Here is a 111,334-nt window from a genome sequence, read left to right on the forward strand (position 1 = left end):
CCCCCCCCCCCCCCCCCCCCCCCCCCCCCCCCCCCCCCCCCCCCCCCCCCCCCCCCCCCCCCCCCCCCCCCCCCCCCCCCCCCCCCCCCCCCGCCGCCATGTCAGGGGCAGGAACTCCGGGTGAGCCGCGTCTCACCTGCACGGCTGCGCTTGTCTATGCAACGAGTTGCATAGAAGGATTCGGGCATGGCGCTTGAGCACGCGATCCTCGTCTCGCTGTTGGAGAAGCCGGGCTCCGGTTATGAGCTGGCCCGGCGCTTCGACCGCTCCATCGGCTACTTCTGGGCCGCCACGCACCAGCAGATCTACCGCATCCTCAAGCGCATGGAGAACGACGGCTGGATCGACGCCCGCGAGGTGGCGCAACAGAACCGGCCGGACAAGAAGGAGTACTCCGTCTCCGCACCCGGCCGGGCCGCGCTCTCCCAGTGGCTGCACGAGCCGATCGAACCGGAGAGCGTCCGGCACGAACTCGCCGTGAAGATCCGCGGAGCGGCCTTCGACGACCCGGCCGCGCTGCTCCGCGAGGTGGAGCGGCACCGCCAGGCACACACCGACCGGCTCGCCCACTACCTCGCGGGGGAGCGGCGCGACTTCACGGGCCCCGAAGCCCCGGAGACCGACGCCGGGCGAGAGCTCCAGCACGTCGTGCTGCGCGGCGGCATCGCCTACGAGCGGATGACCCTCGCCTGGCTCGACGACGTGATCGCCACCCTCCACCGGCTCGGTTCCGAGCACTGAACCGCGCCGACGGGCCCGTGCGGCTCCGGCCGCTCGCCGCCCGTACGCATCCGACGACCTCCCGCACCCCTCCCCACCTCCCGAGCCGGAAAGGCGAATGGCCATGGCCGACCCGCTGCTGTTCAACCCGCACACCTACGACCCGACCCACTTCGACCCCGAGACCCGCAGGCTGCTGCGCGCCACCGTCGACTGGTTCGAGCAGCGCGGCAAGCGCCGCCTGATCGAGGACTACCGCTCCCGCGCCTGGCTCGCGGACTTCCTCGCCTTCTCCGCGAAGGAAGGGCTCTTCGCGACCTTCCTCACCCCCGCCTCGGCCGCCGGTCCCGACCAGGCGGACAAGCGCTGGGACACCGCCCGGATCGCCGCGCTGAACGAGATCTTCGGCTTCTACGGGCTCGACTACTGGTACGCCTGGCAGGTGACCATCCTGGGCCTCGGGCCGGTCTGGCAGAGCGACAACGCCGCCGCCCGCAGCCGCGCGGCCGAACTCCTCGACCAGGGCGAGGTGTTCGCCTTCGGCCTGTCCGAGAAGAGCCACGGCGCGGACATCTACTCCACCGACATGCTCCTGGAGCCCGACGGCGACGGCGGGTTCCGGGCCACCGGCAGCAAGTACTACATCGGCAACGGCAACGCCGCCGGTCTCGTCTCCGTCTTCGGCCGCCGCACCGACGTCGAGGGCCCCGACGGCTACGTCTTCTTCGCCGCCGACAGCCGCCACGAGGCGTACCACCTGGTGAAGAACGTCGTCGACTCCTCGAAGTACGTCAGCGAGTTCCGCCTGGAGGACTACCCGGTCGGTGCCGAGGACGTCCTGCACACCGGCCGTGCCGCGTTCGACGCCGCGCTCAACACCGTCAACGTGGGCAAGTTCAACCTGTGCACCGCCTCCATCGGCATCTGCGAGCACGCGATGTACGAGGCGGTCACCCACGCGCACCACCGCGTCCTCTACGGCCGCCCCGTCACCGCCTTCCCGCACGTGCGCCGGGAGTTGACCGACGCGTATGTGCGCCTCGTCGGGATGAAGCTGTTCAGCGACCGCGCCGTGGACTACTTCCGCTCCGCCGGGCCCGACGACCGCCGTTACCTCCTCTTCAACCCCATGACGAAGATGAAGGTGACCACGGAGGGCGAGAAGGTCATCGACCTGATGTGGGACGTCATCGCCGCCAAGGGCTTCGAGAAGGACAACTACTTCGCGCAGGCGGCCGTCGAGATCCGCGGCCTGCCCAAGCTGGAGGGCACGGTCCACGTCAACCTCGCCCTGATCCTCAAGTTCATGGGCAACCACCTGCTGAACCCCGCCGAGTACGCGTCCGTACCGACCCGGCTCGACGCGGCCGACGACGCCTTCCTCTTCCAGCAGGGACCGGCGCGCGGCCTGGGCGCCATCCGCTTCCACGACTGGCGCACCGCGTTCGACGCGTACGCGGAGGTCCCCAACGTGGGCCGCTTCCGCGAACAGGCCGACGCGCTCTGCGAGTTCGTCGCCACCGCCGCCCCCGACGAGGAGCAGAGCCGCGACCTCGACCTGCTGCTCGCCGTGGGCCAGCTGTTCGCCCTGGTGGTGCACGGGCAGCTGATCCTGGAGCAGGCGCGCCTGACCGGCCTGGAGCAGGACGTGCTCGACGAGCTCTTCGCCGTCCTCGTCCGCGACTTCTCGGCACACGCCGTCGAGCTGCACGGCAAGGACTCCGCGACCGAGGCGCAGCAGAGCTGGGCGCTGGGCGCGGTCCGGCGTCCGATCGTGGACGAGGCCCGCTCGGCGCGTGTGTGGGACCGCGTCGAGGCGCTGGCCGGGGCGTACGAGATGGCGCCGTAGCCTTCCCCGGGCCCGGCCTGCCCGGCGCGCCCAGGTCCCCGGCCCTCGTGCCGGGGACCTGTCCACCGCGCCCGTGAGGTGTCGGGACCGGCGGAACCGTCAGGGTCGGGCGGCGTCGGGGAAGGGGGTCAGGGTGATGGCGCCGGCCGCCCGGGCGAGGTCGGCGGGCGCGACCGTGGCGCCGTCGGCCTTGACCTGCGCGAGCCGCTGGTTGCGGCCGACGAAGCCGCGCATCGTCCGCTCGTATCCGGCGAAGGCGGCGCGGTGGTCGTCGCGGTGGTGCGCGAGTTCACCCGCGAGCACGTACGCTCCGACGAGGGCCAGGCTGGTGCCCTGACCCGATCGCGGCGAAGCGCAGTAACCGGCGTCGCCGACGAGCGCGACGCGCCCCGTGGACCAGTGGTCGAGCCGGACCTGGCTCATCGAGTCGAAGTAGAAGTCCGGCGCGTCCCACAGGTGCGACAGGAGCCGGGGGGCCTCCCAGCCGACGTCGGCGAAGCGCTCGGCGAGGATGGTCCTCTGCTGGTCGAGATCCCGGTGGTCGAAGTCGAGTCGCCCGGACCGGAACAGGAGCAGCGCCCGCGCCTCGGTGTTCTGCCGGGCGCTGTAGACGCCGACCAGCGCGTCGCCCTCCCGGTGGTACGTCTGCCAGTGGTCGAGGCCCAGGAAGTTGGGCACGCTGAACACCGCGAGGTGGCTGCCGAGGAAGTGGAGGAACCGCGACTTCGGGCCGAAGGCCAGCTGTCGTACACCGGAGTGCAGGCCGTCCGCGCCGATCACCAGGTCGAAGCGGCGCGGGCGTTCGTGCCGGAAGCCCACGCGCACGCCGTCGTCCTCCTGCGCGAGGGACGTGATGACGTCCCCGAACAGGAACTCGTTCCCGTAGCGGGTCACGTCGAAGAGCAGGTGTGTCAGGTCGTCCCGCATCACCTCGATGTCGCCGTTGCCGATCAGTCCGCCGGTCAAGGTGGCCTCCGTGGACCGGGAGAGCTCCTCGCCCCGGCTGTCCACGAACGACATCCCGCGCATGCGGGTCGAAGTGGCCCGGAGCTTGTCGCGCAGCCCCATCCGCTCCACCACTGGCAGCGCGGCGCCCCGGACGTCGATGGCCTGCCCGCCTCCGCGCAGGCCGGGCGCCTGCTCCACGACGGTCGGCCGAAACCCCGCGCGCTGCAACCAGTGCCCCAGCGCGAGACCCGCCACGCTCGCTCCGGAGATCAGAACACTCGTGTTTCCCATGCGCTCTCCCAGTGCCTCGACCCGCACCTCGGTGCCCGCGGTGCCCGTGGTCCGCGGATACCTGGAGTCTTGACATCGCGGGGCGGGGCGGCAATGCGCGGTTCGGCAAGCAATAGTTGCTTTCCGGGCAATGATCCCGGGAGGGCGGGAGGGCTGCCCCGTCACACGGAGGCGGTGCGTCGGCCGGATCCGGTCAGGCGCGCCAACGCCTGGGAGACGTCGGCCAGTTGAGCCGCTTCCGCGTCCGTCCCGATGCCGTTTTCCGGAGTGATCGGGGCCAGGCCGGTGGCCGGGGCCCGGGCGGGCTGTCCGAGCGCCGTACGGTCCAGTGCCGCCAGGATGGACGCCGCCCGGGTGGTGGCCGCGGTGTCCGGGCCCGCCGGTTCCGGGTCCGTCAGGTGGGGGCGGAGGAGCAGCAGGCCGTCGTGGATCTCGATGACCCGGCGGTAGAGCGCCAACCCCAGCGCACGAGGGGCGAGTTCACCTGGTCCGCGACGGGGCTGGAGCAGGGCGATCTCCGGGAAGGCGTGGTGCAGGGCGGACCACAGCGGGCCGAGGGCGCGGTAGGTGCGGTACGACCACCACCAGTGCCGCAGCGCGACCCATGCGGCGGTGCTGCCGCCCGCGATGAGCAGGCCCGCGCAGAGCATGCCCAGGACCGAGGAGACGGCGTCCTCGCCGTCCGTCTGGCGGCCGGTGAAGAGGGCGAGCCGGATGTCGTCGACGCCCCAGGCGGTCCACACCAGGCCCGCGGCCGCGCCGCAGCAGAGCAGTCGGAGCCCCACGCGCAGGGCCCCCGTGGCCCGCCGGGACCTGTGCAGCGCCGCCCGGCACAGGACCGCCGCGTGCCAGGCCGGGTAGAGCGTGATGGCCGTGTTGTAGGCGGCCAGGAAGGGGCGGTGGCGGGCGTCGACGAAGAGCTCTCCGGCCGTGTGCTGGATGTGGGCGGCCGAGAACAGCAGCACCAGCGCGACGAGCGTCAACCCGGCCGCGATCAGCCGGCGTCGGGCCGATCTGGTGGTCATCAGGCCGATGCAGGTGACCGCCGCCATGCGCAGGAGGTCGCCCGCCAGCGTGGGCAGGCCCGGCAGGCCGACGGTCTCCTCGACCGCCAGGGCCGTGGCAGGGGTGAGAACGATGAGGGCCGCGCCCAGGCAGAACGCGAAACGGTGGACGTGCGGCTGGGTGGTGTTCCGGCGGCCGCCCCATCGGTAGAGGCCGAACACGCACAGCGCGAGACCGGCGAGACACTGGAGGGCGTCAGTCACGGTCGTCCGGCCACAGGGCGGAGTCGGCGAAGGGGTCGGCCGGACGGTTCGGCGGGGCCCAGACCGCGCGCTGGAGGATCAGTGAGGCCAGTAACTCGGCTTCCTGTTCCTGTGGATCGCTGTAGACGGTCCGGCCGAGCACGCTGCGCACAAGACCCGCGGAGAGGTGCGGGGTGAGCTCCGGCGAGAGCGTGCCGTCGTGTCCGCACAGGAGGTGGGACAGCTCGTGGACGAGGATGTGCTGGCGGTGCAGCGGGGCCGTGTCCGCCGCGTACGCGATGTAGTCGGCCTGCTCGGCGCTGACGAGCAGACCGCACGGCACGCCTGGCTGCCACCGCGTCGGCATCAGCTCGATCGGTCTGCCCCGCTGCTGTGCCACCGTGGCGATGAGCTGGGCCGCGTCGAAGGGAACGGGCAGGTCCAGGGTGGCGGCGATGGTCCGGCAGCGCCGCAGCCGGGCCCTGGACGCGCGGCTCACCGGGCCCCAACGGCCCGTTTTCATCGGCCCGTTGATCTGCGTCGGTCGGCCTCGCGGCGGGCGATGGAATCGATCAGGTCGCGTACGGTCCCCAGGCCGTCGGGGGAGAGGTGGACCGCGCGCAGCGCGACATCGCGTACGCCCGCGTCGCGCATGGCGGAGAGCAGCGCGACCTCCTCGCCGACCCGCGCGCCCTCCGCGTCGTCGAAGAAGTACGCGACCGGCACCTCGAAGAACGCGGCCAGCGCTTCCAGATGGCGCTTGGTGGGGTTGTCGCGGCGACCGGTGCGCAGCTGCCACAGATAGGTGGCGGAAAACGTCTCTCCGCTCGACTCGCGGCAGGCCCTGGCCACTTCCTCGTTGCTGTAGGGCGAGCGGTCCGGGCGGCGTACCGCCTGGAAGAGGGCCTCTATGCGCTCCGCCAATGACTGGGCCCCGGCCTCCGGCACCGTCCCACCTCCGTTCAGTAACGGCATAGTAAACGACCCGCCGCAGGGTGGGGCGGGCAACGTGTGATCTCAGCTGAGGTGAATGAATGGCCCAATGTATCCACACCAGTTGACACCCCGCCGCGCCCTCGATCAAGCTTCGGACGGATGGGAGAGCCCGTCCGAACAGTCCTGGCCGAACGAAGGAGCACACCCATGAGACGCACTGCCGCCGCGTTATTGACGGCGCTGCTGGCGATCTGCGCCGCCATCGCGCTGCCCGCCACGGCGCACGCCGAGAGCCCCGGTTCCTGCACCACCCACTACGAGGGGCCCTACGGCAGCGCCTCGTGCTCGGGCGTGGCCCCGGGCACGCAGTGGCGAGCCGTGGTCGGCTGCTTCTACCTCGTGAGCGGCCAGCCGGTCCCGTTCCAGGTGGTCGGCAACATCGTCACCGGCGACGGCACCTCGGTCGGCGGGTGCACGGGCGCCTCCTGGGCGACCAAGCACATCGAGGCCGTCGTCGTCGGCGTCACCGGCAGCCAGGGGCGGCTCGTCGGCTACGGCGGCAAGTGCGTGGACATCCGCAGCGGCAGGACGACCGTCGCCACCCCCGTGCAGGTCTACGACTGCAACGGCACCGGCGCCCAGTGGTGGACCCTGGGTACGGACCACACCGTGCGCGCGCTCGGCATGTGTCTGAACGTGGTGTGGCGACGCAGCGAGAACGGCACCAAGGTCGAGATCTACGACTGTCTGCAAGGCGCCCAGGGCGAGCAGTGGATCCCCCAGCCGGACGGTTCGCTCAAGAACGTCCTCACCGGCAAGTGCCTCGACGACCTCGGCTTCAACACGGCCAACGGAACGCAGCTGGGCATCTGGGACTGCAACGGAGCGGCCAACCAGAAGTGGACCCTGACCCCCTGACGGGGCACCGCACCGGCCGCCCCCGGGATCGCGTCGTGACCACGCGGACGGCCTGAGCGGGCACGGCTTCGGGGGACGCCCCGAGCTTTGGCCACATGGAGGGGAGCGGCGGGGCCCGGCCCGGGGAGGGCGGGTCCCGCCACTACATGTGCGGCGGACCAGCAGGGCGGCCGGCCCACACCGGGGGAGTTCGGCTCGACCACGGCTGGGCGCGTTCGAGTTGGCCCGCCAGACGGAAGAGGCGGCCCTCCAGGCCGTAGCCCGCGGCGAACTGCATGCCGATCGGAACCCCCGTCCCGCCGTCGACCGTCACGGGCACGGACATGGCGGGGGTGCCTGACACATTGAACGCCGCGGTGAACGGCGACATGTCGAACAGGCGTCGGAGCCAGCCGAGTCCGTCCAGCGTCTCGGCGCCCTCCGCATGCGTACCCAGAGGCACCGGGAGCTCCGGCAGCGTCGGGGTGAGCAGCAGGTCGTAGGCGTCGAAGGACCGTGCCAGGCCGCGCGCGACGCGGTTGCGCAGATCGAGAGCGGTGACGAACTGGGGGCCGCTGACCCGCTGCCCGTAGTGGTAGCTGGCGAGGATGGGTGGTTCCAGGGTCGAGGAGTCGATCGGGCGACCGGTGGCGGCCGCCAGCGCGTCGAGCGAGGCCGCGAGATTCGCCGACCACTGACGGGCGTTGGCCAGCACGAACTCCTCCCATCCGGCGCCGAGTTCGACCGTGGCCTCCTCCACCCGGTGACCGAGCGATTCGAGCAGGCGCACCGTGCGCGCGAGCGCCTCGGCCACGGGCCCGGTGGTGCGACGTCCGCCCCACGCCTCGGCGAGAACACCGATCCTCAGCGTGCCCGGATCGCGAGCGACCTCCTGGGCGTACGGCCGGGGCGGCTCCTGGGCGAAGTAGGGATCGCCCGGCTCCGGTCCGCGGATCGCGTCGAGCAGGACCGCGCTGTCGCGTACGGTGCGGCTGACGCTGCCCTGTACGGCGAGGCCGTTGAAGATCTCGTCCAGGTCCGGCCCCAGGGAGACCCGGCCGCGCGTCGGCTTCAGCCCGAACAGCCCGTTGTAGGCGGCGGGGATGCGGATCGATCCGGCGGCGTCGGTGGCGTGGGCGAGCGGGACGATGCCCGCGGCGACCGCCGCTCCCGCGCCCCCGCTGGACCCGCCCGCGCTCCGCCCCAGGTCCCATGGATTGCGGGTGGCGCCGTACAGCACGGGTTCCGTCGTGGTGCTGTACGCCATCTCCGGTGTCGCGGTGCGCCCGAAGGTCACAAGACCGGCGCGGCGGAAGCGCCGCATGAGGAAGGAGTCGGCGAGTGCGACGTTGCCCGCGGCGAGACGGCTGCCCAGCTCCGACCGCCTTCCGGCCATCGAGACGCCGAGGTCCTTGATCAAGAAGGGGACTCCGGCCAGCGGGGCGCTGCCGGGGGCGGGCGCGTCATCCGTCGGCCATGTCTCCACGACGGCGTTGACCAGCGGGTCGACCGCCCGGGTGGCTTCCCGTGCCGCCGCTTCCAGTTCGGCGGCGGTCACCTCGCCCCGCGCCACCAGCCGCGCGAGCCCGACCGCGTCGAAGGTCACGTACTCCTCGACTTTCACTGCTGCTCCCAGAGAAGAAGATACCGTTGAGACCCTGACGATACCGATCGGTATCGCGTGGAACGGACTGGTACCGTAGCAGTGGATGTGAAACCCCACAACGGACCAGACGTCACGGAGCAGGCATGGCATCGACCGTCAGCAGACCGGACCGGGTGGCCAAACTGCCCCCGCGTGAGCGCATCCTGGACGCGGCGGAAGAGCTGTTCCAGAGCGAGGGGATCCAGCGTGTGGGCGTCCAGGCCATCGCCGAGCGGGCCCGCACCACCAAGATGGCGATCTACCGCCACTTCGAGACCAAGGACGCCCTGGTCGCGGAGTGGCTGCGGATCCTCGCGGCCGACTACCAGGCCGCCTTCGACCGGGTCGAGTCCGAACACCCCGGCCGTCCCCGCGAGCAGATCCTCGGCCTGGCCCGCTTCATCGCCGAGGGGCTTCCGGCGATCTCGCACCGGGGCTGCCCGTTCATCAACTCCCTCGCCGAACTGCCCGACCGTTCGCATCCCGCACGACAGGTGATCGAGCAGCACAAGGCGCTCCAGCTGCGCAGGCTGGTCGCCCTGTGCGCCCAGGCAGGGCTGCCCGACCCCGAACAGGCCGCGGCCGAGATCACCTTCGTCCTCGAAGGAGCGCAGGTCAGCACACAGAACGGAAGCGTCGACCGGGTAGGGGAGCGGCTGACGCGGATCGTCGAGGCGATCGTGGACCGCCACCGCCACCGCCCCGCCACCGGCGCGTGACCGGAGTCGGCCTCCTTCCGGGCGCGCGAGCCGACGGCAGGGCCGAGGGCGGATGCGCCCATCGGCGCCATGACCGATGCGCCGCAGGTCCGACCATGGTCCTCAGGAGATCGTTCCCGGGCGGCCCCGGTGCGCCCGGCAGTGGACAGGACCCTTCTGCGGACACGCATGCCGATCTGGTGTTCCTCGGCGGTCAAGTGGTCGCGGTGGATGCGGAGTTCACCGTCGCCTCGGCCCTGGCGGTGACCGGCGGGCTGACCAGCGCCGGACTGGCACCAGGAGTCGCCACCATGATGCTGCGCGAGTCGAAGGCCGCGGCGCGGGCCGCGGCCTGGGGAATCGAACCGTCCCCGTGAGGCCGCACACCACCGCGCCGACCCGCATGCGCGAAGGCGACGGAAGAAAGGGCTTGACCCTGCCCCTGCGTCAGGGTTGGAGCCTGGCCTCATGACGAACGACATCACATCCCCCGAGCGGCTCGCCCCACCGGTCGGAGGCTTCCAGGAGATCGACGGACGGCGGCTCTTCGCGCACCGGTCGGGCAGCGGCGGGCCAGCCGTCGTGTTCCTGCCGGGCGCCGGCGCCGTGGGTCTTGACTACTTCGGGGTCCAGCACGAGGTTGCGCGCTTCACCACCGCTGTGGTGTACGACCGGGGCGGCACGGGCTACAGCGACCCCGTCGCCCTGCCGCGCACCGCCACCGAGGTCGCCACGGAACTGCGCGCATTGCTGCGCGCCCAGCACATCCCCGCCCCGTACGTCCTCGTGCCGCACTCCCTCGGCGGCCTGTACGCGCACCGCTTCGCCCAGCTGTATCCGCGGGACGTCGCCGGGCTGGTCATGCTGGACACCCTGCACCGAGACTGGGACGCGTTCCTTCCGCCCGCGATGCGGCTCGCCGCCTTCGAGCGGCTGGCGCCCGGCCCGGAACAGCTCAGGAAGCTGCGTCCGGTGCTGCGGGACACATGGCACGAACTGCTCGCGGAATACCCCGAGTTCGTGCGGATGCGCTGATCGAGGCTCATGACCGCGAGGCGTGGCTCGAGTCGGGCGCCGCCGAGCGCGGCACCCTGATCCCGCTCGTCACCGAACTGAAGGCCGGGCCTGGTTTCCCCGACGTTCCGGTGATCGCTCTCACGGTGGTGGGCACCGATCCCGTCCCGCGGGCGACGGTGCCGGATCAGACGGCGCGGGAGATCCGGGACGGCAGGATCCGGTTGGACGCGGCCCTGGTGGGCGTGGTCTCGGACGGAGAGCAGCGCGTCCTCTCCGACACCCTGCACCACCGGCTCTGCTTCGACCGCCCCGACGCCGTGGTCCAGGCGGTCCGGGACGTGATCGACCGGGCGGCCCGGGCCTAGACTCACCGCCACACGCCGAAGATCCGAGGAGGACGGTGCTCACGATCGGCCAACTGGCAGCGGCCGCGGGCGTAACCGTGCGCACCGTCCGCCACTACCACCACGTCGGCCTGTTGCCCGAGCCGCAACGCGACGCCTCGGGCTACCGCCGCTACGGCGCGCAGGCCGCGGTGGACCTCATCCGCATCAGGACCCTCGCCGACGCCGGTGTGCCGCTGGCCCGTATCGACGCCCTGCTGCACGCGCGGCCCGCGGAGTTCGCCTCGGCCGTCACCGAGATCGACGCGGCGTTGCAACGCAAGATCGACGAACTCGGCGAGTCCCGCCGCCGGATCGCCGAACTGGCCGGCGGTGAACGGCTTGTTCTGCCGCCCGAGGTGGTCGCGCTCCTGGACCGGATGTGCGCCCTCGGGGTCGGTGAACGGCGGGTCCGACTGGAGCGGGACTCGTGGATCCTGCTGCGGGCACTGGACCCGGACGTCATGCCGCAGCGCGTCCGGGACAAGAACGCCGCCCTCGACGACCCCGAGACGGCACGCCTCTATCTCGCCTGCGACGCATCGGTGGACTGGGCTCCGGACGATCCCCGCCTGGACCAGCTCATCGACGACCTCGACGCCTGGGAGATCAAACACGGGCAGGACAGCGCCCGGAGGCGATCCGCGCAGCTGGTCTCCTCCCAGATCGCCGACGCGTCACCGGCATGGCAACGCATCATCACCACCCTCGCCCACCGAGCCAAGCACCGCCGAACCACCGAGCAGCCCGGCTGAGACACACGACGCGGGCCACCTGGTTCAGACGTCTCCGAGGAAGCCCGGATCAACCCCGTCGAACTGTCGCGCCGAATCGCGGGCGACGCCGAGCAGCTCCGCCATGGGCACGGCACGACGGCTGGTCGCGGCGATGTCCTGCCGTGCCTCGGCGGACCACAGCGGCGGAAATATCGACAGTCCCTGACCGCTGTTCAACGCCTGAACCTCGTCACGCCGCCCCGGCCAGCGGAAGTCCGCGTAGAACTCCTCCGACGCCCCCGACACCAGCCAGGTCAGCCATGCCGAGTGGCCCGCCCCCAGGGCCTCCCAGCGCAGCGAATCCGGGGCGAAGTACACCACCTCACCCGGGTCCCCGGGGCGGCCGGCATCGGCAGGCGAACCACCGTTGAGAGCGAAGACACCACCCAGCACGTCGTGAGCCACCACCAGGCCCGCATCCGGTCGCCACGCCGGGTCGAACGACGCGGGGAGTCGGTTGACCCGGGCCAGGCTCGGCAACCCGTGTGCCGCCCCCTTGGCCGGGCTGCCGAAGACCCGCACCCACCCGCCGTCCACCAGCAGGCCCCCGCAGTGCAGCACCACCGCGCCAAGGTAGGACCGGGCCGTGACCTGCAACTGAAGGAGGGATGCCGCGGCCACGTCGCCGTCGGGCGGGAGCACTTCCACGAGCCCCGTCCCGGCATCGATTGTGTCCCTCAGCTCCGGCCAAGCGGGTTCCTCGACATCGATCAGCTGACTCAACTCACGCATGCCGGAATCGTCGCACCCCCGTCCCGTACCCCGACGGGCAGGGCTCGCGAGGTCCCTCCGAGGCCAGCCCCCGTGGGCCGGTAGCCGCGCGTTCCGGGACGGATGCGCTACCGCGGCTCGCGCAGGCCGAGAAGGTACGTTGCGGTCAGTGCGACGCCGGGGTCGTCGTCGTCCGACAGGGACGCCAGGGCCTGTGACACCGTGTCACCCGGGATGTCCGCGAGGGCCTGGGTCAGGCGTCGACGGGCCGCCGCATCAAGGGAGTTGCGGGTGAGGCGGGCGAGGAGCTGCGTGGCGATCTCGTCCGCCCGGGCGGGGTCACTCGCCAGCGTGCCCAGCGCGTCGGCCGCGTCGACGTCGTTCGTCTCTCCGACGATCATGTCGAGGAGCAGGGGGACCGCCTCGGCTCCGCCGCGCGCCCCGACCGCCAGAGCCGCGTGCCGGCGGACCACCAGATCGGGGTGCGTGAGGGCTTCTCGCAGCAGGGCGGTCGCCGTATCGTCCGGGATCTTCGCGATCGACTGGACGGCGCGCTCGCGGACCGCGGCCGTGGGGGAGGCGAGCCCCTCCGCCAGGAGTGGCAGTCCGCCGCCCGACCGGACCAGGGCCCATCGAAGGGCTCCGGCGACGTGCGGGTCCGCTTCGCTCAACACCGCCTCCACCAGGGCTTCCACCGGCACCGGAACCTCCTGCGCCGAGGCCAGGGCCGCGCGCTGGCGCTGGCCCGCGCTCTCGGATCCCAACGCGTGCAGGAGCGCGACGATCTGGAGGACGTCCTCCCAGTCGGCCGGTTCCGCCGCATTGATCCGCCGGAGCCGCGTGAGCAGCGCCGTCTCGCCCGCGATGCGCTCGCGCGTCTGGCGGATGAGGTCGTCCACGAGCCCGGCGGGCTCGAAGCCGGGGTCGTCGAGCGCGGACCCGACCTCGCGCAGCGACAGCCCCAACGACCGCAGGCTCTCGATGTGGAAGATGCGCCGGATGTCCTCGCCGGAGTACTCCCGGTACCCGCCTTCCGTACGGCCCGTGGGCCGCACCAGGCCGAGCGAGTCGTAATGCCTGAGCATGCGGGCGCTCACACCGGACCGCCGCGCGACATCACCGATCAACACTGCCCATCACCCGTCCTGGCCGGTCGTACCGAGAGCCATGATGCGCTTCGCCTCCTCGACGGCGAAGTCGAACCCGGCCTCCGGGTCGCGCAGCAACTGTTCGGTGGCGATCGCGTGGGCACGCACGCGGGCGTCGGGATGTGCGGCCGCGGCGTGCAGGGCCGCCACGATCGCCTCGCCGAGAGCGATGAGAGCCCGGCTCAGACTCAGCTGGGTCTCACGCCCGCCCCGCCCGAGCTGCGCCCCCAAATCCCGTACCAGCCAAGGGACTTCACCTTCGGGTACGAGAACGACCGCGGCCCGCCAGGCGCTCCGTGCCACCTCGTCGTCGGGGTCGGACAGCAGCGCGGGTGTGATCGCGGGCCACACCTGCCGGTCGCCGATCTTGGACAGTGTGTGCAGCGCCTGGCTTCGGGCCTGTGCTCGCTCCGACCGGAGTTCGTGGACGAGCCCGGGCAGCGTGGTCGACGAGGGGTGTCGGGTGAGCGCCCACGTCAGCATTTCCCGCACGGAGAAATCGGGCTCGACCGCACACCGCTCGATGAGCGTGGGGACGAACCGTGGCTCGGGGGCCGTTCCGACCGCCAGGGCCGCCCGCAGCCGCACCGAGGGATCGCGGTGCTCCAGCCCCTGGAGGGCTCGCACCGCGTCCGCCTCCTGCTTCGTCATGGTCATCGGGACCACCTCCTCGGCGCCAGTGAAGGGCTTGTCACCGTGTCAAGGTCAAGCGGGACCGCGCTGCAGGTCACCGGATCGCGGTGCGCCCGGCTCGGGGTGCCGGTCAGCGCCGCAGGGCGCTGAGGTGTTCATGGATCAGCAGGTGTCCCTCGGGAGTGGGGTGCAGGCCGTCGACGAGCAGCTCGGCACGCTTGTGCAGGGGCTCCCACAGGTCGAGGTGGTCGACATGGTTCTCCGCGCACCAGGACCGCGTCGCCTCGCGCAGGGCCCGCGCGCGGGCCTCCGTGAAGCACAGGCCCTCGTAGTCCTCGGTGCGTGTCTCGTCGAGCCAGAGCGGGCCCACGACCACGAGCCGTGCGTTGTGCGCCAGGGCCGTGGCGGCCAGGAAGGCGAGGCTTTCCGTGAGCCCCGACAGTGGGTCGGCGCCCTCCTGAGGGGTCGTCACCGGCAGGGCGGAGTCGTTGATCCCGGCGGCCACCAGCAGGGTGTCCGGCAGGCGAGGGGGCAGGACGCCGGGGGTCTGCTCACTCACGTCGAGCAGGGTGCTGCCCGGGATGGCCAGGTTGAAGACCCGGTGCTCCGCCTCGTTCTCCGCGATGTGCTCCGCCGCCAGGTGCGCCGCCCATCCGCCGCGCGGGTCGCAGCGGCCGTACGCGATGCTGTCGCCGACGATCACGATGCGCGCCGCCGAGCGCAGCGGGTTCGCGTCCAGGTAGGCCCAGGCGCTCGTTCCGCAGGAGAGCAGCACCCGTCGACGGGCGTAGTCGTCGACCTCGTACGCATCGGCCGCGGCGAGCTCCTCGTCGGTGAGGTGCAGGACACCGCCGTCGACGACGGCGCCGTGCTTGCGCCGCAGGGTCAGGTGCACGTCGAGACCGCTGGTGGCGATGACGTCCGGGTCGGTGATCGGCAGCGGGCTCGTCGCGTACCCGGTCAGCGACGCGGGGGAGCACGGCACGGTCCGGCCGAAGAGTGCGATCTGGACCTGCTCGTCCAGCAACGTGCCGAAGGAGAACAGGGTGTGGGGGCGTGACGCGGTCACTGTGGGGTACGCGGCCTCTCTCGCAGGGTCTGTCGCCTCACCCTAGCGGCTGACCTGGGCCGATGAACCGGCCGTCCCCGTCAGGGCCTTCACGGCGGCAGGGCGCGCCGGCCGACTCCCTCAGGTCCCGCGGGGGCCTGTTCCTGCTACGACCTCGGGGCAGGAGAACCCGGCGGAGACCTCCGCCACGGTGCGTCGTCGCTCCCGCTGGGTCAACCGTCCTCGTGGCACCGGAAGTATTGCCTTCGCAATCATTTATTGCAACGCGTCGTTGCATTCGAGTGCAGCGCCATTGCATCAATTTCGCGCTTCCCACCAGGGAGTTTCCGCATTCGTGGATTGACCTCATTTTGAACGCAACGTAGCTTTCCAAATACATCAAACACGCCATATCGCGAGCCAGGAGTGGCCATGTCTGAAACCCTCCACACCGTCACCGCACTGCCGACGGAACGTCGGACCGGCTGCCCCTTCGACCCTCCCGCGGAACTGGTCGACGCCCAGCGGCACGGCCCCATCAGCCGCTACACCCACCCCGGCGGGAAGCCCGGCTGGCTGATCACGGGGTACGACCTCGTGCGGTCGGTGCTCGCGGACCCGCGGTTCAGCTCCCGCAAAGAGATCCTGAACGTGGGCGACTTCGAGCTTCCCCCCGCACCGCCCGGGGAATTCCTGCTGACGGACGAGCCGCTGCACAGCCGCTATCGCAAGCCGCTGATGGGCAAGTTCACCGTCCGGCGGATGCGGGCGCTCACCGAGCGCATCGAGCAGATCACCACCGAGTGCCTCGACGCCATGGAGAAGGCCGGGCCGCCCGTGGACCTGGTCACCGCGTTCGCCAAGCCCATCCCCACCATCGTGATCTGCGAACTGCTGGGCGTGCCGTACGAGGACCGGGCTTCGTTCCAGCAGCAGATCGACACGTTCGTCGGGGGTGCGACGAGCGACGAGGAGTTGATCGCCGCCTACACAGCGACGCAGGAGTACCTCGCGTCGCTCGTGGCCGCCAAGCGCGCCCACCCCACCGACGACGTGCTCAGCGAGCTCACCGACAGCGATCTGACGGACGAGGAACTGAAGGGAATGAGCCTGATCCTGCTCGCCGCGGGCTTCGACACCACGGCGAACATGCTGTCGCTCGGCACCTTCGCGCTGCTGCGCAACCCGGCCCAACTCGCCGCGCTGCGTGATGATCCAGCCCTCGCCGGGGGTGCCGTGGAGGAGCTGCTGCGGTATCTCAGCGTGGTCAAGACGTTGATGCGGACGGCCCTGGAGGACGTGGAGCTGGGCGGGCAGACCATCAAGGCCGGGACGACGGTCGTCCTGTCCTACAACACCGCCAACCGCGACCCCGGGCGCTTCAGTGACCCGCACGTGCTCGACCTCGGCAGGGAGTACAGCGGGCACCTGGCCTTCGGCCACGGCATCCACCAGTGCCTGGGGCAGCAGCTGGCCCGCGTCGAGATGACGGTCGGGTTCCGCGCGCTGCTCAACCGCTTCCCCACGCTGCGCCTGGCCGTGCCGCCCGAGGAGGTCGATCTGCGCCCGGAGGCCGCCGACATCTACGGGGTGAAGAGCCTCCCGGTCGCCTGGGACGTGTGACGGAGGCGCCTGACGGGGCGACGCCGGGGCGGGGGTCCCCTCGACCCCGGTCCCGGCGTCGCGGTCAGCCGGACGGGCGGATCGACAAGGCGTGGTGGAAGACGTCGCGCGGATCCCACCGGGCCTTGACCTGCTGGAGGCGCGGGCAGTTGCCCTTGTAGTAGAGGGTGTGCCACGGGACGCCGGAGGTGTTCCACTCGGGGTCGGCGAGGTCGGTGTCGGGGTAGTTGATGTACGAGCCGTCACTGACCGCACCCGGTACCGGGACCCCGCCCGTGTCGGCATACACATCGCGGTAGAAGTCACGGACCCAGGCGAGGTTGGTGGCGTCGTCGGCTTCGTAGGTCCAGATCGTCTGGTAGACGGCCTTCATGATCACGTCGCGTTGGGCGACGGCGGTGGCGCCCGGCGGTACCGACCTGACCTGGCCGCCGTAGCCGATGAGCAGCATGCCGCCGCCGGACGTGCCCGTGGCATTGGTCAAGTTGCGGTGCACGGCGGCGAGTTGGGTGTCGGTGAGCGAGCGGCGCAGGTAACCGGCCTTGATCTTGTACCGGCGGGTGCCGACATCACCGGGCTCCCCCGTCCCGGGCCAGGTCGTCGAGTGCAGCCAGGGCAGCGTCAGCCAGGTTTCGGTGCCCTCGACGCTGTCGGCGTACACCGCGTCCAGGAACTCCCGCACCAGACCGCGGGCGTTGGGGATGCCCGCGTCGATCTGAACGGTCATCAGGAAACCGTTCGCCCTGTGGTGCATCGGGATGAGGATGGCGTACAGCCCCGCGTACTTGGAGCCGGGCGCGCTGTTGCGTTCGTGCCAGGTGCCGAAGTTGCGCAGCAGAGTGGTGAACGCCTGGGGCGTCATCCTGTCGTCCCAGGCCCAGGTGACCAGGCACCCCAGCTGATCGCTCGGCGCGGCGGGCAACAGCCCGGACGGATCGCTCCCGCTCGCCCCGGGGGAGCGCAGCCAGTACCGGGTGACCACCCCGAAGTTCCCGCCGCCTCCGCCGGTGTGTGCCCAGAACAGATCCCGGTGCGGGTCGTCCGGCTCCCGCGTGGCCACCACCGCGCGTACGGCGCCGTCCCGGTCGACCACCACCACCTCCACGCCGTACAGGTGGTCCACCACCGATCCGTACCGGCGCGACAGCGGTCCGTACCCGCCACCCGCGAAGTGCCCGCCCGCTCCCACCTCCGGGCAGCCGCCCGCGGGGACGGTCACGCCCCAGCCCTTGAACAGCGTCCGGTACACGTGCCCGAGCGTGGCGCCCGGCCGCACCGAGAAGGCCCCGCGCGCCGCGTCGTAGCCCACCGCGTCCATGGGGGACAGGTCCAGGAGCATTCGCACGCCAGGGTCGGCCGTGAAGTTCTCGAAACAGTGACCGCCGCTGCGGACGGCGACCCTGCGCCCGGACCGTACGGCATCCGAAACCGCCCGGACCACCTGCTCGGTCGAGCCGACCACCCGGATCTCGTCGGGCCGCCCGACGAAGCGGAAGTTGTTGCCCCGCAACAGGCTGTCGTACCGGGCGTCGCCGGGCCGGACCGTCACCGGACCGAACCCCGTCGCGTCCGCAGGCGTCGGGCCGTTCTCCGCCGCCGCTGCCGAAGCCGCGGGGCCGACCACGCCCGCCGCCGCACCGCTCGCGGCCGCCGCGCCCGCCGCCGCCAGCAGCCCACGCCGGTTCATCGGGCTGGGATGCGATCCGTTCACCACGAGCTCCTGTCCGGGACCGGTCACCACGGCCGGGCCCCTGTCCGAGTCGTCGACCGTTCAGGAACGGGGCGCCGCAGGGAGGTCGTCCCCGGCTTCCGCTCCGGGCTCCACGGTTCTCACTGACTCATGACAACCCCCGTGCACCACATGGCTCCTGACGGCTCATCATGCCGCAGCACGTGTCCTGGCCCAACCCGCGTGGAGGCTGTATTTCGCCTTCGCGGAGGGGGCGCGGGGTCGATCGGATCCCCTCTCGTCCAGGTATCCGCTTGCGAATCCCCTCCACACCGGCCAAAGTCACCTGACCCCACGTGAAGGCAGAGAAGATGACCACCCAGACCCACCCCGTCGACCTCGAACTCATCCAGGCCGCGACCGAGATCGCTCGTACGCGCTGTCAGGGCGACAACCACACCATGGCGGCCGCCGCTCGTTCCCGGGACGGACGGATCGTCACCGCGGTGAACGCCTACCACTTCACCGGAGGGCCCTGCGCCGAGCTGGTCGTCATCGGTACGGCAGCCGCTCAGGGCGCCTACGACCTGGAGACGATGGTCGCCGTCGGCGACCGTGACCGGGGGGTCGTCCCGCCGTGCGGCCGCTGCCGCCAGGTCCTTCTCGACTACTTCCCCGCCCTCAAGGTCATCGTCGGCGCGGGTGACCGGCTGCGCACCGTCCCCGTCGCGGAGCTGCTGCCCGAGTCCTACGTGTGGGCCGACCACCAGCTCGACGCCGAGTAGTACACGCCACTCGGCACGCTCCTCACGGCGTCGGGGCGAGCGCGCTCACAGGCTTATCGGCCATACTGCGCCCGTGGAGCAGCGAACAGAACACCAGTACATGCCCCTGGCCGGTGCTGCGACGGACCCCGCGTACGTCCCCGGCCTGGTACCGGCGCGTGTGGTTCCGGCAGGGGCGGAGCCGTCGACCGCCGAGGCCCCGGAGCCGGACGCCGTCCCCGACGAGGGCGAGGAGGTGGCAGATGCGGCCGAAACCGAGGCCGTCGACGACGCGGAAGCCCCCGAGGCCGATTCCGATGACGCGGAATCCGGGGCGGACGACGGGCCCGTGTGCGAGATGTCCGACCACCAGGGGTCGATCCGCCTCGACCGCCGGGGAGTCAGGCTGCGGCTGGCCGACGAAGAGGCCGACTTCCGGTGGGACGAGGTGAGTGCGGTCGAGTACCGCACGCCGCGGTGGTCGCGCCGGTTCGAGATCGTGGTGTACACACCGAACCACCGGCGCTTCTCCCACGACGTGCGGGCCGCCGACCGGGCGGATCTCAAGGTGTGGAGCGAGCGGCTGGACGCGGTGCTCGACGCCTACTTCGAGGACTGACATGACGGCTCGGCCGGGGAGTTCGCTTCCCGGGCCGAGCCGTTCGGTGTGCCGGGCGCCCGCCTCAGGTCAGCGGGCGGTCCCTCACGGCCGGCGCCTTGTCCGCCGCCCGGTGGTATCGCACCTCGCGGATGCCGAGCGCCTGGCGCAGCTTTCCGGCGGGGAGCGTGACGGGAGCGGGGGCCGGTCCGTCGCCGGGGTGGGGCAGCGGGTAGGCCGTGGTCGTGGCGCTGTGGAAGGTCACGTTGCCCTCGACCTTGCTGAACAGCTGGTGCACATGGCCGTTCAGACAGGTCACGGACGAGAAGCGACGCAGGTACGACAGCGCCTGCACGGCGTCGTCGGTGCCCCAGCCCCAGGCCGGGTACATCGCGAACAGCGGGATGTGGCTGAAGACCACGATCGGGGTGTCACTGGACAACCCGGCCACGTCCTGGCGTACGAAGTCGAGCTGCTCGGTGCCGAGATGGCCGAGGTTCTTCAGGTTGAGCGAGTTGACCAGGGCGATGACGTGCACACCCTTGACGTCGAAGCTGTACCAGCCGTCGCCCCGGCTGCCCGCGCCGAACGCGGCGCGGTACTTCTGCCCCGAGTCGTCGAGGGCGTCGTGCTCCCCGGGCACGGTGTGCGTGCCGCCGCTGTGCAGGCCCTTCATCATCTGCTTGACCTGGTCGAACTGGCCGGGTGTGGCCAGATGGGTCAGGTCTCCGGTGTGCATCACGAAGTCGGGCCGCGTGGGCAGGGAGTTCACGTGGTCGATGGCACGGGCGAAGGAGCCGGTGACGTCCGTGTTGGCGGCGCCGCGGAAACCGAGATGGCTGTCGCTGAGCTGAACGAACGTCAGCGTGTCCGGGCCGTTCTTCTGCTGCCCGCCGGAACCGGCCAGGTGGCTGTACACCTCGCCGCCCGCGATGCTGAGCACGACCGCCGAGCCGAACCAGGCGCTGTGACGCAGAAGTTGACGACGCGTCATGTGCTGTGGAAGCCGGACGGTCATGGCCGCACCACCACGGTGCCGTGCATGAAGGGGTGGATGGTGCAGTAGTACGTGTAGGTCCCCGGCTTGGCGAAGGTGTAGCGGAAGAATCCGCCCGTGTCGAGGGGCGAGGAGTGGAAGGGGCCGCCGTTGTCGGCGGTGACGGTGTGCGGTTCCTCGTCGGCGTTGGTCCAGGTGACCGTGGTCCCCGCCGGGACGGTGAGGGTCCCCGGGGCGAACGCCAGGTTCTTGATGGCGACGGACGTGCCCGTCGAGGACGGGGCGGGAGCGGCGGGGGAGGGCATGCCCCCACCGCTCCCGGCCGTGGGGGAACCGTCGTGGGCCGTCGAGGCGGGCATACCGGGCATGTTGGTGCCCCCGTTCCCGGTGCCCGTCGACGCCCCGCAGGCGGCCAGCAGCGCCAGTGCTGCCACCGCGGCGGCCAACCCACCACCCCGCCGCGCGACCCTGCGCCGGACCACAACTGCTCGCATCGGTTCCCCCGTCCGCCCGCCGGTGAGGCGGGCCTTCATCCCGACCCGCCTCCGGTGCGGGCCGTCCGTCGGCCCCGCTGCTCGCGGGGCTCACCCATGGATAGGCGGCGGGGTTACACCGCCGGTGGCAGGTGCGTACACCTGCACTACGTCCTCCGTCTCCCGCACGGGCATCCGGGGCAGCGGCGGCAGCGGCCGGTCGAACTGGTGGCGCACCACCTCTCCGGAGAGCGCGAACACCGAGTTGTGGCACGGGCAGTCCAACTGCCCGGCCGACCGGTCCAGCACGAGGCGGCAGCCCTGGTGGGTGCAGACTCCCGAGACGGCGCGCAGCCTGCCATCGAGCCGCGTGACGAAGCCGGTCACGGTTCCGGTGTCGAAGGCCTGCACCGCGCCGTGCGGCAGCTCGGAACGCGCGGCCACGGTGTGCCAACTCCCGTGATTGGGCTGGAGCGTCGACGCCTGTGGGGGCGGTGTGTCCGGATGGTCCTGGAGCATCGTGTGGTCGGCGAGGACCCCGGCCGCGGCGGCCGCCGCGGCGATCGACGCACCCTGCACGAACCGTCTGCGCGTCCCGCCCGCCGGGGCGTTGGCCGGCCCGTCCAGTTCCGCGGCCAGCCGTTCGCGCAGGGAGGTCACGAACTCCTCGCTCGGGGCGCCGGCGCCGGGCCGGGCCGCGCGCAGGGTGATCGCCGTGGCGAGTTCCTCTGCGTCCTCGGGGCGTGCCCGGAACGGTTTGGGGCGCCGCGAGCGCAGCAGTGCCTCGACGTACCTCTCGGCCTCTTCGTCCACGGTCAGCCCTCCTTCTCCGCCAGCCGGGCCGCCACCACGGCGGCATGCCGCAGGGCGCGGTACTGGAGCACCTTCGCGTTGCCGACGGTCACGCCGAGTTCCGCGGCCGCCTCCTTGAGCGAGCTGGCGCCCAGGAAGCGCAGTTCGAGGATGCGCCGGTAGCGGTCGGGCAGCCCATCGAGGATGGCGCGGGCCCGGCGCGGCGCGTCGGAGGGCACCTCCTCGGCGTCCGCCTCGTGCTGCGGCAGTTCCTCGGGCAGGCGAGTGACCTCCAGGCCGAGCACCCGGCGCCAGTGTGTGGCGAGCACGGTGCGCGCGGTGGCCAGCAGGTAGGCGCGGACCTCGGGCACGCTCGCCGAGGTGCGCAGCGGCCGCAGGGCGGCGAGGAAGACCTCGGTGGTGAGGTCCTCGGCGTCGGCGCGGTTGCCCACCTTCGCGTACATCACGCGGTAGATCCGGTCCACGTTGTCCCGGTAGATCGCCTCCCAGTCGGCGTACACCTCGCCGCCGACCAGGCGGAGCCGGGAGGTGCCCGGCTCTCCGCGCGCACCCGGCCCGCGCCCGGGCTGTTTCGACCGGCGCACTCTCATGTCCCCCCGCTCCGGCTCACTCGCCGACGGGCCGAGGCCCCCATCACCTACCAGTAGGGGCCGGGGTTACAGAGTTGGGGAGGGCCCGCGCGGGAACTCCCGCCGGAGCCCAGGTCCGCGGACGGGATGCGGCCCCCCACTTGCCGCGAAAGAGCATGGCGGGCCTCATACTTGATCGTCATGGGGACTGTGACGGCGTTGTGGCGGTATCCGGTGAAGTCCATGCTCGGCGAGGCGCTGGAGTCCGCGGAGGTCACCCACGCGGGACTGGCCGGGGACCGCACGCACGCCGTGCTCGACGAGAACGGCGCGATCGGCAGTGCCAAGCACCCGCGCAAGTGGGGGTCCCTGCTGGGCTGCCGCAGCCGGGTGACCGACGGCAGCGTCGAGGTGGAGCTGCCCGGCGGAGTCGTTCTCACGGCCGGAGATCGTGAACTGGACGACCGGCTGACGAAGTTGTCGGGTCGTCAGGTCCGCCTCACGGACTGCGTTCCGGCGGGCGGCGCGCTGGAGCGTGCGGTGCCCGACTACGAAGGTGGCGTCCCGGACGCGCTGCGCGCGTCGGCGTCCGTGGACAGCACGGGCGAGAGGATCACCACGGGCAGGGTCGCGGCGGGAACGTTCTTCGACTTCGGCCGGGTCCACCTCCTTACCACCTCCTCACTGGCCCGGCTCGGGAGCGTCTGTCCGGATGCGGATTTCGACCCACGTCGCTTCCGTCCCAACGTGGTCGTCGACACCGGAGGGGAACCGGCCTTCGCCGAGGACGGCTGGCAGGGCGGGCGGTTGCGGGTAGGGGAGGCGCTGTTCAGGGTGCTGGTCCCCACGCCCCGCTGCGTGGTCCCGACCCTGCGCCATGACGAGCTGCCACCCGACCCCCGCATCATGCGCGCGACCGCCCGCGAACACCGCGTACCCGTCTTCGACCTGGGCCGGCTCGCCTGCCTCGGGGTGTATCTGGAGGTGCTCGAACCCGGCACGGTCCGGCTGGGTGACCCGATGACGCGGGAGGACGGATGAGGACTGATGCAGACTGTCGCACGCACAGTCCACGGGGCGCCTGTCGGCGAGATCGGAGTACGGGGTGAAGGCAGTCGGTTTCCACCGGTTCGGGGGCCCGGAGGTCCTGGAGATGGTCGAGCTTCCCGACCCGCATCCGGGCCCGGGTCACGTACGGATCGCCGTGCGGGCCGCGGGTGTCAACGCGAGCGACTGGAAGAAGCGCGGGGGGCTGATGGATCAGGAGCTCCCGCAGACCATGGGCTACGAGGCGGCGGGCGTCGTCGACGAGCTCGGCGAGGGCGTCGACGACGTTGCCGTGGGCGATCGCGTCTTCGGCTTCTGCGCCGAGGGGGCCGCCCAGGCGGAGCTGGCGGTGCTGTCCCACTACGCGCCGATCCCGCCCTCGCTCGGCTTCGCCGACGTCGCCGCACTGCCGGCCGCGATCGAGACGGCCACGCGCGCGCTGGACCAGCTCGGCGTCTCGAACGGGGACACGCTGCTCGTCAACGGCGCCTCCGGAAGCGTCGGAAGCGCCGCGGTGCAGCTCGCCGTGGTGCGAGGTGCTCGCGTGATCGGCACCGCCGGTCCCACGAACCACGACTACCTCCGCTCCCTGGGGGCCGAGCCGGTGACCTACGGCGAGGGCCTCGTCGAGCGGGTCCGGGGGCTGCCACCCGACGGCGTCGACCTGGCACTCGACGTCGCGGGGAGCGGGGTGCTGCCCGACCTCATCGAGCTCGCCGGCGGCGCCGAACACGTCATCACCGTCGCCGACTTCGGCGGCGCGCGGGAGCACGGGGTGAGGTTCAGCCGTGGGGATTCGGGTCGTGCCGTCCATGTGATCGCCGAGATCGGCGAACTGATCGAGTCCGGACGCTTCGCCCTCCCGGCCACGCGGACCCTCCCGCTCGACGAGGTGGCCGAGGCGCACCGGCTGAGCGAGCAGGGCCACGCACGCGGAAAGATCGTCCTTCTGGTCGGCCGAGGTGGCGCCGGGTAGGTGATCCAGCGCGAACGCCCGCTCGCTGAGGGCGAGTTGGGCGCTCTTTTCCCAGGGGTGCTGGGTCACGGGTGCCTCCCCGGCCGCGTTCGGCGGCGCGGAGGTGCGCCTTCCGGCCCGGGCGAGCGACGAGCAGGGTGGTCACCCGCGCGGTGCTCATCCCTCGCGCGGGGGTGCGCCTTCCAGCCCGGGCGGGCGACGAGCAGGGCGGTCACCCGCGCGGTGCTCATCCCTGCCCTCTTCGCGAGGCGGTGCTGTCGGCCGGTGGTGAGCAGCGAGCCCCACCTTGCCGGAACCGCAAGTTTTCGTGCCACCAGGCGGTGGCCTCGCGACACTGGGCGCACATTCCGACCTGAGGAGTCCTGATGAGCGCCACTGATGCGGACACGTACTGGGAAGACGTCTACGCCGGGCGGCCTGCGGCCACCGACCCGCGACCGAACCAACGTCTCGTCGAGATCGTCACGGGCATGCCGCCCGGCGACGCGCTCGACCTGGGGTGCGGCGAGGGCGGTGACGCGCTGTGGCTCGCCCGGCAGGGCTGGCGTGTGACCGCCGTCGACATCTCGGCGGTCGCCGTCGCGCGGCTCGCTGGGCTCGCCCGTTCACGTGACCTGGGAGAGCGCGTGCTCGCCGAGCGGCACGATCTGCACGAGTCCTTTCCCCAGGGCGCGTTCGACCTGATCTGTGCCCACTATCTGCACACCCCCTTCGACCTGGACCGGGCAGTCGCCCTGCGGTCGGCGGCCCACGCACTGCGCGTCGGCGGACGTTTGTTGGTCGTCGACCACGGCTCGACCGCGCCCTGGTCGTGGAACCAGGACCGCGACGCGCACCACCCGACGCCGCACGAAGTCGCCGCCGGTATCGATCTGGACCCGGCGACCTGGACGGTCGAGCGGGCCGACATGCCGCGCCGGCTCGCGACCGGACCGGGCGGCCAGAGCGCCGAGGTGACCGACCACGTCCTGATCGTCCGCCGCACCGCCTGACCCGGCGCCCATGCCTCTTCCCATGACGGAGCCCCCTCATGCCCAGCCCCTCCCGCCGCAATCGCCGCTCCGACAGCCCGCCACCGCGCACCGGAACCAGCGAGATGGAGGTCCTGCGAGGCTTCCTCGACTACCTGCGGACCTCGATCGCGGCGAAAGTCGAGGGCGCGCCCGAACCTGAGGTACGCACAGCCAAGGTGCCGTCGGGTACGAACCTCCTCGGCCTGCTCCACCATCTGACCCACGTCGAGGGCGCGACGTTTCTCGGGGAGCGGGTCGGGGACTGGCCCTCGACGTTCCACGCCGCGCCGGGGGACGGCGTGGACGCCGTGGTCACCCGCTACCGGCGGACCGTCGCGCGTGCGAACGAAGCGCTCGACGGATGCGCCGACCTGGGCGCCCCGGTACCCCGGCCGCGTCCGGGGAGCCCAGCCCCCAGTGTCCGCTGGGCCCTGACGCACCTGATCGAGGAGACCGGCCGCCACGCGGGCCATGCGGACATCCTGCGCGAGCTGATCGACGGTGCTACGGGGCGCTGACCCCGGGGCCGTCGGCTCCCGTCGCCTTCCGGGCGCGCGAGGGATCGCGGTGGCCGGCCCCGAAGGACCGGCCGCGACACCGGCCCGGACAGGCCGTGGCGGCAGGCGCGCGATCAGGGACCGGTGCGCAGCGTCCGCCCCGCGCGGTGTGCCGTCTCCGCGTGACCGAACAGGCCCGGCAGGCCGCCGGTGTGGAGCAGGACGGTGCGTTCCCCGGGGCGGATGTCGCCGTCACGCACGGCCGCGATCAGTCCGGCGGCCGCGCGGCCGGTGTACACCGGGTCGAGCAGCACGCCCTCGGTGGTGGCGACGGTGGCGAGGGCGTCGAGGACGGGTTGGTGCAGTACGGCGTAGGCCTCACCGACCTGGTCGGCGCGCACCCGCAATGCGTCCGCGGGCTGTTCGCGGCCGGTCAGCTCGCCGACGAAGGCGGCGGTCGTGCGGGCGGGATCGGGCAGGGCGCCGACGTCGACGCCCAGGACGCGGGCCGGGCCGAGCGCGGCGACCAGTCCGGCCATGGTGGCGCCGGATCCGAGAGCGGTGACGACGTGGCGCACGTCGGGTTGCGCGCCCAGGATCTCGCGGCCCGCCTCCAGGTATCCGCGCGCACCGAGCGGGCTGGAGCCGCCGAACGGGACGAGGTAGGGGCGGGCGCCCCGGGCACGCAGGACGGCGCACGTCTTCTCCGCCTCCTCCGTGAGCGCCGCGGCGCCGGAGACACCCTCGGCCCACACGATGCGGGCACCGAGGAGGGCGTCGAGCAGCAGGTTGCCGCCGACCGGGGGCGGGCTCGCGGGGCCCGGCATGACGAGGACCGCGTCGAGACCGGCGCGGGCAGCGGCGGCTGCGGTGAGCCGTGCGTGGTTGCTCTGCGGGCCGCCGGAGGTGACCAGGGTGTCCGCGCCCTGGTCCAGCGCGTCGGCGACCAGCCACTCCAGCTTGCGGACCTTGTTGCCGCCTCCGCCGAGCCCGGTGAGGTCGTCGCGCTTGATCCACAGGTCGTCCGCGCGCAGCCCGATGGCCTCGGCCAAGCGCGGTGCGGGCTCCATGGGCGTGGGCCACGCCGCCAGCGTCACCTTCTCGGGCATTCCACGGCTCCTCGTCCAGGTCGGGTGGCGGGCGGCACCGGCCGGCGCTCAGGGCCCCACCTTCAGCTGCCGCCACCTTTTCACACCTGGACGGAGGACTTCCGTGGCCCTCGGCGGCCCGCGCCGCAGGTCACGGAAGTCCCGTGCCGCAGTGGCTAGTTGACCGCAGGGCCGGAGTCGCTGAGGTACGTCCACTCGGACCAGGTGTCGAAGCCGGTCTGCCAGCGATGGTGGACGCCCGTCTGGCTGGTGCCGAACACCTCGATGCGGCCGTCGGCGTTGTTGGCCGCGCCGATGTCGCTACCGCCGCCGCCGAAGGTCTCCCACGACGCGTACGGTGCGTTGGCGCTGGTCTGCCAGATGTGGCTCGCGGTGGTGGCGTTGATCGCGAACACCTCGACCCGGCCGTCGACCGACGGCGAGGCCGTCAGCTCCGCGTTGGTGATCCCTCCGGTGCCCGCCCACTCCGACCACGAGGTCGGGCTGGTCTGCCAGCGGTGGAAGACGCCGGTGGCGTTGGAGGCGAACACCTCGATGCGGCCGTCCTGGTTGTGGCTGACGGCCACGTCGTGTCCGCCGCCGCCGAAGTTCTCCCACGTCGACCAGGTGCCGTTGACGCCGGTCTGCCAGAGGTGCCCGAACGTCGAGTCCGACAGGGCGAACACTTCGAGCCGGCCGTCCGGGGCGGTTTCCATGGCGAGCCGCGAGTTGGCCGGTCCGCCGGTGCCCTCCCAGGTGGCCCAGCCGCCGCTGGGCGCGGTCTGCCAGCGGTGGAAGACGCCGGTGGCGTTGGAGGCGAACACCTCGATGCGGCCGTCCGCGTTGTTGCCCGCGGCGAGGCGGTATCCGCCCGTGCCGAAGTTCTCCCAGCCGGACCAGCCCGCGTTGGGCCCGGTCTGCCACATGTGGTCCAGGGTGGAGTCCGAGAGGGCGAAGAGCTCCAGCCGTCCGTCGGCGTTGGACGCCACCGCCAACTGCGCGTTGCGCGGCCCGCCTTCGAACCGCCACGGCGACCAGGCGCCGTTCACCGCGGTCTGCCACGAGTGGTACACCCCGTCGGCACCGGCGGCGAAGCTCTCCAGGCGGCCGTCAGCGGACCTCCCGGCCACCACCCGGCCCGAGCCGTACGGATGCGGCCGGGGCCCGGAGTCCTCGATGATGTTGTTGTAGCGGAGCGCCTTGTAGTCGCCGTTGGGGTGGCCGTCGAGCGTGGCGTTGTTGATGTTCGCGTGGAAGTGTCCCGGCGGCTCGACGCCGCTGCTTCCCCCGCCGAAGCTGTAGTAGGAGAACCCGCCCTGGTCGTCCTCCCACTGATGGAAGATCAGGACGTGGTCGCGGAACGAGTTGAGGACGTCCCCGGCCCGCAGCTCGTCCCGCCCGATCTCGTGGGAGAACGACGGTAGGCCCTGGGTGTTCGGGTTGGCGTTCAGGTGCCAGGCCATGGAGACGTAGCCGGAGCAGTCGGTGCGGTAGTTGAAATCGCCGCCGGGGCCGGGGGCCGAGCCCTGCTGGTTGTACGGAGGGCGCTGGTCCACCCAGTACTGGGCCCGCCAGATCACCTCGCCGCGGGTGATCGGGCCCCCGCGGTCGGACGAGCCGGCCGGCTGCGCACCGGCGGGCGTGGCCGCGCCGAGCGCGAGCACGCCCGCCAGTAGCGGCAGGAGCAGTCTTGCGAACAGTGATCTGTAGGGCTTCACGAGGGCTTCTCCGTTCGTCGGCGACCGACGGTAGAGAGCACCGATGAAATGCCGATGGAATCGCGCGCCGCGGCCCCTGGAGAAGGCCCGGTGCGGGACGGCCGGTGCGGGTCCTGTCCAGGGACCCGCACCGGCCGCGCGCCGGGTGTGGTCGCCTCAGCGCAGGCGTCGGGTGTCGAACGCCCAGAGGCCGCGTCCGTGCGTGGCCGCGTACAGCTTGTTGTCCGGTCCGAGCTTCAGCTGGAGGACCGCCGTGGTGGGCAGGTTGCCGCCGAGCACCTTCCACTGGCTCGCCCCGGCGGGGCGGTAGAAGGTGGCCAGGTCGGTCCCGAGGGCGAGGCCGCCGCCCGGGACCAGCTTCACCGTGTTGGCGGGCACGTCCGGCAGGTTCGCCGAGATGTCCGTCCAGGTGGTCCCGCCGTTGGTGGACTCGAAGACGTGGCCCACGCCGGCGCCGGGGCCCTCGGTCCACTTGCGGGAGAAGCCGTTGACGGCGACGTACACGTGCTGGGCGTTCGCCGGGTCGACCTCGAAACCGGAGATGTAGCGGTTGGGGATGGTGCCTTCGGCCGGCAGGTTCAGCTGGTGCCAGCCGGTGCCGTCGGCGTTGCCGACCGCGATGCCGCGCGAGAATCCCTGGTTGTTGCAGGGCCCGCACCACCCCACGTACACGGTGCCGCCCGAGGAGGCCACGGCGGTGGCGACATGGCCCGCGCCGAGGTCGTAGGCGTTGCTCCACTCGGCGCCCGAGCGGATCGCGAAGCCCTTGTGCTGCACCCACACGTGGCGACCGCCGGCCACCCAGGTGTTGATGTCCTTGGCGTCGGAGGTGATGGGCGCGATGAAGCGGGCTCCGCTCCCACCGAGGTCCTTGTCCGGCGGCGCGACCTCGTACTCGGTCGCCTTGCTGGGGTCGGTCGTCCAACTGCCGTCGTTCACACCGCAGTTCTGGGTGACCCACATGTCGAGGTACACGTACTCCTCGGCGGAGTTGCAGCCGTTGTTCGGGTCGGTGATGGTGTCACCGCCGTCGCCGCCGAAGTTGGAGCCCATGACCTTGTCGCGGCCGCGCAGGATGGACTGGCCGTTGTCCTGGAGACCGCCGGTCACCGAGACCCCGCCGTAGGTGAGGTCCTTGCCGACGCCCACCGAGTAGTACTGGAGCGTGTCGAGGGTGCCGTCGGCCAGGGACGTCCAGTCCTTGGCGTGGCCGCCCGAGTCGACGGCTCCGTTCAGCGGGCGCCGGTAGATGCCGCCGTCGTTGCCGACGTAGGCATACGTCTTGCCCTTGTACGTGCCGACGGCGACGGCGTGCTGGTCGGAGTGCGTGGTGGGCGAGCAGTCGCCGGTCTGCTTCGAGGGGTCGATGCTCCAGCAGGGGAACGGGAAGTTCCAGTACGGGCCGGGGGTGATCCAGCTCGTGCCGCCGTTCTTCGTCTCGAAGACCTCTTCCAGACCCAGGTAGACGTGGTCGGCGTTGGCCGGGTCGACCTGGAGGAACTCGTTGTACCAGGACTGGATGCCCGGCATGTAGCCCGCGCCCTGGAGGGCCGAACCCGAGTTGCGCAGCTTGTTGTAGTCGGCGATCTGCGTCCAGGGACCCAGCGGGGAGCCGGACTTGGAGACGTAGACGCCCTTGAGGCCGCTGTCGGGATTGCTGTTGGTCTGGGCCGGCGACTGGTCTACGGCGTACAGGCGCGAGCCGTCGGCGGAGGCGGCGAACGTCATGTTGCCGACGTCGTCGCTGTTGGTCGGCAGGTCGCCGATGCCGGTGACGGGCTTCCACGCACCGCCCTGCTTGCTGTAGAGCCCGTTGTAGGTGTCACCGCCGCGCCAGCCGACGGCCAGCAGGACGTTGCTCGGGTCCTTCGGGTCCACCGCGATGTCGTTGGCGATGTTCTTGTACGGGGCCGACGGGTCGGAGGCCTTCGAGCCGCCGGGCAGGTAGTCGGGGTTGGGGGCGAACTCCAGCTTCCACGGGCCCGACAGGGTGGTGGTGGAGTGCGACCACACACCGCGGCTGGTGGCCGCCCACACGGTGGTCCCGGCGAACCTGAGGGCGTGGATGGTGGTGCTCTCCAGCTCGGCGCCGCCCACCCGGCCGCCGGGCTGGAACTGGCCGTGCTGGGGGTCGGCGAGTACGTAGACTCCCGTGCCCACGAAGGAAGTCGCCCCGGTGTTGGACTCGCCGGTGGCGTACCAGAGCCGCTTCGTGCCGTCGAGGGCCAGGGTGCCGGTCGAGAGGGAGGGCAGCTTGTCGGCGATGGGCTGCCAGTTGCCGCCGCCGGTCCGGGACCGGAACACACCGCCGTTGGCGCCGCCCGCGTACACATAGCCCTGATCGTCGGCGGCGATACCGGTGATCCGGCCGGTCACGTTCCCGGAGCCGCCACTGGAGTTGGAGTTGACGTCGCGGTAGCGCGGATCGTCGGAGTTGTACGCCTTCTTGGTGACGTGGCTCCAGTCGCCGCCGGTGTGCTGCATCGACTGCAGCTGTGCCCAGGCCGCTCCGTACGCGCCCGGCGCGACCACGCCGGGGGCGGTGCGGGCCTCGGTGTACTGGGCGGTGGACTCCGCGGAGTTCTCCGCCTCGTCGCCTCCGTCGCCCTCGGTGGCGGTGAGGGCGGACCTTCCCCTGCCCGCCTGTATCGCCTTGGTGTGCTGGCGGCCGATGTCGGCCTGGTGGCGGGCGTTCCAGGGGCGGGGTCTTGTGTCGCCGGGCGTGGCGAACGCCTGGGTGCTCACCAGTCCGAACGCGGCGGCCGCGACGGTGCAGACCATGAGCCGCCGCTGGTGCCGTTGGCGCATCATGCGCTCTCCTTTCCGCGCCGGCCACGCGATGTGCCGGGCGCGCAGGAGAGCTTGGCGTGCTCGCGACATTATGGAAGGGGTATCGGCCAAACATGGCGGAGAGTTTGCCGTTGCCGGGCCCGGCGGCCTCCCCGGCGGCCGTCGCCGCGTCGCTGCCGCTGCCGCACCCGCGTCAGGCGACCTTGATCGTGACCGCGAATTCACCCTGGCCCGGCGGACAACGCATCGCCTCGCCACAGGAGTCGCGGTGCGAGCGGATCCGCGCCGTGCCCGCCCTGTGAGCGGTGAAGTCGGCGGACACCGAGCCGCAGCCCGCGCCCGGTTCGCACGTCCCGGTGGACGTGCTGTGACGTGTGCCGACGGGGGCCAGGGTCCGGGTGTCCGAGCTGGTGGGCGCCGACCAGTACGTGCTGTGCAGCCGGACCAGGACCCGCGAGCCCGCCCTCACCTGGACGACCCTGCCCCCGTCGTGCTCGTCCAGGGTCACGGTGGTGGCCGACGGCGAAGAGGCTGAGGGAGGTGCGGCGCCCGATGCCCCCGGTGTCCGCGAACCGCCTTGCGCGGCACACCCGTTGACGGTGACGGCCAGGGTGACGGCAAGAGCCGCACCCACGGCCCGGGAGGTGCGGCGTCGAAGCGGTCGAGGGGTCACGGTGTCTCCCGCCCGTGACCGCCGGCTGCCCGTGATCGCGGGGGCGGGCCACACGGCCCGCCCTCGCGATCGTGAGAGGTCAGGACACGGTCACGTCGTCGTAGTAGGTGTAGGTGGCGTCACCGGCGTAGTTGTCGTCCTGGCTGGTGAGGGTGAGCGTGTAGCTGTGGCCCGCGGTCAGGGGCCCGGAGGCCTGCTTCCAGCCCGCGCCCAGGGTGCAGGTCTTGGCCAGCACGGTGGTGGTCGTGCCGGTGGTGTTGTCCTTGAGGGTGGCCGTCGCCCAGTCGTACGTCACGGTGTCGGGGCAGGTGACGTCGTACGAGAAGGAGACCTTGGAGCTGCCGCTCGGCGCCGTGAACGTCTGGGCGATCGAGGACGTGTTGGTCGGGTTGGCCGAGCCGAGCAGCGCGCCGTAGCTGCCGCTGTGCGCGGCCGAGGTGCTGGCGGCGGTGGTGCCGCTCGTGGTCCAGCCGGACAGACTGCCGGTCTCGAAGCCGCCGTTGGTGACGCCCCCTGTGCCGGCGGCGGAGACGGTCCAGCCGAACGAGGTGCTGCCGGAAGCGCCGGTGGAGTCCTTGGCCGTCACGCTCACGGTCGAGTTGCCGACGGTGGTGACCGTGCCGCTGATCAGCCCGGTGGTGGAGTTGATCGACAGGCCGGCCGGCAGGCCGGTGGCCGAGTAGGTCAGGGTCTGTCCGCTCGCCGAGTCGGAGGCGCTGACCTTCAGCGAGACGGCGGTGTTGACCGTGGTGCTCTGGGCGCCCGGGTTGGTGACCGTCACGGTGTTGCCGGTCGAGCCGCCCCCGACGATCGGGTGCGAGATGGCGCAGGCGTTGGTGTCGTTGGACCAGCTGGCCTGCTCGGCGAAGGTGCCGGTGCCCATGGTGACGTTGGCCGCGCCGCCCGCGGTTCCGGGGTTGAGCCAGGCACACTCGTCGGAGTTCTCCTGGCCGTTGTAGGAGCTGCCGGTCTGGTTGGTCCAGCCGCCCGCCGGGTTCTGGTCCGACATCATCTCGTGCCACTCGTGGCCGAGCGTCATGGTCCAGCCGTCGAGCGTTCCGGGCGAGTTGACGAAGCCGACGCCGCAGCCGGAACCGGAGTCGATGTTGTACGGCTGGTTGCTGAACGCGACGTCGCCGTAGGGCGAGCTGACCGCGCCGCCGGTCAGGGTGCTGTCACCGTTGTAGTCGTGCCAGGCGCAGTACTGGCCCTGGTAGTTGTCCGGGTTGGTGCCGTGCGGCGAGAGGATCACGTAGTAGGCGTCGCGGTTCGCGGCGGCCGACGTGTTGCCGAAGTGGGCGGCGGCGTTGACGGCCTCCTGGCCCAGCTGGTGCCCGGAGGCGGCACTGGGGGAGGCGGCCGCGTTGTCGTACCAGACGCCGGAGAGCACCCCGCCGCTCTGGTACGGGATGAAGTTGGCGTTCGAGGGGCAACTGGTCGCCCCGGCGGCCACGTTGGGGCCGTCGCACCACTGGGTCAGGTCGGCGGACCACAGCTCGTTGCCGGTGCCGATGCCCTTGAACATCTGCTGGGCGGCGCCCGCGGCTCCGGCCGAGTCGCCCGAGAACTTGGCGTTCCCGTTGGCGTCCGTGCTCTGCGTGCCCCACTGGTTTCCGTAGAAGACCAGGTAGACCTTCGAGTGTCCGCTCTGGACGCCGATGCCGTCGATGCCGCCGCCGTAGGACAGCGTCTCGGGGCCGGTCGCCACGTTCGGCGAGGCGTGGGTGGCCTGCCACGACTTCATCTTGGCGTTCTGCTGCGCGGTCGGCACGACACCGTGGCGGTAGGCGTGCTGGTAGGCGGGGCTGTACGGGTTGGTGACGGCGTGGCCGTTCGACGCGTCCGGGGCCGGGGCGGCGTCCGCCTGGGGTGCGGCGACGGCGATCATGGCGCCGGTGACGAGGGACAGCGACGCGAGACCGGTGAGGGCTCTTCGTACCGTGCCGCGTATGTAGGGGGTACCCATGTGTAGGGGGATCCTCTCTCCAACGGATCGCGTGACGCCGGTCGGCGGGCGATCCGTTCCTGAATGCGGGCAGCGAGGCGCAACGCTGGAGCGGTGTTCCAGGTCGTACGGGACGCCGGCGGCGCGCTGCGGGACGGGAGGGGGGATGTACGCGCGGCTCTGGACTCCCGTGCGGGCGACGCGAGGTGAGACGTCCCGCCCGGTGTGCAGACTTGGCGCGCATCCTCCCGGCCTGCTCCGGCGGGAAGGTGACCAACCGTGATGTGCCACGGCGTGTGACGTTGGTGCGGTGTACTGCGGGTGGTGCGCCGATCGCTGGGCGGAAGCCAAGCAGTGGTGACCGGACACGGTCAATTGATCGACGGAGGCTTTCCCGTCTCTTGGCAGACATCGATGCCAACTTGACCGCGCCGGGCAGGAATCTCTACTGGCCCATGGGTGGAAGTTCGCGGCGTGGGAGGGGCTGGGGGCCGTGGCGCCCGATCCAGCCGCCCCAGAAAGCGGAGCCGGTTCTTCAGCCGGAGGGCGAACCGCCCGGGGTGACGAGGCCCGTCTCGTAGGCGAGGACGACGGCCTGGGCGCGGTCGCGCAGGGAGAGTTTGGCGAAGATGCGGGCGACGTGGGTCTTGACGGTGGCCTCGCTGAGGGTGAGGGCTTCGGCGAGGCCGGTGTTGGACAGGCCGCGGCCCATCAGAGCCAGCACCTGTAGTTCACGCGGGGTCAGTGCGGCCAGGTCACGGTGGACGGCGGGCGCGGCGGCCGGGCCGGGGGGCCGGGCGCCGCCCTGGGTGGTGGCGTAGCGCTCGACCAGCCGTCGGGTGATGGAGGGGGCGAGCAGCGCGTCTCCGGTGTTCACCAGCCGTACGGATGCGGCGAGATGGGCGGCGGTGACGTCCTTGAGGAGGAACCCGCTGGCTCCGGCCGCCAGGGCCGCGTAGACGTAGCTGTCGAGGTCGAACGTGGTGAGCATGAGGACCCGGCAGTCGGGGAGCAGGCGCAGGACCTGCTTGGCGGCGTCCAGCCCGTTCAGGTGGGGCATGCGGATGTCCATCAGGAGGACGTCCGGGCGCAGCCGTTGGGCCTGTGCGACGGCCTGTACGCCGTCCGCGGCCTCTCCGACGACGTCGATGCCGCGCGAGGTGAGGATGAGGCGGAAGCCGGTGCGGATGAGCTCTTCGTCATCGGCGATGAGGACGCGGGGGCCGCGGGCGGGGCCGGTCTCCGCGGGCTGGGGGGAGCCGTGTTCGGGGGCGGGCTCGGTCACGGGCGCTCCAGGGGGATGCGGGCGCGGACGCGGTAGCCCCCGCCGATGCGGCGCCGGGCGTCGAACTGGCCGTCGTAGACGGCGACGCGCTCGCGCAGGCCGATCAGGCCGCGCCCCGCTCCGTCCTTCCGGTGCTTGCGGTCGTCCGGCGCGGCGGCCGGGGTCGTGGGGGCAGCGGACAGCACGCTCGGCCCGCTGTTGAGGACCTCGACCCGCAGGCTGTGATCGGCGTAGCGCACGGTGACCGTCGCCTTGCCGCCGTCGCCGTACTTGAGCGCGTTGGTGAGCGCCTCCTGGATGATCCGGTAGGCGGTGACGTCGATGCCGGGTGCCAGCGGGCGCGGTTCGCCGGAGACGCGCACCTCGACCGGGAGTCCGGCGAAGGCGATGCGGTCGACGAGGATGCCCAGTTGGCTGAGGGTCGGCTGGGGCGCGAGCGCGGAGAGGCTGCCGGGCTCCTCCTTCTCGTCGTCGCCGTCGGGGGAGGGCGCCAACAGGCCGAGCAGATGGCGCAGTTCGGTCATCGCGTCGCGTCCGGCGCCCTCGACGGCCCGCAGCGCGGTCTCCGCCTCGCCGGGCAGGGTGGTCAGCACCTCGCGTGCGGCGCTCGCTTGGACCACCATCAGGCTGACCTTGTGGCTGACGACGTCGTGCAACTCGCGTGCGATGCGGGCGCGTTCCGCCGTGACGGCGGTGCGGGCGGCCGTCTCCCGTTCACGTTCGAGCAGCCAGCCCTGGTCCTCCAGGGCCTTGCGGTAGCGGCGGCGGGCGCGCACCAGGAGCACGGTGGCGCCGCCGGCCGCGGCCAGGCTCCCCGTCACAAAGGCGGTCAGCAGCCAGCCCGTCCCCGATATGAACACGGTGCCATCCTGCCAGGCCCGCGAGACAGCGGGCGTCCACCCCCGGGACCAGGCCGTACATCGCCAGGATGACGGCGGCCGCGGATTACCTCCGGGGGCTGACGCACTGCTCCCGCGACGCCGCTTAACGTCCCTGTCATGACCACCGAAAACATCAGGGGCACGGCCCCGGGCACGGGCCAGGCCGTGCGGGAGCGGGCAGTCGTCCAAGTGAGCGGCCTGCGCAGGGAGTACGGCGACACCGCCGCCCTGGACGGGGTGTCTCTGGAGATCGGCGCCGGAGAGGCGGTCGCGGTGATGGGGCCGTCCGGCTGCGGAAAGTCGACCCTGTTGAACATGATCGCGGGCCTCGACCGGCCGACCGGGGGCTCGGTGCGCGTGCACGGCGAGGACCTCGGCAGCATCAATGAGACGGGCCTCGCGCTCTTCCGGCGCCGCCGGATCGGCATGATCTTCCAGTTCTTCAACCTGATCGACGACCTGCCCGCGATCGACAACATCGCCCTGGCCGCCCAGCTCACCGGAACCCCCGCCCGCCAGGCCCGCCGCAGAGCGCTCGAACTGCTCGACGAGCTCGGCATCGCCGACCGCAGGAACGTCTATCCCGCCGCCCTCAGCGGCGGCGAGCGCCAGCGTGTCGCGGTGGCCCGCGCGTTGATGAACCGGCCCGCGCTGCTGCTCGCCGACGAGCCGACCGGCGCGCTGGACAGCCACGCGGGCGAGCAGGTGATGGACCTGCTGATCGACCTCAACCAGTTGGGGCAGACCTTGATGCTGGTGACGCACGACGCGCGGCTCGCCACGCGCTGCGCCAGTCGGCTGGTGACGATGGCGGACGGCCGGATCACGGGCGAGCGGACCCTGGAGCGTCCGGCATGAGCGCGGTGTGGCGGGCCTCGCGCGCGGCGGTACGCCGCCGCCGGCTCCAGACCTCGGTCATCGCCCTGGTGGTCCTTGTCTCCAGCATGGCCCTGGTGGTCGCCCTGGGGCTGCTGGACGTGGCGTCCGGCCCCTTCGACCGGCTCTTCGGCGAGGCGAAGGGCGCGCACGTCGTCGCCACGTTCGACGCGGCGAAGACCTCGGCCGATCAGGTGGCACGGACCGCGCACCGTCCGGGAGTCGAGGCCGCGGCCGGGCCCTTCCCGCAGGCCGTGGTGGACCTGCCGCGCAGCGTGGCCGAGGAGATGCCGGGGATGGGGAACGGTCCGGTGAGCGTGGTGGGGCGGGCGGGCCCCGGCGGGTCGGTCGATCGCCTCGACCTGTTCGCCGGGCACTGGGCCACCGGACCCGGCGAACTCGTCCTGGCTCTGCCGGACGCGCCCGGCATTGGCAGCGGACCGCGCTCCCCGCTCGGCAAACGGATCCAACTGCCCGGCCTCGCACCGCTGACCGTCGTCGGCCTCGCCTCCAGTGTGAGCGGAACCGCGCAGGCCTGGGTCTCCCCGCAGCAGATCGAGGCACTGCACCCCACGACGTACCAGATGCTGTACCGCTTCGACAGAGCCGCGACGTCCGACCAGATCGCGACCGGCACCACCTCGGTGACGTCCGGGCTGCCGTCCGGCTCCCTGGTCGCCCACCAGTCGTACCTGACGCTGAAGGCGCAGGTCGCCTCCCAGCCCAACGCGTTCGTGCCGTTCCTCATGGCTTTCGGGATCCTCGGTCTGCTGGTGGCCGTCCTGATCGTGGGCAATGTGGTGAGTGGCGCGGTGGTGTCCGGCTTCCGGCACATCGGCGTGCTCAAGTCCCTCGGGTTCACCCCCAACCAGGTGGTCGCGGTCTATCTGGTGATGGTCTGCGTCCCGGCCGCGGTGGGCGCCGCGATCGGGACGGCCCTCGGCGGGGTGGTCGCGAAGCCGCTCCTTCACCAGGTCTTCCAGGGCGCGAGCCTCGGCCAGGTGAACGTCACCGCGTCGGTCAGCTCCTGGGTGTACGTGGTGACGGCGCTCGGCATGCCCGCGGTCACCGTGCTGGCCGCGCTGATCCCGGCCCTGCGTTCGCACCGCCTCTCCGCGGCACGGGCGATCAGCGCGGGCAGCGCTCCCAGCGGCGGCAGGGCGCTGAAGGTGCAGCGCTGGCTGGCCGGGGCGCGGCTGCCGCGCTCGGTGAGCCTGGGACTCGGTCTGCCCTTCGCCCGGCCCGGACGATCGCTGCTCACCGTCTCCGCGGTGTTGCTCGGGGTGGCGACGGTGACCTTCGCGACCGGGCTGTCGACCACGATGGTCTCGTACGGCGACGCCGTCGAGAGCTCGGGCAGACTGCAGGTCGTCGTCTGGCGCGGCGAGGCCAGGTTCGGGCAGACCGTCCCGCACCACGACGACGCGTCGGCACAGGCGCTGTTGCGCGGACTGCCGCAGGCGGCGGACGTGTCCGCCGTGGGCTTCGCCGATGTGCGGCTGCTCGGGCAGAGCGAGGGCGTGACGATCCAGGGAGCGCGCGAGGGCCGGTCCGTGCTCCAGGACGACCTCGCCCGAGGGCGGTGGATGAAGGCCCCCGGAGAGGTCGTGGCCTCCGGCAGGTTCCTGGCCAAGCACGGCCTGCGTGTGGGCGACTCGTTCGCGCTGGGCGCGGCGAACGGGCGCACCGAGCGGGTGACCCTGGTCGGCGAGGTCATGTCCGGCCCGGCCGACATGATGCGGGCCGACTGGCCGACCCTGACCGCCCTGGCGCCCAGCACGCAGGCCAACCAGTACTGGGTGCGGCTCGTGCCGCATGCCGACACCGCCGCCTATATGAAGGCCGTTCGGGCCGCCGACCCCGGTCTCGCCCCGAGCGAGCAGACGTCGGTGAACGCCGGGGCCATGACGGTGATCAGTTCCGCGTCCGCGCTGACCCTGATGCTGGCGGTGGTCGCCGCGATGGGGGTGTTCAACACCGTGGTCCTCAGCAGCCGCGAGCGGCGGCGCGATCTGGGCATGCTGAAGTCGATCGGCATGACCCCGCGGCAGGTCACCGTGATGCTGGTGGTGTCCATGGCGGGGCTCGGCCTGGTCGGCGGGATCCTCGGGCTGCCGTTGGGAGTGGCGGCCTACCAGGTGGTGATCCCGCTGACCGAGAGCAGCGCCCACATCGCCCTCGCGGATTGGATGCTGGATGTGTGGCACCCGGGGACCATGGCGCTGCCCGCCCTTGCCGGAGTGGCGATCGCGGCACTGGGCGCGGTGATACCGGCACGCACCGCGGCCCGTCAGACCATTGCGCGGGTCCTGCACACCGAGTGAAGGCCGCGCCCGTGTCGCCGGGGTGACGGGGCGGGCGTCGCTGAGACGCCCGCCCCGTCACCTTCTTGGACCGTCAAGTGCCTTCCGAGCATGGCTAGTTGAGGAGGCATGTCGTCCAACCACTTCCGGACGCCCGCCGTTCACCGAGCATTCCTCGCCGGATCTGAGCCGCGGGGCGGGAGTGGTACAAGGCGCCCGGCACCGAAACCAATGGCGCGGGGCGGGCGTCCTGGCTGTCGAGGTGTTCATGCCAGAACGGAGGCCCAGGTGCGGTGGCTTGCCCCGGTGGTACCCATGGTCGCTGCGGCGGCCGCGTACGCGTGGGGCCGTTGGTGCTTCGCGAGTGCCTCGCCACCGTCGCAGACGGTGGCGCTGGTGGGTGGAGCCGCCCTGATCGTTCTCACCTGCGTCGTGTACTTCGTACTCGTCGACGGCAGTGGCGGATTCTTCGGGGTGCTTCTGATGGCGCTGGGGTTGTTCCTGACCCTGGAGGCGGTGGAGGAGGGAACGGCCCGCAGCCAGAGCGTCACCTGCGATGTCCGCGAGGTCACCAGCAGGGTCCTGCAGTCCTCGGGTGAGGGCGGCGTCCCGGCGACCGTGTACCACTTCGCGCTGAGCTGCCCCGGCGGATACCCGACCGAGATCACCGAGCGCCATCGCGTCACCTCGGCGGGAACGCGGATCCGGATCGCCTACGATCCCCGGCGCCGGGTGTCCCCGTCCATCGAGGGCGACGGCTCCCCATGGCGCTCCGCTCTGACCGCTCTGGTCCTCCTCGCGGCGGCCACGGCGCTGGCCGCGAGGCGGCGCGCCCCGGACGGGGAGGAGTTCCGCCCGTGATCCGGGATCGGGGGAGCCGATGTCATGCGCCGCTCAGCTGGTGGGTAGCGTCGGGGGCATGGATTCACCGCTCATGGGGCTCGTGGTGCTCGCCGTGTTCGCGCTGGCCGCGTTCTTCACCGGGCGGGGCGCGGTGCGGGTGATGCGCCGGGCCGGGCGGTTCTGGTACGTGCTGGTGCCCCCGCTCGTGACCGCCGCGTCCGGCTACGGCGTGGCCTGGCTGCTGTGGCCCTCGTACTTCGCCGGGCTCGCCCTGCTCCTGTGGTGGGCCTGCGCGTTCTTCGGGAACATCGCGGGGTGGTTCTGCGCGGCGCAGGGGCAGCACGCCAACACCGGGTGAGGGCCGAGGGCGATCCGAGGCCGGCCGTGAGCATGACGGCTCCCTCGGGGAGTCGTCGTCCTGGGACGGAACGTCCGTGCCGTGGTGAGCGACGGCGCGGGTGCAGGGACGCTCACGTCACACCGTGCGCTTCCTCCCGGTCCGTGCGCGGCGGCATGGGCCCGCAGCAGGAGGGAGACCCAACCGCGGTCCGTCCCGGGAGAGCGGCTCGCCGGTCTCGATGCGATGGCCGAGGCGCTCGGCGGATGACCGCGCCCCGGCCCCGTCGGCCGGCGCGCGTGGCGCCGGGCCGACGGGGGCCGGTCCTCTGCGGGGCGACGGGGCGGGGCGTCAGCCGGGCCAGGTGCCCGTCAGGCGCCGGGTCGCGGTCGCACCTGCCCGGTCGACGGTGGCCTTGACCGCGGCGTAGATCGCGCCCTGCAACGTGGCCGCGAGCAGCACTTCGCGCCAGGTCCGATCCTCGTCGGTGGCGTCAGGGGCGTCCCCTTCGTGGGCGATGCCCTTCCACGCCTGCCGGAACGCCAGTCCGGCGAGCATGCCGCTGACGGCTCCCAGAACGAGCCCGACCGGCTTGTAGGCGATCTTCGATGCCTTCATCGGCTCATCCCTTCCTGCGCCGGCAGGCCAGCCACACCAGGGCGGCCGCGCCCCCGGCCGCCAGCAGCACGATGCGCTTGTCCGCCATCGCCTGTACGGCCAGGGCGGCCTTCCGCCGTGCTTCTTCGGGGGTCTTCTCCTCCCACACGCGTCCGGCCTGGGCGGCCTTGGTCCGGGCCTGGTCCGCGGCCTGGGCCGCCTTGTCCTTGACCGGGTCGGGCAGCTTGTCCCGCACCTGGTGGGCGATCTCGGTGGTCCTGGCCTTGAGCTCCTGGGCCCCGGCCGCGGCCCGTTGCTGAACCTCGGCGGCCTTCTCCTGGGCGCGGGCCTTGACATCGGCCTTGGCCGTCAACGCCTCGACCGTTCGCCCGAGTTCTTCCCGGGTGTGCTCCACCTGTTCGCGCAACTCGTCGGAGCCGGCAGCAGGTCGGTCATCACGGTGCGGCTCGGTCATCGGTGTGCACTCCCTTTGATCTTGGCCACGTCGGCCTTCACGTTTCCGATCGTCTGCTCGGGCACCGGCGGCGCCGCCCGGCCGAACTGCTTCTTCCCCGTCAGGGCCATGACTCCGGCGATCCCACCGAGCACCGCCGCGACGATCAGCGCGGCGGCCCACACCGGCAACGACAGCGCGAGAGCGGCGATCGCCGCCGCCACCAGAGCCTGCAAGGTCAGGAAACCCGCGAGTCCGGCGCCGCCGAACAGTCCACCGCCCTTTCCATAGCGTTTGCCCTTCTCCGTCATCTCCGCCTGCGCCAGCCTGAGTTCGCCGCGCACCAGCTCTGTCAGCTGGTGCGAAGCCCGCTGCACCAGCTCGCTCACCGGCTCCTCGCCCGTACCGCGCGTACTGCGGCCGGGTCCGGCGTCCTGCGTACTCGACACCACGCCCACCTCCCGTCCTCCTTGGTCTTCACCGGTCGGCGAGCACCAGCGCCGCCGACCGCCTGCCCGGACGCGGGTACCCGCAATGGGACGATTCAGGGCTCAGTCGGGCACCCTCTTGGGGCGCGGACGGAGGTCAGAGGTCCGGGAGGCGGCGCCGGTCCCGCTCGTCCCACGCCCGCGTGTCGCGCGGCTGCGTGTACGGTTCCTCGTCCGGCGGCATGCCGCCCGCTATCGCCCGCTGCCGTACGACCTCGGCGTCGAACTCCAACCCGAGCAGGATCGCCAGATTGGTGATCCACAGCCACACCAGGAAGACGATGACCCCGGCCATGGTGCCGTAGATCTTGTTGTACGAAGCGAAGTTGGCGACGTAGAACGAGAAGGCGGCGGAGGCGAGCATCCAGATCAGCAGGGCCAGGAAACTGCCCGGCGTGACCCATCGGAAGCCCTTCACCTTGGCATTCGGGCTCGCCCAGTACAGGAGCGCGATCATGATGATGACCAGCACCAGCAGCACCGGCCACTTGGCGAACGACCACACCGTCAACGCCGCGTCGCCCATCCCGAGCGCGGCACCCGCCTGGTGGGCGAGGCCGCCGGTGAAGACCACGATCAGCGCACTCATCATCGCCAGCGCCATCAGGACGACGGTCAGCCCCACCCGGACGGGAAGGAGCTTCCAGATCGGCCGCCCCTCGGGCATCTCATAGACCGCGTTGGCCGCTCGCATGAAGGCCGCCACATACCCCGACGCCGACCACACCGCCAGTACCAGGCCCACCACCGCCACCAGCGAGCCGAGTCCGACGCCGCCCTGCAACTGCTTCACTGCGCCCGTGAGGATGTCCCGAACCTTGCCGGGCGCGAGCTGCTGGATGTTCTGCAGAAGCTTGTCGGTGGTCGACCTGCCGGTGATGCCGAGCAGCGACACGAGCACCAGCAGTGCCGGGAACAACGACAGCACCCCGTAGTAAGTGAGGCCCGCTGCCCGGTCGGTGAGCTCGTCGTCCCTGAACTCCCGCAGACTGCCCTTGAGCACCGCGCCCCACGACGCCTTCGGCAGGTCCGTCGGAGCATCCGGCGCGGCCTGCTCCACCTCGGGCCCGGGACCGACGTCCTGATCCCTGCGGCCCTTGTCCCCAACGGCCCGTGACCGACCGCGCTTTTGTCCTGGGAGATGCGATTTCGTCATGCGCCGCGAGTACCCCGGGTGTCGGCCCTCTCACCGGCCGGGGGCACCGGCGGCTCAGCGCGACCGCACGACCCGGCGCTCGTCCCACACCGGCTCCGTGGTCTCGCGCACCACGCCGTCCGAGCCGAACACCAGATAACGGTCGAAGGACCGGGCGAACCAGCGGTCGTGGGTGACCGCGAGCACCGTGCCGTCGTACGCCTCCAAACCGTCCTGCAAGGCCTCCGCCGACTCCAGGTCGAGGTTGTCGGTCGGCTCGTCGAGCAGCAGGGCGGTCGTTCCCGCCAGCTCCAGGAGGAGGATCTGGAAGCGCGCCTGCTGACCGCCGGACAGCTTGTCGAAGGTCTGGTCGCCCTGGCGTTCCAGCTCGTACCGGCGCAGGGCCGACATCGCCCCGCCCCGGTCCTTGGCGTGCTCGGTCCACAGGATGTCGACCAGGGTGCGCCCCAGGAGTTCGGGATGCGCGTGGGTCTGCGCGAAGTGACCCGGAACCACGCGTGCCCCCAGCTTCCAGCCGCCCGTGTGCCGCACGTCCTCACCGGCCAGCAGCCTCAGGAAGTGCGACTTCCCCGAACCGTTCGAGCCGAGCACCGCCACGCGTTCCCCGTAGAACAACTCGAGGGAGAACGGCTTCATCAGCCCCGTGAGCTCCAACTTGTCGCACACCACGGCCCGTACGCCCGTCCGGCCGCCCTGCAGACGCATCCGGATGTCCTGCTTGCGCGGCGGCTCCGGCGGCGGCCCGGCCTCCTCGAACTTCCGCAACCGGGTCTTGGCCGCCTGATAGCGCGAGGCCATTTCGTCACTGCGCGCGGCGTACTGCTGAAGATCCTGGACCAGTCTCTTCAGCTGCGCCCGCTTCTCGTCCCAGCGTCGGCGCAGTTCGTCGAAGCGCGCGAACCGCTCCTCCCGCGCCGCGTGGAACGTAGCGAAGCCCCCGCCGTGCACCCACACGTCGGAGCCCGCCGGCCCCGGCTCGACCGCGACGATCCGCTGCGCGGCCTGGGCCAGCAGTTCCCGGTCGTGGGAGATGAACAGGACCGTCTTACGCGTCTCCGCGAGGCGCTCTTCGAGCCAGCGCTTTCCGGGCACGTCCAGGTAGTTGTCCGGCTCGTCCAGCAGCAGCACCTCGTCCGGCCCGCGCAGCAGCGCTTCGAGCACGAGCCGCTTCTGCTCGCCGCCGCTGAGCGTGCGCACCTCGCGGAACTGAGCCCGGTCGTAGGGTGTGCCGAGCGCGGCCATGGTGCACATGTCCCACACGGTCTCGGCCTCGTACCCGCGCGCCTCGGCCCAGTCGCTCAGCGCCTGCGCATACGTCATCTGCGCGGCCTCGTCGTCCACGGTCATGATCAGGTGCTCGGCCGCGTCAACCGCCGCGGCGGCTTCCCTGATCCTCGGCTGCGAGACGGACACCAGCAGGTCGCGCACCGTGCGGTCATCGCGCACCGAGCCGACGAACTGGTGCATGACCCCGACACCCCCGCTGGAGCTGACGCTGCCACCATGCGGCTGCAACTCCCCCGAGAGCAGCCGCAACAGGGTGGTCTTCCCGGCCCCGTTGGCACCGACCAGGGCCGCGATCGACCCCTCACCCACCCGGAACGAGGCATCGCCGAGCAACACCCGTCCATCGGGCAGGTAGTACTCCAGGTGCGAGGCTTCGAGATGTCCCATGGCTCACCATCCTTACCGGCGGCCGGAGCACGGCACAACGCGTTTTCATGCGGCCCGGCAGGGGGCCCTGGCCGCGCAAGAGGCTGCTGTGCACAACTCGCTTCTCTGGCAAGGAAGTTAAGTTTCAGCGAACCGAAGGCACAACGACGCGCCCGATCGGGGCACGCCGCCACGACGGACGCGCTCTTCTCAAAACCCGTGGGCATGGCGCCAGCAGAGTTGCGATGATGCCTCTCTTTCTCAAAGGGGGATGGTTGTTCGTTTTCGTGTGCGCGGGGTGTGGCGCCGAGCTGACCGCTCCGCTGTCCCGGGTCGCCCTGCCGGTCCACGCTCATCAGAAGTACGGCAACGGCACGCAGCTCCCGGTGCTCATGGAACCGGGCACGTTCGCGGTGGACTTGGAGCCCTGGGGGCCGCCGTGGCGGACATGGGACCGTATTCATCCGGACGAAGCGTTCGCGCGAGGTGTCTACGCACCGGTCCATGCCCTGTCGGACGGCGCCCCGGGTGCGACCGTCATCGCGCCCGGAGATGCCCGCGGGACCGTGCTGATTCGGGAGGGCCGCCCGGGCGGCTACTGCTGCGGACTGGACGGGGCCGACGGCCCCAACACGGCCTGCGCGCAGTGTGGCCTGCCCGTGGCGAGCCGGATCGACGACTGCTCGCTGTGGCAGGCGATGTGGCTCGCCCCGGACGCCGTGTGCCGCGTTCCGGTCGCGGGAGGCGAGGCCGCACCGCGTTCGTGGGCGGAGCTGATGGCGGACGGGAGGGGCACCCCTCCTTTCGGGCCGATCGCCAGGTGGGCATCGCGGATGGATCCCGGCCACTGGTCGAGCTACCGGTGGTCGTGGAGCCCGCAGTGGGAGGCGGCGGCTGGCGCTGCGCTCGCTCATCTGCTCGCGGCCTCGGAGGGCCGACCGGTGACCGTTCCGGACGGCTGGGCGGAGGAGGTGTTCCAACGTGCGCTCGACGCGCTGTTGCCTGCGGACGGACAGCCGCGGCGTGCCGTCCTAGCGGGACCGGGGCAGCGGCTTCCTCCCGAGGACGCCGACATCCTCCTCGTGCCGTCCCACCCGCAGACGGGACAGCTCTGGGCTCCGGCCGGCCGGTCCGGGTACCTGGTGCCGCTGTCGTTCGGGGTATGGCGGTGGATGGTGTCCCCCGAGCCGGAGCTGCCCATCCCCGCATCGGGCCGCCTGCCCGACGGCGTACTGCGCGACGACTTCGACCCGCCCGCGCCGCACCCCGGCCACCTTTTCCGCGCGGATCCGGGGGTGTTCGAGCACACCCTGGTCCGCCTTCCGGCCGTCCGCAGCCCATGGCTGCGCGACATCGTGAACGACCCCGCGCGCCAGGGGTGAGCGGGGGTGCTTGCGGCCTGCGAGCCCGTCACGCCGGGTGGACCGCGCGACTCCTGAAGCGGGGGAGGAGGATCGCGACGGCCGCGTCACCCGACTCGCGAGGACCGGCGCCCGCTCGACGGCCCCGGCGCACAAAAGGAGTGGCGCGCCTCCAGGCGTGTTCGTTACCGTGGTGTCCATGTCTACGCCCCGAATTTCCTAGCTGAGGACCCGCTTCCACGCCAGAAGTCTGTCCCTTTGCTTTTTCGGAGCGTTTTCCCATGATTACCGTTCGTGGTGTTGAGCTGCGCGCGGGCGCCCGCCTGCTGCTCTCCGACCTCTCTTTCACCGTGTCTCCCGGCGACCGGATCGGCCTCGTCGGCCGCAACGGCGCGGGCAAGACCACCCTCATGACCTCGCTGGCCGGACAGACGCGTCCCGCCGCGGGCACGATCACGCGGACCGGATCGGTCGGATTCCTGGCGCAGGACTCCCGCGCCGCGGATCCCGCCATGACGGTCACCGATCGCATCCTCTCCGCCCGCGGCCTCGACACCGCCCTCCGCGCGCTGCGCAAGGCCGAGGCGGCGATGGCCGACGCGGGCTCACCCAACGAGCTGAAGCGTGCGATGGACGCCTACGCCCGGGCCGAATCCGCCTTCCAGGCGGGCGGCGGATACGCAGCCGAGGCCGAAGCCGCTCGCGTCGCGGCCGGACTCGGGCTGCCCGACCGGGTGCTGGGCGAGCCGGTCGGCGCGCTCTCAGGCGGACAGAAGCGCCGGGTGGAACTCGCGCGCATCCTGTTCGCCGGACACGACGGCACGCTCCTCCTCGACGAGCCCACCAACCACCTGGACGCGGACTCGGTCGCCTGGCTGCGTGCCTTCCTTCAGGCACACCAGGGTGGCCTCGTCGTGATCAGCCACGACACGTCCCTGCTGGCCGACACCGTCAACCGGGTGTTCCATCTGGACGCGACCCGGGCGACGATCGACTTCCACAACACCGGATGGGCCGCCTACCTGACCCAGCGGGCGGCCGACGAGCGGCGCCGGGAACGGGAGCGGGCCAACGGCGAACGCAAGGCCGCCAGCCTGCACGCCCAGGCGGACAGGATGAAGGCCCGCTCCGCCACCGCGGTGACCGCCAGGAGCATGGCGCGACGAGCCGACCGGATGCTCGCCGAACTGGAACCGGTCCGGCGCACGGAGAAGGTCGCCAGGATCCGCCTGCCCGAACCGGCTGCCTGCGGCCGGATGCCGCTGGGCGCGGTCAGCCTGGGCAAGGCCTACGACGGACACCGCGTCCTGGACGGTGTGGACCTGGCCGTGGACCGCGGCAGCCGCCTGCTGGTCCTCGGGTTCAACGGCGCCGGGAAGACCACGCTGCTGCGTCTGCTCGCCGGGCGGGAGCGGGCGGACGTCGGCCGGGTGGTCCACGGACACGGGCTGCGTCTGGGGTACTTCGCCCAGGAGCACGACACCCTCGACCCCGCTCGCACGGTTCGGGAGAACCTGTCCGCGGCCGCTCCGCACCTGACCGACGGCGAGGTGCGGCGGGTGCTCGGAGCGTTCCTGTTCAGCGGGGACGACGCCGACAAGCGGGCCGGTGTCCTCTCCGGCGGGGAGAAGACCCGTCTGGCTCTGGCCGGCCTGGTCCACTCCGGGGCCAACGTGCTGCTCCTGGACGAGCCCACCAACAACCTCGACCCGGCCTCCCGGGACGAGGTCCTGGACGCCGTGGACGCATACCCGGGGGCGATCGTGATGGTCACCCACGACGAGGGGGCCATCGACGCGCTGCGGCCCGATCGGGTCCTGCTGCTGCCGGACGCGTACGAGGACCTGTGGAGCGAGGACTACCGCGACCTGGTGGCCCTGGCCTGACCACTCCCGCCCCGACGCCCGGATCTGCTGACCGGGGCGCCGGGGCGCGGCCGGTTGCCCGCCGCGACACACTCGCGTCCTGCAATCAGCCCGCACCGGGAAGCCGGCGGCGAGGCCTCCTGAGCCCCGTGCGTCGTCGATGTCCGGAAAGCGGGGTGGTGCGTCTGCCAGGTCCTGCAAACTTGCCTCAGGCCGAGGGGAGTTGAGGCCAGCACGGGCCTTCGACCCGCCCGGCCCGGAGGAGGTAGCGCGATGTCCGAGTCATCCGGGGTGGCGCAGCCGTCGGTGCCGCCCGCGGTGCGGGAAGCGTACGGTCCGGCCGATCTCGGTTCCCAACCGCTCTTCGGCGGCGGGTTCATCAACTTCGGCTTTTGGCAGGGGATCGATCTCGACCGGCCCCTGACCGGAGGTGACCGGATCCGCAGCCAGCAGGCGATGTACCGCCATGTACTCGCCCTTCTGGCGCCGACCGAGGGAGCGCGGGCGCTGGAGGTCGGCTGCGGCCTGGGGGCCGGTGCGGCCGTGGCGGTCGAGGAGTGCGGTTTCGCTCATGTCACCGGTATGGACATCCATCCCGAGCAGCTCGGGCGGGCCGAGGCGCGGAACGCGGAGCTGCTGGGCCGCCGTCCCGCTCGGCTGCGATTCGCCCGCGGCGCGGCCGAGTCCATGCCGTTCGCCGACGGACAGTTCGACCGCGTGTACAGCATCGAGGCGGCTCAGCACTTTCGTGACCTCGGGGCGTTCGCCCGGGAGACCGCACGGGTGTTGCGTCCCGGCGGCCGCGCCGTCGTCGCCAGCTTCTTCGTGCCCGGCGACGAGGGCGGCCGGGAGGCACAACTGGGCAAGCTGCTCGACACCTTCGCCAGCGGCCTCGATGTCGCGCACACCGTTCCTCGGCTGGTCACCCGTCTCGAAGAGGCCGGACTGACCCGGGTCAGCGCGACATCGATCGGCGCATCGGTATGGCCGGGCTGGGACCGTTGGCTGGCAGGCATGTGGAAGCCGGGCACATGGCCCCGCAACTTCTTGCGCGCCTTCGATGAAGGCCTCCTCGACTACTACGCGGTGACGGCGGAACGCCCTGCGGTATGAGTCGGAAACCCTCAACCGCCATGACAGTAGGCGAGCTTGGAAGTTGCTCGGCTCCGTCCCTGAGGTGTACGTGGGACCCGCCGCACGGGGGCCCCGGCGTACACCGCGTTGTCGTACGCGGCGGCCGCCCCGTCATCATGCCTCGCCGTGCCGCCACACGACCACCGGCCGCCGCCCGTCCGCGCACTGCCTGACGGTGGGTCAGAGCATCAGCAGGAGTCGCGTGTGGGCCACGAGCTTCCGGTTCACGCTGGTGCTCTGCACGAAGATGGTGAAGTCGTCGTTGTGGTCCGGCTTGACGCGTGCTTCGGTGTCCGGCAGGCCGAGCAGGGCCCGGGCCTCGGGGCCCGTGTACACCCGGTCCGTCTTCTTCTCCAGCACCGCGATCTGCTTCCGCGCCTGGATCTTCTCCGACTTGCTCAACTGGTAGAAGGCACATCCCGTGCGGTAGGTGTGCCCGCATTCGATGACCCACTCCCGGATCCCCGCGTCCCGAGCCACCGGTATCAGTTGGTACTCCGACGGGTCCACGGGTGTGAGACCGGCCGCCTTGATGGTGTCCTTGTTGACCGCGTCCGCGCCCGTGGAGAACACCGCTCGCGATCCCCGGATGCCCTGGGCACGGCCCATCATGAAGTTCTCGGTGGCCTGCTGGATGACCTGCCCGGCTTCCTCCAGGCCCCGTGTGCTCGTGGCGTCCCAGATGGCGATGTTGTCCTTCGGGAACCCGCACTGCATGGCCTCGCGCTTACCCATCTGGTCCGGCACGAGGACGGCCAGCGTCCAGTTGTCGTGCTGCGTCGCGATCATTTGCGACACGGCCTTGACCAGCTCACGTGGGTCCTTGGTCGGGGCGTCCGCGCAGCGGTGGCTCGCGTTCTCCTGTCCGTCGGTCAGGACGAACGTCAGGAAGCTGTGGTCTCCGTACAGTTGAGCAGTCTGCGCCAGTTCCCCCTGCGACTTCAGCGCGGCCGCCAGCAACGCTGTCATCCCACCGACCCGGTACAGCTGCTTCAGCGACGGCATGCGCAGCACGTCCTTGTCGTATATGACGCACTCCACCTTGTCCGCGAAGACGTACACCGTCACGCGGGTCTCCTGGTCGAGCTCCCGGGAGCGGCGGGCGAGGTACTCGATCTGCTGGTCGGCGACTTCGACGACCTTGCCGCTCAGGTGCGACATGGACGAACTGGCATCCAGCACAAGCGCGACGTGGTTGATGTAGTTCTGGCTACCGGACATGGCAACTCCCCCTCGTTCCGAACTCGATGGCTCCACCGTCTCACCCACCACTGACAATCGACCTCGGCCGCCGGACCGGAGGACGAGCCGGGGAGTCGAGGGGGGGGGCCGGGCCGTCTCATCGTTGAGTTCGGCGGAACTCCCCAGGGGTGTGGCCCGTCTCGCGCGTGAAGAACTTGCCGAAGTTGGTGGGCTCGGTGAAGCCGAGTGCGCGGCTGATCTCGGCCACGGGCAGATCGCTGTGGGCGAGGAGCCGTTGCGCCTGCAACGTGACGCGTGCGTCGGCGAGTTGCTTGGCGCTGCGGCCGGTGGCAGCCAGGCATGCACGGGTCAGGGTCCGGGGAGCGTAGCCGAGCCGGGCGGCATAGTCCTCGACGGAGCGGGTGGTGGCGAAGGAGCGTTCCAGCTCGCGCCGGAAGGCGAGGTAGACCTCGCTGCCGGGTGCGGGCGCGGCGGGCGCGGCCGGCGGATCCGCGAGGCGAGCGATACGGATCAGTAGCGCGCCGAGGAGCTGGCGCAGCAATGTCCCGGTCAACTCGTTGTGGCTGCCGGTGGGCGGTGACGTGTCCGGCCCGCCTCGCAGCGTCCGGTACTCCGCGTCGATCTCGGACACGGCGCGCTCGAAGGCGTCAAGTTGGGCGGGCGGCAGGTGCCATGCGACGGGGCCGAAGCCGTCGAGTGCCTCGCGGGTCGCGGCCAGAGGGGGTGGGAAGTCGGCGGTGAACAGCACAAGGGTGGCGTCGAGGTCCGCGGGGCGGCCGTTCGTGCCGGACGGGAGGCGCTGTACCTGCCCGGGCCGCAGATGCAGCAGCGTGCCGCGTGTGCAGGGGTGCCTGACGAAATCGACCATGGCGGAGCCCTCGCCGCCGCGCACGAGCATGATCTGGTGGAAGTCGAGGCGGCTCGGTCGACGGGTCACGGAGCGCCTCAGCCGCGGCCTCAGCGCCTCGAAGGTCACCACTTCGATGCCGGTGTGTGATCGGTCGGGATTGCTGTACGCGATCTCGATGACATCACGCTGTCCATTTTTCACCATCCCAGGTCCGGAGCCTACCTCGTCCGGAGGGCAGCTACGAGGGGATCGTGGAGTCACGGCCGAGCGGCGCGCGCCCCTCCGGGCGCGGCGCCGAGACACCGTCACCATCGCCCCTTCCTGAAGTGAGGACCTCACCCATGTTTCCTGTCGTCACCGACCCCGCGAAGCTGCCGATCCTGTTCCAGGACGCCCTCAACGCGGGCGATGTCGAGGGCGTGCTTGCCCTGTTCGCCCCCGGGGCTGCCATGCGTACGGTGGCCGGCGAGTACATCACCGGAGTCGAGGCTTTGCGTGCCGAGATCGGCGGAACCGTCGCCGCCCGCGGCCAGTTGACCAACGTTTCGCGGCACGCCCTGGTCGCCGCGGAGACCGCCCTGCTGGTCACCGACTGGACGCTGGAAGTCGACGGCCCCGATGGCAAGCGCATCGCCCCGACCGGCACCACGGCCAACATCGTCCGCCGCGACGCCGACGGCGGCTGGCGCTTCACCCTCCTCAACCCGCTGGGAACCTCCTGAACCGACCCCGCGTCCGCTCCACTGGATGACCAGACGATTGGTCAACTGGTGGAGCGGGGGCGGGTGGTCCCGGTCCGACTCGCCGTTGGCAGACCCTGCGTGCTTGATCAGCCGACGCGTGAGTCCAATGCCGAGCAGGCTCTGGGCGCAGGGATCGCCCACGGTGCGGATTCCTCAACGCCCATGCAGCACACGGGAGGTCGATCGGGAGGGTGGCCCCGCAGGCGTATTGCAGTCGTGGCTGGCGATGCCCGTGGGATACAACAGCTGGCGTGACCGTGTTCTGCTGTGCGAAGTGTGGTGCCGAACTCACGCCTGACCTGAGGGAGCTGGCGGCCGTTCCGGATGGCAATGCGCCCGGAAGGGGCCGTAGCCCCGAGAGTCGGCTCGCGCCGTCGACTGTGCCGCACGGCAGGTACGCCATCGACCCTGAACCCTGGGGCGCACCTTTCGTGGCCCCTGAAGCCCATGCCAGGGAGGCCTGGGGGAGCCGGGCGCTTCTCATGCCACCCGAACTGACCGGCATGGTGTCCGCAGGGCCCACGCGTTCCGTGATCGTGCACCCTGAGGACGTGCCCAGCCTTCGGCTGAGTGGATCGCTCGGCGTCCATCAGGGGTGCTGTGGACCGTTGGGCACTGGAGGCCGCAACCTGGCCTGCGTGTGCGGGAGGCTCGTGGCGACCCTGGCAGCCGACTGCATGGGCCCCCATGAACTGCACCTCGACCCGCTCCGGACCTTCGCCTTGACGGCCGAGCGACCGGTCTGATCCTCCAGGGATCGCTGGACCGTTTGCCGCTGAGACAACCCTCGGGCGTGAGCTGAGACCACCCTCGGGCGTGATCCGCCCATGTCTACGACGGCGATGGATAGAGGGCGGCAGGGCGTCCCAGGACCGGCGGGGGAGTTGAGCTCGTCGGTCGGCGAGTGGGGTCGGGTGGTGGAGGTGGCGGTCGGAGGGGCTCCGGTCCGGAGCCCCTTCGATGCGTCTGGACGCGCTCCCTGCTCGTATCGGCGGGCTCAGGTCCTTCGGACTGGCGGCGGTCAGGCCAGTCCCGCCTCGATGGCGCGGCGTACCGCGTCGGCCCGGTCGCGGAGTCCCGCCTTGGCGAACAGGTTGTTGATGTGGGTCTTCACGGTGGCCTCGCTGATGAAGAGCTGCTCGGCGATGGCACGGTTGGGCAGGCCCTGACCGATCAGCGTGAGGACTTCGCGTTCGCGGGGCGTGAGGTCGTCCGGCAGGGCATGCCCCGGCAAGGGCGTCGGCGTCCTGGCCCTGGCGGTGGCGAGCAGCCGGTCCTGGACCTCGCGGTCGAGGACGGACTGGCCCGCGGCAGCGGCGCGGATGGCCCGGATGATGTCCTGGCGCCCCGCGTTCTTGGTCAGGTAGCCGCGGGCTCCCGCGCCCAGGGCGCCCAGGATCGAGTCGTCGTCCGCGAACGTGGTCAGCACGACCACGGCCACCTGCGGGTGCTCCTCGCTCAACCGGCGGGTGGTCTCCATCCCGTCCAGCACGGGCATTCTGAGGTCCATCAGCACCACGTCGACCGGCCCCGCGGCGACAGCCGTGAGCACCTCGCTCCCGTCCGCGGCGGCCGCGACGACCTCGATGTCCTCGGACAGCCCGAGCACCGCGGCGAGGGGCTCCCGTACGGCGGCCTGGTCGTCGGCGACGACGACCCTCAACCGCTTCTGCTTCTCGGTCGGTTCAGTCATTCCGGGATCACTGCCTCCACTTGCCAACCACCCTGGTCCGGCCCCTCGGTGACGGGGCCCGCGGTAACGCTGCCACCCAGCAGGGCGACTCGTTCGCGCATTCCGATCAGCCCCATCCCGCTGCCGACACCCGGGCTCACCTCGCGCGTCGCGGCGCCGTTGCGGACCCTCAGTGTCGTCGATGCGGCGGCGAACGTCAGCTCCACCCCGACCTCTCCCCCCGGAGCGTGGCGAGCGGCGTTCGTCAGCGCCTCCTGGGCGATCCGCAGAAGGTTCTGGGTCACTTGGGCCGGTACCTCGCGGACCGGTCCGGTCACGGTCAGCACGCCGCGGTGGCCGGACGATTCGAGCATTGCGGTCAGGCTCTCCAGCAGCGGAAGCGAGTCCTCACGCAGTGCGTGCACGGTCCACTGGGCCTGCTTCAGGCTCTCCTTGACCAGACTGTGCGCCTTGTTGTTGGCCTCGCGGACCTTGTCCAGGTCGCCGGTGTCGAGCAGGGCGTCGGCCAGTTCCAACTGCATGTTGATCCCGGCCAGGGAGTGCGCCAGCACGTCGTGCACGTCCCGGGCGATCCGGCTGCGCTCGGTCAGCACGGCGGTCTGGGCCTCCGCCCGGGCGGCGCGCTCGGCGGACTGGGCCGCCGAGATCGCCGCCCGCACGGACTCGCGCCGGCTGCGGTTGAGGATGCCGATCAGGACCGGGGCGCCGGTGGTGAGACCGAACTGCCAGGGCAGCGCGTGGTGCCCCGGCCCGAGCTGGAAATACAGAACGCCGGCGCAGAGCAGACTGCAGGCTCCAGCGAGAACGAGCGCCTGCTTGGCCGGGAGCCGGTATCCGAGGTGTCCGGAGAGGAAGAAGGCGAACAGGTAGCCGGATCCGCTACGGCTGACGCCGATCAGGGCGGCCGCCGCGATGATCCCGAAGGTCAGCCATGCGAGAACCCAGTGCTGAGGGATCTTGTTCTCCGGCAGCCCCCTCAGCAGCAGGGCCGCGGAGTTGATCCCGAAGAGGGCGGCGACCACCAGTCCGTGCCCACTGACGCCCAGAGGCCGGATCGTCAGGATTCCGACGACGATGACCGCGAGGGTCAGCACCCACTGCATGTGCGGGTCATGTCCGGGAAACGGCCGCGGCCCCACCACGGGGGCCGGGGACTTCCTGGGGGGCGGGGCACTCTCACTGGGCGGCACGGGCCGAACATAGCGCACGGTCAGGCCGCTCGGTCGAGGACGGGTGCGACGGCGGTCACCGACCGTGTCCTGCTCCGTACGAAGATGGTGGCCACCCGCGTGACGACTTCGGTGATGGCCATCAGCACGAACGCGGCCACCCAGGCCTGGTCGCTGGTGATGTGGTGAGTGAGGCTGAACCGCGCCACGTCAGCAGCGCCGCCGCCGTGCTCGACCCACATCTGGAAGGCCATCCGCGCGCCCATGCCCACCACCCACAGGATCGCGGACACCGCCCCCGCCTTGATCAGGGTCTGCCCGCCGAGCGTCCGGATCCGGGTGTAGACGCCGCCGGCGATCCCGAGCGCGGCGCCCACGCCCATCAGGGCCGCGACCAGCACCAGGTCATTGCCCGCGGTGGGGATGGTGCCCAGGTACGAGTACGCCACGTAGGCCACGATCCCCAGCGGGATCAGGAAGGTCTTGAGATCGAGCCGGTCCTCCCGCAGCTGCCGGAAGACGATGAGGATGAGGGCGATGTCGGTGATCCACTCGGTCGTTGTCATGCCTCAAGACTGCTGCGACGAGGCTTCCAGCACCTGGACCCACGGGTGGAATCGAGGGTGGAGAACACCTGTCGTTTCGATCTCCACCCTCTCCGTCATGTCCACGGCCTACTCACGGCAGGGCTTCCAACTGGCTTCAGCGGCGCGGCTGTTGCAGGACGGTGACATACGCGGGGCAACGCGTCGTCGACGGGAGCCTTCTTGTGAGGCAAGAAGCGTGCAAGTGGCACCGACTCGGCTGACCGCGAGTCGGTACCGTGTGGATGAGAGGCACATTCATGACTGTCATCAAGCGTTACTCCCTGCGCATCGCCGCCGTGGGCGTCATCGGAGCCGTCTCCGTCGGTCTGATGGGGACGGCGGCCTCGGCGGCCACTCCCGTGTCTTCGAGCGCCGCCGCCGTCAAGGCCAGTGTCACGGCGAAGCCGTCGGTGACCTCGGTGCAGGCATGGCAGCTGTTCCGGGTCACCGGAAGCGCGACCGGCCTGAAAGCGGGCAGCAAGGTGGTTCTGCAGCAGAAGCAGGGCGCCAAGTGGGTCAGCCTGCCCGCCGTGACCACGCTCAACGCCACGGGCACGTACTCGCTGGGCGTGAAGCTCGGCATCAAGGGCAAGAACGACCTGCGCATCGTCAGCGGGAACACCGCCTCGCCCGTCTTCACCGTGACCGTTCGCTGACGATCGGCCCGCGCGGATCCGCACCTGCCCGGCGCGCCGGTCGCGCCGGGCAGGGCGGGCGCCGAGGGCGGAGTTACCGTCGGGGGATGGACGGTGATCTCCGAGGAGGATGGCGGCAGTGCCTGCTCGCTGGAGCGGTGTTCGCCGTGTGCATGGTCGGCACCACGCTGCCGACTCCGCTCTACGGCCTTTACCAGGAGAAATTCGGCTTCTCCGAGCTGACGGTCACCGTCGTCTACGCGGTGTACGCCTTCGGCGTCATCGGGACGCTCCTGCTGGTCGGCAACGTGTCGGACACGGTGGGCAGGCGACCCGTGCTGCTGGGCGGTCTGGCCTTCGCCGCGCTGAGCGCGGTCTGCTTCCTGTGCGCGACCGGGCTCGGCTGGCTTTATGCGGGACGGCTGCTGTCCGGGCCGTCCGTCGGGCTGTTCACCGGGGCGGCCACGGCATACGTCATGGACCTCGCCCCGCGCGGCGGCGCCTCCCGGGCCACGTTCGTCGCGACGGCCGCCAACATGGGCGGACTCGGCTGCGGCCCGCTGGTCGCCGGCCTCCTCGCGCAGTACACACCCTGGCCGCTGACCCTGCCGTTCGTCGTGCACCTGGTGTTGGTGGCAGGATCGGCCGCGGTCCTGTGGCGGCTCCCGGAGACGGTACGCGAACCCCGGCCGCTGCGCAGCGCACGGCCGCAGCGTCCGGGCCTGCCCGCGCGGGTGCGTACGGTGTTCGTGCCGGCCGCGATCGCGTCGTTCGTGGGGTTCGCCCTGTTCGGGGTGTTCACCTCGGTGGCCCCCGCCTTCCTGGCGCACTCCCTGAACGTGCGTGACCACGCGCTGGTCGGGTTGGTCGTGGCGCTCGCCTTCTTCGCTTCGACCGGCGGTCAGTTGGCCGTCGGCCGGGTCGGACTGGCACGGTCGTTGCCGCTGGGCTGCGCCGCCCTGCTGACCGGCCTGGCGCTGCTGGCGGCCGCGCTCCGCTGGGAGTTGCTGCCGTTGATGGTGCTGAGCGCGCTGGTCGGCGGAGGCGGACAGGGCCTGGCGTTTCGCGCGGCCCTCTCGGCGGTCGCCCAGGCGTCCCCGGCCGACCGCCGCGCGGCGGTCATCTCCGCCCTGTTCGTGGTGGCGTACGCGGGTATCTCGGTCCCGGTGATCGGCGTGGGCGTACTGGTCGGGCCGCTCGGCCTGGAAGGGGCGGGGCTGGCGTTCATCGGATGCATGGCAGTCCTGGCCTGCGGAGCAGGGGCCTACCTGCTGCGACGTCCGGTACGGGCAGGGGCGTGACGCCGGGCGGGTCCGGGGGGGCTTGGTCGCGGGACGGGGACCGGCGCAGTGCCTCTGTGCCAGCCCCCGGCGCGTCGCCTGGCCGTCAGGCGGTTTCGAGTTCGCGCTCGGCCCGCTGCCGCAGCCGCTTCTTGTCCGGCTTGCCGGCGTCGGTCAGGGGCAGGGCGTCGACGAAGGTGATGGCGGCCGGTTCGTACATCGCGCCACGTTCCTCGCGGACCAGGTCGCGCAGCTGCTCCGCGCCGATGCCGCTGCCCGGCGCCGCGACCACGGCGGCGTGCACCCGCTCCATGCGGTCGGCGTCACGGACACCGAACACGGCGCTCTGCTGGACCTCGGGGTGGGAGTTGAGCAGGTCCTCCAGCTCGGTCGTGTACACATGGCCGCCGACCACCACGATCATGTCCTTGAGCCGGTCGACGACCGTCAGATAGCCCTCGCTGTCCAGGAACCCGATGTCGCCCGTGTGGAGCCAGCCGTCCCGCAGCACCTCGGCGGTCAGCCCGGGCTGCTTCCAGTACCCCTTCATGAGCGAGGCGGAGCGTACGCAGATCTCGCCGTGTTCGCCCGCCGACAGGTCGCGGCCGCTCTCGTCGCGGATCGCCACCTCGACCCCGGCCAGTACCTTTCCGGCCGAACGCAGCCGGTCGGGCCGCTGCGGATCGTGGTCCTCGGGCCGCAGCACACTGATTCCGCCCGCCTCGTTCTGCCCGTAGAACTGGAGCAGGACGGGGCCGAAGCGCCGTATGGCGTCGGCTATGCGGGCGGGCGAGGACTGGCAGCCCCCGTAGACGATGCTGCGGAGCGACGTGGTGTCGCGGACGGCGGAGTCCGGGTGGTCCATCAACTGGTAGAGCAGCGGCGGCAGAAGGAAGAGGTGACTGATGCGCTGCCGCTCGATGGTGCGGAGCACCTCGGCGGGGTCGAAGCCGTCGAGCAGGACGACGCGGCCGCCGTCGTGAAGTACGGCGTCGGTGAGCATGCCGGCCGCGTGCGCGAGAGTGGTGCACACCAGCAGGCGGGGCGGCTCCCCTTCGGAGTCGGCCGTCATCGCCCGAGAGGGCCGCACCTGGTCGAAGGTGGTGCAGATGCCCTTGGGGTGGCCGGTGGTGCCGCCCGTGTGGCGAATGGTGCACACGTCTTCCGGGCGCGCACCGCTGTGCAGCGGCTCGGCGGACTGCTCGGCCGCCAGCTCCAGCAGGTCCGTGCCCACCTTGGCGGGACCGAGCACGAGGACGGCCGGTACCGGGGCCGACTCGGTGATCTCGACGGCCCGTTGCGCGTAGGCCGGGTCGACGATCAGGGCGCGCGTCTCGACATCGCGGACGATGGCGGCCTGCGACTCGGCGGAGAGCTTGTTGTACAGGTGGTTGACCCGGCAGCCGATCAGGTTGGCGGCGTAGCGCGCGACGATGGTCTCGGGCAGGTTCCCGCACAGCAGGGTGACGGTGTCTCCGCGGTCGATGCCCTCGGCCCGCAGCGCCCGTGCCATCCGGTGGACGAGATCACGGAACTCGCCCGCCGTGACCCAACGCTCCTGGTGCGACAGGACTTCGCGGCCCGGATCGCGCTCTAATGCGGCCAGATTCTCCTCGACGTACGTGCGGAAGGCCTGGGTGCCGGTTGACATGCGGGATTCCTCCTGGAGGGCGGCGCGCGGTCCAGCGGGGCCGCCTCGCCATCGACTTGGTTGCTACAGGCAACCAAAAGCAGCGTAGTCCTTTCCGATCAACATCTCCAAGTGGGGCTCGGGGCCCGGCCGCTGTTCGTCCGGTTCTCGCCGACGGCTCGCTCGTCGGCCGAAGCGTGACCTGTGCGGCCTTGCGCGGTGCCGACCGGGCCGGATCGCCGCCGCCCGCGCGCCGACGGCCGCTGCGCGAGAAGGCCGAGCACCGGTGGGTGAGTTGAGGGACATCCCGGGTTCGGCGGGGCCGCCGGTCCGGGCCGCAGGCAGGACGGACGGGACACCGACGGGACGCGTCCCGGGCCGCTCGGGACGCCCCTCGGGCGGGTTGTGACGCCTACGGTTGCGTGGAGCGCCGAGGGGGCCGGTGCGATCGAGGCCGGGTCTCACGTCTGTCCGGCACACGCTGCGTCGCGCCACCCGGCGCGGCCGAGTCGCGAGGGTTCGGCCGAAAATCCTCGGCGCCGTCGAAGCGCCCAACTCGGACACGTCGCCCGACGGGGGCGAATCAACCTACACAGGGGGTCACTTATGCGTGGCAAGCGCGTTGCTCAGGCGATCGTGACGATGGTCGCCACTCCGCTGCTCGTCCTGGGGACGAGCGCGGCCGCACACGCGGACAGCGATGTGCAGTGGCATCACAAGAGCGGCGGGGACTGCCTGAGCGGCATGTGGGACCACCACTCCGGCTGGAACAACGTGGGCCTCTACCCCTGCTGGTTCGGAGCCTCGAAGTGGCACGACGTCAACGCCGGGGGTGACGTCTGGGTCGAGCGCCTGGCGGAGGTGCCTGGCTCCTGTCTCGCCGGTTACACCGACCACGACGCCTATGTGGAGGCCTGTAGTAGCGGGCGCAACGACTACCAGCGCTGGCACGAGATCAACACGGGCAACGGCTGGAAGTTGCAGAACGTGGCCACCGGCGAGTGCCTCGACAGCGACAACAGCAGGGTCTACACGCACGAGTGCAACGACGGCAACATCTACCAGCTCTGGACCTGAGCAGCCCGCGGGTCGACGGTCGGCCACGCCTTCGGGACGTGGCCGCCGCCGACGCCGTGACCGATGCGTACGGTGGGGGCGTGGACATGGTGCGCGCGGCAACGCTCAACATCTGGGGCCGGGGCTCGGCCTGGCGCCGTCGGCTGCCCCTGATCAGGGACGAGCTCGTACGGCTCGCCCCTGAAGTCGTCGGCCTGCAGGAGGTGTGGCGCAGAGGGACGCGGTGCCAGGCCGAGCGGATCGCCGACGGCCTGGGGTACCACGTGACCTACGCGGCGGCCCGCTCGGCACCTCACCGCGCCACCCAGGGCAACGCGCTGCTCAGCCGGGTGCCGGTGGCACGGTACGAGGTCATCCCGCTGCCGACGCCAGGGGTCGAGCCCCGGTCGGTGCTGTGTGCCGAGGTGGGCTCGACGACCGTGTTTGTCACCCACCTGACCTGGGAGTGGGAACACTCCCGCATCCGGCAACAGCAGGTGCGCTTCCTCGCGGAACTCGTGGCCGGTCACGCCGGGCGCGATGTCGTGCTCCTCGCCGATCTCAACGCGGCCCCGGACACGGACGAGCTCCGGTGGCTGGCCGACCGGATGGACGACGCGTGGGCGCGTGCGGGCCACGGCCCGGGCCACACGTACACGCCCGACAACGGACACGCACGCAAGGCCCGCGAACCGGCGCGGCGCATCGACTACGTCTTCACGGCCGGACTCCGGGCAGACCGCGCCGAGTTGGCGTTCACCGCGCCGCGCCCCACGGCGCGCGGGCCGCTGTGGCCCTCCGACCACTTCGGCGTGGTCTGCGACCTCATATCCCGCGCGCACCCGTCATCGAACGCGGCCGCGCCGCCCAAGGGGTAAGAGGCCGGGAGCTTCTTCGACCCTGCTCCGCCCGGCTGTACGTTCCGTAGCGGCCGAGCGGTGCTCCGGTCGCTGGAAGTTCGTCCGGAAACCACCGGAGAGAGATGCCGCGGGCGCCTTCCCTCAGGCGGCGCCCCCGGCTCGTCGGAAGGGCGTCAGGCGCGGATGGTCAGCCACGCGCCGAGGCCGCTGCACCCACGCGCGTCATACGTGGTGCTGCGGTAACCCGCCGGGATGGGGGAGTAGGGGCAGGTCCAGATGCCGTTGCGGACAAGCCGGTGGAACCAGGCGCCGATGCCGCTGCAGCCGTTGCGGTCGTAGTCGGTGAGGACGTACCCGGACACGATCGGCGAGCCGGAACAGGTCCATATCCCGTCGCGCACGGGCTGCTGCAACCATGAGCCCGCGCCGTTGCAGCCGCTGCGGTTGAACATGGTGATGACATATCCGGGCGGTACGGCCGCCCCGGGGCAGGTCCATCCGCCCACGGCGGCGATCTGTGCCCCGTTGCCGACGGCCGTGGCCGTGCCGACGGCCGTCGTGCCCGTGAACACCGCCGCGAGCAGGGCCACGGCCCCCACCATCGCGGCGATCCTGCTGCGGAACGCCGCAGCTGCCGAACGGCTCGGTCTGTGACGAAGTCGGTTCTTCACTCCACACCTGTCCCCTCATGTGGCTCGGTTGACGGTGATACCGCGTCTGCATCACCGGATGCGCGTCCCGCCCACGGACACAGGGTCCTGTGGGCGGCAGCACATCCTGCACCGGCCGCCGTCCCCGGCCGCAGCACCAGGCCGAACGACTGATGTATTCCGGGCACGCCTCTACGGTGCCTTCCGCCGCGAGTTGATCACGTGGTGTGAAGGGTTCCAATTGCCCGCACTCATGGGGAGCATGAGGGACCGATGCCGATGCTCCTTCGCTGTCCGGCCCATGGGACGGTCGGCGCGTGACGGTCAGTCGCGGGTGTGCGACGCGCCTACGTCGATGGCTCCGGGCAGCCGCGCGATCCGCTCCCTGAGCGTCTCCTCCGACGGTGCCGATGGGCACTCACCAGAAACTCTGACAGGAGCAGGTGACCGCTATGGGGTGTTGGGTGGTCCAAGTGTCGCCCTCGATGCCGAAGTGCCGTTGGGTCACCGTGTCCTGGCCTACGACGGCATCGCAGTGCAGTCCGGCGTGCTGGGACCTCCCGTGTCCGCATCCACGGCAGGTATCGGTGGTGTTGGGCCGCCAGCCCTCTGGGTAGAAGCCTCGGCACGCGCACGGGTCGCGGCCTTCGTCACCGTCGCAGTGGCCCTCCAGGTGGACCGTCCAGAGATGGCCACACCGGCACCTGACCACTTGATCGTCGCGCATGTTCCCTCCTGGTCATGTGTGTTGTGCTCGTATGGGCCCGTCGAGCCGCATCTCGTGCATCGCCCGGTTCATGCCCCCGATGGCCTCGCGCAGGCCTCCGCCTTCGAGGTGGTGGCCACTTGGGCCTGGGCCGCGCGAAGGGTCGCCCGCGCGGTGATGGAACTGGCTGCGGGCGCGGTCAGCGCGGTGAGGACGCCGACCCACAGTCCGCTGTTCGCCATGGTGGCCAAGTCTGGCAGACGAGGGTGCTGGCGGGGCGTCCCGGAAGAACCCAAGTGGGCCTGCTGCGACGGTAGTTCGGGGAGAGCGAACTACTCGACCGGCTCCGCGAGGGGACCTGGGCCGGGCGGTGAGGAGGCCGTCCGGCGGAACCGGTGGGCCGGGTGCGGGCGTCGTCGGCGGTGACGGTTCGGGTGGTGCGGGGACGGTGAGGGAGGAGAGCGGCGTGACGGAGGCGAAGTGGGGGCTGCGCGCCTTGCCCGCCGAGGTGGGCAGCCTGTTGGACGGTCTGCCGTCGGCGACACCCGGCACGGTCTTCGTGCGGTCGGAGGAGGGCGGGTGCGCCGTACCCGCGGGGCATTGCACGGTTCGCTTCGGGCGGGATGCGGGCGCGGTGGACGTCCCGGTCGGGAGCGGTGACCGCCGGGTCAGCCGGCTCCAGGGCACGCTGACAGGCACCGGTACGGAGTGGTGGCTGCGGAACGAGGGCCGGTTGCCGCTGCGGCTGCCGGACGAGGCGATGCTGCTGTCCGGGCACGAGATGCCGCTCGGCGCCGGGTACACGCCCGTGCTGGTCGGCGCTCCCGGACGGCCGGGCCATCTGCTGGAGATCCGGGTCGTGGCCGGGTCGGGCGCAGAGCCGGACCGGGGGCCGCTCCGGAGCACCGAGATGTCGGACGTGTATGGGCTCACCGGTGTCGAACGCGTAGTACTCGTCGTGCTCGCGCAGCGCTACCTGCGGCAGGAGCGGTACCCGCAACCGGTGTCGTGGAAGCAGGTCGCGGCGGATCTGAACCGGGTGGCGCCGGAGCGGGCCTGGACGCCGAAGGTGGCCGAGCACATCGTCGGCGGTGTCCGTGCCAGGCTGGCGGGTGCCCACCCTCCCGTCGCGGGCATCCGGCGCGACGACGGCGTGGGCGACCCGGTCGGCGCCACCCTCAACCACAACCTGATCGTCGCCCTGCTGCGGTCGGCGACCCTCTGCCCGGCCGATCTGCGGCTGCTGGGCGAGGAGTCGGTGAGCAGCTGACTGCCTGTCAGTCACCGGGGGCCTCCAGGCGGGCGCGGACGGTGTCGCGGTGCAGCCAGCCGTGCCCGGTGTCGCGGAGAAGCTCCATGAGCGTGTCGAGGTCGGCGTCTGAGCAGTGGCCCGTGTGGCGGGCGCGGAAGCCGTCGACGTAAGGGGTGGCCGCCTCGTCCCAGTCCGTGTGCGGGGGTGCGCCGAGCTCCCAGTCCAGCTCCCACACCCGTACTCCGTCGACGTGCGACCACGACAGTGCGCGGCGGCCGTCGCGGGCGAGGTCCAGGCCGTCGATGGGTTGCCGGTGGTGTCCAACTCGGGCCAGCTGGCGGCCCGTTGTGACGTCCCACAGGAGGATGGTGAAGTCGCGGCCGGTGGACAGGGCGAATCGGCCGTCGCCGGTCAGGAGGGGGAGGGCGGGGCTGTGTCCGGGGTCCGGGGCGAACACGCGGACGAGGGCGCCGTCGGCCACGTTCCACAGCCGCAGTTCACTGTTGGCGTCGCTCGTCAGGACCCGGCGGCCGTCGCCGCTCAGGGCCACGCCGTGCCATTCGAGCGGGGGGTGGGTGATGTCGCGCAGCAGCGCGAAGAACGGGCCGTCACCCGTTGGCGGGGATTCCTGGCCCGGGGGGTGGGGCGCTTCAAGACGGAGCACCCGCTCGCCGGTGGCGAGGTCGGTGACGGCGACGTGGTGGAGGAGGTTGTCGGCGGTGGCGATCAGCACGCGCGGACCGTGCCAGGCGACGGATGCGGCGCGCTGTTTGAGGGTGCGGACGACGGTGCCGGAGCGCAGGTCCCACAGTTCGGTCTGGTAACCGCCCGCGCCTATGAGGGCGTGGCCGCTGTCGGGAGAGAACCGGAGCGAGCCGGTGTGCCGGGCGCCGGTGTCGAAGGTGCGCAGGCAGGCGCCGTCCGGGAGCGACCAGAGGCTGATGCAGCCGCGTTCGGCCGTCAACAGCCGGTCGCCCGTCGCGTTGAGGGCCAGGTGGACGGGTTCTCCGGTGCGCGGGCTGACGGGGAGGCGGCCCCGGCGTCTGCCGGTCGCGGCGTCGAGGACGTCGACGTTCCCGTTGGGATGACAGACGGCGGCGATGGCGCCGTCGGCGGACAGAGCGGCCGACTGGACCGGCCCGGTGGTGGGCGTGATGCCGGGCCATGTGGCGCGCAGCGCCGTCCGCGGGGTGTGGCGGGCAAGGGCGCGCCAGGCGGCGAGGGGGCCCGGTGCGCGTTCGTACCCGGGCATGGCGCGGATCTTGGTCAGCAGCGCGAGGGCCGCTTGGTGGCGCCCGTCCGACAGGGCCTCGTCGGCCAGCTTCAGCTGCTCCGTCACATGAGCGTCGTCACGGGTGAGTTCGACGGCGGGACGGGGTCGGCTGAGGCGGAGTGGCGCAGGGGTGCCGGGCCGGAGCGTGAGGCGGCGGAGCGCGCCGTCGCTGCCGAGCAGTAGGGCGCGCCAGGGCTCACTCCGTGCCAGGGTGTGCCGGATCTCGCCGTCCAGGTGGAGGTCGACGGCGTAGTGGCCGTCCGGCAGAGGCGTGGTGGTGCGCAGGCAGCGGCCGGTGGCGAGGTCCCACAACCGGACGGTGCCATCGGTACCGGAGCTGAGCAGGTGATGGCCGTCCCGGCTGAGGGTGAGGGCCAGGACGCCGCCGCGGTGGCCGCGCAGGGTGCGTACGCAACGGCCCGTGGTGAGGTTCCACAGCTGGAGCGTGCCGACGAAGTGGCCGCCCGTCACGGCGGAACGCCCCTCTGCGGAGAGCGCCAGCAACCCCGGAGCCAGGGGTTCGGCGCACGGTTGGGTCTCGTGGCCCTCGCCCGTCGTGGTGTCCCACAGCCGGAGCCGGTCGTGGTCGGCGAAGACGGCGAACCGGCCGCCGGGAGTCAGCCCGATGGCGGCGCCCTGACCCCGCCCCGCTTGGTGGAGCACGGTATGGCCGATGGCGGCGCTCCACAACTCGACCGTGCCGTCCGCCGCGTACAGGCAGACCGCGCCGTCGGCGGCGACCCGCACCGCGTGATGGTCGAGCAGGGGCACGTGCGGAGCGCCGGCCCGCGACGGTGGACGCACCGTCCATGCGTACTTTTCCCGGCCGGTGTCGGCATCGAGGACGTGGACGGTGTCACCGCTGAGGAGAGCGCAGGTCCGCTGGTCGAGGTCGACGGCGATCACCGGGTGGCGGCCCACGGTCAGGGTGCGCAGGCAGCGGCCGGTGGTGAGGTCCCACAGCCGCGCGGTGCCGCCTTCGCCGCCGGTCAGCGCCGTGTCGTGAGGAGCGGCCAGGCGTACGGGCGCGGTGAGCGGGAGGGAAGCGCGCCAGTCGAGGTGAACCACGGGCTCGGCGGCCGTCGCGGGAGCGGGGCGCTCGGGTTCCCGCAGCGCCTCGGCCGACGCCGCGTCGCCGCGCTCGCGGTGCACGTGTGCGAGCAGGCGCCGGACCCGGGGGTTGTCCGTGTGCGCGGGGTCGGTCTCAAGGCCGCGGACCACGTCCTCATCGGTGATCTCGGCGCGCCGCCAACGGCGCAGGCCCCGGTTGTAGAGGGTGACCACGTGTCGGGGGTCGGCCTCGGCGGCGGCGTCGAACGCGGCATCGGCCTCCGTCGCACGGCCGAGGTCGAGCAGGGACAGGGCCCGGTTGTTCAGCTCATCGGCTCTGACGTCGGCGGGGCGCGGTTCGGCTCGGGGATAGGGGGAGCCCGTCAACTCCTCGTAGACAGTGGCCAGTTCGTCGGCCACCTCCCGCATCGAGGCGGGCCGATCGGCGGGATCGGGCCGCAGGCAGCGGGCCAGCAGCACGGCGACCGACGGCGGCAGCGCGGGCAGGCCCGGCCCGCCGCGCCCGGCCGGGAGCGACAGCAGGGTCTCTCCCGCGACGGGCCCGACGGCCCAGACCACGTCGCCGAGGAACATCTCGAGCACGGACACCGCGTAGCTGTAGATGTCGCTGCGGCGGCCCACACGGTGCCCTGCTGCCTGTTCCGGGGAGGCGTAGGCGGGGGTCATCCCGGCAGCGCCGGTGAGGGTGCGGCCGTCCGGGGACGGGACCGCGCTCGGGGCCTCGGAGGTTTCCGGGACGATGCCGACGCGGGCCAGGCCGAAGTCGCTGATCTTGACGGTGCCGTCGGCGTCCAGCAGCACGTTGGCGGGTTTGACGTCCAGGTGCGTCACGCCCCGTGCGTGGGCGTGGGCCAGGCCCCAGGCCATCTGGACGGCCACGTCGATGACCCGGGCGGTGGCCCCGCCCGTCGTGTCCGCTGCCGCCGTGTACAGGGTCCGGTCGGCGATGCGGTCGCGCAGACTGCCCCCGGGAAGGTACTCCGAGAACAGGCGCGGGACGCCGCCGATGGTGCGCACATAGTGGCAGCCGCACACATGCGGGTGCAGACCGAGCGAGACCCACGTCTCGGCCTCCGCGACGAACCGCTCGCGCCGGGCGGGGTGGCGGATGAGCTCCGGCAGAGGGCTCTTGACGGCCAGGTCGATGCCCCAGCCCAGATGCCGGACCCGGTGCACCACCCCCATCCCGCCTCGACCCAGTACTCCGGACACCTGGTACGTGCCCTGGACCACGACCCCCACCTGCCAGGGTCCCGGCACCACCTCGTCCATGCGCTCCTCCGCCGTCGGTCGTCGTCCCGGCCGCACCGGGCCCGAGACGGGCCGTGCGGTTGGACGGCGATTCAACCAGGGGGTGTTCGGGACCGGTCCCGAACGGGGCGGTCCACACTGGCCGATGACAGGGACGGGCCGGACCGGGCCCGGGGTTCCCGGGGGTTCGTGGGGGCACGGGCGGCCCGTGTACCCGTGCTGTTCGTCGGGAGGTGACGACATGCGTGTGGCGATGTTGCCGCTGCTACTGGGACCGGTTCTGCTGGGGCTGGTAGGAGCCTGGATGGTCGGCTACGTGATCTGGATCCTCGTGGGCGAATACGTGCGGCGGGCCAGGCGGGCAGTGCGGCGCAGACGCCGGGGCCGTTCGTCAGACCACCGCTCGCCCGAACGGTTGTACGAACGTCAAGGTCCGTGAAAGGCTCGTGCACGGCCCTCGGACTTCGCCCGCGGGCTGCCTCGGTTCGGCGCCGGAATCGCAGGTCCGCTGAGGCTGAGCCATGACCGGACGGGACCTGATGATCGGGACCCACAGGGGAGGACGCTGCAATGACCACGCTCGACAACCGACCGAACACCGCCCTGCTCGTCGTCGACGTGCAGAACGGCGTGGTGGCGGAGGCGCACGACCGGGACACGATCGTGGCCAACATCGTCACCCTCGTCGACAAGGCACGGGCCGCCGATGTCGACGTCGTATGGGTGCAGCACAGCAGCGGCGACCTGGTCAGGGGCAGCGAGAACTGGCAGATCGTCGCCGAACTCGTGCGGGACGAGTCCGAGGCGCTGGTGCACAAGTCGTACGGCGACTCCTTCGAGGAGACCGACCTGGAGTCGGTGTTGGCCGCCCGCTCCATCGGCCGGCTGGTGGTCGCGGGTGCGCAGACCGACGAGTGCATCCGCGCGACGCTTCACGGTGCGATCGTCCGCGGCTACGACGCGACGCTCGTCGGCGATGCCCACACCACCGAGGACTTGTCACGCTTCGGTGCGCCGTCACCCGACAAGGTCATCGCCCACACGAACCTGTACTGGCAGTACCACACCGCCCCCGGCCGGACCGCGGGCACGGTCAGCACCGCCGACGTCGACTTCGCCAAGAACAGCGAGGCCTGAGGCAGGGGTTCGCGCCTGGGGAGCCCGGCCGTACGCGACCGAGTTCCGCGCCCCGCGGGCGCGTTCGTTCCGTGCCGTCCGGCGGTCGAGTCGGCCCACCGCGGCCTTTGGTGAGGGCGATTCAGTGGCTTTCGATGTCGGCCGAGCGCATGCTGGCGACCGCCTCCTGGACGGTGTCGCGGTACAGACCCAGCTTCGGGTGCCGCGTGACGGTGGCTCCCTCGTCCATCGGGAAGCTGTGGATCTCGGCGTTCGGGAAGCGTTCGTCCACGAGAACGCTGATCTCGTCGATGCCTCCGTTCCCGCCCTTCGCACCCTCGGGGTCGGTGTCGAGGACCGCGTAGACGGTGCGCCCCGCGTACACGGGGGCGGCCGGGGCGCCGCCGAGTCCGCTCGGGACCAGGGGGTGGGTGCTCTTGGACCGGTCCACGGCGTTCTTGGGACCGAGGGCGACGAGCGGGTAGTAGGAGGAGATGCCGCAGGTCGTCCGGCCCCGGTTGGTCACGGAGATGGTGTACTGATTCGGGTTGGATTCCAACTCCTTTACGCTGACGGCGAGTTGGCTGGCCGCGCACAGGTGTTTGTAGGCGTAGGCGTCCTCGGCCGCATCCCGGGTGACCCCTTCCGGCGCGACCGCGGAGGAGCTGGGCTTGGTCGTGGGAGACGAGCTGCCCTTGTCGCCGCCGCTCGTCCGGGCCGGGCTCGGTGTGGTCGTGCCTGGGGCACTCGGCGATCCCGAGCCCTGACCCGAGGGTGCGGCGGATCCGCCGTCCGAGCCGCCGCCGCAAGCGGTGAGGGCCAGCGACGCCGTGACGGCGACGAGAGCGAGCGGAACCATCTGCCGACGGCCAACCATGCTGGATTTCCCCGTTTCCCTGTTGACTCGTGGATGTCTCGTGCCGAACAGGCCTTGTTGCGGGTGACGTTCGGCGGTCCTTCTGCCGTTCCACTATGTACGTCGGTGGAGCGTATACACCCGGCCCGGCTCCTGGAGAGCCAGGTCTGTGGTGCGTGCAGGCACCATCCCACACACTTGGGTGCGCGGGGCGCGGGGGATGCGGCTGTGCGCCCACTCACTTGGGCGCACGGGGCGCGTGATGCGACTGTACGAAGCCCCTCGGCGCCGCCTCATCCACGGCCTCCGACCGGCCCTTGCCCACTCAACTCCGGCCGGGCCACCCCGTGTCGGCGCTGGGAGCCACATTGACCGGTTGGCGTCTGGGGCGTGTCCTGCCGCCTCACCTTCACCGGGCGTGTCGGCGTAGCCTGACCCCGCCATCGCAGAACGCGATGTTTCGGTGGGGGAGGACGCTGTGAAGTTCCTTGTATCCAGAGCCAGTTGGCTGGCTTCGTTGGTGGCCGCCGGGGTGCTGATGGTCCTCGGCACGGGTGTCGCCGTCGCGGACGCGATACCGGGGGTCGAGAACCTCACGCCTCTGCCGGGGGCCCAGTACGCACGCGCGCCGCTGGTCAGCGCGGACGGCACCAAGGCGTACGTCGGGGCGATCGAGGCCACCGGCACCAAGCTGTACGTCGTCGACACCCAGACCGGCGAGATCACCGCGCAGGTGTCCACAGGCACGGGACGGTGGGCCGGGCCCATGGTGTTCGGTGCCCACGGCAGGCTGATCTACGTGGTCACCGAGGTCACCCTCAACGTGATCGACACGGCCACCAACACCCTGCGCTCCAGCATCCCCGTCCCTGACCAGCCACGGCCTGCGGGTTCCCGACCGGGCTCACTGTCGCGCATGGCCATCAGCCCGGACGGTGCCACGATCTACCTGGACCAGACCGGTCCGGAGAACAACGGCCCGAGCCTGGGCCCGTCCCGGCTGCTGGTGTTCTCCACGGTGCGGGGTGCGTTCACGACGACCGTGCCCCTGCCCGGCGAGAGCCCGCGCGACATCGTCGTACGGCCGAACGGCACGGACGTATACGTGAGCGGCGACGTGGGCCTGATCCACGTGAACACGGCCACCGCCGTGCCGACGGTGCTGCGTACGATCACGGCCACCGGCTTCGTCGACGAGCTGGCCCTCACCCCGGACGGCCGCCGTCTGTACGCGCTGAGCAAGCCGGACGGCCACGCCGCCGTGGTCGACCTCACGCACGACAGCGTGCTCACCACCATCGACTTCCGGTCGGATTTCTCACCGGTCCTGAGCCCGGCGGTGAGCCAGGACGGCACCCGCCTGCACGTGCTGGTGGACGACCAACGGACCGCGCCGAAGGTGCTGTCGTACGACACGGCGACCAACACCCAGAAGCCCGACGAGACGGTCACCGGCTTCGACGTGCAACGAGCCTCGGGCCTGACGGTGGGCCCCGACGGCGAAACGATGTACATCACCGGCAGCAACGACATCGACGACCCCGGCGTATACCTCCAGACCGTCAACTTCTGACGGGGTGGGTTTGGGGCGGGTCGCGAGTTCTGCGGTTGGCCGGAGGATTCGCGTGTGTTCCCGGTTCCGCGACACGTGGGAAGGCGGAGGGGTTCAGCGAAGCCATCCACACGACGTGCTCACTTCCGCGTGCACCCTGCCCCCTGCTGGAGAAGCCTGCGTTCATTGCACTCAAGGCTCGGGTGGATGTTGAGTTCTACCCCATGAGCCACTACACCAAGACGTTCCAGGCCATCGAGATCGGCGACGGCGGTGATGGCAGATGGGCCGCGCAAGTTCAGCCCAGAATGTTGAGTGCCGAGAGCTGGTTGACGGAGGAGGGCCGGACCGCGCAAGGTGCCGCTCGCGCACGGAGGCTGTTCGAGGTCCACATGCCGGAGCTGGTCCCGACGCTCGACCGGCTCATAGGCCAATGTGCTTCTCCCCGAGCCGGGACCCTTCTCACCCTGGCCGCCGTTCGCCCCTTCTTCTCCGGCTGCACCCAGATCGCCGGCAACGGCGCGCTGCTCAGGAACTACGACTTCGCGCCCGATCAATGCGAAGGCACCGTCGTTTCCTCCCATTTCCTTCGCCCGGTGATCGGAATGCAGGAGGCGGGGTGGGGCTTGCTGGACGGCATGAACGACGCCGGTCTCGCCGTCTCACTGACCTTCGGGGGACGATTCGTCCAAGGCCCGGGATTCGCCATCCCCATGGTGCTGCGCTATCTGCTGGAGACTTGCCGGACTGTTGACGAGGCGGTGGACAAATTGCGGACCGTCCCTGTGGCGATCCCTCAGAACGTCACCCTCGTCGATGCGGACCGGGCCGCGACGGTGCATGTGGGACCTGATATCCCCCTGACCATGGCAACGGACAGCTGTGCCGCCAACCATCAGCACCTGCCGGTGCCGGACGACCAGGAGCGCTCCACCAGGACGCAGGAGCGGTTGTCCGCCGTCCAGGTGGCGGGAGTTGATGTGATGGCGATGTTGCGCCCGCCGCTGTACCTGTACGGATACGACGAATGGCTGGGCACGGTGTACACGGCACATTACCGCCCGGCCGATGGACGCGTGACGTACCACTGGCCGGGCGAGACCTGGGAGCAGTCCTTCGTGTCCTTCTCCGAAGGCTCGCGCACCGTCACCCTCGGGTAGCAGCCCGGCGGGGCCCGTCGCTGTGGGGGCGTGCCGGGGAACAGGGCGATCTGTGGCGGCCCGGTCCGGCGCGGCGATGGCGGTTGCCTCGGGAGGGGGTGGCGCTCTGCGGCCGAGGTCGCCGCCGCGACTCGTCGCCTCGGGCCTACTTGTCGCGTGCGGCGGTTCGGTTGGCGACCTCCGACCTGACCGTTTCGCGCAACTCGTCCGGCGTGAAGCCGAGGTCGCGCAGGATCTGCGCGGCGGGGCTGTCCTCGATGCACATCAGGCCCAGCAGCATGTGTTCCGTCCCGACCCAGTCGTGGCCCAGATCGGACGACGCGCGGGGCGCCTGGTCGATGGCCTCCTTGCTCTGCGCTCCGAAGGCGATGTGCCCCCGAAGCGCCTTCTTCCCGGCCGGTGGCATCGCCTCCTCGATCGCGTCCCGGATGCGCTGCTCCGACTCGGCCTTCGCGATCAGGATCCGGTACGCCAGGCCCCGGGGTTCGCCGAGCAGGCCGAGCAGGATGTGCTGGGTGCCGATGGAGTCGTGCTTGTGCGTTCGGGCGGCCTCCTGGGCCAGCACGATGCTGTGCCGGTTCAACTCGGTGAACCGGTCGAACGCGGCGGGGGCGTGGCGCTGCTGGGCGGCCTGCCTGGACACCCCGATGGCGTCGCCTACCTCACTCCAGGACGCGCCGGCCTGCTTGGCCTTGCCGACGTAGTGGCCCACGAGCTGGTCACCGAGGTCGGAAAGGGTCTGGGCACGTAGCTGCGCTTCGCTGATGCGGGCCAGGTCGGTGGCGTCGGGGAGTTCCTCGTCGATACGGGCGATCAGGTCAGCGAGGCTGACGTTGAGTGGGCTCATGCGTCAATCGTAGGTTGACGGTTCCGTGAGCGTCAACCTGTAATTGACGCTCGTTTCGGGCGAGTTCGGAGCGTTAGGGCTCGTGGGCGGTCAGTGCTGGGGGCGAGTGAGTCGTGGGGGCTCCGGTTGGAGTTGGGGTGTGGGGCGGAGGGGGCGGCGAGTGCATCGCGCCTTCCTTCGGCTCTGCGGCGTCCAGTCCGCGTGGGGATCGCTGTCGTATCCCGTACCTCGTCAGCCCGTGTCTGTACGGAGGTCAAATAGCGCTGAGCCAGGGCGAATTGGCGCCACGCGTGCTCTCGGTGCTCTTGATGCGCCGTGGGTGCGCCGACCAAGCTCCCGCCGCATGAGAGCGCTCTCAACGGCAGGGCGCCGCAACGGAAACGAGGTTCTCCTCATGGGGCTCAGACGATGGAGCGGCGTCATTGCGGCCGCAGTGGTCGGCATCGCCTTCGGCAGCGGAACGGCACACGCCGACATACCCATCGGTCATCCGATGTCCGGCAAGGCCACGTACTACAACGACAAGGGCTACGGAGCCTGCGGCACGCTCATCGACGCGTCGAGCCAGGACCTGGTCGCCGTGTCACCCGCCTGGTGGACCACGCCGAACCCGAACAACGACCCGCTGTGCAGGGGCATTTCGGTACAGGTGACCTACAAGGGCAAGACGATCAAGGTGCCGGTGCGGGACAAGTGCCTGTCCTGCGACGCGGCGCACATCGACCTCAGTCAGACCGCGTTCCGCAAGTTCGCGTCGCTGAACGTCGGTGTCATCAATGGCATCACCTGGAAGTTCGTGAAGTAACGCCACGCAGGCCCCCCTGCGGGACGAGTTGAGGGCCTGATGCTCGGGTCGGGCGCGAGTGTCTTGTCGACTCGCCTCCCCCCGTCGGCCTTTCGAAATTCGGCCTTTCAAAATCTCCACCGCGACTTCGAAGCATTCGCGTCCCGAGGCTTCCCTTGCGGGCCCCTCTTCGCCGCGGACCCGGCCCCGCGCTCCCCTGCCTGTACCGCGGACAGCTGCGTGACCCCTGCTGCTGGTCAGGGGGTGGGGCGTTCAGAACAAGGGTGAGATCTCCGGCAGCGTGATCGATTGGATTCCGCTCCGGGGTGTGAGACCGGACGCACGGGCGTGACCTGTCCGGGCGGGTCGGCCCCGTCCAGGACCATCCATGAAATGAACGGCATCGGCTGCGGTCTGCGATGGTGCGGGGGAGCAGTGTTCCATCCGGTTCAGGCCGCGGCTGATGCCTCCATCGGCCTCTGGAGCCATGTGCCGCCCTCACGGGGAGATCGGGCGATGCGTCAAGGCTTTGAACGGCTGCCCGGGCCGACTGCCCCTGATTGCAGCACCACTTGAATTCCACACCAGGCGCAAAGCTGGGCAATCGGCCCGGCAGTCACGCGCCCAAAGAACCCGGCGGGTTGCAAAGTGTGCAGACCATGAGAAGAGGGGCACTCGTATCCCTATGGTGTTCACAACGCTCATCCTCGTGCCCGCCCTCCTCGCTCTCGCGCTCACCTGGCACCGCCCGCATACCGGCAACCGCCACCGCCATGCGCACCGCCGCTGAACAGGTGCGCGGAGACAGCGAGTTGGGGCGCAAACACCAGATGTCTGTCGGGGCTGCCTCTGCCCGTGACCTGGCATTCGGGCGCAGACCGGCGCCCGCGTACTTCAAGGCCCGGGCGATCTGACCACCAGCTTCCAGGTCGGTTCCTTGAAGCTTGAGCGGGCGCGGCCCACGCGCGGGAGGTGCTCCGCGGGCCATTCATCCCGGCCGTCCGCCCGGACGCCGAGTCCCTACGTGGCGGGCACCCGCAGTGCGGCGAGGACCGGCAGGTGATCCGTGGCCGCTCGGAGGTCGTGCTCCGAGATTCCGGCAAGGCCCATCGGTACGCCGCAGCCCAGCACCTCCACCCCCTGGGTCGCGAAGATGGCGTCGATCCGCTGCAGGGGGTCACCCAGCCTGGTGGTGTGCTCGCGTCCCCACGGCTTCGTCGCCCAGCCGTCCTGCAGGGCGTCCGCCAGCAGGCCGAAAGTGCGCCCGTCGGGCCGGTCGTTGAGGTCGCCCGCCGCGATGGCGTGCGGTGTGTCCAGGGTGGTCAACTGCTCCAGGAGCAAGTGGCCCTGCTCGTAACGTTCCTGGTCCTCGATGCTCAGATGGCAGCTGAGCACTCCCAGGCGCGCCCGGCCGAACCGCAACACGGCGGTCGCGAATCCGCGCTGGTGCAGGCCGGGCGTACGGGGCAGCAGGATGTCCTCGGTGCGTTCCACGTGAGCACGGAGCGAGCAGAGGATCATCGGGCCGGAGGCGGTGGCTCCGCCCGAGACGTACACGAGCTCGGAGGTGCGGGCGAGGCGGGCGGCGGCCTTGCGCCAGCGGAAGAACCGCGGCGCCTCCTGAATGCAGACGACGTCGGGGCGGCAGGCCCTGATCACTCGGGCGAGTGCGGCGACATCGTCGCGCATGGAGCGGATGTTGTAACTCAGCACACGCACAACCACGGAACCGTCGGGCTCCGTCACCGACTGGGGCAGGTCCTGCACGCTCTCCCTCTCCACGCTTCCTCTTTCGCGTCGCGCCGCCGCCACGCGAGACGACGGTGCCAGGCGGCGCCCGGAACCCCTGAGCGGGTTTGGCGGCCGCTGGAACGCACCGTACTGGTTCTTGTCCGCCGTGGTGGAGAAAAATGCCTGGTAGCGGTCGGAAATGAGGCGGCGGCTGCGGAGGTCGCGCAGGCTGGCGCAAGGGGTGGGGTGGCGGCGCATGCCATCAAATGGCCGCTGAATGCCCCGAGTTCGAGGCCTTGCTGACTGCGGTCCCTGCCTGGCCCTGAGCCCCGGGGTGACGTGTTCGCGGGGTCGACTCAGCCTGTCGGCGTGCCGATTCGGTCGCGTTCCAGGGTGGCGCGCAGTGCCGCGAAGGTCTGCGCGACGGTCGACATCGCCGGCCCGTCGAGGGTGTCGTCGAGCAGCTCGGCCAGGCGCTCGGTGAAGGTGCGGTCGGCGGTGTCGACCAGTGCCTCCGCTTCGGCGGTCAGGGTCAGCAACGACGAGCGGCGGTCCGAGGGGTTCGGTTGGCGAACGACCCAGCCCTGCTTCTCCAGGCGGTCGACCCCTTTGCTCGCGGCTCCGATCCCGATGGCGAACTCGGCGGCCAGGTCCGCCACACGTGAGCCGGGGTGCGTGCGAAGCCGACGCAGAAACTCGAATTGCACCATGGAGACGCCGTGTTGCTCGCTGAGCCGCTCGTTGAGAGCGTTGTAGAGCCGTGTCTCACAGCGGACCAGATCGGAGAAGAGGCTCGCTATGTCCACTGCGCCACCCGAAGAAGTACTTGCCATGGCATATAGTGTAGCGGCATCTACTTAAGGGAGTCGCACAATGAGCAAGGAACAGCGCGCGCAGGTCGACGAGATGCTGCGGCGGCCCCGGCCCAGCGGCTCTTCGCTCGAGGAGTTCCGGGCAGGCTTCCGGTCCCTGATGGCGGAGATGGCCGTACCGGACGGGATCCGCACCACCCCCACCACGCTCGGCGACCGTCCCGCCCTGCTCGTCGAGCCCGTCGACGGCCGGCGCGCGGGCACGATCCTGTACTTCCACGGCGGGTCCTTCGTGGTCGGCTCACCGGAGACCGCGATGTCGCTGACGGGCAACCTGGTCGCCAGGACCGGGTTCCGCGCGCTCTCCCTGGACTACCGGCTCGCCCCGGAGCACCCCTTCCCCGCGGCGATCGAGGACACGCTCGGCGCCTACCGCGCGCTGCTCGACAGTGGGGAAGACCCTGCCACGATCGCGTTCGCGGGTGAGTCCGCCGGTGGCGGTCTGACGATCACCACCGCTCTCGCCGCTCGTGACGCGGGGATCCCGATGCCCGCCGCGATCCTGGCGTTCTCCGCCGGGCTCGATGCCACGCGCAGCGGCGAGAGCATGGACACCAGGGCGGACGCCGACCCGCTCTTCACCCGCGAGTCCCTGGAACGCACGAGGGCCATGTACCTGGCCGGGCAGGACCCGTGCCATCCCCTCCTCAGCCCCGCGGTCCTCGGCGACCTGACGGGCTTTCCGCCGATGCTCCTTCAGGTGGGCACCAACGAGGTGCTTCTCGACGACTCCACCCGCATGGCCACCCGCGCCCGGGACGCCGGAGTGGACGTCATCCTCGACGTGACGGCCGATGTGCCGCATGTCTTCCAGGCGTTCGTCGGCGTCCTCGACGAGGCGGACGAAGCACTCGACCGCGCGGCCCTCTTCCTTCGCCAGCGCATCCGAGTTCCGGCCGGAGTAGGGGCGGTGTCGGAGAACTGAGTCGGGCCCGCGCCCGCTGCGCGGCCCCCGCATGACGCTCACTCATTCCTGGGGGTTATCGCCGGGTTCCGAACAGGTCTTGGACTCCGGCGGGGCGGGGCGTCAAGAATCGAGGCATGATCAACCACACGATGATCGTCTCCTTCGATCAGCCCCTGCCCGACACTGCGCTCGATCAATATATCGCGGACATCGAACGGGTCATGCTCGACAGCGGTTCCGTGCAGTCGGTGGTGGCCCGGCGCCACATCCCCGTCCCCGGCGAAGAGGCCATTCCCGCCCTGGTGGCGAACGTGATCGTGCAGGCAGTGGTGGCGGACACCGAGGCACTGGTGAAGGCGTTCACTGCACCCGGCCTGCACGAGGTCATCGACCGCTGGCAATCGAGGCACCCGTACAAGGTGGCCTGGGCGAACCATGAGCCGCTGGCATGAGCGACATCCGAAAGGTGGCACTGGTCACCGGTGCGGGCAGCGGGATCGGTCGTGCGGCGGCGCTGGAGTTCGCCCGGAGCGGGGCCGATGTCGCGGTGCTCGACATCGACGCGGGCAGGGCGGCCGAGACGGCCGAGATGATCAGGAAGGACGGCGGGGAGGCGCTGGCGGTCACGGTGGACATCGCCGACGCACGCTCCGTCCAGTCGGCCGTCGAGCGCACCGTCGCGACGTACGGTGGTCTCGATTACGCCGTGAACAACGCGGGCATGGCTTCACACCACCGCAAGCTCGACCAGCTGAGTGTGGACGAGTTCGAGCGGGTGGCCCGCGTCAACCTGACCGGCACCTTCCTGTGCATGAAGTACGAACTGCCCGTGCTGCGGCGACGCCGAGGCGGCGCGATCGTCAACATCGCCTCCAACGGCGGCCTGTACGCCATTCCGACCGCCCCCGCGTACGTGGCCGCCAAGCACGGAGTCGTCGGACTCACGAAGGTCGCCGCGGTCGACTACGCCCCGGACAACATCCGCGTCAACGCCGTCTGCCCGGGCCCGACCCGCACGCCCGGGTTCGACCAGGTGGCAGCGGGCACCGACATGGTCGCGCGGCAGGAGGCGATCACGCCCCTGGGCAGGCTGGCCACGGCGGAGGAGGCCGCGGCGGCAGCGGTCTGGCTCTGCTCGGACGCCGCGTCCTACATCACCGGGATCGCGATGTCGGTCGACGGCGGGCGACGAGCATGAGCGGCACCGAGGGCGCCGAGCACTCGATGCGGTCCCGGAGTGCCGGGATTTCAGCTACACGCGGCACCCGGGCCGGTGGCGGGCCGCCGCCGCGCCGACAACTCCCGTGACCCCGGCTGGGCGGCGCAGCGCCGCGCCGCCCAGCCGTCGGTCGAGCCCCGATCGAGCCCGGGAGAGCCCGGTATCCGGCTGACGCACCAAGGCTCCGAGCGAGCGGCCCGTACCACTCCACGGGGTGCGACCGCGGGCATGATGGGAGCCATGACGCACAGCGCCCGCCGCATGTTCGAGCTCCTGGAACCGATCTGCCTGGTCAGCTTCTTCGCCGACGAGTGCAACCAGGAACTCGCCGCCCTCGGCCACCGCACCTACTGGGACGGCTACTTCGCCAGCCGGGCCGCACCTTTGGGGCGAGTGCCGGCGCACGTCGTGCACGCGGCCTTCTACAGCTTCGCCGATGGTGAAGCGGCGCGGCACATCCCGAGCGCGTGGGAGACGATCCCGCCCGAGGCGTCCGTCGCCGCGCGGGAGCGGGGCAGCGCGGCCTCCCTACGGCGGATCATCGGCGACGAACTGGCCGAGTCCCCGGGCTTGTTGCGCGCGGCCGACCTGACCACCAAGGCCGCGACGAGCGCGCCCATGGAGGGCCGGGTCATGTACGCCGGGATGCGCACCCTCGCGGTGCCGAGCGACCCGGTCGCCCGGCTGTGGCACTCGGCGACCATGCTGCGCGAGCACCGGGGCGACGGGCACGTCGCCGCTCTCGTCGGTGCGCGCATCGGCGGCACCGAGGCGCATGTGCTCTCCGCGCTGGAGATGGGGATCCACCCGCCGGAGTCCTTCGGGCGCATCCACCACCTGCCGAAGGCGCGGCTGGCCGCGGTCATGGACGGCTTGCGTGGCCGCGGGCTCGTCGACGCCGAGCGCCGGTTCACCGACACCGGCCGTGAGACCAAGCGGCGCATCGAGGCCCTGACCGACGAGCTCGCGGCCCCGCCGTACGAGGCACTGTCTCCCGCCGAGCTCGACGAGCTGGTCGCCGAGCTCGAACCCATCACCGCGAAGCTGGTCGCCTCGGGCTCGAAGTGACGAGCGGAGACCGAGGGCGCGGGGAGCGTGCCGTCCGGGGCGGGCCGGTTCAGCGGCGGCGGAACTCCTCGGCGGCCAGCAGGGCGGTGTCCGGGTCGTCGGAGAACAGGCCGTCGATGCCCGTGGCGAAGAGGGCCTTGAAGTACGCGAGTGCGTTGCCGTAGTCGCCCGGCTTCTCGCCGACCCGGAAGTCCAGCGGCAGGAAGCTGTTCTCGTTCCGCACGGTGTACGGGGTGAGGAAGAGGCCCGCGGCGTGCGCGTCACGGACGAGGGTGGTCGGCTTGCCGAGTTTGCCCCGGTCGTCCTGGGCGATGATCTGCGGCAGCCAGGGGCCGATGCCCTGGGCGAAGCCGGCGATCCACTTGAGCCCCTCGGGCTTGAGGAGGTCGGCGGTGGTGCGCGGGTCGCCGGACTCGACGAAGTCGGCGGGCCGGACGGACGGCTCGTCCAGCAGGACGACCTTCGGGCACTTCACGCCCAGCGCGCTCAGCCGCCTGAGGCTGCTGGGCTCGAAGGACTGGAGGATGTTCGGGGCGTGCGCGGTGTGCCGGCCGTAGCGGCGCAGCAGCTTGGCGAGCATCTCCTCGATGTTCAGGCCCCGCTTGCGGAAGTACGTGGGGTGCTTGGTCTCGGGGTAGATCCATACGGGGCGGCCACGGCGGCGGCCTTCGCGCTCCGCCCACTGGAGAACCTCTTCGAAGGTGGGCACGTCCCAGCGGCCGTTGTACATGGTGTTGTGCTGGCGGACGTCGGGGATGCGCTCCTTGGCGCGCAGCGTCTTGAGTTCGGCGAGCGTGAAGTCCTCGGTGAACCACCCGGTGATCTGCTTGCCGTCCACGGTCTTGGTGGTCCTGCGCCCCGCGAACTCGTGGTGGTCGGCGACATCGGTGGTGGCCGAGATGTCGGGCTCGTGCCGACAGACCAGGTGCCCGTCCTTGGTCGGTACGAGGTCACCGGCCTCGATGACGTCCGCGCCCATGTCAAGGGCGAGTTGGTAGGAGCCGAAGGTGTGCTCCGGGCGGTAGCCGCTGGCGCCGCGGTGGCCTACGACGAACGGCACGGGCAGTTTCGCGGGCCGCCCGGCGGGTGTCTGGCGCTCCGCCGAGCTCGTTCCGGCCGCGTTGGCCTGTCCCGCTCCGGCCAGTACCGCCGCTCCGGCGCCCAGGGCCGCGGCTCCCAGTACCGTTCGTCGCCCCGGCTCGTGCCGCTTGTCCATGCCGCGCTCCTTGCTCCGTGCCCGGCCCCGCAACTGCCGTGCGGGATCCGGTATGTGAGGTTACCGGTGTGTTCCACCTGCTCCGGGACGCTGCTTCGCCCATGTCCCGGCCGCACCTTGATCGTAAACACGGCGGGGTGCGCCGGGGACGCGCAGGGGGTGCGTGGCGGAAGCCATGCGACGTCCGAGGGCGTCGCTTCGCCCCGCATCCCCGGATCGCTGGCATGGCGCGATGTGTGGGGTACATGTCGTTGACGCCACCGAGGGGGGACCACAGAGTGGAGGGGTGAAGCAGCGCCGCGTCGTCTTCGTCCTCTTCGAGGGTTTCCAGCCCCTGGACCTCTTCGGTCCGCACGAGGTGTTCCACCACGCCGATCGGCTCTCCGGCGGGTACTCCTGCCAGATCATGGCGCCGCTGTCGGGACCGGTGCGGTCCAGCAGCGGTGTGCCGGTGCACGCACCCTTCGGTGTGGACGGGCTGGACCCGGCGGGGGTCGACACGCTGGTGGTGGCCGGGGGCGCCGGAGTCGACCGCGCCCGGCAGGACCCGGCGCTGACCGACTGGCTGGCCACCGCGGGAGCCACCGCTCGCCGCGTCACCTCGGTGTGCAGCGGGGTGTTCCTGCTGGCCGCCGCCGGACTGCTGCACGGACGCAGGGTGACCACGCACTGGGCGCGCGAGGAGCAGCTCGTCCGGGAGCATCCCGAAGTGACCGTCGACTGCGATCCGATCTTCCTCAGGGACGGGCGGGTGTGGACGTCGGCCGGGGTGACGGCGGGAATGGACCTCGCACTCGCCCTGGTGGAGGACGACCTGGGGCGGGAGGTCGCCCACGCCGTCGCGCAGGAGATGGTGATGTTTCTGCGCCGCCCGGGCAGCCAGTCGCAGTTCAGCGTGGCCCTGTGGTCCGCGCAACCCACCAGCGACCCCCTGCGCGCCGCGGTCGCGGCCATCCACGCCGATCCCGGCGCCCGCCACGGCATCGCGGATCTCGCCACGCACGCCGGTCTGAGCCCCCGTCACCTCCAGCGCCGGTTCACGGCCGAACTCGGCGTCCCGCCCGCGGCGTACGTCGAAGGCGTACGCGTCGAGGCCGCCAAACGAGCGCTCGCCGAGAGCGCCCACCCCGTCGAGACCATCGCGCATCGGTACGGCTTCGGCACCGCCGAGACCCTGCGCCGCACCTTTCACCGCCACCTCGGTATCACACCGTCCGACTACCGAGACCGATTTCGATCCACCAAGGAGCACATGTGACCACCTACGGGCTGCTGATCTTCGACGGCGCGGAGGAGCTGGACTTCACCGGGCCGTGGGAGGTGTTCACCGCCTCCTCGATGCTGCGCGACGACGCCGACACGGCAGTACTCATCGCCGAACGCCCCGATGCCGTCCGTTGCAACAAGGGCATGCGCGTCCTGCCGGACCACACCTTCGACGACCACCCGCCGTTGGATGTCCTGTTGGTCCCGGGCGGCAACGGCACCCGCCGCGAGGTGTCCAACTCCGTGCTCACCGACTGGATTCGTATTACCGCGGCCGACGCCGCCTGGACCACCAGCGTGTGCACCGGGGCCCTGCTCCTGCACGAGGCGGGCCCGGCCCGGGGCCGCAGGGTCGCGACCCACTACCAGTTCGAGGACGCTCTTGAGGCCCGGGGCGAGGTCACCGTGGTCCGGGACGCGCGCTACGTCGTCGACGGCAACCTGGTCTCCAGCCAGGGCGTCTCGGCCGGTATCGACATGGCGCTGTGGCTGATCGGGCGCCTCCACGGCCGCGACCACGCCCGCGCCGTACGCCAGTACATCCAGTACGAGCCCGCCCCGCCCTACCTCGCCGACCTGCCGGACACCGCCTGACGGCACACGATCACTCGCGCCCCTGATGAGCCCCCGGAACTCCGCCGTCCCCTTGGCCCGACGCGTCCGGACTGTGCGACCTCTTGAGGGCCGACGGCGGGGTGGGGGAGGCCTGTGGCCGCCATGGCTGGTGGCGGCACATACGTCGGTACGGGCTGTCCCATCAGTTGCTTGAGCGAAGACCAGGGGGAGGTGCCCGAGGCAGGGCAGCGCTCTCCCGAGGGGGCGTGAACGCGACGGGTATCCATGGGCTGATCGTCCCTAGCATGTCTCCCAGCGGGGGCAGTGGTCTGGGGGCACATGCGGATCGTCGGGCGGGACACGGAACGTGCGCGGTTGGCCTTCTTGCTGGACGAGGCGCGACGGGGCCAAGGGCGCAGCATCGTGGTGCGCGGTGAGCCGGGCATCGGCAAGACGGCGTTGCTGGATCACCTCGCCGAGCACGCCGAGGGGTGCACCGTCGTGCGCGCGGCCGGGGTCGAATTCGAGTCGGAGCTGGCGCTCGCGTCGCTGAGCGAGCTGATCGGGCCGCTGCTCGACGTGGTGCGGGAGCTACCGGCCCGGTACGCCGACGTGCTGACGGCCCTCGTGCCACAGAAGGCGGATGACGGTGACGCGCCTGCGGTGGCGGGCGGCCGGCACGCCGTCTACGCGGCGACGCTCGCCCTGCTCACCGCGGCTGCCGCGCGCCGGCCCCTGCTGTGTCTGATCGACGACGCGCACTGGATCGACGACGCGTCGGCCGCCGCCCTGGTGTTCACCGCCCGGCGGCTGCTCGCGGATGCGGTGTTGATCGTGTTCGCGACCCGGGACGTCCCCGAGTTCGACGCGCCCGGCATCGAGACGTTGCGCCTGGAAGGGCTGAACGAGGAGGCCAGTCTGCATCTGCTGGCCCGCGGCGGGAATGTTCCGGCGCTGGTCGGTGCCCGGCTGGCCGCGCTGACCATGGGCAATCCGCTCGCCCTCCTGGAACTGCCGCGGGTGTTGTCGTTGGAATCCACGGAAAGCCTCAGCGAGCTGGTCGAACCGCTGCCGACGACGAAGCTGCTGCAACGCGCCTTCGCGGCCTCGCTGGTGTCGATGTCGGCCCGGCAGCGGCAGGCTCTGCTGGTGTGCGCGGCGGCGGGAAGCGCGGACCTGGAAGTGGTGGCCCGGGCCCTCGAAGCGCTCGACCTGCGGCTCGCGGCACTGGACGAGGGCACCGTCAGCGGCCTGGTGCAGATCACCGGCCGTACGGTGACGTTCCGCCATCCGCTGATCAGGTCGGCCGTCTACTCGCAGGCCGGCCCGGGTGAACGGTGGCAGGCACACGCCGCGTTGGCCGAGGCGTGCACCTCACCGAAGGACGCGGACCGCAGGGCCTGGCACCTCGCCTGTGCGACGGTCGGACCGGATGAACAGGTCGCGGCGGCGTTGGTGGCCACCGCCGACCGCGCCCGGCGGCACGGCGGGATCGTCGCTCAGGCCGCCGCCCTGGAGCGGGCCGCCGAGCTGACCGGGGAGCCGGTCCTGCGGGCCACGAGGATCTGCGCGGCCGCGACGATCTGGTCGGCCGCGGGCGCGCTCGACCATTCCGAGGCACTGCTCGACCAGGCGGAGGCCCTGGCCGGGGACGACATCAGCGCGCGCATCGAGGTGTTGGGCGACCGCGCCTACCACGCGGTCCTGCGCGGGCGGACCGGCGACATCTTCGACGCGCTCGTCGCGGAGGCGGCCGGAGCCGGACCGGAGGACAGGCTGGCGGCCGGCCGCATGCTCAGTCTGGCCATGAACGCTCCGCTGGCCAGGTGGGACGTCGAGGCGACGCTCGACGTCTGTACGAAGGTGATGGTGCTGACCGCCCCCGACGGCCGCCCCAACCCCGTCTTCCCCAAAGGAGCGGTGCGCCTGGCGCTGGCGCAGGTGCTCGCCGGGCAGCGGGCCGGCGCGGAGCTGGCCGGAGCATGTGTCGCGGTCTGCGAGCGGCACGTGCCGAACGGGGCGTGCGCGGAACTGGCCGAGGTCCTGATGTACATCGAGGACTACGACGTGGCGCGCCGCATGGTCGAACGTGACGTGGCCGCGGCCCGAGCCGTCGGCGACATCGCGCTGCTCGGCTACGGCTTGCGCCGCCGAGCCCAGTTGGAGGTCCGCGTCGGCCGCCCTCTCACCGCGTACTCCGACGCTCTGGAATGCGCCGGGCTCGCCGACGCGATGGCGCAGCCCACCACCATCGCGGCCTCCCGCGCGACGCTCGCCATGGTCACCGCCGTTCTCGGCCGTGCCGACGACTGCGCGGCCCATGCCGAGGAGGCGATGCGGCTGTGCCCGGACGACCTGGAGACCGAGGCGCGGGTCCGGTACGCGCTGGGCCTCGTGGCGTTGGCGGGCGGCAGGATCACCGACGCCGTCGCCGAGCTGCGTCGGGCGGACACCGTGCTGCGCGCCGTCGTCGAACCGGCTGTCGTGCCCGTCGCCGCCGACCTGGCCGAGGCTTTGGTTCGGGCAGGGCGGACCGAGGAGGCGCGGGGCGTGCTGGAGCGGCTGGACGCCGCCGTCGCCGCGACGGGCCGCAGAGGCCGTCGCGCCGCCGCGTTGCGGTGCCGTGCGCTGCTGGCGCGGGGCACCGCGGCCGGATCGTTGTTCAGCGCGGCGATCGAGGCACACCGCGACGTCGACGAACCGTTGGAGCGGGCCAGAACGCTGCTGTGCCAAGGCCAGTGGCTGCGCCGGTCCCGACGTCGTCAGGAGGCGTATCAGCCGCTCGCGTCGGCGCTGGAGGTTTTCGAGTCGGCCGAGGCCAAGCTGTGGGCGGAGCAGGCCCGCCACGAGCTGACGGTGCTCGGCCTGCGCGCCGTGCCGAGTGCCGACCGGGCTGATCTGGGCGTGCTCACACCCCAGGAGTGGCGTATCGCATGGGCGGCGGCGCAGGGCCGCACGAGCAGGGAGATCGCCGCCGAAGTGCTGCTGTCCATAAGGACGGTGGACTACCACTTGGGCAACGTCTACCGAAAGCTCGGCATCTCGTCGCGCCGGGCACTGATCCGGCAGCTGAAGGCTGTCCCGTAAGCCGAGCCACAGCCCATGGAGTCCGGGCGAGAAGGCGGGCGCCGGGGCTGCGACACCGGACCGCCTCGGACGGGCCCGCAGAACTACCGGTCTGAAGCCCGAACAAGGCCGCACCGTGCCCGCCAGAAGGTGGCCGCGGCACGTTTCCGCAGCTCAAAGGCCGCGCATTTGCCCTGTCAGAACTACGGATCCACGGTGCGTGACGGCCCAACATACTGGATTCCGTCGATCAGCAAGGGACCACGGCGACGGGCATGGCCGTCAGGGGAAACGGGGGACGGCCATGCACCGTTCCTCTTCCTGCCCAGCGGTGCGGAAGGGGAAATACAGCCGTTTCGTGGTCGACCCCGCTGACGTCGGAGAGCCCCAGAGCGAGACGGGGCTCTCACTCGACCACCATGTCTCGCGCCGTTTGCAAAGGGGAGTGCAATGAGGACCAGCAAATTCATGGGGAGGGCAGCCGCGTCGGCCGCCGTCGTTCTCGCCGTCGTGTTCGGATCGGCCGGGGCGGTGCACGCTGCCGACGCGTCTTCGCCGGTCGTTTCGTCCCACCACGCTTCATCGGCCCACGGCCGCCTGGCGGCTCCGGGGGCGACGCTGACCGATGCGTCGATCACGTTCTTCACCCTCGATGACAACAAGGACGGTGACACGCTGCTGTCCGTTCAGGTCCTGGACCGCAACAACAAGGTGGCCGCCTCGGCGACCGGATTCTTCGGGCAGTTCGGCGACGGTACGACCCACCCGATCACCTTGAAGGTGCGGGCGGGTTTCACCTGGGACGCACTGCAGGCGGGTCACCTGCGGCTGAACATCCAGCCCCACGGCGACGACACGTGGAAGTTCGGATACGAACTCGACCTGGGCTTCTCGGACGGGGATTTCGCGCCGACCATCGCGAACCGCCTGTCCCTGAGCGAGGACAACAAGACGCGCCTGGACCCGCTGCAGTTCTGAACTGACCCCCGGCCGCCGCGGCGACCGCCCGGATCCGGGGTTGGGGACGTGTGCTCCTCCGCCTCTGTCGAGGGGGAGGAGCACACGTGCGTCTCCTCCTGCGGAGGACGCCGCGTCCACGGGAGGCGCACGCCGGACGCCGAAGTCCGCCGGTTGAGGCGTCACTTGAGAGGAGCCGGGGCGGTGAGGGCCCCCTCGTGACCGGCTGCACTCGGGTGGGACAAAGCGGGGCGTGAGCTTCCAAGGACGTCGTTTTCCAGCTCGGGACCTGGCTGGAATTAGCCATTCCGGCCAGGGTCGGTGATCATTCGGTGCCGGGCCCGAAGTCCCTTACTCCGGGCCTGTCTTACCTGCGCGCAGCCCGCGCTTTCCAGGCACCTTCAGGGGGAACCGTGCCCGCTCGAAACACCACGAACACGCAGGGCGCCGAGAGCGCGCCGGACGCCGGAGCGTCCGGCCCGCAGGAGCGCCCGGGCCCGCCGGTCCGATCCGGGGGCGCCGCGGCCCTCGGCTGGGTCCTCACCATCGCCCTCAACGTTGTCGCTCCGATCCTCACGTACAACGCGCTCCACGACCACGGCTGGAGCGAGTTCGCCGCGCTCCTGGCCGGGGGCGCCTGGCCGGTGCTCGACAGTGCCTTCCATCTCGCATGGCGCCGCCGTCTGGACGAGTTCGCCGTCGTCACCCTGGTGTTTCTGGTGATCACGGCCGTGGTGTCGCTCGTGGGCGCGCACTCGGCCCGGGCCCTGCTGCTCAAGGACTCGGCCGTGACGGGGCTGTTCGGGCTCCTGTGCCTGGCCACACTGCTGGCCCCGCGCCCGCTGATGTTCTACTTCGGCCGCAAGTTCGCGACCGACGGCACCGCCGCTGCTACCGCCTGGTGGAACGGCCTGTGGCAGTACGAGGGCTTCCGCAAGACCATCACCACCATGACAACGGTCTGGGGGATCGCCTACTGCCTGGAGGCGGTGACCCGCATCGGCCTTGTGTACGCGCTGAGTACGGACGACATGGTGTACCTCAGCCCGTTCATGATCTACGGCGTCCTCGGCGTCCTCGTCGTGTGGACCACCATGTACGGCAAGCGGTCGCGCCGCCGGGGTGAACAGCTCGCCGCTGCAGCCGCCGCCCAGGGCTGACCCGAGCCCGCCCGGCCCCCTCCCGCCCACTGAGATCCCGTAAGGCGTGATCAGGGCTACGACAGGGTGTCGGGCCATCGCGAAGGGTCGCGCACGCGAGCGGGCCCCCGATCGACGTGGGGGCCCGCGGGGCGGCCGGCCCCTCCTCCTGTTCATGCCCGACGCAGTGCGGAGCGGCCCGCGAAACGTGCCGCGTCGCCCAACTCCTCCTCGATCCGGATCAGTTGGTTGTACTTTGCCGTGCGGTCGGAGCGGGAGAGTGAACCCGTCTTGATCTGACCGCAGCCGGTCGCCACGGCCAGATCCGCGATGGTGGTGTCCTCCGTCTCGCCCGAGCGGTGCGACATGACAGCCGTCCAGCCCGCCTGGTGGGCGGTGGCGACGGCGGTGAGCGCCTCGGTCAGGGTCCCGATCTGATTGACCTTGACCAGAACCGAATTGCCGACGCCGGTACGGATGCCCTCGCGCAGCAGTGTCTCGTTGGTGCAGAACACGTCGTCACCGGTGAGCTGGCAGCGGTCGCCCACGCGGGCGGTCAGCTCGCGCCAGCCGTCCAGGTCGTTCTCCGCCATCGGATCCTCGATGGAGACGACCGGGTAGGCGTCGATGAGTTTGGCCAGGTGGTCGGCGTGCTCGGACGGGGTGCGGCGCACGCCCTCGCCCGTGTAGTCGTACAGCCCGTCGCGGAAGAACTCCGACGACGCCGGGTCCATGACCAGGCCGATGTCCGCGCCGGGGCGGTAGCCGGTGCGCTCGATGGCGGCCATCACGAAGTCGAGGGCCTCCTCGGCGGTACGCAGCGCGGGCGCGAAACCGCCCTCGTCGCCCACGCCCGTGGAGTGCCCCGCGGCCAGCAGGTCGCGGCGCAGGGTGTGGAAGACCTCGCTGCCCATGCGGACGGCTTCGGCGAAGGTCTCCGCACCCACCGGCGCGATCATGAACTCCTGGAAATCCAGCGGGTTGTCGGCGTGGGCGCCGCCGTTGACGATGTTCATCATCGGCAGCGGCAGGAGGTGGGCGTCGTCGCCGCCGAGGTAGCGGTAGAGGGGGCGGCGGTGGGCTGCCGCGGCGGCCTTGGCGGTGGCGAGGGAAACGCCGAGGATCGCGTTGGCGCCGAGCCGGGACTTCGTGGCCGTGCCGTCGAGGGCGATCAGCGCGGAGTCGAGCCCCGCCTGGTCCACCGCTTTCAGGCCGCGTACGGACGCCGCGATCTCCCCGTTGACGTGGGCGACCGCACGGTCGACACCCTTGCCGTGCCAGCGCGCGGAGTCTCCGTCCCGCAGCTCCACGGCCTCCCGGGCGCCGGTCGAGGCGCCGGAGGGGACAGCCGCACGCCCCAGGGAGCCGTCCGTCAGGACGACATCGACCTCGACCGTGGGGTTGCCCCGGCTGTCGATGATCCGGCGGGCGGTGACGGTCTCGATGGTGGCGTCGACGGTCTCGACTGCCTTTGCGGACATGGGAGGTCCTTCCCGTTGTCGTGTGCCCGGGCCCCGGCTGCGACAGCGCTGGCGCTGAGCCCGTGAAAAAAACCATACAGCAATGCTGTGCAGTTTTGCTGTACAGCATTGCTGTGCAGGTCGGGTGCGCAGCAATGCTGACCAGCGCGGTAAAGTGCCCTATGTCCATCTCGGAAGCCGCTGCCATCGCCGCTGAACTGCGTACCGCCATGGGCAAGCTCACCCGACGCGTCCAACACGAGGACCGCATCCCGCTCGGTCAGGTCGCCGTGCTCGGCGCGCTGGACCGCAATGGCGCCATGACCACGAGCGATCTCGCCGCCGATCAACGTGTACGCCCGCAGTCGATGGCCCGGGCGGTGGGGCTGCTCATGGAACAGGGCCTGATCACGCGCCGGGCGCACCCCACGGACGGCCGCAAGTCGCTGGTCGAGCTGTCCGACGCGGGCCGCGTGGCGCTGGACGCGGAGCGCGGGCGCAGGGTCGGATGGCTCGCGCAGGCCATCGAGGCCGAACTCTCCGATGAGGAGCGGGTGTTGCTCGCGCGGAGCGCGGCCCTGCTGGAGCGCCTCGCCACCCGCTAGGCGCGACCGTCGGGCATGGCGCCCAGCCCTGGCGCATCACCCGGCTCCCGGCACGGCATGCACTGCGTCAGTAACAACGGCCGCTGCCGCTGTAGCAGGGCGTGTAATGGGGGTCGGGGGCCGGCGGGGGCCCGGGGTGGGACTTGTCGTAACTGTGTTGCGCCAGGCCGAGAAGGACGGCCATCACCAGGGCGGCGAGGAGTTGCAGGACAACGGTCCAGGGGGCGCGGGAGAGCGCCGCGATGACGACGAGCAGCACGATGGCGCCGAGGAAGTACTCGAACCAGGCGATGTCGGCCAGGTGCGAGGCGTCGATCCGGCGCTGATCGCCCTGCGCGGCCCAGACCTCCATGCCATCGGCGAAGGCCTTCCCCACCACGACCGCGATCTCGATCATGGACAGCAGAAGACCGGCGGCCAGATCCGTGCCGAGGGACGTCCTGCGGGACCAGGGCCGCGGCAGACGAGCCGCCGTTTTGACGAGTACCTGTCTCATGGGTCGGACCATGCCAGACCGTCGAGGGGCGCGCCTGAGTACGCCTACTCATTCCGCGGCGCGATCAACTCCGCTGCGTCCACGTGCGTGCCCGGTGTGGTGGGCGGCAGCCGCCCGAGCCGCGGATCAGCCGATCGGAAAGCTTCGTGGGCCAGCACTTGGAGCCCCGGCACGGAGGCGTGAACTCACCTACAGCGGGCGCACGGTGAGGATCTGCTCGGCGTGGCCGACGGGTCCGTCGATGTCGTGCAGGACGCTGCTGGTGAGCCCCTGCCCTGTCGGGCCGAAGGTGGCCGTGGTGTCCAGCCCGGTCCATGGGCCGCGCGGCTGGCGGTGCAGGTGGATCGTCAGGTCGAGGTTGGGGAACATCCACGCCGTGGGGTCCTGCTGCACGGCGATTCCGTTGGCGGTGTCGACGAGGGCGATGTACGAGGCGAGGGTGCTGCTCGGCTCGCCCGCGACCAGGTCGACGAGCGAGGACACCCAGGCCGCCGCGCGACCCTTGCGGGCCGGTTCACTCCGGCGGACGTCGATGGAGGAGACATAGCCACCGTCCCATTTCTCGCCCATGGACCAGGGAGCGAGCTGATCGGGGGCGGGGATCCGCTCGTGGGGGCTGTCGGCGACCGACGTGGTGTCCAGGGACGCCAGCAGCCAGGCCCGGGCGCGGACCACCGGGCGTCCGGCGATGACCACGGTCGCTTCGACGAGCTCGATGGTGCGACCGGGGCGCACGGTCTCGACGGTTACCTCGCACTCGTCGAGGGCGACGCGGCCGAGGATGTCGTAGCTGATCCTCGCGAGCGTCAAGGGCTCGGGGCGCTTGGCGAGATGGCGTTCCATCACGTGGACCACGAGCCCCGAGAGCGGGCTGAAGTGCTGCTCATCGCTCTGCCACGCACCACCCGCGTGAGCCGTGGGTTTGTAGGTGTGCTCGCCCGTCCGCTCGTAGTAGCTCTCACGCGCGACGATGCCGGTGGTCACGGAATCCGTCTCCTTGTCGGGAGTGAAGCGGGCTGTGCTGGGGTGTTTGTGCATGAGGTGCGGGAGGGGTGACATCGCAAGCCACCGCACTTCCTGCGCCGTACGTTACCCGGGGACGTCCGTGTGCTGGTGGCGGGTGCCCGGTCTGTGGTCCCGCCCAAGACAAACCGCCCGGCCCCAGGGATGCTCCTGAGGCCGGGCGGATTTCGCAGGCGGCCTACTCGGCGCCCGTGGCTCGAAGTTCGCCTAATTGCCTCCCTGGCCGGCGCTGCCGATCGGGCCGACCTTCACCGGCGAGCTGCCGTCGTCGGCAGGCAGCGTGGCACCGCCGGGCCAGGTGAGGGTGACTGTCTTGGCTTCGTTCGGCGGGGTGACCAGCAGCCCGGTGATGCGGACGCCCGAGCCGCCGGTCCGGTTGATGGGGTAGGTGATGCCGAAGTCGATCGCCTGCCCGACCTTGAGGGTGGCCGCAGGGGCGGTTCTCCGGTGCGCTTGGCGGACACGGTCCCCGCGTTGGTCTTCAGGTCGACACCCGCGTAGCCGGATATGGCGCAGGCGTGGCCGCCGTGGTTCTTCAGCTCGACCACGACCGTGCCGTCGGCGTCGCCCCCGATGGTGCGGTCCTTGGCCGTGATCTCCAGGTCGGAGGTACGGCACTTGGCGGTCTTGCTGTTCCCGCCGGAGCCGGTGCCTGCGGTCGAGCCCTGACCACCGGTGTTCTTGCCCCCGCCCTGCCCGCCGCCCACGGCCGAAGAGCCCGATGGGGCCGCCGTGTTGGGGGCCTGGGTTCCGGGAGAGGGGCTCTGCGCGGCATCCCCGTCCCCGCTCTGGCACGCCGTCATCAGCATCGTGCCGCCGAGGAGAGCTGCGGAGACGAGGAAGGCCTTGCGACGGTTGCCGGACATGAAAACCCCTTGGTATCGCTTGGCCGAAGCTGAACCGCTCACGGCTCACGAGTGCTTGTTCGATCACTATGAACGGGCTGTGAGCCGCGGCGACAGGGGTGTCGTCGCCCTACGACACCCCTGTCACAGAGCGGTGACATGATCGCGGCGCAAAAGGGGTCGAGGCAGGCCATGTCGCCACCCGCAGGCCGTCCGGCGTGAGCGCGCCCGCCGCACCGGCCCCAGGACCGTGCTCCCCGGCCTGCCACCGATGCCGCCGTATCGGCTGTGGATTCGTGACGCGAGGATTCGTGGTGAGACCCTTTCCGGACCCGAAAGGGAATACGGGGCAGCTCCCGACGTGCGTTCGGCGGCCCGAACCGCCGAGCTTCAACTGGGGATTTCATCAAATCGGTTGGCTGGAATGGAACGCGGCCGCCCGTCGGAATGGGCGTGCGGGAGAAGGCGTACGAGATATTCCGTTTCGCCTGGCCAGACCACATGGCATACGTTTCTCCGGCGCCCACTCTCGTGGGTGGTCCGCACATTTCCTCGGGGGGTCCCACCACATGCTGCCGCAGCCTGCCGTCATGCCATCGTCCGGACCAGTGCTGCGTTCACCGCACGGACTGGCCACCGCCACCAGCGTGCTCCTCGCCGTGGCCGCCGCCATCGATGCTTTCGCCGTATACACCGACGCCCTCATGCACGGGGTGAGCGGAGACCCGCTCTCCTACGGCGGGGACGAGATCGACCGCGCGGACCTCCTCCAACGACTCTCCGGATCTCTTCAGGGGATCATCCTGATCGCGACAGCGGTCGTCTTCATCATCTGGTTCTACCGTGTCCGCTCGAATGCCGAGGTGTTCGCGGGCGACGTGTGCACCCGGGGCAAGGGCTGGACGATTGGTGGGTGGTTCATCCCCATCGGCAACCTGTGGATCCCTTCCCAGGTTGCCCGCGAGATCTGGACGGCCAGCGCGCAGACCGCAGCGGACGGTTCGTCGCGCACCGTTTCCCGGTGGCCCATCACGGCTTGGTGGACCCTGTGGGTGGCCAACCTGGTGGTTGGGCGGATCGCCTCGACCATGTACAAGAACGCCGACACCCCTCAGACGCTCCAGCGCGCCTCCGACGTCATGATGCTGGCCGACGTGCTGAGCATGGCGGCGGGGATTCTCGCGATCGTCTTCGTCCGCAAGCTGAGCGCGATGCAGCACCTCAAGGCGACGGAGGGGCCGGTCGCCGCGGTCTGACGGAACCAGCGCTCCAGCGATCCGTCCCGGGCGCGGCTCCCTCTGAGGCTGAAGGCGCGCAGATGGGTGTCCACGACAGAACGTGGTCTACTTCGTGGGCACCTGAGAAGAGAGCACTGTGAACCACCCTTCCCGCGCCGCGTTCGGCGCGCTGTCCGTACTGACCCTGGCCCTTGGACTCGTCGCGTGTTCGGGCGGGGGAGCGGCCGAGCCGCCCGGGCCGTCGCCCCGTGCCACGACGAGCGCCACCCCTTCCGGGCCCGCGTCTCCGTCCCCCGCAGCGTCGACCCCTGTCGGATCCGTTCCCGCGTCAACGCCACCGGCCCCTGCCTCCCTCGCGCCGGAGGCGAAAGCCACGGGCGCTCACGTTCCGCCGACGAAGACGGGGCGGCCCGCGCGCGAGTCCACCGGGAGCCATGACGACTCCGGTTCGGGCCGCGGCGGGGGCATTCCGCAGAATCCGAACCGGGGCGCGCACCCTCCGGCCGCGCCTCCGCGTCCGCCGGCGACACCGGGCGGGTCGGACGCGCGGTGGAAGCCCGGTGACCCCGTGGACGACCGCACCTGAGCGCCCGGTGTCAGGCAGGCCGCCGGCCGGTGGTCCGGCCGACGGCCCGGGAGCCCCTGGCGGCAAGGCGCGGCAGGTCCGTCCTCGCAGGGCTGTGGACGCTACTTGAAGAGCCGGTCCGAGCTGGTGGCCATGCGATGGGTGGAGCCGTGCTTGCTCACCCAGTCGCGGACCAGCTTGATGGCGTTGGCGCACTTCCAGTTGTCGTCGTACTCACGTACGCCGGTGAAGGCGCCGTAGCCCGCGATGATCCCGTCGACACGTGCGTCGCCCAGGAGCTTGTCCACGTACCACGGGTCGTTGTACGTCGTCGTCCACGACAACGTTGCCCCGAGACGCCTGGCGGAACGTTCTCCCGCACCCTTCTTCAGTTCCGCGCAGGTCTTCTGGCCGGGCTCCGTGCAGTTGCCGAATCCGTTGGTGATGTCGGTGTCGCCGTAGTCCATCGCCCGGTGGCCCGCCGGGAATCCCGAGCCGGACCGGTTGAACGCGCCCATGACCTGGTCACGCGTGCCGGTCGTGGTGATGCCTTCCAGCGGGCCGAGCTTGCCTTCGAGGCTCTTCCAGCCCCGGCCGCCCACGTCCGGGGTGCTGCCGCCGTGGTACTCGTAGAAGCCGTAGAGCACCTGGATCCCGGCGGCCGTGAGGCGCTGGGCCTTGTCGTGCAGTCCGGCGACGCTGCACGTGCGGTTGGGCGCTTCCCCGCAGTAGTTCGGGTCCTTGATGTCCAGCCAGACCAGAGCCAGTCGGCGTCCGGCGTTGGCGTTGGAGACGATGCGGTCGATCATGCTGTCGAAGCTGGGACCGCGTCGGTTGTCACCGGCCGATGAGCAGTCGTGGTAGGCGCGCCATTCGTTCGGGTTCCACCAGGAACAGACGTCGATCTCGATGCCGTTGGCGCCGTGCTTGAGCGCGGCGTCCACACCGTCGAGGGTGTCGACGCGGTGCGCGATGGCGTAGATCGCCTGGCGCTGGTCGGCCGCTGCCGCGGGTGTCGCACCCAACGAGGCGGCACCGACGATCCCGCACAGAGCCGTGATCAGCGCCAGTAGCCCCCGCAGACCGGCGCTCTTTCGAAGTTGGGCAGTCAAGAAACACACTCCTTCGTGCTGCGTGCCAGTGTCCTGAGGCGGACAGGCGAAGGCCGCGTGCCCCGCTCACGGGGCCCAGGCAGGGAAGGCCGTTGTCGTCCTGGTCATGGACTCCCTTCCCATGGATCGCGCACCTTCTGGCAGCTGGCGATCCTTCTCCGCCGACAGGGCGCCTGATGCGCCGTGCCAAGCAACTAGATGAGGCATGGGCCTCACGCGTTGCTCGTGCCCGGTGCGTATTCGCCCGGCAAATCCCTTTGGCCGAAAAGGAGTTGTGGGCGGGGTGATCTCTTTGGCGTGTGACGGGATTGAGGGGGGAGAGCTGTGCGCGGGCCGCAGGGAGTGCCGGTGCTGGACTGCTTCGGGTCAGGCGGACGGTTCCGCGAGCAGGTCGTCGACGATGTGCAGCCGGGCCTCGGGGAAGCGTTCCGCGATGGCGTCACTCATCATCGCCGCGGCCTCAGGATCGGGCAGCGCGCACTGCTCGCGGGCTTCCGGGGTCGGCCAGCGCGCGTAGGCGAGCCACGTGCCGTCGTCGGCCTGGTGCAACCGCGATCCGTAACTTCCGCACTGGAGGTGGATCGCCGCGGTCATCCGGTGCCAACCATCGATGAACTGCTGTTCCTTGCCCTGTTGGAGGCGCCACCGGTAGATGGCTGCGAACATTTTCCGTTCCCCCTCGTGCTGTTGCCACTTCGATGACGATCGTAGTCATGCCGTCGAGACCGCAGGGGAGAGGGCACGGGCCGGGGGTTTTCCTTACCCCGAAGCGGGGGCGGCCCGGTTGGGCGGCTGGGCGTGGTGTCGGCAGGCTTGAGGAGTCACATCACGACGGCCAGGGGAGCAGGGGAAGACGGTGGAGCGACCGATGGAGCGGGGACTCGCACGGCGTGTGGTTCTGGGTGGGGTGGCCGCTGCCGGCGCAGGGGTCCTCTGCGCGGGGACGGCCTTCGCCGAGGGGAAAGGGCGGCCGACCGTGCCGGGCGCGGCGCATTCCGACATGGCTCGTCCGGACCGTGAGTTGATCGCGTTGCGGCGGGACCTCCACAGTCACCCCGAAGCACCGGGGCAGGAGTACCGCACCGCCGCGCTGGTGGCCCGCCACCTTCGGGACGCGGGGCTGAGCGTCACCACGGGCGTCGGCGGCAACGGTGTGATCGGCGTTCTGCGCGGCTCGCGGCCGGGCCGGACGGTCGCCTACCGGGCCGACATGGACGCGGTGCCCCCGCAGAGCATCATCGGGGGCGGGCCCGCCACCGCTCATGTCTGCGGACACGACATCCACACGACGGTGGCCGTGGGCGTCGCACGGGTTCTGGCCCGGATGCGTCAACGGCTCAGTGGCACGGTGGTGTTCCTGTTCCAGCCTGCCGAAGAGTCGCTGGCGGGCGCGCAGAAGGTGCTGGACGCCGGGTTCCTGGAGCGCACCGGAGTCCAGGAGATCCACGCGCTGCACTGCGGACCGTTCCCGGTCGGGCAGTTCGCCGTGACGTCGGGCTTCGGGCTGCCCGGGCAGGACCACGCCGGGGTGACCCTGTCCGGTTCCGATGCCGCCGCGGCCGCGGCCGCGCGGCGGCTCGCCACCGAGATCGGCGCCCTGGCCACGGTGCGGCCGCCGACGGGCGAGGACGAGCTGGCGCGCCTGGTCGCGGAACTGCAGACGCCTGGCGGCCCGCTTGCCCGCTTCGTGACGACTCAGGCGCGGGCAGATGGGGCCAAGGTGAGCGTGTCGAGCCGCTGCTGGCCGCCGGAGCGGTACCAGGAAGTGCGGGAGAGTATCCGTCGCCTGGTGGGGCGGTACGAGGGTGGCGAGGTCACCTTCCCCGCCGACCCGTTCCCCGCCATGGTCTGCCCCGCGGGCGACGGCGACGTCCTCGCCGACCATCTGCGCCGCACGCTCGGCAGGGGCGCCGTGACCGAGATGCGGGCGGCGATCCCCTTCAGTGGTGAGGACTTCGCGCTCTACCTGAACCGCATCCCCGGTACGTACACCTTCCTCGGGGTCCGCACCCCCGGGGCCGCGGTCACGACCTCCTATCCGCACTTCCCGGACTTCACCCCGGACGAGCGGGCGATCGGCCTGGGCGTGCGCGCCATGGCGGGCTGGCTCGCCGCACGGGCCCACCGTGCCTAGCGGCAGCCGGTTCCGTCAGTCGTACTGAGGCGGAGGGGGCCGGGCTTCCCTTCGCACGGTCAGCGGCTGGGCATCGTCGGCGTCGTACGTGGGGAAGCGCGATCGTCTCGATGCCCGGATCGTCCGCGCCGACGAGCGCGGGGACGCCTGCGCCGCTCCGGTGCCGGATCACATGGGGAAGGCCGGTTCGCCGCACGTGGGGATACGTCAGGTTCCGCGCCGGTCGACGGGGCGCAGCGGGGACCGTGGAGGTGGCGGCACCCCCGTGCGGTCGTGGTCGCACGGGGGTGCCCTTGTGCCCTGGGCGAGTTGGGACTCAGCGGAAGGCGGCGATGTTGCGGGTGAGCCAGCTGTTGAAGGGGCGGGGGGAGCGGCCGAGTACTCGTTCCACGTCCGGGCTGATGCGCACTTCGGCGGGGGTGGGACCGCCAATGATGTCCAGGGTGTCGTCGGCGAGCTCCGCCGGAACGAACTGGGTCATCGCCGCCTTGGCTTCCTCGCGGATGAGTTCGTGGAACCTCACCGGCGTGCCCAGGGCGGCGGCGATGGTCTCCGCCTGCTGCCGAGGTGTGATCACCTCGGGGCCGGTGAGCTCGAAGACTCCACCGCTGTGCCGGTCGTCCAGCAGGCAGGCCGTGGCGACTTCGGCGATGTCCGCCGGGTCGACGACCGGAATCCCGACATCGCCGAAGGGCGCCGCGACCGTTCGGTGGGTGCGGACGGACTCGGCCCAGGCAAAGGCGTTGGACGCGAAACCGCCCGGTCGCACGACAGCCCAGTCAAGGCCCGAGCCCCGCAACGCGTCCTCCACCGCGCGCATCGCGACCCGCGACGGGCCGAGCGGCCTGGTCGCCACCCCCTGCGAGGACAACAGGACGATCCGGCGGACCCCGCTGGCCACCGCCAGGTCGATGATGTCGGTCGGCCTCGCTTCGGGAGCGTGCAGGTCGCCGGAGAGCAGGAGGAACAACGCCTTCGCACCGTCCAACACGGGGGCGAGGCCCGCGGGATCGGCCAGGTCGGCCGCCACGTGCCGGACCCCGTCCGGCACCTCCATCGCGCGCCGCGACACCGCTGTCACCTGCTCGCCCGCGTCGGCCAGCGCCTGCGTCAAAGGCCGGCCCACATTCCCGGTAGCCCCGGTCACCACAATCATGTTCTGCTCCAAAGTCGTTGTGCGTTGCGGTCGTTGACGCTAGGAGCCGGACTTACTTTTCGTAAGGACATACCCAGAGGTAAGCTCCGGACATGAAGGAAGGCGTGCAGGTGACCCAGGTCGAGACCGACCGGCGGTATGAGGTGTTTCACACTGACTGCCCTGCCCGCGACGTGGTCGACCACGTGACCAGCAGGTGGGGCATCTGGGTGCTGATCGCCTTGCGGAGCAGCGACCTTCGGTTCTACGAGCTGCGCGAGAGCATCCACGGCATCAGCGAGAAGATGCTCTCCCAGACTCTGCGCGCCCTGGTCAAGGACGGCCTGGTCCGACGGGAGGTCGAGCCGACGACGCCCCCTCAAGTCACCTACGGACTTACGGAGTTCGGGCAGAACCTCGGGGAGCCGCTGAGGGACCTGTTCGACCGGATCACCCAAGGGCTGCCGCCGCGCGTCACGGAGTAATGCGCGGCTCGGCCGGAGGCGCGGGGGCTGAGGGCGGCATCGATGCGGGACGGCTTCAGAGGATGACGCCCTGATCGGTCTTCGCTTCGGTGCGACGTGTCTTGCCGGGGCTCTGTATCCGGGGTGCCCAGCCCGGGCTGCCCCGGGCGGCAGGGGGTAGGCCCGTGCGGTAGGCGAGGACGGATCATCCACCGTGCGCAGCATCGGCCCGCGGTCGAGCAACGGCCTCAGCCAGTGGATGAGGGTCCGGACGTGCGTACATGCGCCCGCACTCCTTGCAGTCCGAACAGGATGAGCAGTTCCACCGCGCCGCCGTCGGCACTGCCCAGCCAGTGCGGCAGGGAGGTGTCGAACTCGGCGGCCTCGCCCGGCGGCAGCGTCAGGTCCCGCTCGCCGATCACCAGCCGCAGGCGGCCGCTGAGCACATACAGCCACTCGAAGCCTTCGTGGGTCTGCGGGGTGGGTTCGAGCGGTTTCGGCCGGGCAGGGATGATCATCTTGAACGCGTGGGCCCCGCCCGGCCGACGGGACAGCGGCACGAACGTCATCCCGAACCGCTTGATCGGCTTGAGGTGGATCCGGGGGTCCCCGGTGCGCGGGGCGCCGACGAGGTCGTCCAGCGGCACCTCGTAGATACGGGCCAGCGGCAGCAGCAACTCCAGGGTGGGGCGGCGCTGTCCGCTCTCCAGCCGGGACAGCGTACTCTCCGAGACACCGGTCGTCGCCGCGATGTCGGCCAGGGTGATGCCGCGGTCGCGACGGAGCGCACGAAGCCGCGGCCCCACACCGTCGAGTACGTCCGCGTCCGTCCTGGGCGTCTTCGGATCCATGAGGCCCCACCTTGCCATTACCGCAAGCGTGCGTGCGAGATCGTGAGGGATGCGCCGAGACTGAGGGCCTGCCGACAGCCCGTTCCCAGCCGGGGGAGTCCCGATGACTGCCGGGCCGACTCGACGAAGGAGCACCTCACCATGCATAGGTACGACGTCACCGTGACCACCAAGGCCTCGCCCGACATCGTCTGGAAGCTGTTGGTCGACGCCGCGAGCTGGCCGGTGTGGTCCAAGGTGGACAGCCTGGACAGGACGCGCTCGACCGACCTCGACCCTGGTGGTGACGACGGCGTCGGCGCCGTCCGGGCCTTCCGGACGGGGCGTACGGTCACCGGGGAGCGGCTGACCGAGAAGGTCGAGCACCGGCTCCTGGCCTACGAGGACGCGTTCAATCCGTCGATGCGCAACTATCAGGCGCGCATCGAGCTGGAACCGGCACCCGGCTCGGGCACGGTCATCCACTGGTACGGCGCGTACGAGACGAGCCTGCTGCTGCGCTGGATCATGCCCCGCTATCTCCAGAAGTTCATGCGGGGCATGGCCGAAGGCCTGGCCCGCTACGCCGAGGAGCACACGTCGACTCCGTGAGACCGGGTGGCAGACAGGGACCCGGATGGGCTGCGGCTATGGGACTCCGGCACCGGAATCCATCCCTTCCACCGAGTTGGCGGGTTTCCGGTATCGCGTGTCCCTTCACCAGTTGGGCGCGGGCGCGCCGGGTTCCACCGTGGTGTCCGCAAGCACCCCGCACGGACGGAGCCGCCGTTCGCTCAGCGGGTGTGACTCGGCCTTCTGCGAGGAGCTCACCACCCATGACCACCATCAGTAAGGACACCAGCGTCGTCATCGTCCCTCACCCAGGGGCTGTCCGTCACCGGCACCGCGATGGAGTGCGGCTGGTCCAACCCCTCCAGCTTCATCGACGCGTTCGCCTACGTCGTCGGCCAGACACCGGGCCGCTACCAAGCCGAACTGCGCAACGAGGCGACGTAGCGCCTCCGGAGACGACAACCGGGGATAGGTGTGGTGCGCATCTGCGTCCGAATGCCTTTGGCTGGATTGTTCGTCTGACGGGTGTTCGGATATGGCCATACTCGGGGCTGGGCGATCCGTCCCGATTCCTCTGTTCGGAGGTCGTTGATGCCGCAGACCACTGTTCCCGCAAGCGCCGTGCTCAACGCGTGGCTGTCGGGTGCCGAAAGCGCGTACGGCCAGCTCAACCCCGCCGGTCCGCTCTACGTCGGCGGCGCCGCCGCCGAGGCGGCGCTCACCGACCCGAGCGACTCCCTCTACGGCTTCTGTTCCAGCCCGAGCGGGTCGCACGGGAGCTGGTGCTGCTGACCGTCGCAGGCACCCTGAGGGCCCTTCGTGGCAACGCACGCGCCACGAAGGGCCCGCTGCTTGGCCGACCGCCCGCCTCGCGGGCTCCTCTCATGCGCCGTCCGTGGCGCGAACTCGCGGTGGAACAGGGGTAGTTGATGGTGAGCGCACCGAAGCCGGGAACGTCGGACGAAACGGCACCCTTCGCCCATCCGGTACGGGCCATCGCCCGCCCCTGGCGCGACGAACTCGCCCGACGGCTGGCCGCGGTGGGCTCGCTCGGGCGAGCCGAGCGGGACGTACTGCTGGAGGCAGGTCACACGGCCCTGCTCCAGTCACTGCACGCGAAACTGTCCCGCCTGTTCCTGATCGAACTGCACGCGCTGCGCCTGGCCGAGGGGGACGCCGCGTCCGGGGCCGGGTCGGCGACGTGGGACGCGTACATCGAGCAGGCCGGCCAGGAGGGCTACCTCGACCGGCTGGCCGACCGCTACCCGAGCGCGGGCCCGCGGGTCGCGTCGGCCGCACGGCTCTCGGTGGCGGCTGCCGCGGGTTTCGCGGAGCGGCTGGCCGCCGACCGCGAGGTGCTCGGCGCCCTCCTGGGCGCACCCGCGGGCGAGGTACGGGCCGTCGAGTTCGGGGCGGGCGACACGCACCGGGGCGGGTTGACCGTCAGCCGGGTCGACTTCGCCGACGGGAGCGTGATGTACAAGCCCCGTCCGTCGGAGGCCGACGTGGCGCTGGGCGCGCTCCTGGACGACCTGTTCGCGGAGCTCCCCGGCGCTCCGGCGCCGGACGAGCGCATCCGGGTGCCCAGGACCCTGGCACGCGACGGCTACGGCTGGGCCGAGTTCATCCGCCACCGCTACTGCGCGGACGAGCGCGAACTCGCCGTGTTCTACCGCAACATCGGGCACTGGCTGGCGGTGCTCCGCTTCACCGGCGGCACCGACATGCACGCCGAGAACATGATCGCCGCGGGGCCCGTGCCGGTGATCGTGGACGCCGAGACCCTCTTCGACGCCCCGGCACCGTTCCCGCCCAGCGGCCGGGGAGGGGCGGTGGACGTGGCGGCCGCCGCGATCCGCCGCACCGTGCTGCGCACCGGACTGCTGCCCGTACGCGGCACCAGCTTCGCGCTCGGCGGTGTCGACATCTCCGGGATCGGCGCCCTGCCCGGCCAACAGCCCCTGATCCCGCACCCGGTGATCGCCGACGGCGGCACCGCCGCGGCCCGCTTCGAGGTGGACCTGGTGGCCATGCCGGTGGCGGGGAACCACCCCGCGGCCACGCCGGTCCTGAGCACGTACTGGGACCGGGTCCTGGCCGGGTTCCAGGAGATGACCGCGCAGCTGCGCCGGCCCGGCACCGACCCGTACCGGCTGCTGCGCCGTTTCGAAGGGGTCCGGGCCCGGCGGATCCTGCGGCCGACGCAGGCGTACGTCGACATCGGCCGCATGCTGTGGCACCCGGCCTCGCTGCACGACGAGGCGGCGGCGGTCGAGCGGGCGCGGGACATCCTGCGCCGCAACGCCGAGGTGCTGCCCGGCGCGCCCACCGACCGCGCGGCCATCGACGGCGAGATCGGCGACCTGTTGGTCGGGGACGTTCCGATGTTCGGCTTCACCGTGGACGCGTCGGCCGTGCGGGCCACGGTCGAGGACTGGCGCACCGCCGATCTGGCCCTGGAGGATTCGGTGATCCAGGACGCCCTGGTGGGTGCCTACCTCAACGAACGCTCGCTTCCCGAACGGGTGCAGGCCGCCGCCCGCGACCCGCACGCCCGTGACCGCGAACGCCGTCGACGCGCCCTGGCCGCACAGATGGTGCGGCGGCTGTGCGACGGCGCCGTACGCGGCGAGGACGGGACGGTCACCTGGATCAGCCCCGTCTTCACCCCCGCCGGATGGTCGATCAGGGTGCTGCCCGCCGACCTCTACACGGGCCAGGGCGGTGTGGCGCTCACGCTGGCCGAGTACGTCTCCGAGGTACGGGCCGGGCGGGCCGACGAAGTGCCGGGCGTGCGCGAGACGTTCGAGGGTGCGCTGCGCGTGCTCATCAGTACGGAGGACCTGACTCCGACGCCGTCGGCCGGGGCGTTCAGTGGCGCCGCGTCGCAGGTGTGGACCTGGCTGGCGCTGCACCGTGTGGTGGGCGAGGACTGGCTTCTGAAGCGGGCCGCCGAGCGGGCCCGGTTGCTCACGGCGGGGCCGCTCATCGAGGACGACATCGAGGTGGACCTCCTCAACGGCGCGGCCGGGGCGGTCGTCCCGCTGCTCAACCTGGCCGCCGCGACCGGGCAGGACCGCTGGCCGGCCGCCGCCGCGCACATCGGTCGACGGTTGGCGAGGCTTGCCGTGATCGACGAGGCGGGCGCCCGGTGGCCGACCCGCCTCAACCCGGAGGGCATCGGCGGTTTCGCCCACGGCGCCACCGGCATCGGCTGGGCACTGACCCGGCTCTCCCTCACGGACGCGGGCACCGCCTCCGAGCGCCGCGACTGGAGGGCGCTGGCCGAACGGGCCTTCGCCTACCAGGAATCCCTCTACCGGCCCGACGACGGCAACTGGCTGGACGCCCGCATCGGCGCCGAGGAGGACTACTTCACCAGCTGGTGCCACGGCAGTGCGGGCGTCGGCATCGGCATGCTGGACCTGCACCGCCGCACCGGCGACCCCGCCCACCTCGACATGGCCCACCGGGCCGCCCGCGCCTGTGCGGCCGAAGGCTTCGGATGGAGCCACACCCTGTGCCACGGCGACCTGGGGCTGTGGGAGTTCCTGACGTCCGTCGAGTCCGGCGACCCCACCGCCCTCGACGCCGAGATCCTCACCGGCCTCGAACAGCGCGGCCCCGTCGGTGGCCTGGCCAGGGAAGCCTTCTCCCCAAGCCTCATGTCCGGCCTGGCGGGCGTCCTCCACACCCTGCTGCGCATGCACCCCGACGCCGACCTCCCCAACCCTCTCCTCCTCGACTGACTCCGTCCGGGTACGGGCAAGCTGAGCAACCGGTACCGGCGGGCGACGCTCGACGCTTCTCGGCGGGCGGCGGCGCGAGGACTCTCGTCGGGCTCTACGAGTCCGGTGGGCAGGCCCACTGGGGGGCTGCCCACCGTGTGGATCAAACGACGGCCCAGCCCACCCCACCACGGCCCGCGCCAAGAAACCCGGGGTAGCGGCGTGGTCATGCGGCCGCGATTCCTGCGAGGATGCCTCGATGACAGCCGAGACCGCCTACCACGGCGAAATGGGCAGGCAGTTCGCCCTTCAGGCCACGACCAGCGTCTACAACGCCCACACCGATCGCCCGGCGATGCTCAAGCTCGCTGGTGATGTCAGGGGCTCGCGGGTTCTGGATCTCGGATGCGGGGGCGGACACTACGCGGCCGAGCTCCTGCGGATGGGGGCGGGGCGGGTGGTAGGTGTCGAGGGGAGCGACACCTTGCTGCGGGCCGCCCAGGAGCGGCTCGGCGACAGCGCGGTCCTGCACCAGCACGACCTGGAGGAGCCGCTGTCCTTCCTGCCGGATCAGTCCTTCGACCTGGCCGTGATGGCCCTCGTCTACCACCACATCGACGCACGGGCCCAGCTCCTCGCCGAGCTGCGCCGCGTGTTGCGGCCGGGCGGCACCCTGCTCGTGTCCACCACCCACCCCACCAGCGACTGGACCTACTTCGGCGGCTCCTACTTCGCCGCCGAGCGGGTGGAGCTCCCCTTCGGTGATGAATTCGCCCTCAGCTACTGGCGGATGACGCTGGAGCAGTTCCTCGGGGAGCTGCTCGGCGCGGGATTCGTACTGGAAGAACTGACGGAACCACGCGCCACATCACAGGCCCAGCCCGTCGACCCACGCCGGTACGAGAAGACCCACCAGCAGCCTTACTTCCTGGCCGTCAAACTCCGCAGCCCGTGACGGAGCCCGTGACCGAGCCCGCCCCGGCGCACGGGTGCACGATCGCCTCAGCGGACCGAATGGCCCTCGGCGGGACGCGGAACGGCTCAGGGGCCGCGCTGTGGCGAAGCCCCTGAGACGGTGCACCTACGAGGTGGGACCGACCGGTTCACGAAACCCGGACCGCCGGGGCCGGGGTGCGACCGACCGCCAGGTCACAACCAGCTGATGCCAACTCCCGTACCGCGCCAGCGTGTTCAGCGGACGCTGACCGTGGCGAGGCCGGAGGTGCGTTCGCGGACGGGGTGACGGTCGGTCGGGCTGGTCAGTCCGTACACCACCGCACGGTATTCCGTGATGCCGTGACGGGCGGCCTTGATGTGCGCGACGTCCTGGGCGTCGGTGCCGGTGGCGACCACGTGACCGCACGAGATCTGCTGCCAGGCCTTCTGGCCGCTGCGGCTCTCCAGGCATATCCGCAGATAGGGCGCGGCGTCGTCGTTGCCCTGGCCCGTGACCTTGTAGGTCTCTCCCACATGGGCCGTACGCTGCGCGGAGATGTCGACACTGCCCTTGGCGAACGCCGGCGCGGCGGCCAGCGTCACTGCGGCCAGCCCCAGCGTGCCGATCACCGCCGCCCGGCGGCCCCGTGTTGTCGTGACGGTCCTCTTCGTCCTGGTCATGGACTTTCCTTCCCGTGGACCACCCCGCTCACGGGGCGATCCTCCACTTGGCGAACACGCCCAACGCGCCTCGCTGATCAGGCAGATGGGCCGCCTGGCCTGCCCGTTGCACCCCCTTGGGAGCCGTTACCGTTCCCCGACAAATCCGGGTGCGTTCGGGCACCGCCGCCGTGTCCGCCCGGGCCACCACGAACGCCCGCCCGGCCATCCACGCGGGGGCAGCGCCTGCTGATCGGCTGCTACCGCGGTCACCGGTGGGCACACCTGCCGGGACGGGTCCACCATGGAGAGAGGAGGACGGCGCAGGCGCCGAGAGCCTCCGCGTCCGCGCGCCTCCGGCTGACGAGGAGGCACACATCATGAGCGACCGCGACGCCCGGCAGGACCCGCCGCTCACCCTGGAGGAGCTGGCCCGCCGTGCTGACATCCCCGCCACCGAGAACCTCTCCGGAGAGGCACGGGCGGGCCTGACGTCCGCCCGCGTAACCGTGACCGTCCCCGAGTGGCAGTCGGTGCACCAGGACGGCGGTCCCACCCTCGTCCTGCCCGAGGGTTCATTCCACGGCCGGACGGTGGCCGAGACCCGGCTGCACGAACCCGGCTCGTTGGCGCCGCCGGACGCCCCGCCCCGACCCCACCGGCCTCTGTGGCAACCGCAACTGCACTATCCGCGCTTGACCGGGGTGCCCGAGACGCGGTTGCGCCGGATCAACGGCCGCACCGTCATCGTCCCGACCGACAGCGGCCACGTGTACGGCGAGTACACGGCGAGGCAGACGTACTACCCCTCCGGGTACCCCTGGGCGTGCATCGGACGGCTGTTCGTCTGGAGCGACGCGAGTCAGCCGAACTGGGACTCCTACGGCACGGCGGCTCTCGTGGGCAACCGCACGGTGCTGACGGCCGCCCACATGGTGCCGTGGGGCGCGTCCAACTGGGCGGCGCAGTTCGTCGCGGGTTACTACGACGGAGGCTCCGCAGCCGGCAGCGGCGGGCAGTCCTGGGTCACGGACGCCCACGGATACGCGGGCCATGAGGTGAGCGCCCATGACATGGCTGTCATGCGCCTCGCCGATCCCCTCGGAAGCTGGCTCGGCTCCCTCGGTACCAAGGCTTACGACGCCGGTTGGGAGGGCGGCAACTACTGGACGCTGGTCGGCTATCCGAGCGCTGTGACCTCCGAGCGGCCGAGCTTCCAGGCCGCCATCCACGTCATCGACGACGACGAGGACGGCGACGCGCAGGAACTGGAGCACCACGGTGACGACACCGGCGGTGACTCGGGTGGCCCCTTCTTCGGGACCTGGGGCGACGGCCCGTACGCGATCGGCACGGTCAGCGGCTACGAGGAGATCTCAGGACCGCTCGGCATCGGCAGCGAGGACAACAACATCGTGGCCGGTGGCCCGGACCTCAACGCGATCGTCAAGTACGGCCGCGACAACTGGCCGTAGCGGGACGCGCCTGGCCCCTACAGGTCGCGTGGATACGAGGTGATGTGAAGGGGGACGAGGCCTGCCGCACTCCACGCCGGAAGGCGAGCGGTGATCTCGGCGGCAACCGAGTCGAGCTCGACGACATGGTCCATGACCTCATCATCGCCGGTGCCTCGCGACACCCCTGCGGTGAGCTGTCCCGTGGGCCCGCCCCCCCTGTCCGCCGGTACCGAACGAAATCCGTCCGGGCTCGTCAAGGGCCGTTCGCAGGATGGGAGTTGGAGGGTGATTTCGTAGGCCGGGGCGCGGGGACCGTGAGTGCGCGACAGGGGCCCCGCGCGGCGGGCCCCGTCGCCGTGGAGCGGGCGCGGCGCATGGTGGCCGGTCGTATGTCGCGGCCCGTTCAGTCGTGTGTGGCCTGTCCGCTCACGCGGTGGTCGGCGTGGCTGAGCGCTTCGAGAACCAGGCGGCGCAGATGGCCGTCGGTCAGCCGGTAGACGATGTGGCGTCCCTCGCGGCGGGTCTCCACCAGTCCGGCGAGCCGCAGCTTCGCCAGATGCTGGCTGACCGCGGTGCGCGAGGCCTCGCACCGCTCGGCGAGCGAGCTGACGTCGGACTCCTGCTGCGCGAGCAGCCACAGCAGATGCAGCCGGGTGGCGTCCGAAAGCAGCGCGAACACACCGGTCGCCTCGGCCAGCCGCGCACTGTCAGGGGCACGCAGATGCGCGCCGGGCGCAGGTGGGATGGTGTCGCGATCAGGCATGGGGACAGCCTAGGCCCCGCTCCGACGGCGTCCGCGCCGCGACCGGCAAGGGACTTTCTGATGGTCATGTGCGCAGCTGCGCATGTGTGCCTATAGTGGGGGCGTCCACGCCCTGCTCGCCCCTGGCCGAGGGATCCGCCGGATGCTCTCCGTTCTGCGCAACCGCACCTATCGACACCTGTTCGCCGCCCAGGTCGTCTCCCTGATCGGGACGGGGCTGGCCACCGTCGCGCTCGGACTGCTCGCGTACGACATCGCGGGCACCCGCGCCGGTGCGGTGCTCGGCACCGCGCTGGGGATCAAGATGGTGGCGTACGTCGTGATCGCTCCCGCGATCGGCGCCGTGGCCGACCGCCTGCCGCGCCGGGCGCTCATGGTCGGCGCCGATCTCACCCGGGCCGGCGTCGCGCTCTTCCTGCCGTTCGTGAACCAGGTGTGGCAGGTGTACGTCCTGGTGTTCCTGCTCCAGTCCGCCTCGGCCGCCTTCACCCCGTCCTTCCAGGCCGTCATCCCCGACGTCCTGCCGCGGGAGCGCGACTACACGCAAGCACTGTCCCTGTCCCGGCTGGCCTACGACCTCGAGAGCCTGTTCAGTCCGGCCCTCGCCGCAGCCCTGCTCACCGTCATCACCTACGACTGGCTGTTCACCGGCACCGTGCTCGGCTTCCTCGCCTCGGCCGCCCTCGTCGTCACGGCCGTTCTGCCCAGCCCTGCTCCCGCCGCGCCCCGTGCGGGCGGCGCGTATGCGAGGGTGACGGCCGGTACCCGGCTCTTCTTCGACAGCCCGCGCCTGCGCGCCCTGCTGGCCCTCAACGTCGCCGTGGCGGCGGCCGGGGCGATGGTCACCGTCAACAGCGTCGTCTACGTACGCGACCATCTGGGGCGCTCCGCCGCTCAAGTCCCCTTCGCGCTCGGCGCGTTCGGAGCGGGCTCCATGCTCGTCGCCCTCCTCGTGCCGCGCCTGCTGGACAGAGCTTCGGACCGGGCCGTGATGCTGAGCGGCGCTGTGCTGCTCCCCGCAGTGTTCGCCGGGCTCGGCCTCATCACGGCCGCGCACGGCGGAAGCTGGCGCTGGCCCGCGCTCCTGGCCATGTGGGCCGCGTTCGGCGCCGCCTGCTCCCTGGTGCTCACTCCCACCGGCCGCCTCATCCGCCGCTCCACCGAGCCCGAGCAGCGCACCGCTGCCTTTGCCGCACAGTTCTCCCTCTCCCACGGCTGCTGGCTGCTCACATACCCCCTGGCCGGTTGGCTCGTTGTCGGAGCCGGGCTCCAGTCGGCCGTCATCGCTCTCGGTGCTCTCGCTCTCGTGGCGGGTGCCACGGCCGTACGCCTCTGGCCCGCCCGTGATCCCGACCGGCTCCCGCACGCTCGCACCAAAGCGACCCCGGACCGCCCGCACCTCACGGAGGTGCGGGCGGGTAGTGGTCAAATGGGCTGGGGTCGGCCGAACAACAGGTCGTAGCCGACGGGCAGTTGAAGCAGGACCTGCTGCATGAGGCGGTCGCCCGCCGCGTCGGCCACGGTGCTCAGGACGGCGCTGACGTCCCAGGCCGCGGTGGCTTCGGTGGCGCCCTCGATCCAGGCCGCCGTGGCCCGCACGAACCGCTCGGGCGGCAGCGGTTCGGCGCTTTGCAGGGGGTTCAGGAGGATCAGGGCGAACGCTTCCGGCAGACGCGCGGCCAGTTCCGCCCGCACACCGCCCACCAGGTGGGCGCCGAGCAGGGCGAGCACGACGCGGGCCGCGCGTTCCGCTTCGTGGACACTCTCGTACTCGCCGCGTTCCCGCACCTGGTCGAGGAACGCTTCCCATCGCAGGGTCATCGCAGCCACCGCCTCCCATGGCGTGGGGCGCAGGACGGGGGAGAGGGGGAGATCGGAGCCCGTCCTGCGCCGCCACTGGCCTGCTCGCGCCGCCGGTTCAGCCGGAGATCTGCTTGCGGGAGGACGTCCCGCTGACGGAGACCTTGCGGGGCTTGGCGCGCTCGGCGATCGGGATGCGCAGGGTCAGCACCCCGGCGTCGTAGTCGGCCGCGATGTGCTCGGTGTCCAGGGTGTCGGCGAGGACGAGCTGGCGGGAGAAGACGCCGAGCGGCCGCTCGGAGAGTTCCATCTGCACGTCGTCCGCCTTCGACACGGGGCGTCGCTCCGCCTTGACGGTCAGCATGTTCCGCTCGACGTCGATGTCGATCGACTCCGCGCTGACGCCGGGGAGGTCGAAGGCCACCACGTACTCGTCGCCTTCGCGGTAGGCGTCCATCGCCATCGCGGACGGCCGCGACCACGTGCCGCTCCCGGTCAGCTGCTGGGCGAGGCGGTCGAGTTCACGGAACGGGTCGGTGCGCATCAACATCACGAAACACCTCCAGAACGTTCGGGCAGTACCTGCCAATGCGCTTCACGACACCGTTGTAGCACGTCATCCAATGGATGACAAATGTTCCGTCATCGGATGGATGACCTGGTGCGGAAGGCGGCCGCTTGTCCCCATGGATCAGCCCCCACGGCTCCATCGCGCGGGTGCGGGTGGGGCGGAGCTGGGGCATGCGGGATTTGTGAGTCCTGGTAGGCGGCGGGCGGCTGAGCGCTCCGCGTCCGCGGGGCCCGGAGAGCCAATGAGCGCACGGCCCAGCCGTCACCCTGCCCGGCACCACGGGCTGTCGGAGGCGAGCCGGAGCTCGGCGGCGGTGCCGCCGGGCTGCCGGGTCAGTGCTTCGCGGGGGTGGCGTCAGACCGGTTCAGGACGGGCGGCGTCCGTGCCGCGGTCCTGGCCGCATTGCTCCTGCAAGCGGTGGATCTTGGCCTCCAGACGACGGCGTAGCTCGGGGTCGAGCGTGCGGTCCGCGGCGTGGCGGAGTTCGCTGACCTGGGCGCGCATCTGCTGTAGGCGGCGCACCCCGAGTTCACTTGTGCTGCTCATGGGTCCTCCATGGTCGCGGAGAGCGGGGCGCATCCAGGAAATCAGCGGCGCCGGGCGTGCGCACGCCGGACGCTCACCGTCGGTGAGCGGCTGCCGCTCAGGTCGTGCCGCTTCGTGAACGGCTTCCGCCCTGCCCGCACAAGGGTTCTCGAACAAGGCGGCCTGGGCCGGTGCCGGTGTCGGGACCGCTCGCGGAAGGGGGCCAATTGGTGGAGTTCTCCGGCTCGCTGCCCGCTACGCGTACCCGACCCACCAGCGGCCCTGTGTGCTCCTTCGGATGGGACCCGGCCGGTCGGGGGTGGCCGCTGTTACTCGGTTGCGGCCTGGTGGGTGTCCGGACGAGTGGCAGACATGCCGAGCTTGTCGGGCGGGGTGGCGGGTTTGGTGCGGAACGGGGCGATGGCTGCGGCCAGTTGCTGCTGGAGCGGCCGGGGGAGGGGGTCGCCGTTGATGGAGTCGAGCACGTTCTCGGCCACGTGCCGCAGCTTGCTGTTGGAGCGCTGGGACACCGTGACGAGCACGTTCCAGGCGTCCTGGCTGCTGAGTTGGAAGGAGGCCATCAGCGCGCCGCGGGCGAGGTCGATGACGGGCCGGGTCTCCAGGGCCCGGCGCAGCTGCTCGACTTCGCGGTGCAGTGCGTCGGCGTCCTCGGCGCGGTTGGACTCGTTCACGCCGATCGCCTCAAGGATGGGGCTCGCCGCCCGTCGGGGCAGACCTGGGCGGGGGTGAACAGGGACCTG

The 111,334-nt window shown here is 71.1% G+C and carries 105 protein-coding genes and 2 pseudogenes (1 of these 107 cut by a window edge); 52 read left to right on the forward strand and 55 right to left on the reverse strand.

Annotated features, from left to right (window positions below):
• The first annotated feature begins 186 nt into the window (after window positions 1–186).
• Together AC07F3_RS15040 and AC07F3_RS15045 are read left to right on the forward strand one after the other, a co-directional pair.
• On the forward strand, window positions 187–741 hold the full coding sequence (locus AC07F3_RS15040) for a PadR family transcriptional regulator (RefSeq protein WP_479114069.1): 555 nt from the start codon (window positions 187–189) through the stop codon (window positions 739–741).
• A 103-nt stretch (window positions 742–844) separates the two neighbouring features.
• Window positions 845–2,569 carry an acyl-CoA dehydrogenase family protein gene (locus AC07F3_RS15045; RefSeq protein WP_479114071.1) on the forward strand — a complete coding sequence of 575 codons (1,725 nt, stop codon included), beginning with the start codon at window positions 845–847 and terminating at the stop codon, window positions 2,567–2,569.
• Between the two features lie 99 nt (window positions 2,570–2,668).
• On the opposite strand, the gene AC07F3_RS15050 is transcribed toward AC07F3_RS15045, so the two are convergent.
• The 4 genes from AC07F3_RS15050 to AC07F3_RS15065 form a co-directional block, all read right to left on the reverse strand.
• Complete coding sequence (locus AC07F3_RS15050) at window positions 2,669–3,808, reverse strand: FAD-dependent monooxygenase (RefSeq protein WP_479114073.1); 1,140 nt, start codon at window positions 3,806–3,808, stop codon at window positions 2,669–2,671.
• Between the two features lie 161 nt (window positions 3,809–3,969).
• The gene (locus AC07F3_RS15055) at window positions 3,970–5,076 is read right to left on the reverse strand and encodes an MAB_1171c family putative transporter (RefSeq protein WP_479114075.1); all 1,107 of its coding nucleotides are present in this window, start codon (window positions 5,074–5,076) and stop codon (window positions 3,970–3,972) included.
• Entirely contained in the window at window positions 5,069–5,578 is a 510-nt protein-coding gene (locus tag AC07F3_RS15060) for a ParH-like protein (protein WP_479114077.1), read from the reverse strand. Before AC07F3_RS15060 ends, AC07F3_RS15055 begins: the two co-directional genes overlap by 8 nt.
• Window positions 5,575–6,030 carry an XRE family transcriptional regulator gene (locus AC07F3_RS15065; RefSeq protein ID WP_479114079.1) on the reverse strand — a complete coding sequence of 152 codons (456 nt, stop codon included), beginning with the start codon at window positions 6,028–6,030 and terminating at the stop codon, window positions 5,575–5,577. Before AC07F3_RS15065 ends, AC07F3_RS15060 begins: the two co-directional genes overlap by 4 nt.
• Before the next feature lie 168 nt (window positions 6,031–6,198).
• Here AC07F3_RS15065 and AC07F3_RS15070 point away from each other — a divergent pair, with 168 nt between their 5' ends.
• Window positions 6,199–6,909 carry a ricin-type beta-trefoil lectin domain protein gene (locus AC07F3_RS15070; RefSeq protein WP_479114080.1) on the forward strand — a complete coding sequence of 237 codons (711 nt, stop codon included), beginning with the start codon at window positions 6,199–6,201 and terminating at the stop codon, window positions 6,907–6,909.
• A gap of 142 nt (window positions 6,910–7,051) precedes the next feature.
• Here AC07F3_RS15070 and AC07F3_RS15075 read toward each other — a convergent pair whose 3' ends face one another.
• Window positions 7,052–8,512 (reverse strand): amidase, encoded by a 1,461-nt coding sequence (locus AC07F3_RS15075; protein WP_479114082.1) that lies wholly within the window; start codon window positions 8,510–8,512, stop codon window positions 7,052–7,054.
• A gap of 125 nt (window positions 8,513–8,637) precedes the next feature.
• Between AC07F3_RS15075 and AC07F3_RS15080 the strand changes: the two genes are divergently transcribed.
• The 5 genes from AC07F3_RS15080 to AC07F3_RS15100 all read left to right on the forward strand — a co-directional run bounded on the left by AC07F3_RS15080 (window position 8,638) and on the right by AC07F3_RS15100 (window position 11,386).
• Window positions 8,638–9,252, forward strand: coding sequence for a TetR/AcrR family transcriptional regulator (locus AC07F3_RS15080; protein ID WP_479114084.1), 615 nt, complete (start codon window positions 8,638–8,640; stop codon window positions 9,250–9,252).
• A 95-nt stretch (window positions 9,253–9,347) separates the two neighbouring features.
• On the forward strand, window positions 9,348–9,608 hold the full coding sequence (locus AC07F3_RS15085; RefSeq protein ID WP_479114086.1) for a hypothetical protein: 261 nt from the start codon (window positions 9,348–9,350) through the stop codon (window positions 9,606–9,608).
• 91 nt (window positions 9,609–9,699) lie between these two features.
• Window positions 9,700–10,266 (forward strand): alpha/beta fold hydrolase, encoded by a 567-nt coding sequence (locus tag AC07F3_RS15090; protein WP_479114088.1) that lies wholly within the window; start codon window positions 9,700–9,702, stop codon window positions 10,264–10,266.
• Entirely contained in the window at window positions 10,218–10,613 is a 396-nt protein-coding gene (locus tag AC07F3_RS15095) for a hypothetical protein (protein WP_479114090.1), read from the forward strand. The genes AC07F3_RS15090 and AC07F3_RS15095 overlap by 49 nt, the downstream gene beginning before the upstream one ends.
• A gap of 35 nt (window positions 10,614–10,648) precedes the next feature.
• Window positions 10,649–11,386, forward strand: coding sequence for a MerR family transcriptional regulator (locus AC07F3_RS15100; RefSeq protein ID WP_479114092.1), 738 nt, complete (start codon window positions 10,649–10,651; stop codon window positions 11,384–11,386).
• 24 nt (window positions 11,387–11,410) lie between these two features.
• Here AC07F3_RS15100 and AC07F3_RS15105 read toward each other — a convergent pair whose 3' ends face one another.
• The 4 genes from AC07F3_RS15105 to AC07F3_RS15120 all read right to left on the reverse strand — a co-directional run bounded on the left by AC07F3_RS15105 (window position 11,411) and on the right by AC07F3_RS15120 (window position 14,968).
• Window positions 11,411–12,139 carry a DUF2625 domain-containing protein gene (locus AC07F3_RS15105; RefSeq protein WP_479114094.1) on the reverse strand — a complete coding sequence of 243 codons (729 nt, stop codon included), beginning with the start codon at window positions 12,137–12,139 and terminating at the stop codon, window positions 11,411–11,413.
• Window positions 12,140–12,246: 107 nt separating this feature from the next.
• On the reverse strand, window positions 12,247–13,248 hold the full coding sequence (locus tag AC07F3_RS15110; protein ID WP_479114096.1) for a HEAT repeat domain-containing protein: 1,002 nt from the start codon (window positions 13,246–13,248) through the stop codon (window positions 12,247–12,249).
• A 6-nt stretch (window positions 13,249–13,254) separates the two neighbouring features.
• Window positions 13,255–13,923 carry a HEAT repeat domain-containing protein gene (locus AC07F3_RS15115; RefSeq protein ID WP_479114098.1) on the reverse strand — a complete coding sequence of 223 codons (669 nt, stop codon included), beginning with the start codon at window positions 13,921–13,923 and terminating at the stop codon, window positions 13,255–13,257.
• 106 nt (window positions 13,924–14,029) lie between these two features.
• Complete coding sequence (locus tag AC07F3_RS15120; protein WP_479114100.1) at window positions 14,030–14,968, reverse strand: GDSL-type esterase/lipase family protein; 939 nt, start codon at window positions 14,966–14,968, stop codon at window positions 14,030–14,032.
• A gap of 411 nt (window positions 14,969–15,379) precedes the next feature.
• Between AC07F3_RS15120 and AC07F3_RS15125 the strand changes: the two genes are divergently transcribed.
• Complete coding sequence (locus tag AC07F3_RS15125; RefSeq protein ID WP_479114102.1) at window positions 15,380–16,570, forward strand: cytochrome P450; 1,191 nt, start codon at window positions 15,380–15,382, stop codon at window positions 16,568–16,570.
• A 64-nt stretch (window positions 16,571–16,634) separates the two neighbouring features.
• Here the strand turns inward: AC07F3_RS15125 and AC07F3_RS15130 are convergent, their stop codons facing one another.
• The gene (locus tag AC07F3_RS15130) at window positions 16,635–18,281 is read right to left on the reverse strand and encodes an FAD-binding oxidoreductase (RefSeq protein ID WP_479114104.1); all 1,647 of its coding nucleotides are present in this window, start codon (window positions 18,279–18,281) and stop codon (window positions 16,635–16,637) included.
• Window positions 18,282–18,610: 329 nt separating this feature from the next.
• On the opposite strand from AC07F3_RS15130, the gene AC07F3_RS15135 reads away from it, so the two are divergent.
• Window positions 18,611–19,024 (forward strand): cytidine deaminase family protein, encoded by a 414-nt coding sequence (locus tag AC07F3_RS15135; protein WP_479114106.1) that lies wholly within the window; start codon window positions 18,611–18,613, stop codon window positions 19,022–19,024.
• A 73-nt stretch (window positions 19,025–19,097) separates the two neighbouring features.
• Window positions 19,098–19,622, forward strand: coding sequence for a hypothetical protein (locus tag AC07F3_RS15140; protein ID WP_479114108.1), 525 nt, complete (start codon window positions 19,098–19,100; stop codon window positions 19,620–19,622).
• Between the two features lie 64 nt (window positions 19,623–19,686).
• Here AC07F3_RS15140 and AC07F3_RS15145 read toward each other — a convergent pair whose 3' ends face one another.
• The 4 genes from AC07F3_RS15145 to AC07F3_RS15160 all read right to left on the reverse strand — a co-directional run bounded on the left by AC07F3_RS15145 (window position 19,687) and on the right by AC07F3_RS15160 (window position 22,474).
• Window positions 19,687–20,619, reverse strand: coding sequence for a metallophosphoesterase family protein (locus AC07F3_RS15145; RefSeq protein WP_479114110.1), 933 nt, complete (start codon window positions 20,617–20,619; stop codon window positions 19,687–19,689).
• Window positions 20,616–21,092 (reverse strand): cupredoxin domain-containing protein, encoded by a 477-nt coding sequence (locus tag AC07F3_RS15150; RefSeq protein WP_479114112.1) that lies wholly within the window; start codon window positions 21,090–21,092, stop codon window positions 20,616–20,618. The genes AC07F3_RS15145 and AC07F3_RS15150 overlap by 4 nt, the downstream gene beginning before the upstream one ends.
• Before the next feature lie 90 nt (window positions 21,093–21,182).
• Window positions 21,183–21,884 (reverse strand): QcrA and Rieske domain-containing protein, encoded by a 702-nt coding sequence (locus AC07F3_RS15155; protein ID WP_479114114.1) that lies wholly within the window; start codon window positions 21,882–21,884, stop codon window positions 21,183–21,185.
• A gap of 2 nt (window positions 21,885–21,886) precedes the next feature.
• A complete protein-coding gene (locus tag AC07F3_RS15160) occupies window positions 21,887–22,474 on the reverse strand; it encodes an RNA polymerase sigma factor (protein ID WP_479114116.1) in 588 nt (195 codons plus the stop codon).
• A 180-nt stretch (window positions 22,475–22,654) separates the two neighbouring features.
• Here AC07F3_RS15160 and AC07F3_RS15165 point away from each other — a divergent pair, with 180 nt between their 5' ends.
• The 4 genes from AC07F3_RS15165 to AC07F3_RS15180 all read left to right on the forward strand — a co-directional run bounded on the left by AC07F3_RS15165 (window position 22,655) and on the right by AC07F3_RS15180 (window position 26,007).
• On the forward strand, window positions 22,655–23,494 hold the full coding sequence (locus tag AC07F3_RS15165; RefSeq protein WP_479114118.1) for an MOSC domain-containing protein: 840 nt from the start codon (window positions 22,655–22,657) through the stop codon (window positions 23,492–23,494).
• Window positions 23,495–23,558: 64 nt separating this feature from the next.
• Window positions 23,559–24,476 (forward strand): NADP-dependent oxidoreductase, encoded by a 918-nt coding sequence (locus tag AC07F3_RS15170; protein ID WP_479114120.1) that lies wholly within the window; start codon window positions 23,559–23,561, stop codon window positions 24,474–24,476.
• A gap of 365 nt (window positions 24,477–24,841) precedes the next feature.
• Window positions 24,842–25,468 (forward strand): class I SAM-dependent methyltransferase, encoded by a 627-nt coding sequence (locus AC07F3_RS15175; protein WP_479114122.1) that lies wholly within the window; start codon window positions 24,842–24,844, stop codon window positions 25,466–25,468.
• 38 nt (window positions 25,469–25,506) lie between these two features.
• Complete coding sequence (locus tag AC07F3_RS15180; protein WP_479114124.1) at window positions 25,507–26,007, forward strand: DinB family protein; 501 nt, start codon at window positions 25,507–25,509, stop codon at window positions 26,005–26,007.
• Between the two features lie 113 nt (window positions 26,008–26,120).
• Here AC07F3_RS15180 and AC07F3_RS15185 read toward each other — a convergent pair whose 3' ends face one another.
• From AC07F3_RS15185 to AC07F3_RS15215, 7 genes are all read right to left on the reverse strand, one after another.
• On the reverse strand, window positions 26,121–27,095 hold the full coding sequence (locus tag AC07F3_RS15185; RefSeq protein ID WP_479114126.1) for a pyridoxal-phosphate dependent enzyme: 975 nt from the start codon (window positions 27,093–27,095) through the stop codon (window positions 26,121–26,123).
• 155 nt (window positions 27,096–27,250) lie between these two features.
• On the reverse strand, window positions 27,251–28,792 hold the full coding sequence (locus AC07F3_RS15190) for a PLL family lectin (RefSeq protein ID WP_479114128.1): 1,542 nt from the start codon (window positions 28,790–28,792) through the stop codon (window positions 27,251–27,253).
• 156 nt (window positions 28,793–28,948) lie between these two features.
• On the reverse strand, window positions 28,949–31,603 hold the full coding sequence (locus tag AC07F3_RS15195; protein WP_479114130.1) for a beta propeller repeat protein: 2,655 nt from the start codon (window positions 31,601–31,603) through the stop codon (window positions 28,949–28,951).
• Between the two features lie 172 nt (window positions 31,604–31,775).
• The gene (locus AC07F3_RS15200) at window positions 31,776–32,090 is read right to left on the reverse strand and encodes a hypothetical protein (protein WP_479114132.1); all 315 of its coding nucleotides are present in this window, start codon (window positions 32,088–32,090) and stop codon (window positions 31,776–31,778) included.
• 244 nt (window positions 32,091–32,334) lie between these two features.
• On the reverse strand, window positions 32,335–34,221 hold the full coding sequence (locus tag AC07F3_RS15205) for a putative Ig domain-containing protein (RefSeq protein ID WP_479114134.1): 1,887 nt from the start codon (window positions 34,219–34,221) through the stop codon (window positions 32,335–32,337).
• Window positions 34,222–34,735: 514 nt separating this feature from the next.
• Window positions 34,736–35,485, reverse strand: a complete 750-nt coding sequence (locus AC07F3_RS15210) for a response regulator transcription factor (RefSeq protein ID WP_479114136.1) — start codon at window positions 35,483–35,485, stop codon at window positions 34,736–34,738.
• Window positions 35,482–36,345: a sensor histidine kinase gene (locus AC07F3_RS15215; RefSeq protein WP_479114138.1), complete on the reverse strand. Its 864-nt coding sequence runs from the start codon at window positions 36,343–36,345 to the stop codon at window positions 35,482–35,484. The genes AC07F3_RS15210 and AC07F3_RS15215 overlap by 4 nt, the downstream gene beginning before the upstream one ends.
• Before the next feature lie 138 nt (window positions 36,346–36,483).
• On the opposite strand from AC07F3_RS15215, the gene AC07F3_RS15220 reads away from it, so the two are divergent.
• The 4 genes from AC07F3_RS15220 to AC07F3_RS15235 all read left to right on the forward strand — a co-directional run bounded on the left by AC07F3_RS15220 (window position 36,484) and on the right by AC07F3_RS15235 (window position 40,746).
• A complete protein-coding gene (locus AC07F3_RS15220; protein WP_479114140.1) occupies window positions 36,484–37,224 on the forward strand; it encodes an ABC transporter ATP-binding protein in 741 nt (246 codons plus the stop codon).
• The gene (locus tag AC07F3_RS15225) at window positions 37,221–39,566 is read left to right on the forward strand and encodes an ABC transporter permease (RefSeq protein WP_479114141.1); all 2,346 of its coding nucleotides are present in this window, start codon (window positions 37,221–37,223) and stop codon (window positions 39,564–39,566) included. Before AC07F3_RS15220 ends, AC07F3_RS15225 begins: the two co-directional genes overlap by 4 nt.
• Window positions 39,567–39,941: 375 nt before the next feature.
• Window positions 39,942–40,406: a hypothetical protein gene (locus AC07F3_RS15230; RefSeq protein WP_479114142.1), complete on the forward strand. Its 465-nt coding sequence runs from the start codon at window positions 39,942–39,944 to the stop codon at window positions 40,404–40,406.
• Between the two features lie 58 nt (window positions 40,407–40,464).
• On the forward strand, window positions 40,465–40,746 hold the full coding sequence (locus AC07F3_RS15235) for a hypothetical protein (RefSeq protein WP_479114143.1): 282 nt from the start codon (window positions 40,465–40,467) through the stop codon (window positions 40,744–40,746).
• Between the two features lie 330 nt (window positions 40,747–41,076).
• Here AC07F3_RS15235 and AC07F3_RS15240 read toward each other — a convergent pair whose 3' ends face one another.
• The 5 genes from AC07F3_RS15240 to AC07F3_RS15260 all read right to left on the reverse strand — a co-directional run bounded on the left by AC07F3_RS15240 (window position 41,077) and on the right by AC07F3_RS15260 (window position 45,094).
• Entirely contained in the window at window positions 41,077–41,343 is a 267-nt protein-coding gene (locus AC07F3_RS15240; protein WP_479114145.1) for a DUF4235 domain-containing protein, read from the reverse strand.
• Between the two features lie 4 nt (window positions 41,344–41,347).
• On the reverse strand, window positions 41,348–41,797 hold the full coding sequence (locus tag AC07F3_RS15245) for a DUF3618 domain-containing protein (RefSeq protein WP_479114147.1): 450 nt from the start codon (window positions 41,795–41,797) through the stop codon (window positions 41,348–41,350).
• On the reverse strand, window positions 41,794–42,165 hold the full coding sequence (locus AC07F3_RS15250) for a phage holin family protein (RefSeq protein WP_479114149.1): 372 nt from the start codon (window positions 42,163–42,165) through the stop codon (window positions 41,794–41,796). Before AC07F3_RS15250 ends, AC07F3_RS15245 begins: the two co-directional genes overlap by 4 nt.
• A gap of 196 nt (window positions 42,166–42,361) precedes the next feature.
• The gene (locus AC07F3_RS15255) at window positions 42,362–43,420 is read right to left on the reverse strand and encodes a YihY/virulence factor BrkB family protein (RefSeq protein WP_479114151.1); all 1,059 of its coding nucleotides are present in this window, start codon (window positions 43,418–43,420) and stop codon (window positions 42,362–42,364) included.
• Window positions 43,421–43,474: 54 nt separating this feature from the next.
• Complete coding sequence (locus AC07F3_RS15260) at window positions 43,475–45,094, reverse strand: ATP-binding cassette domain-containing protein (protein ID WP_479114153.1); 1,620 nt, start codon at window positions 45,092–45,094, stop codon at window positions 43,475–43,477.
• A gap of 254 nt (window positions 45,095–45,348) precedes the next feature.
• Here AC07F3_RS15260 and AC07F3_RS15265 point away from each other — a divergent pair, with 254 nt between their 5' ends.
• The 3 genes from AC07F3_RS15265 to AC07F3_RS15275 all read left to right on the forward strand — a co-directional run bounded on the left by AC07F3_RS15265 (window position 45,349) and on the right by AC07F3_RS15275 (window position 49,412).
• Window positions 45,349–46,455, forward strand: a complete 1,107-nt coding sequence (locus AC07F3_RS15265; RefSeq protein WP_479114155.1) for a hypothetical protein — start codon at window positions 45,349–45,351, stop codon at window positions 46,453–46,455.
• Window positions 46,456–46,715: 260 nt separating this feature from the next.
• Window positions 46,716–48,320 carry an ABC-F family ATP-binding cassette domain-containing protein gene (locus AC07F3_RS15270; RefSeq protein WP_479114157.1) on the forward strand — a complete coding sequence of 535 codons (1,605 nt, stop codon included), beginning with the start codon at window positions 46,716–46,718 and terminating at the stop codon, window positions 48,318–48,320.
• Between the two features lie 270 nt (window positions 48,321–48,590).
• Entirely contained in the window at window positions 48,591–49,412 is an 822-nt protein-coding gene (locus tag AC07F3_RS15275) for a class I SAM-dependent methyltransferase (protein WP_479114159.1), read from the forward strand.
• Window positions 49,413–49,613: 201 nt separating this feature from the next.
• On the opposite strand, the gene AC07F3_RS15280 is transcribed toward AC07F3_RS15275, so the two are convergent.
• Window positions 49,614–50,654: a vWA domain-containing protein gene (locus AC07F3_RS15280; protein WP_479114160.1), complete on the reverse strand. Its 1,041-nt coding sequence runs from the start codon at window positions 50,652–50,654 to the stop codon at window positions 49,614–49,616.
• Between the two features lie 118 nt (window positions 50,655–50,772).
• Window positions 50,773–51,690 carry an AraC family transcriptional regulator gene (locus AC07F3_RS15285; RefSeq protein WP_479114162.1) on the reverse strand — a complete coding sequence of 306 codons (918 nt, stop codon included), beginning with the start codon at window positions 51,688–51,690 and terminating at the stop codon, window positions 50,773–50,775.
• Between the two features lie 137 nt (window positions 51,691–51,827).
• On the opposite strand from AC07F3_RS15285, the gene AC07F3_RS15290 reads away from it, so the two are divergent.
• Window positions 51,828–52,208: a YybH family protein gene (locus AC07F3_RS15290; protein ID WP_479114164.1), complete on the forward strand. Its 381-nt coding sequence runs from the start codon at window positions 51,828–51,830 to the stop codon at window positions 52,206–52,208.
• A gap of 1,042 nt (window positions 52,209–53,250) precedes the next feature.
• Here the strand turns inward: AC07F3_RS15290 and AC07F3_RS15295 are convergent.
• The 3 genes from AC07F3_RS15295 to AC07F3_RS15305 all read right to left on the reverse strand — a co-directional run bounded on the left by AC07F3_RS15295 (window position 53,251) and on the right by AC07F3_RS15305 (window position 55,657).
• The gene (locus AC07F3_RS15295; protein WP_479114166.1) at window positions 53,251–53,922 is read right to left on the reverse strand and encodes a response regulator transcription factor; all 672 of its coding nucleotides are present in this window, start codon (window positions 53,920–53,922) and stop codon (window positions 53,251–53,253) included.
• A complete protein-coding gene (locus AC07F3_RS15300; protein ID WP_479114168.1) occupies window positions 53,919–55,025 on the reverse strand; it encodes a sensor histidine kinase in 1,107 nt (368 codons plus the stop codon). The genes AC07F3_RS15295 and AC07F3_RS15300 overlap by 4 nt, the downstream gene beginning before the upstream one ends.
• A gap of 107 nt (window positions 55,026–55,132) precedes the next feature.
• Entirely contained in the window at window positions 55,133–55,657 is a 525-nt protein-coding gene (locus AC07F3_RS15305; protein WP_479114170.1) for a hypothetical protein, read from the reverse strand.
• A 278-nt stretch (window positions 55,658–55,935) separates the two neighbouring features.
• Here AC07F3_RS15305 and AC07F3_RS15310 point away from each other — a divergent pair, with 278 nt between their 5' ends.
• Both AC07F3_RS15310 and AC07F3_RS15315 read left to right on the forward strand, forming a co-directional pair.
• A complete protein-coding gene (locus AC07F3_RS15310) occupies window positions 55,936–56,334 on the forward strand; it encodes a hypothetical protein (RefSeq protein ID WP_479114171.1) in 399 nt (132 codons plus the stop codon).
• Between the two features lie 86 nt (window positions 56,335–56,420).
• Window positions 56,421–57,614: an MFS transporter gene (locus tag AC07F3_RS15315; protein ID WP_479114173.1), complete on the forward strand. Its 1,194-nt coding sequence runs from the start codon at window positions 56,421–56,423 to the stop codon at window positions 57,612–57,614.
• Window positions 57,615–57,699: 85 nt separating this feature from the next.
• On the opposite strand, the gene AC07F3_RS15320 is transcribed toward AC07F3_RS15315, so the two are convergent.
• Window positions 57,700–59,244 carry an AMP-binding protein gene (locus tag AC07F3_RS15320; protein WP_479114175.1) on the reverse strand — a complete coding sequence of 515 codons (1,545 nt, stop codon included), beginning with the start codon at window positions 59,242–59,244 and terminating at the stop codon, window positions 57,700–57,702.
• Between the two features lie 585 nt (window positions 59,245–59,829).
• Here AC07F3_RS15320 and AC07F3_RS15325 point away from each other — a divergent pair.
• Window positions 59,830–60,300, forward strand: a complete 471-nt coding sequence (locus AC07F3_RS15325) for an RICIN domain-containing protein (protein WP_479114177.1) — start codon at window positions 59,830–59,832, stop codon at window positions 60,298–60,300.
• Window positions 60,301–60,386: 86 nt separating this feature from the next.
• Window positions 60,387–61,157, forward strand: a complete 771-nt coding sequence (locus AC07F3_RS15330; RefSeq protein ID WP_479114926.1) for an endonuclease/exonuclease/phosphatase family protein — start codon at window positions 60,387–60,389, stop codon at window positions 61,155–61,157.
• 155 nt (window positions 61,158–61,312) lie between these two features.
• On the opposite strand, the gene AC07F3_RS15335 is transcribed toward AC07F3_RS15330, so the two are convergent.
• Together AC07F3_RS15335 and AC07F3_RS15340 are read right to left on the reverse strand one after the other, a co-directional pair.
• Window positions 61,313–61,741, reverse strand: a complete 429-nt coding sequence (locus AC07F3_RS15335; protein WP_479114179.1) for a hypothetical protein — start codon at window positions 61,739–61,741, stop codon at window positions 61,313–61,315.
• Between the two features lie 843 nt (window positions 61,742–62,584).
• The gene (locus AC07F3_RS15340; protein ID WP_479114181.1) at window positions 62,585–62,737 is read right to left on the reverse strand and encodes a hypothetical protein; all 153 of its coding nucleotides are present in this window, start codon (window positions 62,735–62,737) and stop codon (window positions 62,585–62,587) included.
• Window positions 62,738–62,961: 224 nt separating this feature from the next.
• Between AC07F3_RS15340 and AC07F3_RS15345 the strand changes: the two genes are divergently transcribed.
• Window positions 62,962–63,765 (forward strand): FHA domain-containing protein, encoded by an 804-nt coding sequence (locus tag AC07F3_RS15345; protein ID WP_479114182.1) that lies wholly within the window; start codon window positions 62,962–62,964, stop codon window positions 63,763–63,765.
• A 7-nt stretch (window positions 63,766–63,772) separates the two neighbouring features.
• Here the strand turns inward: AC07F3_RS15345 and AC07F3_RS15350 are convergent, their stop codons facing one another.
• Window positions 63,773–67,363 (reverse strand): WD40 repeat domain-containing serine/threonine protein kinase, encoded by a 3,591-nt coding sequence (locus tag AC07F3_RS15350; protein ID WP_479114184.1) that lies wholly within the window; start codon window positions 67,361–67,363, stop codon window positions 63,773–63,775.
• 549 nt (window positions 67,364–67,912) lie between these two features.
• Here AC07F3_RS15350 and AC07F3_RS15355 point away from each other — a divergent pair.
• Window positions 67,913–68,479, forward strand: coding sequence for an isochorismatase family protein (locus tag AC07F3_RS15355; RefSeq protein ID WP_479114186.1), 567 nt, complete (start codon window positions 67,913–67,915; stop codon window positions 68,477–68,479).
• A 121-nt stretch (window positions 68,480–68,600) separates the two neighbouring features.
• On the opposite strand, the gene AC07F3_RS15360 is transcribed toward AC07F3_RS15355, so the two are convergent.
• Window positions 68,601–69,335 (reverse strand): DUF4232 domain-containing protein, encoded by a 735-nt coding sequence (locus AC07F3_RS15360; protein WP_479114188.1) that lies wholly within the window; start codon window positions 69,333–69,335, stop codon window positions 68,601–68,603.
• 457 nt (window positions 69,336–69,792) lie between these two features.
• On the opposite strand from AC07F3_RS15360, the gene AC07F3_RS15365 reads away from it, so the two are divergent.
• Entirely contained in the window at window positions 69,793–70,887 is a 1,095-nt protein-coding gene (locus tag AC07F3_RS15365) for a YncE family protein (protein ID WP_479114190.1), read from the forward strand.
• Window positions 70,888–71,090: 203 nt separating this feature from the next.
• Window positions 71,091–72,026, forward strand: a complete 936-nt coding sequence (locus AC07F3_RS15370) for a C45 family autoproteolytic acyltransferase/hydolase (RefSeq protein ID WP_479114191.1) — start codon at window positions 71,091–71,093, stop codon at window positions 72,024–72,026.
• A 145-nt stretch (window positions 72,027–72,171) separates the two neighbouring features.
• Here the strand turns inward: AC07F3_RS15370 and AC07F3_RS15375 are convergent, their stop codons facing one another.
• A complete protein-coding gene (locus AC07F3_RS15375; protein WP_479114193.1) occupies window positions 72,172–72,873 on the reverse strand; it encodes a Clp protease N-terminal domain-containing protein in 702 nt (233 codons plus the stop codon).
• Window positions 72,874–73,267: 394 nt separating this feature from the next.
• On the opposite strand from AC07F3_RS15375, the gene AC07F3_RS15380 reads away from it, so the two are divergent.
• Window positions 73,268–73,678, forward strand: a complete 411-nt coding sequence (locus AC07F3_RS15380; protein ID WP_479114195.1) for a cysteine/serine endopeptidase inhibitor — start codon at window positions 73,268–73,270, stop codon at window positions 73,676–73,678.
• Window positions 73,679–74,677: 999 nt separating this feature from the next.
• Here the strand turns inward: AC07F3_RS15380 and AC07F3_RS15385 are convergent.
• The gene (locus AC07F3_RS15385) at window positions 74,678–75,424 is read right to left on the reverse strand and encodes an endonuclease/exonuclease/phosphatase family protein (RefSeq protein WP_479114928.1); all 747 of its coding nucleotides are present in this window, start codon (window positions 75,422–75,424) and stop codon (window positions 74,678–74,680) included.
• Between the two features lie 320 nt (window positions 75,425–75,744).
• Window positions 75,745–76,221, reverse strand: coding sequence for a MarR family winged helix-turn-helix transcriptional regulator (locus tag AC07F3_RS15390; protein ID WP_479114197.1), 477 nt, complete (start codon window positions 76,219–76,221; stop codon window positions 75,745–75,747).
• A gap of 40 nt (window positions 76,222–76,261) precedes the next feature.
• Between AC07F3_RS15390 and AC07F3_RS15395 the strand changes: the two genes are divergently transcribed.
• The 4 genes from AC07F3_RS15395 (at window position 76,262) to AC07F3_RS15410 (ending at window position 79,454) form a co-directional block, all read left to right on the forward strand.
• Complete coding sequence (locus AC07F3_RS15395; RefSeq protein WP_479114199.1) at window positions 76,262–77,185, forward strand: alpha/beta hydrolase; 924 nt, start codon at window positions 76,262–76,264, stop codon at window positions 77,183–77,185.
• Window positions 77,186–77,301: 116 nt separating this feature from the next.
• The gene (locus tag AC07F3_RS15400; RefSeq protein ID WP_479114201.1) at window positions 77,302–77,619 is read left to right on the forward strand and encodes a hypothetical protein; all 318 of its coding nucleotides are present in this window, start codon (window positions 77,302–77,304) and stop codon (window positions 77,617–77,619) included.
• The gene (locus tag AC07F3_RS15405; protein WP_479114203.1) at window positions 77,616–78,365 is read left to right on the forward strand and encodes an SDR family NAD(P)-dependent oxidoreductase; all 750 of its coding nucleotides are present in this window, start codon (window positions 77,616–77,618) and stop codon (window positions 78,363–78,365) included. Before AC07F3_RS15400 ends, AC07F3_RS15405 begins: the two co-directional genes overlap by 4 nt.
• A 261-nt stretch (window positions 78,366–78,626) precedes the next feature.
• Window positions 78,627–79,454 carry an SCO6745 family protein gene (locus AC07F3_RS15410; RefSeq protein WP_479114205.1) on the forward strand — a complete coding sequence of 276 codons (828 nt, stop codon included), beginning with the start codon at window positions 78,627–78,629 and terminating at the stop codon, window positions 79,452–79,454.
• Between the two features lie 49 nt (window positions 79,455–79,503).
• Here AC07F3_RS15410 and AC07F3_RS15415 read toward each other — a convergent pair whose 3' ends face one another.
• A complete protein-coding gene (locus tag AC07F3_RS15415; RefSeq protein ID WP_479114207.1) occupies window positions 79,504–80,670 on the reverse strand; it encodes a glycerophosphodiester phosphodiesterase in 1,167 nt (388 codons plus the stop codon).
• Window positions 80,671–80,956: 286 nt separating this feature from the next.
• On the opposite strand from AC07F3_RS15415, the gene AC07F3_RS15420 reads away from it, so the two are divergent.
• From AC07F3_RS15420 to AC07F3_RS15440, 5 genes are all read left to right on the forward strand, one after another.
• Window positions 80,957–81,928, forward strand: coding sequence for a GlxA family transcriptional regulator (locus AC07F3_RS15420; RefSeq protein ID WP_479114208.1), 972 nt, complete (start codon window positions 80,957–80,959; stop codon window positions 81,926–81,928).
• Window positions 81,925–82,530, forward strand: a complete 606-nt coding sequence (locus AC07F3_RS15425) for a DJ-1/PfpI family protein (RefSeq protein ID WP_479114210.1) — start codon at window positions 81,925–81,927, stop codon at window positions 82,528–82,530. The genes AC07F3_RS15420 and AC07F3_RS15425 overlap by 4 nt, the downstream gene beginning before the upstream one ends.
• Before the next feature lie 300 nt (window positions 82,531–82,830).
• On the forward strand, window positions 82,831–85,578 hold the full coding sequence (locus AC07F3_RS15430; RefSeq protein ID WP_479114212.1) for an ATP-binding protein: 2,748 nt from the start codon (window positions 82,831–82,833) through the stop codon (window positions 85,576–85,578).
• Window positions 85,579–86,007: 429 nt separating this feature from the next.
• Entirely contained in the window at window positions 86,008–86,535 is a 528-nt protein-coding gene (locus AC07F3_RS15435; protein WP_479114213.1) for a hypothetical protein, read from the forward strand.
• A 392-nt stretch (window positions 86,536–86,927) separates the two neighbouring features.
• On the forward strand, window positions 86,928–87,674 hold the full coding sequence (locus AC07F3_RS15440) for a VC0807 family protein (protein ID WP_479114215.1): 747 nt from the start codon (window positions 86,928–86,930) through the stop codon (window positions 87,672–87,674).
• A gap of 152 nt (window positions 87,675–87,826) precedes the next feature.
• Here the strand turns inward: AC07F3_RS15440 and eno are convergent, their stop codons facing one another.
• Entirely contained in the window at window positions 87,827–89,134 is a 1,308-nt protein-coding gene (gene eno, locus AC07F3_RS15445) for a phosphopyruvate hydratase (RefSeq protein ID WP_479114217.1), read from the reverse strand.
• 161 nt (window positions 89,135–89,295) lie between these two features.
• Here eno and AC07F3_RS15450 point away from each other — a divergent pair, with 161 nt between their 5' ends.
• Window positions 89,296–89,718, forward strand: coding sequence for a MarR family winged helix-turn-helix transcriptional regulator (locus AC07F3_RS15450; RefSeq protein ID WP_479114219.1), 423 nt, complete (start codon window positions 89,296–89,298; stop codon window positions 89,716–89,718).
• Window positions 89,719–89,785: 67 nt separating this feature from the next.
• Here the strand turns inward: AC07F3_RS15450 and AC07F3_RS15455 are convergent, their stop codons facing one another.
• The 3 genes and pseudogenes from AC07F3_RS15455 to AC07F3_RS15465 form a co-directional block, all read right to left on the reverse strand.
• Window positions 89,786–90,214 (reverse strand): DUF6234 family protein, encoded by a 429-nt coding sequence (locus AC07F3_RS15455; protein ID WP_479114221.1) that lies wholly within the window; start codon window positions 90,212–90,214, stop codon window positions 89,786–89,788.
• Between the two features lie 189 nt (window positions 90,215–90,403).
• A complete protein-coding gene (locus tag AC07F3_RS15460) occupies window positions 90,404–91,198 on the reverse strand; it encodes a thioesterase family protein (protein ID WP_479114223.1) in 795 nt (264 codons plus the stop codon).
• 246 nt (window positions 91,199–91,444) lie between these two features.
• Window positions 91,445–92,103: pseudogene (locus tag AC07F3_RS15465) on the reverse strand (DUF4232 domain-containing protein).
• A 569-nt stretch (window positions 92,104–92,672) separates the two neighbouring features.
• Between AC07F3_RS15465 and AC07F3_RS15470 the strand changes: the two are divergent.
• Complete coding sequence (locus tag AC07F3_RS15470; RefSeq protein ID WP_479114225.1) at window positions 92,673–93,338, forward strand: DUF4328 domain-containing protein; 666 nt, start codon at window positions 92,673–92,675, stop codon at window positions 93,336–93,338.
• A gap of 669 nt (window positions 93,339–94,007) precedes the next feature.
• On the opposite strand, the gene AC07F3_RS15475 is transcribed toward AC07F3_RS15470, so the two are convergent.
• Both AC07F3_RS15475 and AC07F3_RS15480 read right to left on the reverse strand, forming a co-directional pair.
• A complete protein-coding gene (locus AC07F3_RS15475; RefSeq protein WP_479114227.1) occupies window positions 94,008–94,997 on the reverse strand; it encodes a PI-PLC domain-containing protein in 990 nt (329 codons plus the stop codon).
• A gap of 366 nt (window positions 94,998–95,363) precedes the next feature.
• Window positions 95,364–95,663 (reverse strand): hypothetical protein, encoded by a 300-nt coding sequence (locus AC07F3_RS15480; RefSeq protein ID WP_479114229.1) that lies wholly within the window; start codon window positions 95,661–95,663, stop codon window positions 95,364–95,366.
• A 202-nt stretch (window positions 95,664–95,865) separates the two neighbouring features.
• Between AC07F3_RS15480 and AC07F3_RS15485 the strand changes: the two genes are divergently transcribed.
• A complete protein-coding gene (locus AC07F3_RS15485) occupies window positions 95,866–97,131 on the forward strand; it encodes a M20 metallopeptidase family protein (protein ID WP_479114231.1) in 1,266 nt (421 codons plus the stop codon).
• Between the two features lie 316 nt (window positions 97,132–97,447).
• Here the strand turns inward: AC07F3_RS15485 and AC07F3_RS15490 are convergent, their stop codons facing one another.
• The gene (locus tag AC07F3_RS15490) at window positions 97,448–98,287 is read right to left on the reverse strand and encodes an SDR family oxidoreductase (RefSeq protein WP_479114233.1); all 840 of its coding nucleotides are present in this window, start codon (window positions 98,285–98,287) and stop codon (window positions 97,448–97,450) included.
• 92 nt (window positions 98,288–98,379) lie between these two features.
• Between AC07F3_RS15490 and AC07F3_RS15495 the strand changes: the two genes are divergently transcribed.
• The gene (locus AC07F3_RS15495; RefSeq protein ID WP_479114235.1) at window positions 98,380–98,751 is read left to right on the forward strand and encodes a winged helix-turn-helix transcriptional regulator; all 372 of its coding nucleotides are present in this window, start codon (window positions 98,380–98,382) and stop codon (window positions 98,749–98,751) included.
• A 227-nt stretch (window positions 98,752–98,978) separates the two neighbouring features.
• Here AC07F3_RS15495 and AC07F3_RS15500 read toward each other — a convergent pair whose 3' ends face one another.
• Window positions 98,979–99,581: a helix-turn-helix domain-containing protein gene (locus tag AC07F3_RS15500; protein ID WP_479114237.1), complete on the reverse strand. Its 603-nt coding sequence runs from the start codon at window positions 99,579–99,581 to the stop codon at window positions 98,979–98,981.
• 141 nt (window positions 99,582–99,722) lie between these two features.
• Between AC07F3_RS15500 and AC07F3_RS15505 the strand changes: the two genes are divergently transcribed.
• From AC07F3_RS15505 to AC07F3_RS15525, 5 genes and pseudogenes are all read left to right on the forward strand, one after another.
• Window positions 99,723–100,172, forward strand: a complete 450-nt coding sequence (locus AC07F3_RS15505) for an SRPBCC family protein (RefSeq protein WP_479114239.1) — start codon at window positions 99,723–99,725, stop codon at window positions 100,170–100,172.
• Between the two features lie 264 nt (window positions 100,173–100,436).
• Window positions 100,437–100,577: pseudogene (locus AC07F3_RS15510) on the forward strand (helix-turn-helix domain-containing protein); the annotation flags it as partial.
• 147 nt (window positions 100,578–100,724) lie between these two features.
• On the forward strand, window positions 100,725–100,925 hold the full coding sequence (locus AC07F3_RS15515; RefSeq protein ID WP_479114241.1) for a DUF6229 family protein: 201 nt from the start codon (window positions 100,725–100,727) through the stop codon (window positions 100,923–100,925).
• 137 nt (window positions 100,926–101,062) lie between these two features.
• Window positions 101,063–103,882: a DUF4135 domain-containing protein gene (locus AC07F3_RS15520; protein ID WP_479114243.1), complete on the forward strand. Its 2,820-nt coding sequence runs from the start codon at window positions 101,063–101,065 to the stop codon at window positions 103,880–103,882.
• Between the two features lie 238 nt (window positions 103,883–104,120).
• Window positions 104,121–104,816, forward strand: a complete 696-nt coding sequence (locus AC07F3_RS15525) for a class I SAM-dependent methyltransferase (RefSeq protein ID WP_479114245.1) — start codon at window positions 104,121–104,123, stop codon at window positions 104,814–104,816.
• 236 nt (window positions 104,817–105,052) lie between these two features.
• Here the strand turns inward: AC07F3_RS15525 and AC07F3_RS15530 are convergent, their stop codons facing one another.
• Window positions 105,053–105,478, reverse strand: coding sequence for a hypothetical protein (locus AC07F3_RS15530; protein WP_479114247.1), 426 nt, complete (start codon window positions 105,476–105,478; stop codon window positions 105,053–105,055).
• Window positions 105,479–105,837: 359 nt separating this feature from the next.
• Between AC07F3_RS15530 and AC07F3_RS15535 the strand changes: the two genes are divergently transcribed.
• Window positions 105,838–106,932 (forward strand): trypsin-like serine peptidase, encoded by a 1,095-nt coding sequence (locus AC07F3_RS15535; protein WP_479114249.1) that lies wholly within the window; start codon window positions 105,838–105,840, stop codon window positions 106,930–106,932.
• 385 nt (window positions 106,933–107,317) lie between these two features.
• Here the strand turns inward: AC07F3_RS15535 and AC07F3_RS15540 are convergent, their stop codons facing one another.
• Window positions 107,318–107,677, reverse strand: a complete 360-nt coding sequence (locus AC07F3_RS15540) for an ArsR/SmtB family transcription factor (protein WP_479114251.1) — start codon at window positions 107,675–107,677, stop codon at window positions 107,318–107,320.
• Between the two features lie 142 nt (window positions 107,678–107,819).
• Here AC07F3_RS15540 and AC07F3_RS15545 point away from each other — a divergent pair, with 142 nt between their 5' ends.
• Window positions 107,820–109,139: an MFS transporter gene (locus AC07F3_RS15545; protein ID WP_479114253.1), complete on the forward strand. Its 1,320-nt coding sequence runs from the start codon at window positions 107,820–107,822 to the stop codon at window positions 109,137–109,139.
• Here AC07F3_RS15545 and AC07F3_RS15550 read toward each other — a convergent pair.
• From AC07F3_RS15550 to AC07F3_RS15570, 5 genes are all read right to left on the reverse strand, one after another.
• Window positions 109,103–109,498, reverse strand: coding sequence for a DUF2267 domain-containing protein (locus AC07F3_RS15550; protein WP_479114255.1), 396 nt, complete (start codon window positions 109,496–109,498; stop codon window positions 109,103–109,105). The genes AC07F3_RS15545 and AC07F3_RS15550 overlap by 37 nt on opposite strands.
• Window positions 109,499–109,595: 97 nt before the next feature.
• Entirely contained in the window at window positions 109,596–110,027 is a 432-nt protein-coding gene (locus AC07F3_RS15555) for an Hsp20/alpha crystallin family protein (protein ID WP_479114257.1), read from the reverse strand.
• 375 nt (window positions 110,028–110,402) lie between these two features.
• A complete protein-coding gene (locus AC07F3_RS15560; RefSeq protein WP_479114259.1) occupies window positions 110,403–110,594 on the reverse strand; it encodes a DUF6381 family protein in 192 nt (63 codons plus the stop codon).
• Window positions 110,595–110,902: 308 nt separating this feature from the next.
• Window positions 110,903–111,265, reverse strand: coding sequence for an ANTAR domain-containing protein (locus tag AC07F3_RS15565; RefSeq protein ID WP_479114260.1), 363 nt, complete (start codon window positions 111,263–111,265; stop codon window positions 110,903–110,905).
• A protein-coding gene (locus AC07F3_RS15570; RefSeq protein ID WP_479114262.1) for an STAS domain-containing protein crosses the window boundary here: on the reverse strand, window positions 111,262–111,334 show its final stretch. It continues 332 nt past the right edge of the window; only the last 73 of its 405 coding nucleotides appear in the window; its start codon lies beyond the right edge, outside the window; its stop codon occupies window positions 111,262–111,264. Before AC07F3_RS15570 ends, AC07F3_RS15565 begins: the two co-directional genes overlap by 4 nt.

The organism is Streptomyces sp. NPDC045846 (assembly GCF_056431605.1).

Excerpts from the sequence above, each read along its gene's own strand:
- AC07F3_RS15040 (WP_479114069.1), top strand. The coding sequence starts at position 187 with ATGGCGCTTGAGCACGCGATCCTCGTCTCGCTGTTGGAGAAGCCGGGC.
- AC07F3_RS15045 (WP_479114071.1), top strand. The coding sequence starts at position 845 with ATGGCCGACCCGCTGCTGTTCAACCCGCACACCTACGACCCGACCCAC.
- AC07F3_RS15050 (WP_479114073.1), bottom strand. The coding sequence starts at position 3,808 with ATGGGAAACACGAGTGTTCTGATCTCCGGAGCGAGCGTGGCGGGTCTC.
- AC07F3_RS15060 (WP_479114077.1), bottom strand. The coding sequence starts at position 5,578 with ATGAAAACGGGCCGTTGGGGCCCGGTGAGCCGCGCGTCCAGGGCCCGG.
- AC07F3_RS15065 (WP_479114079.1), bottom strand. The coding sequence starts at position 6,030 with ATGCCGTTACTGAACGGAGGTGGGACGGTGCCGGAGGCCGGGGCCCAG.
- AC07F3_RS15070 (WP_479114080.1), top strand. The coding sequence starts at position 6,199 with ATGAGACGCACTGCCGCCGCGTTATTGACGGCGCTGCTGGCGATCTGC.
- AC07F3_RS15080 (WP_479114084.1), top strand. The coding sequence starts at position 8,638 with ATGGCATCGACCGTCAGCAGACCGGACCGGGTGGCCAAACTGCCCCCG.
- AC07F3_RS15085 (WP_479114086.1), top strand. The coding sequence starts at position 9,348 with ATGGTCCTCAGGAGATCGTTCCCGGGCGGCCCCGGTGCGCCCGGCAGT.
- AC07F3_RS15090 (WP_479114088.1), top strand. The coding sequence starts at position 9,700 with ATGACGAACGACATCACATCCCCCGAGCGGCTCGCCCCACCGGTCGGA.
- AC07F3_RS15095 (WP_479114090.1), top strand. The coding sequence starts at position 10,218 with ATGGCACGAACTGCTCGCGGAATACCCCGAGTTCGTGCGGATGCGCTG.
- AC07F3_RS15105 (WP_479114094.1), bottom strand. The coding sequence starts at position 12,139 with ATGCGTGAGTTGAGTCAGCTGATCGATGTCGAGGAACCCGCTTGGCCG.
- AC07F3_RS15115 (WP_479114098.1), bottom strand. The coding sequence starts at position 13,923 with ATGACCATGACGAAGCAGGAGGCGGACGCGGTGCGAGCCCTCCAGGGG.
- AC07F3_RS15125 (WP_479114102.1), top strand. The coding sequence starts at position 15,380 with ATGTCTGAAACCCTCCACACCGTCACCGCACTGCCGACGGAACGTCGG.
- AC07F3_RS15135 (WP_479114106.1), top strand. The coding sequence starts at position 18,611 with ATGACCACCCAGACCCACCCCGTCGACCTCGAACTCATCCAGGCCGCG.
- AC07F3_RS15145 (WP_479114110.1), bottom strand. The coding sequence starts at position 20,619 with ATGACCGTCCGGCTTCCACAGCACATGACGCGTCGTCAACTTCTGCGT.
- AC07F3_RS15150 (WP_479114112.1), bottom strand. The coding sequence starts at position 21,092 with ATGCGAGCAGTTGTGGTCCGGCGCAGGGTCGCGCGGCGGGGTGGTGGG.
- AC07F3_RS15160 (WP_479114116.1), bottom strand. The coding sequence starts at position 22,474 with ATGAGAGTGCGCCGGTCGAAACAGCCCGGGCGCGGGCCGGGTGCGCGC.
- AC07F3_RS15165 (WP_479114118.1), top strand. The coding sequence starts at position 22,655 with ATGGGGACTGTGACGGCGTTGTGGCGGTATCCGGTGAAGTCCATGCTC.
- AC07F3_RS15175 (WP_479114122.1), top strand. The coding sequence starts at position 24,842 with ATGAGCGCCACTGATGCGGACACGTACTGGGAAGACGTCTACGCCGGG.
- AC07F3_RS15180 (WP_479114124.1), top strand. The coding sequence starts at position 25,507 with ATGCCCAGCCCCTCCCGCCGCAATCGCCGCTCCGACAGCCCGCCACCG.
- AC07F3_RS15185 (WP_479114126.1), bottom strand. The coding sequence starts at position 27,095 with ATGCCCGAGAAGGTGACGCTGGCGGCGTGGCCCACGCCCATGGAGCCC.
- AC07F3_RS15195 (WP_479114130.1), bottom strand. The coding sequence starts at position 31,603 with ATGATGCGCCAACGGCACCAGCGGCGGCTCATGGTCTGCACCGTCGCG.
- AC07F3_RS15205 (WP_479114134.1), bottom strand. The coding sequence starts at position 34,221 with ATGGGTACCCCCTACATACGCGGCACGGTACGAAGAGCCCTCACCGGT.
- AC07F3_RS15220 (WP_479114140.1), top strand. The coding sequence starts at position 36,484 with ATGACCACCGAAAACATCAGGGGCACGGCCCCGGGCACGGGCCAGGCC.
- AC07F3_RS15225 (WP_479114141.1), top strand. The coding sequence starts at position 37,221 with ATGAGCGCGGTGTGGCGGGCCTCGCGCGCGGCGGTACGCCGCCGCCGG.
- AC07F3_RS15235 (WP_479114143.1), top strand. The coding sequence starts at position 40,465 with ATGGATTCACCGCTCATGGGGCTCGTGGTGCTCGCCGTGTTCGCGCTG.
- AC07F3_RS15240 (WP_479114145.1), bottom strand. The coding sequence starts at position 41,343 with ATGAAGGCATCGAAGATCGCCTACAAGCCGGTCGGGCTCGTTCTGGGA.
- AC07F3_RS15245 (WP_479114147.1), bottom strand. The coding sequence starts at position 41,797 with ATGACCGAGCCGCACCGTGATGACCGACCTGCTGCCGGCTCCGACGAG.
- AC07F3_RS15255 (WP_479114151.1), bottom strand. The coding sequence starts at position 43,420 with ATGACGAAATCGCATCTCCCAGGACAAAAGCGCGGTCGGTCACGGGCC.
- AC07F3_RS15260 (WP_479114153.1), bottom strand. The coding sequence starts at position 45,094 with ATGGGACATCTCGAAGCCTCGCACCTGGAGTACTACCTGCCCGATGGA.
- AC07F3_RS15270 (WP_479114157.1), top strand. The coding sequence starts at position 46,716 with ATGATTACCGTTCGTGGTGTTGAGCTGCGCGCGGGCGCCCGCCTGCTG.
- AC07F3_RS15280 (WP_479114160.1), bottom strand. The coding sequence starts at position 50,654 with ATGTCCGGTAGCCAGAACTACATCAACCACGTCGCGCTTGTGCTGGAT.
- AC07F3_RS15285 (WP_479114162.1), bottom strand. The coding sequence starts at position 51,690 with ATGGTGAAAAATGGACAGCGTGATGTCATCGAGATCGCGTACAGCAAT.
- AC07F3_RS15290 (WP_479114164.1), top strand. The coding sequence starts at position 51,828 with ATGTTTCCTGTCGTCACCGACCCCGCGAAGCTGCCGATCCTGTTCCAG.
- AC07F3_RS15295 (WP_479114166.1), bottom strand. The coding sequence starts at position 53,922 with ATGACTGAACCGACCGAGAAGCAGAAGCGGTTGAGGGTCGTCGTCGCC.
- AC07F3_RS15300 (WP_479114168.1), bottom strand. The coding sequence starts at position 55,025 with ATGCAGTGGGTGCTGACCCTCGCGGTCATCGTCGTCGGAATCCTGACG.
- AC07F3_RS15305 (WP_479114170.1), bottom strand. The coding sequence starts at position 55,657 with ATGACAACGACCGAGTGGATCACCGACATCGCCCTCATCCTCATCGTC.
- AC07F3_RS15310 (WP_479114171.1), top strand. The coding sequence starts at position 55,936 with ATGACTGTCATCAAGCGTTACTCCCTGCGCATCGCCGCCGTGGGCGTC.
- AC07F3_RS15315 (WP_479114173.1), top strand. The coding sequence starts at position 56,421 with ATGGACGGTGATCTCCGAGGAGGATGGCGGCAGTGCCTGCTCGCTGGA.
- AC07F3_RS15320 (WP_479114175.1), bottom strand. The coding sequence starts at position 59,244 with ATGTCAACCGGCACCCAGGCCTTCCGCACGTACGTCGAGGAGAATCTG.
- AC07F3_RS15325 (WP_479114177.1), top strand. The coding sequence starts at position 59,830 with ATGCGTGGCAAGCGCGTTGCTCAGGCGATCGTGACGATGGTCGCCACT.
- AC07F3_RS15330 (WP_479114926.1), top strand. The coding sequence starts at position 60,387 with ATGGTGCGCGCGGCAACGCTCAACATCTGGGGCCGGGGCTCGGCCTGG.
- AC07F3_RS15335 (WP_479114179.1), bottom strand. The coding sequence starts at position 61,741 with ATGGTGGGGGCCGTGGCCCTGCTCGCGGCGGTGTTCACGGGCACGACG.
- AC07F3_RS15340 (WP_479114181.1), bottom strand. The coding sequence starts at position 62,737 with ATGGCGAACAGCGGACTGTGGGTCGGCGTCCTCACCGCGCTGACCGCG.
- AC07F3_RS15350 (WP_479114184.1), bottom strand. The coding sequence starts at position 67,363 with ATGGACGAGGTGGTGCCGGGACCCTGGCAGGTGGGGGTCGTGGTCCAG.
- AC07F3_RS15355 (WP_479114186.1), top strand. The coding sequence starts at position 67,913 with ATGACCACGCTCGACAACCGACCGAACACCGCCCTGCTCGTCGTCGAC.
- AC07F3_RS15360 (WP_479114188.1), bottom strand. The coding sequence starts at position 69,335 with ATGGTTGGCCGTCGGCAGATGGTTCCGCTCGCTCTCGTCGCCGTCACG.
- AC07F3_RS15370 (WP_479114191.1), top strand. The coding sequence starts at position 71,091 with ATGAGCCACTACACCAAGACGTTCCAGGCCATCGAGATCGGCGACGGC.
- AC07F3_RS15375 (WP_479114193.1), bottom strand. The coding sequence starts at position 72,873 with ATGAGCCCACTCAACGTCAGCCTCGCTGACCTGATCGCCCGTATCGAC.
- AC07F3_RS15380 (WP_479114195.1), top strand. The coding sequence starts at position 73,268 with ATGGGGCTCAGACGATGGAGCGGCGTCATTGCGGCCGCAGTGGTCGGC.
- AC07F3_RS15390 (WP_479114197.1), bottom strand. The coding sequence starts at position 76,221 with ATGGCAAGTACTTCTTCGGGTGGCGCAGTGGACATAGCGAGCCTCTTC.
- AC07F3_RS15395 (WP_479114199.1), top strand. The coding sequence starts at position 76,262 with ATGAGCAAGGAACAGCGCGCGCAGGTCGACGAGATGCTGCGGCGGCCC.
- AC07F3_RS15400 (WP_479114201.1), top strand. The coding sequence starts at position 77,302 with ATGATCAACCACACGATGATCGTCTCCTTCGATCAGCCCCTGCCCGAC.
- AC07F3_RS15405 (WP_479114203.1), top strand. The coding sequence starts at position 77,616 with ATGAGCGACATCCGAAAGGTGGCACTGGTCACCGGTGCGGGCAGCGGG.
- AC07F3_RS15410 (WP_479114205.1), top strand. The coding sequence starts at position 78,627 with ATGACGCACAGCGCCCGCCGCATGTTCGAGCTCCTGGAACCGATCTGC.
- AC07F3_RS15415 (WP_479114207.1), bottom strand. The coding sequence starts at position 80,670 with ATGGACAAGCGGCACGAGCCGGGGCGACGAACGGTACTGGGAGCCGCG.
- AC07F3_RS15430 (WP_479114212.1), top strand. The coding sequence starts at position 82,831 with ATGCGGATCGTCGGGCGGGACACGGAACGTGCGCGGTTGGCCTTCTTG.
- AC07F3_RS15435 (WP_479114213.1), top strand. The coding sequence starts at position 86,008 with ATGAGGACCAGCAAATTCATGGGGAGGGCAGCCGCGTCGGCCGCCGTC.
- eno (WP_479114217.1), bottom strand. The coding sequence starts at position 89,134 with ATGTCCGCAAAGGCAGTCGAGACCGTCGACGCCACCATCGAGACCGTC.
- AC07F3_RS15450 (WP_479114219.1), top strand. The coding sequence starts at position 89,296 with ATGTCCATCTCGGAAGCCGCTGCCATCGCCGCTGAACTGCGTACCGCC.
- AC07F3_RS15455 (WP_479114221.1), bottom strand. The coding sequence starts at position 90,214 with ATGAGACAGGTACTCGTCAAAACGGCGGCTCGTCTGCCGCGGCCCTGG.
- AC07F3_RS15470 (WP_479114225.1), top strand. The coding sequence starts at position 92,673 with ATGCCATCGTCCGGACCAGTGCTGCGTTCACCGCACGGACTGGCCACC.
- AC07F3_RS15480 (WP_479114229.1), bottom strand. The coding sequence starts at position 95,663 with ATGTTCGCAGCCATCTACCGGTGGCGCCTCCAACAGGGCAAGGAACAG.
- AC07F3_RS15485 (WP_479114231.1), top strand. The coding sequence starts at position 95,866 with ATGGAGCGGGGACTCGCACGGCGTGTGGTTCTGGGTGGGGTGGCCGCT.
- AC07F3_RS15490 (WP_479114233.1), bottom strand. The coding sequence starts at position 98,287 with ATGATTGTGGTGACCGGGGCTACCGGGAATGTGGGCCGGCCTTTGACG.
- AC07F3_RS15495 (WP_479114235.1), top strand. The coding sequence starts at position 98,380 with ATGAAGGAAGGCGTGCAGGTGACCCAGGTCGAGACCGACCGGCGGTAT.
- AC07F3_RS15500 (WP_479114237.1), bottom strand. The coding sequence starts at position 99,581 with ATGGATCCGAAGACGCCCAGGACGGACGCGGACGTACTCGACGGTGTG.
- AC07F3_RS15505 (WP_479114239.1), top strand. The coding sequence starts at position 99,723 with ATGCATAGGTACGACGTCACCGTGACCACCAAGGCCTCGCCCGACATC.
- AC07F3_RS15515 (WP_479114241.1), top strand. The coding sequence starts at position 100,725 with ATGCCGCAGACCACTGTTCCCGCAAGCGCCGTGCTCAACGCGTGGCTG.
- AC07F3_RS15520 (WP_479114243.1), top strand. The coding sequence starts at position 101,063 with ATGGTGAGCGCACCGAAGCCGGGAACGTCGGACGAAACGGCACCCTTC.
- AC07F3_RS15525 (WP_479114245.1), top strand. The coding sequence starts at position 104,121 with ATGACAGCCGAGACCGCCTACCACGGCGAAATGGGCAGGCAGTTCGCC.
- AC07F3_RS15530 (WP_479114247.1), bottom strand. The coding sequence starts at position 105,478 with ATGACCAGGACGAAGAGGACCGTCACGACAACACGGGGCCGCCGGGCG.
- AC07F3_RS15535 (WP_479114249.1), top strand. The coding sequence starts at position 105,838 with ATGAGCGACCGCGACGCCCGGCAGGACCCGCCGCTCACCCTGGAGGAG.
- AC07F3_RS15540 (WP_479114251.1), bottom strand. The coding sequence starts at position 107,677 with ATGCCTGATCGCGACACCATCCCACCTGCGCCCGGCGCGCATCTGCGT.
- AC07F3_RS15545 (WP_479114253.1), top strand. The coding sequence starts at position 107,820 with ATGCTCTCCGTTCTGCGCAACCGCACCTATCGACACCTGTTCGCCGCC.
- AC07F3_RS15550 (WP_479114255.1), bottom strand. The coding sequence starts at position 109,498 with ATGACCCTGCGATGGGAAGCGTTCCTCGACCAGGTGCGGGAACGCGGC.
- AC07F3_RS15555 (WP_479114257.1), bottom strand. The coding sequence starts at position 110,027 with ATGTTGATGCGCACCGACCCGTTCCGTGAACTCGACCGCCTCGCCCAG.
- AC07F3_RS15560 (WP_479114259.1), bottom strand. The coding sequence starts at position 110,594 with ATGAGCAGCACAAGTGAACTCGGGGTGCGCCGCCTACAGCAGATGCGC.